This window comes from Massilia sp. Bi118 (genome assembly GCF_918697865.1).
Classification (GTDB): domain Bacteria; phylum Pseudomonadota; class Gammaproteobacteria; order Burkholderiales; family Burkholderiaceae_D; genus Telluria.
The window spans coordinates 221,303-336,645 of sequence record NZ_CAKKMV010000002.1 but is presented as its reverse complement, the minus strand read 5'-3'; the positions used below and the strand labels follow the sequence as shown (position 1 = coordinate 336,645).

Sequence of the window (115,343 nt, the reverse complement as noted above, 5' to 3'; positions counted from 1 at the left end):
CCTGCCGCCGCGGCCTGAAGCTGTCCGCACTCACCCTCGGCGTGGCCGAGACGGTGCATCCGCGGCTCGGCCCCGACACTCTCATGAACACGAACCACCAGGATTGAACATGCACGCCTTCCTCCAGTTTTCCCCTGAAGTACAAGCCGCCCGCGCCGCGGGCAAGCCCGTCGTCGCCCTCGAATCGACCATCATCTCGCACGGCATGCCCTACCCGCAGAACGTGCAGACCGCGCGCGAAGTCGAGCAGGTGATCCGCGACGCCGGCGCCGTCCCCGCCACCATCGCCATCATCGACGGCCGTATCTGCATTGGCCTGGCCGACGAGCAGCTCGAGCTGCTGGGCCAGTCGAAGGACGCGATCAAGGTCAGCCGCCGCGACCTGGCCTACGTGCTGTCGCAAAAGAAGCTCGGCGCCACCACGGTCGCCGCCACCATGATCTGCGCAAAGCTGGCCGGCATCGAAGTCTTCGTCACCGGCGGCATCGGCGGCGTGCACCGCGGCGCCGAGACCAGCTTCGACATCTCGGCCGACCTGCAGGAACTGGCGCAGACCGGCGTCGCCGTCGTCTGCGCGGGCGTGAAGTCCATCCTTGACATCGGCCTGACCCTCGAATACCTCGAGACCCACGGCGTGCCGGTGGTGAGCGTCGGCCAGGCCGCCTTCCCCGCCTTCTTCACGCGCGACAGCGGCTTCAGGGCCGACTTCCAGCTCGACACGCCGGAAGACCAGGCGCGCTTCATCCGCACCAAGTGGCAGCTCGGCCTGGAGGGCGGCGTCGTCGTCAGCAATCCGGTACCGGAAGTCTCCGCCATGAAGAACGAAGAGATCGACGCCATCATCGCCCAGGCGCTGCGCGAAGCGGACGAACAAGGCGTGAAGGGCAAGCTGGTGACGCCTTTCCTGCTGGCGCGCATCAAGGAACTGACCGGCGGCCGCAGCCTCGTGACGAATATCGCCCTGGTCAAGAACAATGCCCTGGTCGGCGCGCAGCTGGCCGTGGCGCTGGCGCACCTGGCTCACTAACTCGCGGACCAATATGTCGATCGACCTGAAGCAGCTGAAATACTTCCTCGCCGTGGCCGAAGAAAAAAGCTTCAGCCGCGCCGCCGAGCGCCTGCACATCTCGCAGCCGCCGCTCTCGCAGCAGATCATGAAGCTGGAAAGCGAGTTGGGCGTGCGCCTGTTCGCGCGCACCACCCGCAGCTTCGAGCTGACGGTGGCCGGCAAGGCCCTGATGCAGGAAGCCTCGGATCTGCTGGGGCGGATGCGGATGGCGGTCGACACCATCCGCCAGATCGACCGCGGCGAAGTCGGGCGCCTGCGCGTCGGCATCGTCGGCTCGGCGATGTGGGGACCAATCCCCGGCCTGCTCGAGCAGTTCCAGAGCCAGTTCCCGCGCGTGACCTGGACCATCCACGAACTCGGCCCGGACGAGCAGTGGGACGCCCTGCGCGGCAAGCAGATCGACGTCGGGTTCTGGCGCGAACCGAAGCGCGACGAGGACGAGCTGAAACACGCCAACCTGCGCCAGGACCTGTGCTTCCAGGAGAACTACTGCGTGGCGGTGAACGCCCAGCATCCGCTGTCGCGCAAGGACAGCATCGATCTGACCGACATCGCCGGCGAGCCGCTGCTGACCCTGCACCTCGACCAGTCGGCCGAGCCGCGCTACCTGGTCCAGTGCTGCGTGAACGCCGGCTTCCAGCCGACCATCTTCCAGGAAGCGGCCGAGCCGCAGACCCTGCTGGCCATGGTCGGCGCGGGCCTGGGCGTGGCGCTGATGCCGGAAACCACCGCGCGCATCGGCTGGCCGGGCGTGCGCTTCCTGCCGATCAAGCGCAATCCGCCGTCGGCGAATCTGTACATCACTTATCCGATCCAGGACGATGCGCCGGTGGTGCGGGCGTTCCTGAAGATCGTCAATCCGGCTGGAGAGTAGGCATCGCGGTTAGAATTCGCTCTCGATAACCTGTGGGAGCAATACCATGAAACGAACCGACCTGGCCAAGGCCGATGCCAAGAAACTGCTGAACCAGGCGGGCCCACGGGCGCTCCCCTCCGGCGCAGCCGGAACGCCGCAGCCCGACCGCCGCGAACAGCGCGAGCGCGACCGGGCCCTCGGACTGGTGCCCTTTGCGGTCAAGCTCAATGGCGACCTGGTCAAGCAGCTGCAGGCCCTGGCGCAGGAACGCGGCGTCGATATGAACGTGCTGGTGGCCGAGGTCCTGCAGAAAGGCCTGGCCGCCTAGGCGCAGTCAGCCTGGCAGCCTTTTGTCGATCAATGTCCGCACCTTGTTGGCAAACGCACTGATCTCGAATGGCTTGGTCATCACTTCCATTCCGGGGTCGAAGCGGCCATTGCCGACCGCTGCCGCGTCGGCGTAGCCGGTGATGAACAGCACCTTGAGGCCGGGGCGTGCGCCCCTTGCCGCATCGGCCACCTGGCGGCCATTCAGCCCGCCGGGCAGGCCAACGTCCGTGACCAGCAAGTCCACACGCGTGTCCGAGTTCAGGATCTGCAGGCCGATCGAGCCATCCTGCGCCGACAGCACCCGATAGCCGGCATCGCGCAGGACCTCTTCGACGATCTCGCGCAACGCGTGTTCATCCTCGATGAGCAGCACGGTTTCGCCCTGTCCCGATTCGATGGGCAGCGTCTTGGCCGGCTCCTCATGCTGCACGGCGCCCGCATGGCGGGGCAGATACAGGCACATGGTCGTGCCGGCGCCGACCTCCGACCGCACGCGGACCTGGCCACCCGATTGGCGCACAAAGCCGTACACCATGGACAGTCCCAGGCCCGTGCCCTCGCCCAGTGGCTTGGTGGTGTAGAACGGATCGAAGATGCGCGCGACCACCTCCGGAGGCATGCCGGTGCCGGTGTCCGACACGCACAGTGAAATGTACTGACCCGGCGGCATGCCCCATTCTTTTGCGGTGGGTTCATCGATCCACTTGTTGGCTGTAACGAGCGTCAGTCTCCCGCCTCCGGGCATCATCGCGTCGCGCGCATTGATGCACAGGTTGAGCAGCGCATTTTCGAGCTGGGACGGATCGACCTTCGTCAGCCAGAGGTCGTCCGCTTTCACCGCCTCGAGTTCGACCATCGGGCCGGCCGAGCGGCGGACCAGTTCTTCCATCTCGTCGATGAGGCGGTTGACGTCGGTGGCTTTGGGATCGAGTGTCTGCCGGCGCGAAAAGGCCAGCAGCCGCTGCGTCAGCGCGGCGGCGCGCCGCACGGAAGATTCGCCCAGGTCGAGATAACGTTCCAGGCCTGCGTACTGGCCACGCTGCATTTTCAGTTTCAGCACCTGCAGGGCGCCGCTGATGGATGCCAGCAAATTGTTGAAGTCGTGCGCCAGGCCGCCGGTGAGCTGGCCGACCGCCTCCATTTTTTGCGACTGGCGCAAGGCATCATGCGCCTGCTCGAGTTCGGCCTCGCGGGCCTTGTTGCGGCTGACATCGCGCCCGACCGCGACGAAATTCTCGCCATCGAGTTCAGGCGTGACGGTCCACTCGATGTGCTTCCAGCCGCCGTCACGGGTGGCGATGCGGTTCTCGAACCGTGCCGGGGCGTGCGTCCCGGCCATTTGGCCAATCGCCTCCAGCGTTCCCGGCATGTCTTCCGGATGCATGAAGCTGGCGTAGGGGCGGGTCAGCAGCTCGGCCTCGCTCCAGCCCAGGACCTGTGTCCACGCGGGGCTGACAGCGGACATGGTGCCCTCGTAGTTGGCGCGGGCGAGCATGTCCTGCGACAGGTTCCAGAGACGATCGCGCTCGGCGGTGCGCCTCGCCAGTTCCGCGTCGCGCGCCTTCTCGGCGGTGATATCGCGGCCGGTGGCGTAGGTCATGTCGCCAGCAGGCGCCGCCACCCAGGAGATCCAGCGGATCGACCCGTCCTTGTGGCGGTAGCGGTTCTCGATCGCCGGCCGGCCGCCCGATGCTGCCCTCTCGTAGGCGTCGACCGTCGAGCCATGGTCGTCGGGAAGCACGAACTCGTTGACGTGCCGGCCGACGAGTTCCCCGGGCGCGTAACCGAGCAGCGCCGTCCAGGCCGGATTCACGCGACGGAAGTACCCATCGAAGTCGATGACCAGCATGAGGTCGGGCGAGATCTCCCACATGCGGTCGCGCTCGGCCGTACGCTCGGCAACCTGGCTCTCCAGTGTTTCGTTCAGCTCCCGAAGCTGCCGCTCCGCCCGCTTGCGGGCGCTCACGTCCTGGAACAGGATCGCCACCTGGCGCCTGGCAGCCGGTTCGATGCGCGAGCACGCCACCTCCAGGTAGCGGTCGGTCGCTTCCAGCTCGCGCTCGAAGCGCACCGGCTCGCCTGTCTCCAGGACGCGGCGGAAAATCGCCACCCACGCGTCCGCCTCGCTGGGCGTCAACTCGCCGCGACCCGTTTTGCCGACGACATTGGAGATGCCCGCATGGCGCAGGTAGGCCTGGTTCGCTTCCAGGTGCACGTAGTCGGACAGCGGGCCATGCGGGCCGTCGATGAACTCGACGACGCAGAAGCCTTCATCGATGGAATCGAACAGGTTGCGATAGCGCGCCTCGCTTTCGCGCAGCGCGGCTTCGGTCCGCTTTCTGTCGTGGATGTCGACGGACGCGCCAAACCATCGGACAATCGCACCCGTCCCTGGATCGCGGTAAGGTTCGGCGCGTGCCAGGAACCAGCGGTCCATGCCGGCAGCCGAGCGGATGCGGTGCTCGATATCGAACGGCTTGCCGGTCTCCAGCGCCGCTTCGAAGGCCGCGACAACCTTCGGTCCATCGTCGGGATGGATGAAGTTCGCCGCCATCTCGGCGGGCGCCCAGTCCTTGCCGGCTGCCCCGGTGTAGTCGGCGAACTGCTTGTTCAGGAATTCCATCCGGCCGTGACGGTCGGTGATCCACACGATCTGCGGCACCGCGTCCGCCATCAGCCGGAATCGCTGCTCGCTGTCGCTCAGCCTTTCTTCCGCCTGCCGCCTGTCGGTCACGTCGATCGACACGCCCATCATCCTGGAAGGCGCGCCCGTGCCGGTATCGACAGGCTGTCCTCGGATGGCGATCCAGCGGACTTCCCCGGACGGCGTCAGGATCCGGTATTCGATGTCGTAATCGGTCCCGGAGACGACACTGCGTTCGACGGCTTCGGCCATCCGCAACCTGTCTTCCGGGTGGACGGCTTCGCGCAGTTCCGCATAACTGAAGGGCAGGTTCGGATCGCGCCCGAAATTGAGCCGGCAGATCTCCGACGTCGTCAGCTCGCCGGTCGCCGGGTCGAAGCTCCAGGTGCCAAGGCGTCCGGCCTTGACCGCAAAGCGCAGTTCGCGCTCGCTCGCCGCGAGTGCCGCGCCTGGCGCCAGGTTGGACGCCGAGGTTTCAGATTCAGTACGCATCGCGTTCTCTCTCAATGCGTCGCCCCGCCAGCCAGCACCGCGTCGCGCTCGACCACCAGCGCCACCTCGACCGCCACGCGCAATCCCGCCACGATCTCCTCCAGCGTCATCGCCGGCGTCGGCTGCACCGGATACGCCGCCGCCTGCTCCGGCAGGAAAGGCACGTGGATGAAGCCTGCCTTCACGCCCTGCCCGCGCAGGTGGTGCATCAGCGCATAGAACACGTGATTGCAGACGAAGGTGCCGGCGGTCTGCGACACGCCGGCCTTGATGTCCTGCTCGCGGATCGCCGCCGCCATGGCCTTGATCGGCAGGGTCGTGAAATACGCGGCCGGGCCGTCCGCCACGATGGGAATGTCGATCGGCTGCTGGCCGGCGTTGTCGGGAAAGCGGGCGTCGTCGACGTTGATGGCGATGCGCTCGATCGAGATCTCGGGCCGTCCGCCGGCAAGGCCCACCGCGATCGCGATGTCGGGGCGGAGCGCGTCGACGAAGCCGAGCAGCGCCTCGGCGGCGGCGCCGAACACGCAGGGCAGCAGGCGCACCTCCACCTTGAAACCGTCGCCGGACCAGCCGTCCAGCAGGCGCACGGCTTCCCACGAAGGATTGATGGCGGCGCCACCGAAGGGTTCGAATCCGGTCAGCAGGACAGTTTTCATAAATTTATCGGTACATCAGGAAGTACAGCAGGACGATATTCGCCAGCAGCAGCGGCAGCGCCGTTGGAAGCTGGGCCTTGATCACGGCGTTCTTGTCGTGCAGCTCGAGCAGGGCCGCGGGCACGATGTTGAAGTTGGCGGCCATCGGCGTCATCAGGGTGCCGCAGTAGGCGCTGAACATGCCGATTGCCGCCATCACGGCCGGATTCGCATGATACACCCCGACCAGCACCGGAATCCCGATGCCGCCCGCGATCACGGGGAAGGCCGCGAAGCCGTTGCCCATCACGACCGTGAACAGCGCCATGCCGATGCAGAAGGCCGCGCAGGCCACCAGGCGCGAATCCATGTCGATGTAGGAGGTGGTGATGTGGGCCACGGCCTTGCCGACGCCGGCCTCGGAGAACAGCAGCCCGAGCACGGCCAGCATGTGCGGCAGCACCACCGCCCAGCTCATCGCGTCGATCAGGCGGCGCGCCTCGCGCACGCCCTGCAGCGGTGTGGCGCGCGTAAACCAGCAGGCCAGCGCCAGCGCAATCATCGAGGCGCAGCCCATGCTCACCAGGGTCAGGTTCTTCGGATCGAGCAGCGGGGTCGCATCGATGCGTACATCTTTCAGCAGCGTCGAGCCGATCATGGTCACCACCGGAATCGCCAGCGCCGGCACCAGCAGCTTGTGGCCCAGGCGTGCAGCACTGGCGCGGCGCGTTTCTTCGGGCGGCAGATGCGCCTTGCCGCCCTTGACCAGGCCGAAGCCCGCCACCAGCGCCATCGCAATCATCAGCAGGCCCGTGGCCGCGGGCGGCAGGCGGCTGCCGGCCAGGTAGAGCAGCGCGTACAGGCCCAAGAACAGCGCGGTGGTAAAGCGGCGCGGGTTGGTCCGGTCGCGCAGGTTCATGATGGCCGTGGCCGCGAACAGCAGGCCGACCAGGATGTAGAAATCGTCGAGCGCGAGGATCACTTCGGCACTCCCATCGTCGCCGCCTTCAGGATATGGGCGTCGAGCCGGCGCAAATTCCAGGCGTGGATGAGGAAGGCCGTCACCGCGGTCGGTATGCCCCACAGCGCCATGTGCAGCGGATCGACCTCCAGCCCTTCGGCGCGCAGGATGGTCTGCATCAGCACGATGGCGCCGAAGGCCACGAACACGTCCTCGCCGAAGAACAGGCCGACATTGTCGGTGGCGGCGCTCATCGCACGGATGCGCTGGCGCATGGCTTCGTCGAGCTTGCGATTGTTCTCGCGATAGCGCGCTTCGGCGGCCGCCTCGGCCATCGGCGCCACCAGCGGCCGCACCATATTCGGATGGCCGCCCAGGCTCGTCAGACCGAAGGCCGCGGCCAGCTCGCGCACCAGCAGATAGACGGTCAGCAGGCGCCCGGTGGTGGCGGAGCGGATCCTGGCGATGCTGGCCTGGGCATGCTCCTTCAGTCCGGCGCGCTCGAGCAGGCCGATCGCTGCCAGCGGCAGCAGCAGGATCAAGGGCAGGTTGCGCGTCTTGACGAAGGCCGTGCCGAGCGATTCCAGCAGGTGTGTCACGGACAGGCCGCCGGCGATGCCGGTCACGCCGCAGGCGGCGATCACGACCAGCACCGGATTCGCGCGCAGCAGGAAGCCGGCGACGACGACGGCGATGCCGAGAAGCGGCCACAGGTTGACGACGGTGTGCATAAGTCTCCAGCTCGTTTTTGTTTGCGCGAAGATATTACCTCAGCATGCACACGCATCCGCGAATGGATGAGAACCGCCGCCACGATCCGCACCGCCGTCGCTTTTACGCCGGAAAGCCGGCCACTGCACGAATGCGTAGTTTTTGCTTTGCGTGCGCGCATGCCGGTCTCGCGCCCGCCCGCTATCCTTGATGGGTCATCAAGAGGAGCGATGTTCATGAGACCGCTATTGCGCTGCGCGGCATTGCTGGCCGCGCTCGGGCTCGCCAGCTGCGGCGCCGACGTCGGCATCGGCATCGGCGTCGTCTGGCACGACGACCATCCCTGGCCCAACCATCCGGACTGGCCCAGCTGGCCCGACCGTCCTCAGGGCGCCACCGGCCTCTTCCCCATCGCCGGGGATGTCTGCGGCGTCTGCACCGGCTCGGCGGACGGCGCCGGCTCGGCGGCGCGCTTCAATGCGCCGGAAGGCATCGCCGCGGATGCGCTCGGCAACCTGTACGTGGCGGAGCCGGCCAGCGCCACCATCCGCAAGGTCACGCCGCAGGGCGCGGTCACGACCCTGGCCGGCGCCCGCGGCGCGGTCGGCTATGCGGACGGCGACGGCAATGCCGCGCGCTTCAACCTTCCCTCCCGGCTCAGCGCGGATGCACAGGGCAACGTCTACCTGACCGACACCGGCAACTCGGTGGTCCGCAAGATCACACCCGCGGGTTCGGTCGGCACGGTGGCCGGCAACGGCACCTGCGGCAGCGTGGACGGGCGCATGACCAGCGCCCAGTTCTGCAATCCGAAAGGCATCGCTCTGGACCGCCGCGGCAACCTGTGGATCGCCGACACCGGCAACCACACGGTGCGCCGCATCGACTCCGCCGGGAATGTCACCACGGTGGCAGGCTCGCCGGGCGTGTGCGGCAGCGCCGACGGACGCGGCGGCACGGCGCGCTTCTGCAATCCGCAGGACGTGGGCGTGGACGAATGGGACAACGTGTACGTGGTCGATACCGGCAATTCGACGGTCCGGATGATCAAGCCGAGTGGCGAGGTGTCGACCCTGGCCGGCCAGGCTGGCCAGTGCGGGGCAACGGACGGCAGCACCACCGTGTCGCGGCTGTGCGCGCCCAGCGGCATTGCGGTCGAGGGCAACGATCTGTATATCGCGGACACCGGCAACGCCACCATCCGCAGGATCAACCTCGATAACGTGACCAGCACAGTGGCGGGCGTGGCCGGCCGCCAGGGCATCGCGCTGGGCGCCCTGCCCGGCGGCCTGGACCGCCCGGCCGGGGTGGCGCGTGCGCCGGACGGCTCGTTCGCGCTCACGACCCACAACCTGGTCGTGAAGCTGCTGCCGGCGAAGTGAAATGTTAGAGCGTCTGACAAGCTCGCACGGCAAGGCGCATGGTCGAAGACAGTACGCTAGTACGGCGAGACCATGCAACGCCGCCATGCGAGCTTTTCAGGCGCTCTCGGATTACTCCGGGCGAACTGGGGTAGCAGCGTCCTTGCCGACGACAGTCGTCCACGGACGCACGATCCAGGACTGCACCAGGCCTTCGGTCACGTAAGGATCGGCCTTGGCGAAGCGCTCGGCCACTTCCGGCGAGTCGCCGGTGAACAGCAGGACGGCGTAGTCGGCCGGGTCGGCCAGGGCGCCGGCGATCACGATCTCGCCGCGCTGTTCGGCTTCCCAGGCCAGTTTCAGGTGTTCGTTGCGGAATTCGCCGCGGCGCGCCAGGTAGTCGGGGGCCAGTTCATACATCAGCAGGTAGTGCACAGCATCTCCAATAGGTCAGAAGGAATCAGCATGACTGTCCATCTTAACCGATCGGGAACAAGGCCGGACCCGATGGGGATGGCACCATGGAATCATGAAACGCCATCTCATCACCCTGGGCGCCCGCACGACCGCCGACGGCGTCGTTACCTCGGCCTCGAGCACGATCTCGATCAACGGCGCCCGCGTCGCCCTCGAAGGCGATGAAGTCAGCTGCCATGCCTGCGGCGCCACCGGCATCATCCACTGCATTGGGCCGCGCACGCCGGAGCGCTTCGACGGCAGGCTGGCCGCCTTGGAGAACGATGAGTGCGTCTGCAATTGCCCGACGCCGCCCAAGCTGATACCGAGTCAGTACCTGCGCTATCAGACGGTCGACGACGCGACTGCTTCGTAAGCATGCCCTCCTCTGCAGCTTCCCGCCAGGCATGGTATTGTTGTGTTATGGCAACGCATTTGTGGATGTGTCGTGCGTCATGAGGCTTTGTCCCCGAACGCACAGACCGTTTCAAGATGGCAGAGGTAGACTGGTAGCATGGACACTCGGAAAAAAGTAGCGGCGGGAATGGCTGGCTTTGCCAGCATGCTGTGGCTGGGCCTCACGGCCGCAGTCGCGGCCAACCAGCGCCGCCTGGTGTTCAATCCCACCGTCGAGCGCGAAGTGCAAAGCCCGCGCAGCAGCGGCCACCGCACTCGTCCCGTGGTCTTGCGCGCCGCCGACGGTACCCGTCTCTGCGGCTGGCTGATGACGCCCAAGATTCCGGGCCCGCACCCGGCCGTGGTCTATTTCGGCGGACGCTCCGAGGAAGTCTCCTGGGTGGTGCGCGATGCCGGCAAGCTCTTCCCCAATATGGCCGTGCTGGCCGTGAATTACCGCGGCTATGGCGAATCGCATGGCGTGCCGGCCGAGATCCAGATGGTCGAGGATGGCTGCATGCTGTTCGACTGGATGGCCGCGCGCGTCCATGTGGATGCGCGCCGCATCGCCGTGGTCGGCCGCAGCCTGGGTTCCGGGGTGGCGGTGCAGGTGGCGAAGGAGCGCCCTGCGCATTCGGTGGTCCTGATCACGCCCTACGATTCGATCCTGGCGATTGCCAAGCGCAAGTTCCGCGTGATGCCGATCGAGTACATGCTGCGCCACCGCTTCGAGTCGATCAAGTATGCGCCGGCCCTGAAGGCGCCGACCTATGTGCTGCGCGCGGCCAGCGACGACGTGGTGCCGCATTCGCATACCGATCAATTGGTGGCCAAGCTGGCCCAGTTGTGCGGCGACGACATCGTGCCCGAGTCGGACCACATGAACATCCCCTACCTGGAAGGCACGCAGAGCCGCATCGCGAATTTCCTGACGTCCCAGTTCGGCAAGCCGCTCAGCGAAGCCGCGGCAGCCGGCAGCCCGGGCGCCGACTCGATCCAGATGCCGGCCGAAGTCCAGCCCATCGCCGTTTCGGCCGGCATCATTCCCGCTCCTGCCATCGCGGCCGCCGCCATCGACGCGGCGCCTGTCCCCCTGCCGCCGCCCGGGGCGGCGATTCCCGCACCTGCCATCGCAGTGGCCACCGAGGCGGCGCCGATCGCCGTTTCCGGCCTGGCCGTGCTGCCGCTGGCGGCGGTCACGGCCGAACTTCCTCTCTCAGGCAAGTAAGTCGTTTTCCGGCTTTGTTGTCATTACGCACACGCCAAGACGTGTGGTTTTCTGTAAGAAACACCTGAAAAATAGCACTATTTATATTTCAACTAAATAAATTGCGAAGTAAAATCGTATTTGCCACGAATAAACGTGCTGATGCATAGTTGGCAAAGCTGAAGGTCTCCGGACTGCAATTAAGCGCCCGGCCTCGACCGCGATACAAATCGTAACTACAAGATAGAACGAGATTTGACACAATCCGCTGGCAGAGCGCCGCGGACGGCTGGTCCTTGCTTTGCCGCCTCCCATCGCAGCCGTTGCGCCGGGTACAATATCAGGATTCCAGGAGCCATTTACATGAAATTCAAGCAACTCAGTATGACGATCGCGGCGCTGTGCGTCGCCGGCAGTGCGGCCGCAGCGGGCGCGCCGAAGCTGGGCATCGTCTACGACGCCGGCGGCAAGTTCGACAAGTCGTTCAACCAGTCGGCAGCCGAAGGCATTGAGCGCTTCAAGAAGCAGAACGGCATCAACGTCTTCGAAGCCCAGGCCAGCAGCGACACCCAGGCCGAGCAGGTGCTGCGCGGCCTCGCGCGCAAGAAGCTGGACCTGATCGTGTCGGTCGGTTTCTCGCAGACCCAGGCCGTGCAGAAGATCGCCGCCGAATTCCCGGCCGTGCACTTCGTGATCATCGACGGCAACGCCACCGGCAAGAACGTCAACTCGATCCTGTTCAAGGAACAGGAAGGCTCCTACCTGGTCGGCGTCGCCGCCGCGATGGCTGCCAAGTCGGGCAAGATCGGCTTCGTCGGCGGCATGGACATCCCGCTGATCCGCGCCTTCGAATGCGGCTACGCGCAGGGCGCGAAGGCCGTCAATCCGAAGATCGACGTGCAGCAGAACATGGTCGGCACCACCGCCGCGGCCTGGAACGATCCGGCCAAGGGCGGCGAGCTGGCGCGTGCGCAATTCGACCGCGGCGCCGATGTCGTGTTCGCCGTGGCCGGCGGTTCGGGCCTGGGCGTGATCCAGATGGCCAAGACCAAGGGCAAGCTGGCGATCGGCGTCGACTCCAACCAGAACGACATCCAGCCGGGTTCCGTGCTGACCTCGATGGTCAAGAACGTCGGCAACGCCACCTACGATGCGCTGATGCAGGCCAAGGCCGGCCAGTTCGCCTCGGGCGTGACCTACAAGGGCCTGAAGGAAGGCGGCGTCGACTGGGCACTGGACAAGAACAACCGCGCCATCGTCTCCGCGGCAATGGAAAAGCGCGTGAACCAGGCCAAGGCCGACATCATCAGCGGCAAGATCAAGGTGGTCGACTACCGCGCCGCCGGTTCCTGCCCGCAGTAAGCACAACCTGAGTTAAACCAAGCGCGCCGCGCCGGAATAAAAAACCGGCGCGGCGCGTTTTTGAATAATGCATCCCGTCTTTACTTACTCTGACTACAGATCGCTATGCAGCCAGCCGTAGAATTTCGCAACATTAGCAAAGCCTTCGGGGCGGTGCAGGCGAATGCCGACGTCAGCTTCTCGATCGCCAAAGGCTCGATCCATGGCGTGATCGGTGAAAATGGCGCCGGCAAGTCGACCCTGATGAGCATCCTGTACGGCTACTACAACGCCGACAGCGGCCAGGTCCTGATCGATGGCCAGGCACAGGATATCCGCAGCAGCTTTGAGGCCATCGCGCTCGGCATCGGCATGGTACACCAGCACTTCATGCTGGTCGAGAACATGACCGTGCTCGACAACGTCATGCTGGGCAACGAGGGCGGCTTCAAGCTGGCCGCCAAGCGCGGCGCCGTGGAAGCCAAGCTGCGCGAGATCTGCGACCGCTACCGCCTCGACGTCGATCCGCTCGCGACCATCCACGACCTGTCCGTGGGCGCCCAGCAGCGCGTCGAGATCCTCAAGCAGATCTACCGCAGCGCCAACATCCTGATCCTGGACGAGCCGACCGCCGTCCTGACGGCCCAGGAAACCGCGTCGCTGTTCGAGATTCTTCGCCTGTTCAAGGAACAGGGCAAGACCATCATCCTGATCACCCACAAGCTGCAGGAAATCATGGACATCACCGACGAGGTGACGGTCATGCGCGCCGGCCGCGTGGTGGGCGCCGTGAAGACCGCGGAGACCTCGAAGGAGCAGCTGGCCAACATGATGGTCGGCCGCCCGATCCAGAGCGAACTGCCGCGCGCGCCTTTCAATCCGGGCGCCGACGTGCTGAAGGTCTCGAAGGTCCAGCTGAAGGACGCCAACGGCGTCGCCCTCCTTTCGGACATCGACTTCACCCTGCGCGCGGGCGAAGTGGTGGCGATCGCCGGCGTGTCCGGCAACGGCCAGAGCGAGCTGCTCGAGATCCTGTCCGGCATGCGCCTGCCGACCGCTGGCCGCGTCGAATTCCTCGGCAAGGAACTGCCCTACGCCGGCCGCGCGAACGCCGACGGCCTGCCGGCCACCTTCCGCGAGCTGGGCATCGGCCACGTGCCGGAAGACCGCCTGCGCGACGGCGTGATCAAGGATTTCTCGGTCATGCACAACACCGTGTTCGGCTACCAGGACCACGTGAAGAACCGCTGGGGCCTGTTCGACTTCAAGAAGATCGCCCAGCGCTGTTCTAGCCTGATGCAGGCCTTCGACGTCCGTCCGAACAATCCGGACCTGCGTATCGGCCTGCTCTCCGGCGGCAACCAGCAGAAGGTCGTGATCGCGCGCGAAGTCGCGGCCAGGCCGAAGATGATGCTGGTTGGCCAGCCGACCCGCGGCGTCGACATCGGCACCATCGAGAGCATCCACACCCAGCTGCTGCGCCTGCGCGACGAGGGCGTGGCGATCCTGCTCTCCTCCGTGGAGCTGGAAGAAGTGCGCGCGCTGGCCGACCGCATCCTCGTGATGTCGGGCGGGCGCATCACCGGCATTCTCCCGATCGACGAATTCGACACCACCCGCATCGGCCTGCTGATGGGCGGCATGCACAAGTCGTGATTGCACTGAGCTGACATGAAAACTGAACTTCCACGCTGGGCCACGGGTTTCGTCCTGCCCATCCTGAACCTGCTGTCGGCGCTGCTGGTGGCGGCGCTGGTGATCCATCTGCTGGGCGAGAGCCCGCTGGAATCGATGCAGATCCTGATCAACAGCGCCATCGTCAATCCGGAAGGCCTGGCCTACACGCTGTTCTACGCCTCGACCTTCATCTTCACCGGCCTGGCCGTGTCGATCGCCATGCAGGCGGGCCTCTTCAACATCGGCGCCGAAGGCCAGATGTACATCGGCGGCCTTGGCCTCACCCTGGTCATGCTGGCCTTCGACGCCAGCCTGCCCGCCTGGGTGCTGATCCCGGCCGGCATGCTGGGCGCGGCCCTGTTCGGCGGCCTGTGGGCCTTCCTGCCGGGCTTCCTGCAGGCCAGGCGCGGCAGCCACGTGGTGGTCACGACCATCATGTTCAACTTCATCGCCGCCAACCTGATGAACTTCCTGATCGTGCGCTACATGATCCCCCAGGGCCAGCAGAACCCGGCCTCGCGCACCTTCTCGGAAGCCGCCACCATGCCGCAGCTGCAGAACTGGTTCATGCGGGCCGACGGCACCTCGCTGCTGGGCGACACCCCGCTCAACATCAGCTTCCTGATCGCGATCGCGGCGCTGGTGATCTACGGCGTGGCCGTGTGGCGCTCCTCCTGGGGCTACAAGCTGCGCGCGACCGGCTTGAACCAGCACGCCGCGCACTATGCCGGCGTGAAGATCAGCCGCACCATCGTCGTCACCATGCTGGTGTCGGGCGCGCTGGCCGGCCTGGCCGCCGTCAACTCGGTGATGGGCTCGACCCACTACCTGTCGCTGAACTTCCCGGCCGGCGCCGGCTTCGTCGGCATCGCGATCGCGCTGATGGGCCGCCAGCATCCGGTCGGCATCTTCCTGTCGTCGGTGCTGTTCGGCGCGCTGATCCAGGGCGGCTTCGACCTCTCGCTGGAAAAACCGAACATCCCGCAAGAGACCTTCATCTTCATCCAGGGCCTGATCATCCTGTTCTGCGGCGCGATGGAATACCTGTACGGTCCGGCGCTGCTGAAACTGATCAATCTTCGCAAGGGTAAGAAATAAGGAAACTAAGATGGAAGATCTTCATCTCGCAAGTATAGTAGTCTCGACGATCCGCAATGCGCCGGTGCTGATGTTCGCCGCGATGGCCGGCCTGTTCGCCGAACGCAGCGGCGTGGTCGACATCGGCCTGGAAGGCAAGATCCTGGCCTCGGCCTTCGTCTCCGCCGCGGTGGCGTACACGACCCAGAACCCGTGGTACGGCATCCTCGCCGGCATCGCCGTGTCCGCGGCCCTGGCCATGATCCAGGCCTTCGTCGCCATCACGCAGAAGGGCAACCAGCTGGTGTGCGGCATCGCCATCAACATCGCGATGAGCGGCCTGACCTTCGTGCTGGCCCAGTTCTTCTTCCAGCAGGGCGGCCGCACGCCGGACCTCGGCGGCGCGCGCCTGACCGACGTGGTCCTGCCCGGCACCGCGGCCCTGGACGGCATCCCCTTCATCGGCTGGCTGTACGGCCACGTGATCGGCGGCCAGTCGGTGCTGGTCTACCTGGCGTTCCTGTTACTCCCGGTGGTGCATTGGGTGATCTACCACAGCCGCTTCGGCCTGCGCCTGCGCGCCTGCGGCGAGAACCCGCACGCGGCCGACGCCGCCGGCGTCTCGGTCGAGCGCACCCGCTACCTGGCGATGCTGGTGGCCGGCGTGCTGTGCTCCTTCTCGGGCGCCTATCTCGCCATCGTCCAGAGCGGCTTCTTCCTGCGCGACATGTCGGCCGGCGCCGGCTACCTGGCCCTGACCGCCCTGGTGTTCGGCAACTGGCGTCCGCTGCACACCGTGCTGGGCTGCCTGATGTTCGGCCTGTTCGGCGCGATCCAGATCCAGCTCGAAGGCGTCGACCTGCCGGTCGTGGGCCGCATCCCGGGCTCGCTGATCCAGATGATTCCGTATGTCGTGACCGTGGTGGTGCTGGCCGGCCTGATGGCCAAGTCGGTGGCGCCGAAGGCGATCGGCAAGCCGTTCGTCAAATCCCGTTAAAAGCATCGTGGGCACGGGGTGCCCACCCTACATCGCGTGGGGTGGGCTCTCCGAGCCCACGCATCGCATTCACTCTGCCCCGCGCGCTCGCGCTTCCGAGCGCGCAAAAGTCCACACCAGTCCCACGAAGGCCGACACGCCGCTCGATTTGCGCATCAGCGGACTGTCCTTGTTGGCCGCGCCCGAATACAGCTCGTAACGCAATGCACTGAACAGGCGCAGGTCCGGGTTCAGGCGCAGGCTGCCGCCGATGCCGGTGCGCACCAGCATCAGGCCGGCGTCGGCGTGGTAGGCGGGGCGCGACGCCGTCGCGTACTGCGGTTCGACTTCGTAGAAATAATGGTTGACGCGGCGGTCGCCGAACACCGCGCCCAGCTGGGCGTCCATGGTCCAGCGCGCGCCTTCGCCGCGCTGCTCCCACACCAGGCGCGGCTCCATGGTCCAGCCCTGGCGGCGCAGCCCTCCCCTGGCTTCGATCACGGCGCGCAGCGGCAGGTCGATGCGCAGTTTCCCGTGCTCGCCCAGGTCGGCGAACTTGTATTTCACGCGCGGTCCGAATTCCAGCAAGGTGCCGAGGTCCGGCATGCCGCGCCGCGCCTCGACGTCGTCGGAATGCGCCGGCAGCGAACCCGAAAAACCGATGTCGAATTCGACTTTATCCGTGTTGAGCAGGCGCGCGCCGACGCCGTTCTGGTCGGCGCGGAAGACCTTGCCGCGATAGATCAGGAAAGGCAGTACCAGGCCGCGGTTCGAGCGGTCGTCGGCGCCGGGATAGGCCGGCGTGCTGAAGCCGGCGGCGCCGATGCCGGCTTCCCACAGCGGCAGGTTGCGGTCGACGGGTTCGACGCGTTCGGCCTGGGCGGCAGCGAAAGTGGGCAGGAAAACGGCGCCGGCAAGGGCAAGATAGGGAAGTATGCGCATGATGGCAGGAAGGTTAATGTTGGCGACATTGTAAATGCACGTGCAAAAAAAACGCCGCACACCCTGCGGCGTGCGGCGTTCCATGATTGCTGCGTGGGCACGGTGTGCCCACCCTACGGTTTATTGGTAGATCGCCTGCAGCAGCTGCGCCAGATGATACCCACCCTTGATCAGCTGGGTCTTGGCGATCTGCGAACTCGGCACCGGGTAGTTCTGCGGCACTTCCAGGCTCCAGGTGTAGTAGGTCTCGCCCTTCTTGCTCACCTGCGGCGTGATCTTGCCGACAGTGACGCCGTCGAAGGCCTGCTTGGACACGGCCAGCGCGTCGTCCGCCCACTGGTACGGCCAGGTCGCGAGGTCGCCGGTGGCCGAAGCGATCGCCGGCTTGCCGTCGATCGCGGCCTGCGCGAACTTTTCCGGGGTCCTGGTCTGGATGCGGCGGAAGGCGTAGTTGACGGTGGTGCTGTCCCAGTAGGAGTGGAAGGGCTTGGTCAGCGCCTTCGGCACGCCTTCCTTGAGCGGCTTGGCTTCTTCCGGCGGGATGACGTCGGACAGGCTCGCGACCAGGCTGGTGAGCTTGGCGTCGTCCATCAGGAAGTTGTTGCCGCCGCGCGAATCGAAGACCGCGGTCTCGTCGATCTCGGCCTTGGTCTTCGGAACCACGAACTTGCCGTCCTTGCTGACGAAAGCGGCGCCCACGTGCAGCGGCTGGTGGATGTCGCCGGTCATGTGGGTGATCAGGATCAGGGCCTGGCGCCTGGTGAACTTGTGCGGGTTGGTGGCCGGAGTGTCCTTGCCCTGCAGGACGGCGATCGCCTGCTTCAGGGTCTGCACGATGTCGTCGTCGGCGGTGCCGGCGGCGCCGTCATGATAATGATCCAGCTGGAACGGCACGTCGGTGTAGTGGTACTCGCTGTGCTTCGGGTTGGCGTTCACGTAGTCGATCATGTCCTGGCTCTGCGGGCCGCAGTAGGTGCCCTTCACGCAGTCCGGCCAGGTGGAAACCGATTCCAGGGTTTCGCCCGGCAGCAGGATGGACTTGATCTGCTGTTCGGCCTTGCTGCCCTTGAGCAGCTTGTCGGCGATGGCGCCGACCGCGCGGTGGCCGTCGGTGCCCCAGGCGAGCGCATTGGTCGAAGCGAAAGCGCCTGCCAGCGCGAGTACACAAGCGAGTTTTTTCATGAGTGATTCCTTGGGTTGAACCTGTCTATTATCCGGCAATGCGCTTCTCAGCGCACCTTCTGAATGCGGGCCTGTGGCGCCGCCATCGATGCCGCGCCAAACTCCGGATGCTGCTTCATGTAGGCGATCAGGGCGTCGAGGTCGCGCATCTGCGTGTCCGAGCGGTTGACGCCCTTGGCCAGGGCCGGGAAGTTGTCGCCGCCGTCGGCCAGGAAGTTATTCGCCGCCACGCGGTAGGTCTTGGCGTCGTCGACCGGCACGCCGTTCACCTTCAGGCTGCCCGGCACCAGGCGCTGGCCGACCGGGCGCGTGCTGTCCCAGGCATAGGACAGGCTGTGCGAGACCTGCAGCATGTAGTGGCCGCCGCCCGGGCGGTCCCACTGCTGCTCCAGCGTGGCGCGCAGATTGGCGCCGCTCAGGTCCATCACGACCAGGGTATTCCCGAAGGGGAGCACGGCCTGGGCCTGGCCGAAGCTGACCACGCCCTTGTCGCCCACTTCCAGGTCCTTGCGGATGCCGCCCGGGTTCATGAAGGCCACCTGCACGCCCTGCTCGCGGGTGGCGGCCAGCGCGGCGTCGGCGATCAGGTCGCCCAGCGGCGATTCGCCGGCTTCGCTTTCCTTGCGCTGCACCGGGGCCGTGGCGCCGATGGTCGCCACCGGCTTGGCCAGTTCGGCGGTGCTGCGCGCGCGGACGCCCTGCAGGTAGGCCGCCAGCGCCGGATCGGGAGCGTAAGCGCCCGGCGCCATCACGACGTTGCGCACGTCGATGTCGCGCACGGCGCCGCTGGCCGGGTCGACCTGCATGCGGATGCGCGACAGCACGTGGCCGGCGTAGTCGGCCTGAGTCACGACGCGGCCGTCGACCTTGCACAGGTAACCCTTGTGCGAGTGGCCGGTGATGACCAGGCGGATCGCCGGATCGAGTTTCTTCACGATGCCGACGATCGGGCCTTCGAGGCCGTCGCAATACGTCTTGTCGAAAGGCTCGCCGGTATGGCCGCCCTCGTGGATCAGGACCACGAACACCTGCGCGCCCTGCGCGCGCATCGCCGGCAGGACCTTGTTGATCGAGTCGGCTTCGTCCAGGAAGGACAGGCCCTTGATGGCCGAGGCCACCGCCACCGACGGCGTGTCCTTCAGCACTGCGCCGATCAGGCCGACCTTGACGCCCTTGACATCGACGATGCGCCAGCCCGGCACCAGGTTCTTGCCGGTGGCCTGCTCGACGACGTTGGTGGCCAGGTAGCTGAAGCCGGCGCCCTTGAAGCCCGGCGCGAGCTGGCATGCCTTACTTGGCCGCGGCGAATCGCAGCCGCCGTGCTGCTGGCGCAGCAGTTCCTTGCTGCCCTGGTCGAATTCATGGTTGCCGAGCGAGCTCGCAACCAGGCCCATGCGGTTCATCGCTTCGATGCTCGGCTCGTCCGCCCACATCGAGGACAGCGCCGGGCTGGCGCCGACCAGGTCGCCGGCGGCGACGAACAGCAGGTCCTTGTCTTCCTTGCGGAAGGCGGCCATTGCCCCGCCCAGCACGTCGATGCCGCCGGCCTGGATGGTCTGTTTCTGGGCGCTGCCAGCCGGCGCATAGCTGTACTTGCTCGGTTCGAGGTTGCCGTGGAAGTCGTTCAGGGCCACCAGGTTGATGTCGACGCTGCGGGCGGCCGGTTGGTGGGAAGTGGCGCAGCCGGCTGCCGTGAAGGCGAACGCGAGGGCCAGGGCGGCAGTAGAGAGACGAAGGGCCATGTAAGTGTCAATACGAATGCAGGGATCAAAAAAAACAGGCCCGAAGGCCTGTTTTCATTTTACGGCATCAGCCTGTGATCAGATATCGACCGACAGGGTGACCGATGCGAAGCGCGGCGCGCCCAGGTAGTAACGCACAGTATTGCTGAAGATGCCCGGGTAGGCCAGCGCGTTGGTGACGTTGGTCGACGACGGGTTGCGGTACTGCTTGTTGGTGATGTTGCTGAGGTTCCACTGCAGCTTCGGGTTCTTCAGCAGGCCGTAGTTCGCGAACTTGTAGCCGCCGTCCAGCGAGAACGTGGTGTAGCCCGGTGCGGTCTCGTCGTTCAGCATGGTGGCTTGCTGTTCGCTGGTCGAACGTGCCTTGAGGCGGGCGTAGAAGCCACCGGTCGAGTACTCGAGCGACAGACCGGCCTTCCAGCGCGGGGTGTTCGGCATTTCCTTGCCGGACAGCGGCAGGGTAGCGGTCGAGCTGATGCGCAGGTCGTTCTTGATCTCGCTCTTCTGGTAACCCAGCGAGCCGTACAGCGACCAGCCGTTGATCGGCATGTTGTTCGCTTCGATCTCGAAACCGCGGTTACGCACGTCGCCGACGTTGGTGTAGCTGCTGGCCTGCGAGAACTCATCGAACGCAGTTGCCTGGCGGTTCTTGAAGTTCACGTCGAACACGGTCAGGGTGGCGATGTACTTGTTGTCCTGGTGGCGGTAGCCGATGTCGGTGTTCCACGAGGTTTCCGACTTCACGTCGCCCTTCAGGGTCGCAACGCCGTTGACGAACTGGACGTTGGTGCCGGCGTTACCGTAGACGAAGTTCGGCGGCGCCTTCATGTTCTTGGCAAGCGACGCGAAGATCTGGTCGTCGTTGGTGATGCGGTAGCGGGCGCCCAGCTGCGGCAGGACCGAGCTGTAGGTCTTGGCGATACGGTAGGTACCGTAGGTGTTGCCTTCGCTCACGTTGTTGGTGACGTCACGCTTCAGGTGCGGGGTACGCACGCCGAAGTTGAAGGTCGCCTTGTCGTCGAACATGACGACGGTGTCTTGCAGGAATGCCTGCCAGCCGATGGACTTGGTCACCCAGTCGCGGAAGTTGTACGCGGTGCCATTCGGGCGGTCGATCGCATTGTCCTGCAGCCACGGATCGAAGCCGCCGTTGTTGTCCACCAGGACCATCGGGCTGGTCTGGCGGTGCTTGGCGTTCTCGTACCAGAAGCCGCCCAGGATGGTGTGGTCGCCCACGGTGTGGGTGACCGAGGCGGTCACGCCAGGACGGTTGGTGCGGGTCACGCTGGCATTGGCAATGACCACGGTGTCCAGGGTGTCGCCGTCACCGTTCAGGTCGACGCCGCCGTTGGTGTTGTAGCGGCCGTTGCTGCCGATGGTGTCGGTCAGGAAGCTGGTTTCCTTCTGGGCGCGCTGCTGGATGCCGCCGTTGCCGAAGCCGTACCAGTAGTAAGGTACGATCTTCAGGTCGGTATCGGCGCCCAGGCGGAACTTGGCGACTGCCGAAGCGATGGCGTTCTTGAAGGGGTTGCGCGACAGGCCGTAGTACGGCGGGGTTGCGACCGGGTCGGAACCTGCCTTGCCCGGGGTCGGGGCGGCGTGGCCAGGGAAGACCGCGGTGGTGTCGTACTCGTAGCCGTTCTTCTGCAGTTCGGCCAGGGTGATGTTGTTGATGTTGTTATTGTTCGCGTTGTTCCACAGGATGGTGGCGTGGATGTAGTTGAAGCGATCCCAGTCGTAGTTGAAGCCGCCGTCGATGTGCTCGCGATTGGCGCCGCCTTCACCCTTCCACTTCTTGGAATGGGCTTTCGAGTACGAGATGAATGCCTTCGAGTGGCCGTCCGGGAACAGGCCGGTGTCGTAGCGCACGAAGGTCTTGGACAGGTGCAGCTGACCCAGGGTCTGCATCACGCGAACGCGCTGCTTGTTTTCCGGGTTGCAGGTGATGATGCCGAAGTTACCGCCGGTGGCGCCGACTTGCGGCGAATCCACGTCGGTCGAACCCTGGGTCACGAATTCCGAGCAGGTGTTTTCCTGGTCGACGTATTCTTGCGGGTAGACCGAGAACGAACCCGAGTCATTGACCGGCACGCCGTTGATGGTGGCGCCGATCTGGTCGCTGTTGAAACCGCGCAGGGTCAGGCCGCCGCCGAACAGGCCGGTTGCGTCCATGTTGTAGCTGTTCACCGACGGCAGCATCTCGAGTGCTTCATAGGCGTTGCCGGTCGGGCGCTGCTTTTCCAGTTCCTCTGCCGTGATGGTCGAACGTGCCTTCGGCGCGTCTTCGGTAACCATCAGACCCATACCAATCTTCTTGCCGGTGATGACGACTTCGCGCATCTGGCCAGCGTCGGCGTCAGTCTTCTGCGTCGTCGAAGTTTGGGCGTTGGCCGCGGCCGCGAAGCATGCCAGCTGGCATGCCACAGCGATCAGGCTGAGGCGCAACTTGGGTTGTTGATGAAAAGCGGATTGCATTAAGGTACTCCCTAGAGTGTTATTGTAAAAACGACAACAGCAGTTTTGACCCTGCGAAAATCTATGGGGAGGGACGACCCTCCGGCTTTGAAGCACGGCAGTATAGGAAGCGGATATGTCAGATTGATGACATGACGACAATCTGCGGAAACTTGCAAATTTATCTAGCCGCGCCACCCGATCATGCATGAGCCCACCATGCGTGACAAATATGATTTCCGTCGGCAATTTATATGTTGACCATATAAATAAGGAGCGAAAATCATGTTTTTCTGGGTTTTTCCCCTGCAAACATGCATAAGCACTGTCGGCGGGATTATAAGGGAGGCATGCTTATGAGAAATCACAAACCGCGAAATTCTCAAATTCTGTCCTTTTGGCAAAAGATTTTTGTCGTTTAGGCGAGACAGATTTGAATTTTTGGCAAGATTTTACCCATCCGGTGAGTATGCCGGATGGGTAAAACAGATTACTTGGCGGCGCGCGCCTTGCGGTCCAGGGCGACCACGCCGGCCTCGAATCTGGCGAAACGCTCGTCCAGCTGGCGGGTCAGGCGGGACTTGTCGGCCGCCGGCAGGAAGGAATAACGGATGCTGTTGTAGGACGCTTTCTTGACTTCCGCATAGCTCGGCTTGTAGCGGCTGGCGAACAGCACGTACTCGTTGGCCAGGTTGTGGCGGGTCACGCCGGCGTCGTCGGTCGAGATCACATAGGGCACGCCGTACTTGCGGTACAAGGTGACCGGGTGGTTCTCCCCTTTCACACCGTTGATGAAGCCATTCGAGGTCAGGTTGATCTCGACCGGGATGTCCTTATCGCGCATGCGCTGCATGATGGCGGCGGCGTTGGTCTCGTGCGCGAGGTCGATGCCGTGGCCGATGCGGTCGGCGCCGGCCAGGTTCAGGGCTTCGTCGATGTGGTACTGCAGGTCTTCCGGCGGCACGTCGCCGAGCGCCAGTTCGCCGGCGTGCAGGGCCACCTTGACGTCCGGGTAGACCGACTTCAGGAAGCGGAACATCTTCATGTGCAGCGTGTAGTCGCGCATCGAGACCATCTGGCTTTCCTGGCCGACGATGTTGACGCCCACGATCTTGCTGTCCTTCCTGGCCGCCTTGAAGCCGGCCAGCATCGAGGAAAACACCTGGGACGGGTTCAGCAGGCGCAGCACATAGGTCTGGTAGCGCATGGTGAAGCGCTCGTCGTCGATGCCGGCGGCGGCTTCGTCGATCTTTTTCACGAAGTCGTCGATCGACTGGCTGAACTTCTGGTCACCGTCCAGCTGCGCCATCCAGGCGCGCATCTGCGCTTCGAAGGCTTTATCGTCCTTCGCGTTCTGCCAGGCCTGGGCGTCGAATTCTTTATTGACGACGAACGGCGACATCTTGAACATCGTCTCGATGTAGCCGACGTTCTCGCGGATGGCGCGCTCCTTGATCTCGACCAGGCCTTCGTGGAAGTTGGCGTTCGAGACCGGGCCGAAGTAGCCGAAGGTCTGGAAGAACTGGCGGTCCGGCGGCGCCTGCAGGGCGCCGTGGTTATAAAAATCCTTGCTCGACCAGCGCTGCAGCAGCTCGCGGTAGGTGAAGTCGTCGGCGTAGACGTCGGCGCTGCCGAGGCAGTTGCGTTCCTTCGGCTGCTTGTTGCGCTCGGCCTCGACCACCGCCGGTTTGGTCTCGATCTTGTAGGTCTGCTTGTCGACGCAATAGCCCTGCTTGTCGAGGAAGTCGACATAGGTCTCGGCGTAGATCGCGCCCGAGTAGTGGTGGTGCAGGTCCCCGCCCTTGGGCATCTGGGTGAAGAACATGGTCAGCTCGGCCGTCTTCGGCTCGCCGGCGATCAGGGCCGCGTAGTGGCGCGCGGTGGCGGCCTCGTTGGCGTTGGCGGCGTTCGGGCGCGCATCGGCGGTGGCGGCGAGGGCCAGGCTCAGAGCCGCGGCGAGGAGAATCTTCTGCATATGTGCTTTCGGTCGGTCCAGGGGAAACCTCAGGGCAGCGTCCTGTCGTGCACCAGACTGCCGGACGCATAAGTGGCGCGGACGGCGCGGTCGTCGCCCAGCAGGGCCAGCGCAAACAGGGTCTCCTCGAGCGTATTGCTGTGCGCGGTGCGGCGCGCCAGCAGCGGCGTGGCTTTCGGGTCGAGCACGATGAAATCGGCCTCGACGCCGGGGGCGAAATTCCCGATCGTGCCCTCGAGCTGCATGCTGCGTGCGGCGCCCAGCGTGGCGAGGTAGAACATGCGCAGGGCCGGGAGGTAGCTGCCTTTCAGTCGCGCAACTTTATACGCTTCATTCATGGTTTGCAACATCGAGAAGGAGGTACCCGCCCCCACGTCCGTGCCCAGCGAGACCAGCGCACCGGCCTTGTCGGCGCGCGCGATGTCGAACAGGCCGCTGCCCAGGAACAGGTTCGAGGTCGGGCAGTGGGAAATGGCCGCGCCGGTTTCCCCCATGCGTGCGAAGTCGGCGTCGTCCAGCCAGATGCAGTGGCCGTACATGGCGCGCGGACGCATCAGGCCATAGTGGTCGTAGACGTCCAGGTAGCTGCGGCGCTGCGGGAACAGCTCGCCGACCCACTTGCACTCGTCCTGGTTTTCCGAGACGTGGGTCTGGATGAAGGTGTCCGGATAGGCGCGCGCCAGTTCGCCGGTGGCGGCCAGCTGGGCCTCGGTCGATGTCGGGGCGAAACGCGGGGTAATAGCGTACATCGCCCTCCCCTTGTTGTGCCAGCGCTTGATCAGCTCTTCGCTCTCGCGCAGGTCGGCGGTGTCCTGCAAAAAGTCCGGGCAGTGGCGGTCCATCAGCACCTTGCCGCCGCCCATGCGCAGATTGCGGGCGGTGGTCGCCTCGAACAGCGCGTCCACCGATTCCTTGTGCACGGTGCAGTAGACCAGGGCCGTGGTGGTGCCGTTCCTCAGCAGCTCGTCGAGGAAGAAGTCGGCGGTGGCGCGGCCGTGCGCCGGATCGCCGAACTGGCGCTCGGTCGGGAAGGTGAAATTCTCCAGCCAGGGCAGCAGGCCCGGGGCCGGCGAGGCGATCATGTCGGTCTGCGGGAAGTGCAGGTGCGTGTCGATGAAGCCGGGCACGATGATCTTGCCGCGGTAGTCGATTACCTCGACGCCTTGCGGCAGGCTGGCTTGCAGCTGCGCGTAGTCGCCGGCCGCCTTGACATGGCCGTTCTCGACGATCAGCAGGCCATCCGCATGCCAGGCGTAGGCATCCTCGGCAAAGGCCGGATCGGCGTGAAAATGCAGCAGGCTCGCTCGGTAGGCCTGCAGGTTCCGGGTGTCCATGGACATATTAAAGTATTCCTGTTGAAGCTTTGGTAGCGGTGCGGGTTTCCCACACCATCAGCAACTGCGCGGCCACGGCGACGGCGATCACGGCGGGCTGCTTGCCTTCGATGCCGGGCACGCCGATCGGGCAGACCATGGCATCCAGGCGCGCCTGAGTGATGCCGCGGTCGCGCAGGCGGTGCTCGAACTGCTTGCGTTTGGTTTGCGATCCGATCAATCCGAACCAGTCCTGATCGAAGGACGGGCGCTTCAGGATCGCGTCGGCCAGGCGCTGGTCGAGCGCATGGCTGTGCGTCATGACGAGGAAGCTGGCGCCCGGTGGGGCCTGCTCCGCCAGCGCTTCCGGGGTATCGGTCGCTTCGATTGTGACGTTGGCCGGGACCTGCGCGGGGAACAGGTCCTCGCGCTCGTCGACCCAGGTCACGCGGCAGGGCAAATCGGCCAGGGCGCGCACGATGGCCGCGCCCACGTGGCCGGCGCCGAACAGCATCAGGTGCTCGTGCGGCGCTTCGACCTTGTCGACCAGCCAGCGGCGCCCGTCGGGACCGCGCATTATATGCGTAAAATTCGGGGCGCCTTGCGTGCCTGTAAAGGCCGGAGCCGGTTCACCGTGGATTTGTTGTCTGCTTGCGTCGAACAGGGCCCGGTCGGGGGCGCCGTCAATTGCTACGAGACGCCAGCTGTCTTCATGCGGGCGTTCGGCCAGCACTTTTGCGTGGCCGGCATCGAGCAGCTCGAAAGCCAGTTGCACCACCCCGCCGCAGCACTGCCCCAGGCTGGGGCCGAGCGGGAAGCGTTCCAGGCGGCGGGCCTCAAAGCTCGCCAGCATGGCGCGCGCGGTCTCGCAGCCACGCAGCTCCAGGTGGCCGCCGCCGACCGTGCCCCACTGGCGCGTCGCGTCGACCAGCATCCTGGCGCCGGGTTCGCGCGGCACCGAGCCTTCGACCGCGGCCACCGTCACCAGCACAGCATGGAGCCCGGCATCCGATGCCGCAGCTTGCAGCCAGTCTTCCATCTCAGGCGCTCGCCTCTACCGCGGCAACGGCCTTGAGGATAGCTTCACAGGTCGCCGGCGCGTTCAAGGGTGGATTCACCTTGTGCTGGCCCACGCTGGAAATAGCGTCGCGGATCGCGAAGAACACCGAGAAAGGCAGCAGCAGCGGCGGCTCGCCCACGGCCTTCGAGCGGTGGATCGAATCCTCGACGTTGCGGTTCTCGAACAGGCGCACGCGGAAGTCTTCCGGGCAGTCCGAAATCGCCGGGATTTTATAAGTGGACGGCGCGTGCGTCATGAGCTTGCCGCCATCGTTCCACCACAGCTCCTCGGTGGTCAGCCAGCCCATGCCCTGGATGAAGGCGCCTTCGACCTGGCCGATATCGATGGCCGGATTCAGCGATTTACCGGCGTCGTAGAGCGCATCGGCGCGCAGCAGCTTCCATTCCCCGGTGAGGGTATCGACGACCACTTCCGAGACCGCGGCGCCGTAGGCGAAATAGGAGAAGGGACGGCCGGTCATGGTCTTCGGGTCCCAGGACAGGCCGGGGGTGGCGTAGTAGCCGTCCGACCACAGCTGGGTGCGCGCCAGGTAGGCTTTCGCCACCAGCTCGCCGAAGGGAATCTCATGGCCATTCACGAACACGGTATCGGCCGCAAAGCGCACTTCGTCCACCGCGCCGCCGTACAGCTTGACCGCAAAGGCGGCCAGGCGTTCGCGGATCTGGCGCGCAGCATCCTGGGCCGCCTTGCCGTTCAGGTCCGCGCCGGTGGAAGCCGCGGTGGCCGAGGTGTTGGCGACCTTGCTGGTATTGGTGGCGGTGATGCGCACCCGGGACATAGCCACGCCCAGTTCGTGCGCCACCACCTGCATCACCTTGGTGTTGACGCCCTGCCCCATCTCGGTGCCGCCGTGGTTGACCAGGATGGAGCCGTCCACGTACACATGCACCAGCGCGCCGGCCTGGTTCAGGTGGGTGACGTTGAAGGCGATGCCGAATTTGACGGGCGTGAGCGCCAGGCCCTTCTTCAGCACCGGGCTGCTTGCGTTGAAGGCCTCGATGTCTTCGCGGCGTTTGCGGTATTCGGAGGTCGATTCCAGCTCGTCCACCAGCTCATGGATCACGTTGTCGACGATGACCTGGCCGTAAGGCGTGACGTTGCGCTCGTCCTTGCCGTAGAAATTCAGCTTGCGGATGTCGAGCGCATCGCGGCCGAGATTGCGGGCGATCTCGTCGAGCACGTACTCCATCGCGATCGCGCCCTGCGGGCCGCCGAAGCCGCGGAAGGCGGTGTTCGACTGGGTGTTGGTCTTGCCGCAGGCGGCGCGGATGTCGACGTCGGACAAATAATAAGTATTGTCGAAGTGGCAGACGGCGCGCGTGGCGACAGGGCCGGACAGGTCGGCCGAATAGCCGGCGCGCGAGACCATGTCGACCTTCGCCGCGACGATGCGGCCCTCGCCGTCGTAGCCGACTTCGTATTCGTAGTGGAAGCAATGGCGCTTGCCGGTGACCAGCATGTCGTCGTCGCGGTCGGCGCGCAATTTGACGGCGCGGCCCGTCAGCCTGGCCGAGATGGCGGCCGCCGCGGCCCACAGCGCCGACTGCGATTCCTTGCCGCCGAAGCCGCCGCCCATGCGCCGGCACTCGACCACCACGTGGTGCGAATGCAGGCCGAGGGCGTGCGCGACCACGTGCTGCATCTCGCTCGGGTGCTGGGTCGAGCACTGCACCAGCATGCCCTCGTTTTCCTGCGGGATGGCGTAGGCGATCTGGCCTTCGAGGTAGAACTGTTCCTGGCCGCCGACGTGCAGCTCGCCTTTGACGGTGTGCGGCGCTGCTTCGTACGCTGCCTGCGCATCGCCACGGGCGAGGTGCATGGGCGGGAGCACATAGGACTGCGCCTTGCGTGCGGCCTGCGGGGTCAGGATGGCCGGCAGTTCTTCATACCTCACGACGCCCTTCTTCGCGGCGCGCCGCGCATTGTCGTGCGTGTCCGCGACCACGATGAAGACCGGCTGGCCCACATACTGCACCAGGCCATCGGCCAGGATGGGGTCGTCGTGGATGATGGGGCCGCAATCGTTGGTGCCGGGGATGTCTTGCGCGGTGTAGACGGCGGCCACGCCGCGGCTGGCGCGGACTAGCGCCAGATCCATTGCGATGATCTTCGCGTGCGCCTTGCTGGACAGGCCCAGCGCCGCATGCAGGGTGCCGCGGACCTCGGCGATATCGTCCGTGTAGTCGGCCTGGCCGAGCACGTGCAGGCGCGCCGATTCGTGGGCCTTCGAGACGCCGACCGCGCTCCACGCCGCCGTCTTCTTTCCTTCCGGTGCGCTCATGTCGTTCATGGTCGGATCTCCTCAGGCGCTCAGTTGCGCAAACACGTTCAATGCTTCGGCGGGCAGCGGGTTGTCCAGCCGCGTTTCGAGCCAGAAGCGGCGCAGGAGGTTCTGCGCGCCCTGCATGCGGTAGTTGTTCGAGGCGCGCATGTCGCTCAGCGGGGCGTAATCCTTGGCCAGTGCGGCCATCGCCTCCTTCATCGCTGTCTCGTCCCAGGCGCGGCCGTTCAATGCGGCTTCGGCCAGCGCCGCGCGTTTCGGGGTTGCGGCCATGCCGCCGAAGGCGATGCGGGCTTCCTTGACGATACCGCCGTCCAGCTCGACGGCAAACGCGGCGCACACGGCCGAGATGTCCTGGTCGAAGCGCTTCGCCAGTTTATAGGTGCGGAAGGCGATGTTCGCGCGCGGCAGCGGGATGCGCAGCGCCTGCACGAATTCGCCCGGCTGCAAATCCTTCTGCTGGTAGCCGAGATAAAAGTCTTCCAGCGCCAGTTCGCGTTCGCCGTTCGGGCCGCGCAGCACGATGGAGGCACCAAGCGCGATCAGCCAGGGCATGGAATCGCCGATCGGCGAGCCGTTGGCGACATTGCCGCCCAGGGTGCCGGCGTTGCGGATGGGGAGCGAGGCGAAGCGCTGCCACAGTTCGCTGAGCTCCGGATAGCGCGCGCAGATGGCGGCGTAGGCGTCGTTCAGCGTGACGCCGGCGCCGATCTCGAGCATGTCATCTTGTTGACGCACGCTTTTCAGTTCTTCGACGTGGCCGAGGTAGATGATGTCTGTGAGTTCGCGCATCTGCTTGGTGACCCACAGGCCGACGTCGGTCGAACCGGCCAGCAGCACCGCTTGCGGATGGGCGGCGCGCGCCGCTACCAGCTCGTCGACGGTGCGCGGGGCGTGGAAGGTCTGGCCCTGGGCGATGTAGACGGTGCCCGCTTCATGCTGCAGGCCGCGCAGGGTATTCGCCAGCGCTTCGCGGTCGAAGTCCACGCGCGGCAGTTCCGTCATGCGGCGGGCGGCATCGATGATAGGACGGTAGCCGGTGCAGCGGCACAGGTTGCCGGACAGGGTGTCGTCGATCTCGCGGCGCGAGGGGCATTCGGACGAGCCCTGCTCGTCCTTTTTCAGGTACATCCCCCACAGCGACATCGCGAAACCCGGCGTGCAGAAGCCGCACTGCGAGCCGTGGCATTCGACCAGCGCCTGCTGCACGGGATGCAGCTGGCTGCCCTGCGCCAGGTCTTCGACCGTGAACAAGGCCTTGCCGTCCAGGGTCGGCGTGAACTGGATGCAGGAATTCACCGCCTTCATCTCGAGCTGGCCGTTCTCCAGCGAGCCGATCACCACGGTGCAGGCGCCGCAATCGCCCTCGGCACAGCCTTCCTTGGTGCCGGTGCAATGCAGGTCTTCCCGCAGGTGCTGCAGGACGGTCTGCGTGGGGGAGACGTTGCTGACTTCCTGAACGGCTCCGCGGTAGAAGAATCGGATCGGTGTTGACATTGTTGCCTCGGATTTAACCCAGCTTGCGAGATTAACACCGGAGGGGGCGCTACTTATAAGTATTAGATGATTTTGGATATCATCAAAACTACATATAACCACTTCCGCTCGCATCGTCGCCCCCGCGAAGGCGGGGCCCAAGTTCTGCGTGCTCCGCGTTAACTCAACAAACTTGGGTCCCCGCCTTCGCGGGGACGACGTGGCGACTATTTAACGAAAGGGTGAACCGATTCCCAGTGCCGCGCAATATCAATCCGCCGCGTGATCCACACATGCTGATGCGTCAGCACATAATCCAGAAACCGCGCCAGCGCCGCCGCCCTTGCCGGCCGTCCAACCAGCCTGCAGTGCAAGCCAATCGACAGCATCTTCGGCTGGTTCAGCCCCTTCGGATCCCCTTCCGCATACAGCACATCGAAGGCATCCTTCAGATAGTCGAAGAACTGGGTCCCGGAATTAAAGCCCTGCATGGCCGCGAAGCGCATGTCGTTCGTATCCAGGGTGTAAGGCACCACCAGGTGCGGCCGCACCGCATGCCAGCCGTTTGCATCCGTGAACGGCACCTCGGTCCAGAACGGCAGATCGTCGCCGTAATGGTCGGCGTCGTAAACGAATCCGCCGTGCTCAAGCACCAGGCGCCGGGTGTTGGGCGAGTCGCGGCCGGTGTACCAGCCGAGCGGCGCTTCACCGGTGAGCTCGCGAATGATGTCGACCGCTTCCTTCATGTGGGCGCGCTCGGTGGCTTCGTCGACGTTCTGGTAGGAGATCCAGCGCAGGCCGTGGCAGGCGATTTCGTGGCCCAGCTCGCGGAAGGCCGCCACCGCTTCCGGGTTGCGCTTGAGCGCCATCGCCACCCCGAACACCGTCAGCGGCAGCTTGCGCTCCTCGAAGATGCGCAGCACCCGCCACAGGCCGGCCCGCGAGCCGTATTCGTAGAGCGATTCCATGCTCATGTGGCGCATGGGGAAAGCTTGCGCACCTATGATTTCGGAGAGAAAGGTCTCCGAATTCGCATCGCCATGCAGCACATTGTTCTCGCCGCCCTCTTCGTAGTTGAGCACGAACTGCAGGGCGACCCGGGCCTGGCCCGGCCATTGCGGATGGGGAGGCGTGCGGCCGTAGCCGATCAGGTCGCGCGGGTAATTGTCGTATGTGCTCATGGGGACTCGCAGGATGGAAGCTCAGGATGGAGAATATATTCCTCATCTTATATTGCAAGAAGCACAAAGGTATATCATCCCCCGCATAGCCGAGTTCAGGCCTCACATATAGGAAGAACCATGGGAAAACTCAGCACCCACGTGCTCGACACCACGCAGGGCAAGCCGGGCGCCGGCGTGAAGCTGGAGCTGTATGCGGTCGAGGGCGGCCAGCGCAGCCTCGTCAAGCAAGAGGTAACCAATAGCGACGGCCGCTGCAACGCGCCGCTGCTGGAGGGGGAGCAGCTCAAGGCCGGCCAGTACGAGCTGGTGTTCGCGGCCGGCGATTATTTCGCGGCCCAGGGCGTCGCCCTGCCCTCCCCGCGCTTCATCGACCGCGTGACGATCGCCTTCGGCGTGGCCGACCCGAGCCAGAATTACCATGTGCCGCTGGTGGTCACGCCCTGGTCCTATTCCACCTACCGGGGCAGCTGAACAAGGCGAAATCGCAAAACTTGCTATGCTTGAAGCGACTCAAAGGAGATAGCACGCATGGCTTTGCACGTCGTCCATTTCATCGGCCCCATCAACGCCACTTCTGCCTGCACGGTGCGCAACCTGTGCCTGCAGGCCCTGCAGAGTGGCGCCACTGAAATCGAACTGCACATGTCGACCGAAGGCGGCAATATGACGGCCGGCTTCGCCCTGTACTACTTCCTCAAGTCCCTGCCCCTGCCCCTCACCACCTGGAACGTCGGCAGCGTCGAATCGGTGGGCGTCGCCATCTTCCTGGCCGGCCACAAGCGCTACGCCTGTCCCGGCACCCGCTTCCTGATCCACCCGCTGCACTGGGGCTTCGGCAACCTGGTGGCGGCGGATCACGCCCGTATCTCGGAATGGCGCGACTGCCTCGACTTCGATGCCGAGCGCTATGCCGCCATCTTCGAAGAGGCCACGCGCGGCGCCAGATCACCGCACGACATCCGCGGCTACCTCACCGGCAGCTCCCGCATCTACACGGCCGACCAGGCCGTCGACGCCGGCATCGTCCACGCCGCCCGCCAGGCCCGTCTGCCGGAAGCCGGCACCACCTCCCACTGGTGGAACTGACATCCTTTCCGCGCCTGCATCGTTCAATATCTTTGAATCAATCAGACACCGCTTCCTGTCTGTTTAGCACAACAAAAAACACGCCAAATCCAGGGTGATTATTGGTGATTATTTATTTTCCTTGCGGCAAAAAAATACTGCCTGCTTACAATTAATTACAGGAAACCCACCGTGGCCCAATTCCCGCCACCGACTGCGTCCTAGAACAAGAACTCTCCCCGTCCGAAGTACGAAATTTGCAGGCTAATCCCATGAATAAACGCATTATTGCGGCGACTCTGCTCGCCCTGCCTCTGGCCGTCTCGACCGCTTACGCCCAGGATAGCGCCGGCGTGCGCATCAGCGGCTTCGGCACCGGCGCCCTGACCTGGACCAACAGCGACCAGGCCGAGTTCAGCCGTCCGAACCAGGCCAGCGGCGCCAGGAAAAACGTCACCACCGGCATCGATTCCAACCTCGGCCTGCAGGCCGACTACGCCGTCAACAGCTGGCTGTCCGTCACCGGCCAGGGCCTGGTGCGCAAGGATGCCGAAGACGACTTCGGCGCCGAACTGTCGTGGGCCTTCGCCAAGGCCAGGATCAATGACGAGCTGAGCGTGCGCGTCGGCCGCATCGGCCTGCCGGTCTTCATGATTTCCGACTACCGCAACGTCGGCTACGCCAACACCTTCCTGCGTCCGCCGAGCGAGCTGTACTCCCAGGTTCCCTTCAGCAGCATCGACGGCGCCGACGTCACCTGGCAGCACGGTTTCGGCGACACCACCGTCACCGCACAAGTTGCGTATGGCAACCGTGAAGGCCAACTGGTCGGTAACACTGTCGAGGCGCACCACGTGAGCGCCGTGAACCTGGTGGCCGAACGCGGTCCGCTGACGCTGCGCCTCGGCCGCGCCGACGCCAAGATGACCATCAATACCTCCGCTTCGCTGAACGGCCTGCTGGCTGGGCTGCGCAGCGCCGGCACTGGCTACCACTTCGCGCAGCTGAACCAGCTCGCCGACGACCTGCAGCTGAACAAGAAGAAGGCCTCCTTCACCTCGGCCGGCCTGGGCCTGGACTGGAACAACATCGTGGTCCAGACCGAGTACGCCAAGCGCAAGACCGACAGCTACGTCAACGACACCAGCGCCTGGTACGCGATGGCCGGCTACCGCTTCGGCAAGGTCCTGCCCTACTACATCCACTCGGAACTGAAGATCGACAGCGTCCCGGCCAACACCGTCCCGGCAAGCTGCCCGGCCGGCTACCCGGCGGCCTGCACCCCGACCATGGCGGTCCTGCGCGGCGGCGTCAACACCCTGAAGAATAACGGCATCGGCCAGGGCGAACAGACCACCGACACCATCGGCGTGCGCTGGGACTTCTACCGTTCGGTGGCCCTGAAGGCCCAGATCGACCGCGTCCGCCCGCAAAACGGCACCGGCCTGTTCCTGGCGCCGCAGCCCGGCTTCAAGGGCCCGGTCACCGTCGGCGCCGTCGCCCTCGACTTCGTGTTCTAAGGTTTGAGAAAGACACAGATGAAAGCACTAATCAAAACAAGCATCGCAGCAGCCGCCCTGGCGCTGGCCCTGCCGGCCATGGCCGAAGTGGTCGTCGTCGTCAACCCGAAGGCCTCCGAGTCCAGCATGACCAAGGACCAGGTCGCCGCTTTCTTCCTCGGTAAATCCTCGGCCATGACCCCGGTCGACCAGCCGGAAAGCGCCGCTATCCGCGCCGAGTTCTACAAGAAGGTGACGGACAAGGACGCTTCCCAGGTCAAGTCCCTGTGGTCCAAGCTGGTCTTCACCGGCAAGGCCACGATGCCGAAGGAAGCCGCCGACAGCGCCGCCGTCAAGAAGGCGGTGGCAAGCGATCCGAAGGCCATCGGCTACATCGAGAAGAGCGCAGTCGACGGCTCCGTCAAGGTGATCTACAGCGCCCAATAAGGCCTTACTTCATGCCCGCGCCCCGATCTTTTCCGGGCGCGGGTTGTTCATTTTCAGGAGACACGGCAGCATGAGCATCAAGCGCAGAATTTGGGCACTACCGGTTATCTCGACCATCATCTTCGGCCTGGGCGTGGCCGTCAGCGCGAGCATCGCGACCGGCGCCCTGAACTCCATCCACATGACCGAAAGCGTCGACTTCCCGGCCCTGGGCGCATCCAAGGCGCTGGCCGCCGAAATCGAAGCGGTCACCAACGGCCTGCGCGACGCCGTCAGCGAAGGCGACAAGGCGCGTGTCCCGCAGATCAACGAACTGGCCGGCAAGGTCCGCGGCCGCCTGGGCGAGATCGGCAAGATCGAAGGCCAGCAAGCCAGCGCCAAGCGCTTGAGCAAGGAATTCGAGGACTACTATGCCCCGGCGCTGTCCTCCGCCAGGATCATGCTCGAACTCGAGCAGGGCGACGCCCAGGCCACCGTCGGCAAGATGCAGGCCGCGCTGACTACCCTGAACGCGGACGTCGCCAAGTTTAACGAATCGGCCCAGCAGCAGTTCAAGGCCGGCATCGAACGCAGCGCCTCGAAGGTGCGCAGCGTCGTGACCTCCATCGTCATCACCGCGCTGATCGTGATCCTGGCCCTGGCCGTGGTCTCGTGGTTCGTGGTGCGCACCATCTGGCAGCAACTGGGCGGCGAACCGGCCTATGCGCGCGAGATCGCGCAGGGCGTGGCCGCCGGCGACCTGTCGATGGAAATCCGCACCGAGCCGGGCGACACCGGCAGCCTGCTGGTGGCGCTGAAGGAAATGCGCGCGCGCCTGGCCACCATGGTCGCCGAGATCAAGACCTCGGCCGAGACCATCTCGATGGCCAGCGCGGAAATCGCCAGCGGCAACGCCGACCTGGCCAGCCGCACCGAGTCGCAGGCCTCGAGCCTGGGCAACACGACTCGCGCGATGGAATCCCTCACCGACACCGTGCGCGCCAACGCCGCCAACGCCAACCAGGCGAACGAGCTGGTGGTCTCGGCCACCAGCATCGCCACCCGCGGCGGCGAAGTGGTGGGCAACGTGGTGCAGACCATGGGCTCGATCAGCGAATCGTCGAAGAAGATCGTGGACATCATCTCGGTCATCGACGGCATCGCCTTCCAGACCAATATCCTGGCGCTGAACGCGGCCGTCGAAGCGGCGCGCGCCGGTGAACAGGGCCGCGGCTTCGCGGTCGTCGCCGGCGAAGTGCGGACCCTGGCCCAGCGCTCGGCCGCCGCCGCCAAGGAAATCAAGGAACTGATCACCGCCTCGGTGTCGAAAGTCACGGCCGGCACTGCGCTGGTCGACGAAGCCGGCGCCACCATGGACCAGATCGTCAACTCGGTGCGCAAGGTGCACGACATCATGGCCGAGATCAGCGAAGCCGGCCAGCGCCAGAGCCAGGGCATCGAACAGATCGGCCGCGCCATCGACGACATGGACCAGACCACGCAGCAGAATGCGGCGCTGGTCGAGGAAGCCTCGGCGGCGGCGGAGTCGCTGAGCGACCAGACCGTGCAGCTGTCGAATGCGCTGGCGGTGTTCAAGCTGGATGACAGCCCGGTGCTGGCGGCGCCGGTTGCCGGGAAGCGTTTGGCGCTTCGCTAATAGATACCGTCGTTCCCGCGCAGGCGGGAACCCAAGTTTGCGTGCGTTACGTTAGTTCAAACAGAACTTGGGTTCCCGCCTTCGCGGGAACGACGTGTCAAACTGTACATACTAGCCAAACTTGCAGCCCCCACCCCATACCTTTAGAATCAGCCTTCCTTAGCTGCTTCTTCACGGTCAACCTTGGAAACCGTACCCCTTTGGGCGCTCGTCCTTGCCCTGGTCCTCCTGATTCTTTGCTCGGCCTTTTTCGCGATGGCGGAAACGGCCCTGATGGCGGCGAATAAATATCGCCTGCGCCACCTGGCCAAGCGCGGCCACCGCGGCGCCATCACTACCCTGTGGCTGCTGGAACGCACCGACAAGCTGCTGTCGCTGGTCCTGATTGCCAATACCCTGATCAATGCGATGGCCACCGCCCTGGTGACGGCGATCGCGATCCTGTCCTTCGGCCACGAGGAAGGCGTGATCACGATCGCCACCGCCAGCGTGGCCTTCCTGCTGATCGTGTTTGCCGAAATCGCGCCCAAGGTGATCGGCGCCACCTATCCGGAAAAGATCTCGCTGGGCACCAGCCTGGTGCTGCGGCCGCTGATGAAGCTGGCCAAGCCGGCGATCTGGTTCGTCAACCTGTTCGTCTCCGCCATCCTGCGCCCGCTGGGCATCCGCGCGAACGCCGACGCCCACCAGCAGCGCCTGTCGGCCGAGGAATTGCGCACCGTCGTGCTGGAAGGCGGCAATTTCATGCCGCAAAAGCACAAGAGCATCCTGCTCAACCTGTTCGACCTGGAAAAGATCTCGGTCGAGGACATCATGACGCCACGCCCCCAGATCGAAGCCCTGAACCTGGCCCGCCCGATCGAGGAAATCAAGGCCGAGCTGATCACCTGCTACCACCGCAAGCTGCCGGTCTACGAGGGAGAAATCAACCGCATCGTCGGCATCCTGCCGGTGCGCAAGACGGTCGGCCTGCTGAGCCAGTCCGATGAACCGACGGTCGAGGATTTCCGCGCCCTCCTGACCGAGCCCTACTTCATCCCGCAGGACACCGACGTCTTCACCCAGCTCCAGTATTTCCAGGAAAACAAGGAAAGGCTGGGCATCATCGTCGACGAATACGGCGAGGTGCAGGGTCTGGTGACGCTCGAGGACATCATCGAGGAAATGATCGGCGACTACACCACCTCGACCCCGGCCACCGCACGCGCCGACGCCATGGCCTGGAACGCGAAAGGCGAATGCCTGCTGGAAGGCAGCACGCCCCTGCGCGACATCAACAAGAAGCTGGCCCTGGACCTGCCGCTGGACGGCCCGAAGACGGTCAACGGCCTGCTGCTCGAACAGCTGCAGGAAATTCCCGAGTTCCCGATTGCGCTGAAGGTGGGTGGGGTCGTGATTGAAGTGGTGCAGGTGCAGAATCAGTCAATCAGAGTGGTGAAACTGTTAAGGCCGGTTGTTATCAAACGGTGGCTGGTAGCTTAAACCCGGCCCGCAACCTGTCAACGTCGTCCCCGCGAAGGCGGGGACCCAAGTTCTGCATGAGTTAACGAGACGCTGCAAACTTGGGTTCCCGCCTGCGCGGGAACGACGGTCGAGGGATGCAGGCCCTTTTCAGGAGCCCCCAATGTCACCACTTCCATGCTTGTCACCTCAGCAATACCATTTCGTCTACGTGGTATGCACGCCTCTCTCCCTACGTCAATCGCTTTACAAATCTGATGCCTACGGGCATCATCCAAAGCAGCCACCGGGCATGACCGTCCAGCCCGGCTCCTTGTCGCCACTCCGTCCCTGATCCTATGGCAGCAGTCCTCCCCAACACGACCGCAGGCACCGCATTGCCCGGGTTGGCGCGCGCCCTGGTCCAGGCTGGGCGCCTGAGTATGCCGCAGGCGGACGGCCTGCAGAAGAAGGCGGCGGCGGACAAGACCGGCTTCATCGACACCCTGCTGGGCGCCGGCCTCATCGACGCGCGCAGCCTGGCCGTGTTCTGCGCCGAGACCTTCGGCTACCCGCTGCTCGACCTCTCCACCTTCAGCGTGGATTCGCTGCCGGCCAACGCCATCGACGCCCGTCTGATGCAGGCCCAGCGCGTGATCGCGCTGGCCAAGCGCGGCAACAAGCTGTCGGTGGCGCTGTCCGATCCGACCAATTCCCAGGCCCTGGACCAGATCAAGTTCCAGAGCGAAGCCTCGGTCGAGCCGGTGATCGTGCCCCACGACACCCTGCTGGCCCTGCTGTCCACGCTGACCAAGAACGCCGAACAGAGCATCAGCGAACTGGTGGGCGACGACGCCGAGATCGAATTCGCGGAGGACGAGCCGCAAACGAGCCAGGCCGATGCGGCCGCCGCCACCGAAGTCGAGGACGCGCCCATCGTCCGCTTCCTGAACAAGGTGCTGATGGACGCGATCACGCTGGGCGCGTCCGACATCCACTTCGAGCCCTATGAAAAGCAGTACCGGATCCGCCTGCGCGTGGACGGCGTGCTGCGCGACCACCTGGCGCCGCCGCTGTCGATCCGCGACAAGCTGGTCTCGCGCATCAAGGTGCTGGCCAAGCTCGACATCTCCGAAAAGCGCGTGCCGCAGGACGGCCGCATGCGCCTGGTGCTGTCGGCAACCAAGACCATCGACTTCCGCGTCAGCACCCTGCCGACCCTGTTCGGCGAGAAGACGGTCATGCGTATCCTCGACGCCACCCAGGCGCAGATGGGCATCGACGCGCTCGGCTACGACCCGGACCAGAAAGCGCTGCTGATCGACGCCATCACCCGCCCCTACGGCATGGTGCTGGTGACGGGACCGACCGGTTCCGGTAAAACGGTCTCGCTGTACAGCTGCCTGAATCTGCTGAACAAACCGGGCATCAACATCTCGACCGCGGAAGACCCGGCCGAGATCAACCTGCCCGGCGTGAACCAGGTCAACGTCAACGAGAAGGCCGGCCTGACCTTCCCGGTCGCGCTGAAGGCCTTCCTGCGCCAGGATCCCGACATCATCATGGTCGGCGAGATCCGCGACCTCGAAACCGCGGACATCGCCATCAAGGCCGCCCAGACCGGCCACATGGTGTTCTCGACCCTGCACACGAACGACGCGCCGTCGACGCTGACGCGTTTGATGAACATGGGCGTCGCGCCCTTCAACATCGCCTCCTCCGTCATCCTGATCACCGCCCAGCGCCTGGCGCGCCGCCTGTGCACCTGCAAGCAGCCGCTCGAGGCCGAGCGCGAGGTGCTGAAGGCGGCCGGCTTCCGCGACGCCGACCTGGATGGCGACTGGAAGCCCTACGGCCCGGTGGGCTGCGAGCGCTGCCTGGGCTCGGGCTACAAGGGCCGGGTCGGCATCTACCAGATCATGCCGATTTCGCCGGCGATCGAGGCCCTGATCCTCGCCAACGGCAACGCGATGGAGATCGCCGCGGTAGCGGAAAGCGAAGGCGTGAACTCGCTGCGCCGCTCCGGCCTGATGAAGGTGAAACAGGGGCTGACCAGCCTCGAAGAAGTGCTCGGCTGTACCAACGAATAGTTTTAGAAACGGGACCACACATGGCAACTTCGGCCTCAGCGCGCAGCGGCGGCAGCGCCCAGATCAAGGAATTCGTCTACGCCTGGGAAGGCAAGGACAAGACCGGCAAGACCGTGCGCGGCGAGATGCGCGCCGGCGGCGAAACCATCGTCAACGTGACGCTGCGCCGCCAGGGCATCATGGTCACCAAGGTCAAGAAGAAGGCCTACCGCAGCGGCAAGAAGATCGTCGACAAGGACCTGACCCTGTTCACCCGCCAGCTGGCCACCATGATGAAGGCCGGCGTGCCGCTGCTGCAGTCCTTCGACATCGTCGGCAAGGGCCATTCGAACCCGTCGATGTCCAAGCTGATCATGGACCTGCGCGCCGACATCGAGACCGGCACCAGCCTGAACAACGCCTTCCGCAAATACCCGCTCTACTTCGACCCGCTGTTCTGCAACCTGGTGGGCGCCGGCGAGCAGGCCGGCATCCTCGAAGACTTGTTGACGCGCCTGGCCGTCTACAAGGAAAAGACCCTGGCCCTGAAGGCCAAGATCAAGTCGGCCCTGACCTACCCGATCGCGATCCTGGCGATCGCCTTCATCGTCACCGCCGTGATCATGATCTGGGTCGTGCCCGCATTCAAGGAGGTGTTCAGCAGCTTCGGCGCCGACCTCCCGACCCCGACCCTGGTCGTGATGGCGATGTCGGACTTCGTGGTGAAGTGGTGGTACATCATCTTCGGCTCGCTGTTCGGCGCCATCTACTTCTTCTTCCAGTCCTGGCGCCGCTCGCTCAAGATGCAGCAGGCCATGGACCGCCTGATGCTGCGCCTGCCGGTGTTCGGCGAAGTGATCCGCAAGGCGACCATCGCGCGCTGGACCCGCACCCTGGCCACCATGTTCGCGGCCGGCGTGCCGCTGGTCGAAGCCCTCGACTCCGTCGGCGGCGCCGCCGGCAACGCGGTCTACCTGGAAGCGACCAGGAAGATCCAGACCGAAGTCAGCACCGGCACCAGCCTCACGGCCGCCATGCAGAACGCCAACGTGTTCCCGAACATGGTGACGCAGATGGTCGCCATCGGCGAAGAATCCGGCGCGCTGGACGGCATGCTGGGCAAGGTGGCGGACTTCTATGAAGAGGAAGTCGATGAGGCGGTCAGTGCGCTGTCTTCGCTGATGGAGCCGATGATCATGGTGATTCTGGGGGTGCTGATTGGTGGCCTCGTCGTCGCGATGTATCTGCCGATCTTCAAGCTGGGGGCGGTGGTCTAAGAGCTGTTCTTAACCCGTCAACGGACCTGCCGGCTACGCGCCGCCAGGTCCGTTTTCTTTTGCGCAATCCAATCGAAAGATCAAAAAGCCGAATTTCACTCAAACGAAACTTAATAAGGCGATATTCATCGAATAAATCCATTTTATTTATCTTTTTGTTGACGATACTTTCCTTTGTTCGTAGATTACCTAGGCATACATAACAAAAAAGAAAGATTTTTAAACATTATCTTTCGTTTTATGTTGCATGGGTTTTCATCCCCGCTGCCGGGGCTTACGTCAAACACAAGGAGATAGGAATGGAACACAGGATCATGCTGTTGAAGGCAGCCGCCCTCGCCGCCGCCATGGCCGCCGCGCCGCTGTCGGCCCAGGCCGGCGATGCCGTCGTCGCGCTGGCCGGGAACGCCTTCATCACCAGCGCCGCGTCCAACGCCGCGGAAATCATCACCTCGAACGGCCTCGCCAACTGGACCAGCGCCGGCACGGTCACCAGCACCTACTTTCGAGTGGCCGCATCGCCGAACTGCTCGCGCAGCTGCCCGGCCACGGTGACGGTATCGCTCAATGCGCGCCTGGCGGGAAGCACGAAGAGCACCGTGCGCGTCAGCGTCAACGGCGTGCCCTTCGATGTGAAACTGTCCGGGAACGCCACCAAAAACTATGCAGTGGGCTCCCTGATCGTCCCCGCCGGCTACGTCAAGGTCGACCTGCAGGGCGTCAGCAAGGACGGCGGCTATTTCGGCGACGTGTCCTCGATCGGTGTCTCGACCGACGCCACGCTCAACTACGCGAACGATCCTGCGAATTACTACTGGTCCCGCCGTGGTCCCTCGGTGCATCTGGGCTTTACGGTGCCGGCGCAAACCGAGTACTTCTACAACGAGGTCACGGTGCCCCATGGCCAGGACAAGATCGGCTCCTATTTCATGGCCAACGGCTTCAACGGCGGCTACTTCGGCATGCAGGTGAAATCGCCGAGCGAGCGCTGGATGCTGTTCTCGGTCTGGGACGCGGACAGTGGCGCGAAGACGACCCTGGTCGGCAAGGGCGGCGGCGTGGTCGACAACGGCTTCGGCGGCGAAGGCACGGGCGGCCAGTCCTACCTGCGCTTTCCCTGGGTGGCCGGGAATACCTACCGTTTCATCACACGCGCGCACGCGGACGGCGCCGGCGGCACCGATTACTCGGCCTGGTTCTTCGCCCCCGAGACCGGTGTCTGGAAGTACATCGCCACCTGGAAGCGCCCGGCGACCGCCAACAGCTACCTGACCGGCGTCTACTCCTTCCTCGAGAACTTCATCGACACCAACGGCTACATGGAGCGCTCGGCCGACTACGGCAACCAGTGGGCGCGCACGGCTGCCGGCAACTGGAGCGAGATCACGACGGCCCGCTTCACCGGCGACGCCACCGCCGCCAACGCCCAGCGCATGGATTACGCCGGCGGCCTGCGCAACAGCCGCTTCTACCTGCGCAACGGCGGCTTCTTCAGCACCTACGTGCCGATCAACCAGAACTTCACGCGCCCGGCCACCGGCACGCCGCCTGCCGTCGACCTCAACGCCCTGCCGCTGCAGTGATCACAATCGTCCAGGAGACCCTCATGCTCAAACCACGGTTCAAACCATTCGCCTGCGCCCTCCTCCTCGCCTGCGCCGGCGCCGCCCAGGCCAACATCATCGAAAGCTTCGACGACGTCGCCGGCCTGGCCGCCAAAGGCTTCATCCTGCGCAATGCCAGCACGCCTGCCGGGACCAACGCTTTCTTCCAGGGGAACACCCGGGTGTTCGACGCGTATGACGGCGCGCCCAACGCCTACCTCGGCGCCAACTACAACAGCGCGGCCGCGGGCGGCAGCATCGACGACTGGCTGATCAGCCCCGAGTTCTCGACCACGTCCCGCGGCACCGTCTCCTTTTATGTGCGCGCTGGGGCGGATCCGGGTTATCTCGACAGCTTCCAGTTCGGCCTGAGCACGGGCGGCACCGGCGCCGCCGATTTCGTGCTCGGCGCGCTGACGGCGGCGCCCACCGGCGACTGGACCCGCTACACCCTGGACTTCGCCGGCACCGGCATCGCCGACAGCATCGGCCGCTTCGCGATCCGCTACACCGGCCCGGCCGACGACGCCAACTACATCGGCATCGACAGCCTGTCCGTGCAGTTGCCCGAGCCCTCGGCCTTCGCGCTGCTGGGCCTGGGCCTTGCGGGGCTTGGCGTGAGCCGCCGCCGCATCATCAAGCGCGTATAAAGTAAAAAGCCCGGCTGCTTCGACAAAGCAGCCGGGCTTTTCAAGCCGAAGCGGATTACCAGAACTTGTAGGCCGCCGACAGCGCGAACTGGCGTCCGAACAGGTTCTGGGCGTGGTTATAGCCCTCCCAGCCGTTCGGATCGTAGTAGGGACGCTTGTCCAGCAGGTTCTTGATGTTCAGCCCCAGGTCCAGGTTCTTCATCGGCTTCCACGTGAAGCCCAGGTTGACCGTGGTGTACGAAGGCGCGCCGTCGCAGGAGGTCTCCGGCAGCGAGACCCCGGCCGCGGTGCAGTTCTCCGGCGCGTTGTCGGTGTCGTAGGGACCGTAGGCCCACTTGGTGCGGCCCGTGAAGTTCACGAACAGGCTGGTCACGAAGTTCCGGTAGCTCCAGTCGGCGTTGACCGTCGCGCGCAGGCGCGGCGAATCGTAGTAGCCCACGTAGTTGCCCGAGAAGCCGCTGCCGTCCTCGTAGTTGTAGGTCTCGCGGCGACGGATGGTGGCTGCCACGCCCGTCCCCAGCTTGCCCCATGCGCCCAGCGAGAAGCGGGCGCGCGCGTCGATGTCGACGCCGTCGACCAGGGTGCGGCCGCGGTTCAGGTAGGAGTTGATCAGGCCGCCCAAGTTCCCGACCGAGTAGCCCGGCACGCCGGCGGCGCAGGCCGCGGCATTCGCCGGATTCGCGCACATGCCCTGCGCGGCCGCCATGTTGGCGCGGTCGGCGTCGGTAAGCGCGTTGCGGATCGCATGATCGGTGCCGGCCAGGGTCGGGCCGTACTGGTCGACCAGGTCGGTGAACAGCTGGTTGAAGTCCTGGCGCACGATCTCGTTGCGGCGGTTGATAAACCAGTAGTCGAGCGAGATGCTGACGTTCGACACCGGCTGCAGCACCACGCCGAAGGTTGCGATCTTCGCCTTCTCCGGCTGCAGGTCCTGGTTCGGCGGGGTCAGGCCGCCCACCGTGGTCGAGCAGTTCGAGTTCAGCAGGTTCTTGCCGAGATCGACGTCGGTGGCGGTGACGGATTTCATCAGCAGGCGCGCGATCGCATTGGTCTCGTCGCAGCGCACCGTGTCGCGGATGCCACCGACCTGGGCGAACACGCCGCCCTCGCCCGACTCGGCCAGGTTGGGCGCGCGGAAGCCTTCCGAATAGGTGCCGCGCACCAGCAGCTCTGGGCGGGCGCGCCACTGCACGCCGACCTTCGGCGCCAGGTTGGCGGCAAAGTGCGGGTATTTATCGAGGCGCGCGGCTGCGTTCAGTTCGAGCTTGTCGGTGAGCGGCACCACCACTTCGCCGAACACGGCGCCGATGGTGCGCTTGCCGTCGAACCAGGAGCCGCCCTGCTGGGTGATCAGGCCGTCCGCGGCGTCGGCGTTGCCGGGGGTGTCGAAGCTCTCGCGCATCAGGCTGGTGCCGACGGCGGCGCGCACTTCGCGCTCGCCGATCCTGGCGATGGTGCCCTCGATCTTGGCATCCCAGGTGATCAAGCGGGTCCAGGACTGGATGTCGAAGGTCGGGAAGGCTTCGCGCAGCAGGGCCGCATTGGCCTCGCTGATCTCGCCGAATTTGTAGGCCGGATTATCGGCAATGTACGGACGCTTGGTGACCGGATCGATGGTAGTCGGCCCGAAGGCCTTCTCGAATCCCTTGGTGTTGATGTTGGTGGTCTGGTACAGGGTCGAATGGCTGCCGGCGATGGCCAGCGCGGTTTCGAAGTCCCAGTCGCCGAACACGGTGCCGCGCAGGCCGGCCAGGGCGCGGTAGCTGTCGTCGATGTTGGTCTGGCCGAAGTGGCCGGGCGCGTCCTGCAGGATGTAGTTCAGGCCCGCCGCGCCGCCCATCTGCGCCGCCATGTCCGGATCCAGCCTGCCCTTCAGGTAGACGTTGTTCGGTCCCAGGTAGGGATTGACGAAGGTATTCAGCGTGGTGCCGGTATTGCGCGCGAACCAGTTGCTGGTGCTGCCGCTGTTGAAGCTGCGCGGGCCGTTCTCGCCGCGCATGCGGATGTGCGTATAGGCGCCTTCCGCGAAGCCTTCCCAGCCGTCGGACAGGCGCAGGCGGCCGGCCACATAGCCGGTGGCGCGCTTCGAGGACGGTCCGGTGTCCAGCGCATACGGCAGGTTGTTCCAGACGCAGCGCGTGCCCGAGGCCTCCGTCACGTAGGACGGGCAGCCGTTCACCGCGCGCTGGATACGGGCATTGTTCTTCGTGGGATCGAACACGAACAGGGTGCCCGGATTCATGGTGCCCGGCTCGCTGCCGGTGCCGATGCGGAAATTCGGGATGAAGCTCGGGTTGTTGACGTAGAAGTACTCGGGCCGCTTGTCGTAGGTGTCTGCCAGGGCGATGCGGTCGCGCTGGTACAGGTTCAGGGAACCGTAGACGTTGTAGCCGTCGTTGCCGATATCGCCCTTGCCGAACAGGATGCTGCCCTGGCGCTCGCCGTAGGACGAGACCCGCTGCGACGAGTCATTGCTGGCGCGGACTTCGAGGCCCTGGTAGTTCTTCTTGGTGATCACGTTGATCACGCCCGCCACCGCATCCGAGCCGTACACGGCCGAGGCGCCGTCGGTCAGCACTTCCATGCGCTCGATGGCCGCGGCCGGTATCGCGTCGATGTTGACGAACATGGTCTGGAAGCCGGACGGCGCGCCGTAGAAGGACAGGCGGCGTCCGTTCAGCAGCACCAGCGTGCCCTGGGCGCCGAGGCCGCGCAGGTTGGCCTGCGAACCGCCGTCCGAGCCGGTGAACATCGAACGGAAATCCTGCTGGGCCGGACGCGCTGCAGGCAGGTTGTCGAGCACCTGCAGCAGCGTGCGCGCGCCCATGTTCTCGATCTGCTTGGCGTCGATCACCTGCACCGGCGAGGCGGTTTCGGCGTTGATGCGCTTCAGGCTGGAGCCGGTCACCTCGACCCGCGCCATCTTGTCCGCTTTGACGGCGTCCTTGGCCTGGCCTTCCTGGGCGCCCTGCTCTTCCACCTGGCCGGCCGCGTACGCGCCCGAGGCCAATCCCGCCGCGGCCAGGGCCGCCAGCATTGTCGTCAACTTCATGTTCTCCTCCTTGTTTTCGTTTTATGGTGTTCAGCTTGTGTGCAGCAGCAGCGCGGAGCCCGCGGGCAGCGTCAGTTCGATCCGGCCGTCCTGCGCAACCGGCGGCAGATCGCGGTAGCGCAAGGTCCAGGCGGCGCCCGGCAGCAGCGTGCCTTCGTCCTCGCCGAAGGCAAGCGCATGGCGCGCGTCCAGGCTGGGCGCCCGCAGCGGCGCGGCGCGCACGCGGGCGCGCGGGCGCAGGCCTTCGAGGGCGAGCACGCGCGGCGTGTCCGCGCTGGTGTTGATGGCGACGATGCGCAAGCCGTCGCCGTGCGCGGTCGCGTACATGCGCAGGTTCGGCTGCGGCTCGGCATGTTCGAGTTCGTAGAATCGCCCGCCGGCCAGCAACTGGGCGCACAGCAGGCCGTAGTACAGGGGACGCGGCGCGAAGCCGGTCTCCAGGTCGCCGCCGATGGGCGAGTAGTTCGAGGCTGCCGCCTCGATGCGGGCGATGAGACCTTCGTCCCTGTCGGCGCCGCGGCCGCCGGTGTCGTGTCCTTCCAGCGAGCTTTCGATGCTGCGCCGCGGCCCGCCCTGGAAGCACACGCCGGTGGCGCCGTGCCAGGCAGCCGACAGCGTGAAGTCCAGTCCCCACAGCGCCGAGGCAAAGGCATTGCTGACGCCAACGCGCCCGCCGCGGTAATAGGAATTGGTCTCGGTCAGCCAGAAGCCCTGCGGATGGCGGCGCGCGGCCTTGGCCAGCGTGGCGATCTCGCGGTCGAAGTCCGCATCGTGCTGCAGGATGTCGGCCAGCGACCCACGCTCGGCCGCCTCGCGGTAATAGTGACGGCTCAGCAGCACCGATTCCGGCACTTCCCGGCCGAAGCGCTGTACCCAGTCGGTGTTGGCGCCGCTGTCCGGCCCGGCGATGCCCGTACGGCCGAGCGGCGCGACTATGCGGTCCCACGCCGCCTTGTAATCCTCGTAGGTTTTGAAGTAGTTGTTCGCCTCATTGCCGAGCTGGATCGCGAGCAAACGGGAGCCCAGCCGCGCGCGTACCATGCGCGCATACTGCGCCGCCAGTTCAGGGCTGTCGGCGCGCATGTTGATGCCGAAGATGAGCTTCCAGCCGGTGGCGTCGAGGAAGCCGGCCAGCGCATCGAGCGCTTCCGGCGTCACATCGTAGTAGGGCTGGATCCGTTCGCGGTTGCGGTAGAGCGGATGCAGCACCGGCAGCGGCCCCTCGAAGCCGGCCGGGCGCGCCAGGTCGCTGGTATTTCCGCCCAGGCGCAGCACGCCCTGCGGGTTCAGGCGCCGGAAGGCCTCGACCAGGCCGGTGTTCGAGGCCGAGAAGAAGCGCGGATCGCGCAGGTTGTCGGTTTCGTAGCTGAGACCGACGATGGTCTGCGGGACCACGCTGCCGGTGGCCCGCGCCGGCAGGCGAACCCGCGCGGCCGGCGCGGCCTGGGCGGTGGAGACCAGCGGCAGCGCCATCGCCGCCATGCCCTGGATGAAGCAGCGTCGCTTGAGCATGGGATCAGTAGCGGTCGTCGAAGGCAAAGATCGGCTTGCGCTTGTTCCAGGCGCCGCGCGTGAAGTCCGGGAAGTCCAGGGTCTGGAAGCCCTGCTTGATCGACTGTTCGGACAGCGGCGTGATGGCGCTCCAGGTGACGGCGTCGTAGACGTCGATCGGCATCGGCGCCTCGGCCTTCAAGGCTTCGATGAAGGCGTGGATCACGAAGAAGTCCATGCCGCCATGGCCGGCGCCGGCTGCGCGCTCGCCGTAGCGGCGCCACAGCGGGTGGTCGTACTTGTCCTGCCACACCTGGAACGGGTCCCAGCTGTGCGGCTTGCTGACGCCTTCCACGTGCACGCCCTGGTTCACGTCCATCCACAGGCCCTTGGTGCCCTGCACGCGGAAGCCCAGCGAGTACGGGCGCGGCAGCGAGGTGTCGTGCTGCAGGATGATGGTCTCGCCGTTGGCCGTGGCCAGGGTGGTGGTGACCACGTCGCCCAGGCTGAACTTCACCCTGGCGTTCGGATGGTCCGGCGCCTGGCTGGCGATGTAGTCGTGCAGGCCGCGCGCCTTGGTGGCGAAGCTGTTGATGCGGGTGAAGCGGTTGCCGCGGTTGATGTTGGTGTACATCGCGCAGGGGCCGATGCCGTGGCTCGGATACAGCTCGCCGTTGCGCCGCACCGAGTGCTCGGTGCGCCAGCGCGCTTCGGACCAGCCCTTGCTGCCGAATTCGACGCCGCCGCCATAGGTGTGCGCCGCATCGCCGCCGTTCAGCTTCACGGCGCGCAAATCGTGCTGGTAGCCGCCCTGCAGGTGCTCGATCTCGCCGAACACGCCGGCGCGCACCATCTGCAGCACCGCCATCACGTCGCGCCGGAAGCACACGTTCTCCAGCAGCATATAGGGCGTGCCGGTCTTGATCTGGGTGTCCAGCACGTCCCAATGGTCCTGCAGGGTGATGCCGGCCACGACCTCGCAGCCGACCGGCACCCTGGCGCGCATGGCGTCGATCGCCATCGGCGCATGCCATTCCCAGGGCGTGGCGATGATCACGCCGTCGAGCTGGCGCGCATCCAGCATGCGCCGGTAGGCACGGCTGTCGCGGTCCTCGCCATACACTTGCGGACGCGGCTTGCCGGCCTTTTCCACCTGGGCCAGGGCCTGGCCGAGCATCACCGGTTCGATGTCGCACAGGGCGACGACGTCGACGTCGTCGCGGCGCAGCAGTTCTTTCAGCAGCACCTGGCCGCGCATGCCGGTGCCGATCATGCCGAGGCGCAGGCGCTCGCGGGCGGCGCCGAAGACCGGGCCGGCCAGGCCGGCGGCCAGCGCGGCGCCGCCGGCCTTCGCACTGTTTAACAGGAACTCGCGTCGTTTCATCTTTTCTCCTTTGGTGCTCAGAAGTTGTATTCGGCGCTCACGCGCACCGAGCGCGGCGCGGTGCGGCTCGCGATCTGCAGGTAGCTGCGCGAAATGTCGCCGCCGCCGTCCTCGCGGGTTTCGTTGTAGCGGGTCACGGTCTGGCGGTTGAGGACGTTGAACACGTCCAGCTTCAGGCTCAGGCCCTTGGCGAAGGCCGGGTTCCAGGCCGCGTTCAGGTCGAGCTGCATCTGCCAGGGCGTGCGTCCGCGGCTGCCGCGCGGCGAGGGTTTGCCTTCGCAGAAGAAGTAGGCCGCGCCGTAGTCGTCGTCGAAGTGCAGCTCGGCCGGCAGCTCACCGATGCAATTGCGCGGCGAGCCGGAGATCAGCGCCAGGTTGGCGCCCACCGTCACCTGCGGCATCACCTGCACGAAGCCATAGGCCTTGATCTGGTGGCGGTGGTCGCCCGGCAGGTAGCCGTAGGCGTTGTACATCAGCTCCTTGTGGTCGTCGCTGACGGTCAGGGCGACGTCGCCGCCGCCGATGGTGTCGGTCTGGCCTTCCATGTTGCCCTTCAGCGCAGACAGGGCATAGGTCAGCTTGCCGTACCAGCCGTCCGCGAACGGATGCTCGGCGAACACGGTCAGCGCCTTGTAGGTGCGCTTGGGCAGCGGGTTGCCCCACTCGGCGGCCGAGATGTCGACCCGGCGCAGGCCCTTGCCGTCGGCGAAGTCGATGTACAGGTTGTTGTCGCGGCCCGGGTTCATGATCGCGCACTGGAAACCGCCCCAGTTGCCGGTGTCGACATTGTTGCGCACGGCCCAGGCCTCGATCGGGCGGGCGTCGCAGGTGTCGTCGTTGGTGTCGTTCAGGCGGCGGTACAGCACGCTGGCGCCGGCCACCAGACGCTTGTTGAAGGCGCGCTCGAAGCCCAGCGAGACCTCGTCCTGCGACAGCGGTTTCAAGCCGATCGCCGTCACCTCGCGCGCATCGCGGCCCTTGCCGTAGGCATTGTTAGCGGAGTACGGCTCGCTGATCGCATGCAGGCCGGTCGGCGCGCCGGTGGCCGGGTCGACCCCGGTGTAGGTGTAGAACTGGCTGGTGCGCAGCAGCGGCGCGGCCATGTTGCTGGACAGGTTCGATGGCACCGGCAGGTGGTAGCGGCCGGCGTTGGCAAACACGCGTAGCGAGCTGTCGCCCTTCACGTCCCAGGTGGCGCCGAAGCGCGGCGCGATCATGTTGCGCTGGGAGATGAAGGCCTCGCCGCTGCTGGTGAAGTTGGTGAACTGCTCGCGGCGCAGGCCGAGGTCGAGCAGCACGCGTTCGCTCACCTGCCAGTGATCCTGCAGGTACTGGGCCGATTGCACGCTGGTCGGCTTGGCCAGGTTGGTGTCGAGATCCTTGCTGACGTAATAGCCCTGCACGCCGTAGCCGCCGCCCTGGGCCGGGGTCTCGAAGGCGCCGTTGATCGGACGGGTCGGATTCGCGGTCTTGCGGTAGGTCCAGCGATAGCCGCCGGCCAGCACGTTGCCGACCAGGGATTCGACCTCGATGCGGTCGATACCGCCGCGCAGCGCGTGGGCGCCCAGCTTGTATTCGAGGTCCAGGCGCAGGCCCTTCTGGCGGTCTTGCGTGGCCGGATCGGGCAGGCTGCCGGTCACTTTCTGCGGGTTGTTGTAGACCAGGCCCGGCACCTGGGTCGTGATGCTGGACGAGGTCTGGGCCAGGGTCGGATCGTAGTTGGTCGGGATGCGCTGGTGGATCGAACGGGTGTCGCCGTAGAGCGCGGTGGCGGTCAGCTTGTCGCTCAGGTAGCCGGTGTACTTGAGGATGCTGGCGTCGGCGCCCGGCGCGGAACCGCCGCCGCAGCAGTTGATCGTGGTCGGGTTGACCGTGGTGACCGTGCTGCCCTTGGTGAAGGTGGCGTAGTCGTAGCCGTAGGCGCTGCTGTTGCCGGTGCTGCGGTCGTACAGGCGGGTGAACTCGACGTGATGGTCGTCGGTGATGTTCCAGTCCAGCTTGGCCAGGTAGCGGTTGGTGACGCTGTGCGTGCTGCTCCAGCCGGAGCTCGCCTTGGCGGCGGGGCTGGAATCGGTGGATGCGGCTACCGCTTCGCCGTCGCTGACGGTGCGCTCCAGGGCGACGAAGGCGAACAGTTTGTTGCGCAGGATCGGGCCGCTGCCGTACAGGCCGGCGATGCGGCTGCGCGAGCTGTTGTCGCGGTTCCAGTACAGCAGCTTGCCGTCGGTGTCCGGATGGGCGCCGGTCTGCGGCCAGTAGATGTTTTCCGGGGCCGAGCGCAGGCGCGCCGGCAGGAACTGCAGCTTGCCGCCGAACTCGAACTTGTTGCCGCCGCTGCGGGTCGTGACGTTGATCACGCCGCCGGTCGAGCGCCCGAACTCGGCGCCGTAGCCGCCCGACAGCACCTGCATGTTGGAGATCGCGCCGAAGGGCAGTTCGGAGGCGCCGACCTGGGTCAGGATGTTCGTGACCGGGAAGCCGTTCACGTAGAACGCGTTTTCCGACTGGCCGGAGCCCGAGATCGAAGGCGCGTTGCCGTACTGGCCGTTGGTGCCGCGGTTGGCGCCCGGGGTCAGCTGCACCACCGAGGCGATGTCGTTCGCCACCGGCAGCGAGCGCAGTTCGCGCGCCGTGAAGACCACGCCGTTGTTCGTGTTGGAGACGTCGATCACCTGGCGCGTCGCGCTCACCAGCACGGTCTGGGTGGCGCCGGCGGCGGCATCGCCACCCGCGCCGAAGCTGGCTTCCACGCCCGAGCCGACCACCGCCTCGACCTCGCGGCTGGCTTCCACCGCGCCGCTGCGCAGCACCTTGACCGCGTAGCGTCCCGGCGGCATCGAGCTGGCCACGTAGCGGCCGGTGGCGTCCGGGGTCAGGCTGCGCTGCGCGCCGGTGGCCAGGTTCTGGATTACCACCGTGGCGCCGGCCGGCGTACGGACTTCGCCGAAGATGGTGGTGGTGGCATTCGACTGGGCCCAGGCCTGGCTGCTGCCGCCGGCGGCGAGTGCGATCAGGATGGCGGCGGCGCGGCGGATGGCATCGTCGCGGAGTGTGAGACGCTTCGTTTTCATGCACTTCTCCCTTGGTGAAGGATGCAGGCTCCCCTCCCTGTTCGGGACAGGGGCCTGGCTTTGTCGTAGTGGATTAAATCAGCGAGGGGTGACGGTGGCGCCTTCGCTTCCCGTCAGTTGGGCATTCGCCCAGTTGGCGCAGACCCGGCCCGGACTCGGACCTTGCGCGCCGAGGGTCCGCAGGCTCAGCTCGCGCAGGCCGCGGATGTCGATTTCCGGCTTGACCACGCCCGGTGCTTTCACCAGGCCGCTGTCGTACAGGAGCTTGCTGCCGCTCCAGACCTGGAACTGCAGGCCGCCGGCCGTGCGGCAGCTGTCGTCGACGCCGAGGTCGGCGCGCAGCAGCGTCCAGTCGCCGCTCAATGCCAGGTCGATGCGGCTGTTCGGGCCGACGCCCAGGCCCTTGCGGAAGCGCAGGCCGTTCATGCGCATCTCAGGCGCCTTGCTGGCCGGCCGGTCGCGCGCCACCGTCTTCGGCAGCGGCAGCTCGGACAGGTAGCGCTGGATTTCCGGGCACTCCGGCGTGCGGTGTTCGAGCACGTGGAACTCGGACAGCGCGATCGGCGGCACATCGGCCGGCAGCGCGGCATCGTAGGCGCGGGCCGGGGCCTTGCCTTCGGCGGCGCTCACCATCGGATCGAGCGCGCTGGCGCCGTCGCCGTCCGGGTTGTGCACGCTCAGCACGCGGAAGCGCAGCAGGCGGCCGGCGCTGGCCGGGAAGGCGATCGTCTGCATGCCCTCGGCCAGCTTGAGGCGGCCGCGCGCCACCGGCGTGCCCCAGTCGCCATTGCTGTCGGCGACGTAGACTTCGTAGTCGCGCACCTGGCCGCTCTTCCAGTGCTTGTCGTTGCGCGGCGCGAGTTCGATGCCGTCCAGCAGGCGGCGCTCGCTGAAGCCCAGCACCCATTCGTGCGGTCCGCTGCGCACCGCCTGGCTGCGCACGGTGCGGAACCAGGTCTCCGGCTTGCCATCGAAGGCGCGCTCCAGGCCCTGGCCCGGTTCTTCGGCCGGACGGTTGATGACGGTGATCGCATCCGCTGGAATCGCGCGGCCCGCGTCCGGCGCGGCCGGGAAGGCATCGTCGGCGCGGGCGGCCAGCACGCCGCGCACGCCGATCGCCAGCGGCTGGCGGATGTCCTGCGGCGCGGTCTTCACGTGCAGGGTGCCGCCGCGCTCCGCGGCGTCGAAGAACCAGCCCTCGGCGCTGGTCTGCAGCACGGCGGCGCTCTGCAGAGCCGGCAGGCTGCGGCCGCCGGCCAGCACGGAAGCCGGTGCGTGCGCGGCCGGCATGCGCAACCCGTAGCCGCGGCGCGCTTCCTGGCCGGCATAGCTGCCGTCGACAGCGCCCGCTTCCAGCTGCAGGTCGGCGCCTTCGGCATGCATGCGGATGCGCTGGCGGCTGGATTCGCCGTCGCGGTAGCGGCGGGTGTTGCCGTCGTCTTCGTACAGGACGAATTCGGAGCTGCCCTGCGCCGCCGGGTAGACGTCGAAGGTGACCCGGTCCTTCGGCTTCTGGCCGTCGAACAGCGTTTCGGGGTACATCGGCAGGATGGCGCCGGCGCGCACGAACACCGGCAGCTTGTCCAGCGTGACCTGCATGTCGAGGTCGCGCCCTTCCGCGCCGGCGGTGGCCTGGCGGCCGTCCCAGTAGTCGTACCAGGTGCCCTGCGGCAGGTGAATGCCCTTGCGCCAGCCGCCGCTGGCGGCCTGGCTGCGGTAGACCGGCGCCACCAGCAGGTCGCGGCCCAGCAGGAACTGGTATTTATAGCGTTCGGTCAGGGCCGCCGGGTCCTGCGGGTAGTCCCACATCAGGCCGCGCACCAGCGGCGCGCCGCTGTCCTCGGCTTCGCGCGCCAGCGTGTACATGTAGGGCGTGAGGCGCAGCTTGAGCTTCAGGTAGCGCCGGTTGATGCTGCGGTAAGGCTCTTCGAACCACCACGGATGCTTGCGCTCGGCGGCGGACCAGCCGGACATCCCCATCAGCACCGGCGTGAAGCTCTTCCACTGCAGGTCGCGGGTATAGGTTTCCGGGCTGCCGCCGAAGATGGCGTCGACGTCGCCGCTGGCATAGGCCTGGCCGGACAGGCCGGAGCCGACCAGGGTCGGGACGTGCCAGCGGATGTAGTCCCAGCTGGCGCTCTGGTCGCCGGTCCAGGCCACCGCGTAGCGCTGGGTGCCGGCCCAGCCCATCACGGTCCAGATGAAGGGGCGGCTGTCGGAGTTGTCGAGGATGCCGTCGTAGGCGGCCTTGTTGGCGTCCAGCGAGAACTGGTAGCCCTTGCCGGTCCAGGCCACGTCCAGCTTCTGCACGCGGGTGCCGGCCTGGCCGACTTCCCAGGCGATCTTGTCGACGCCGTTTTCGGTCCACAGGCCGGTGCGGAAGCCGTAGCCGGCCAGGCCGCGCACGGTTTCCGGCAGGCTGGTGTAGCCGCAGCCGTAGCCGTCGTTCGGCAGGATCCAGCCGCCCGGCATGTCGTGTTCGCGGTAGCGCCTGGCCACGCTGTCGACCACGTCCGGCGTCTTGCCGGTCGGGCCGTCGGTCCAGCCTTGCGGCACGGTGCCCGGCTTCTTGACGTTGTCGCCGTCGTTGTAGCAGTCGGCGTCGCCGTATTCCAGGGCCCAGCGCGGCAGCAGGCGCGCGCGCCCGGTCCATGCCGTGTACAGGCCGAGCGCGCCGCGCAGGTCCTTGCCGACAAAGTAGTAGGCATCGAAGCGGTTCTCCGCATGCTGCAGCACCGACTGCTCCGGGTTGCGCAGGTCGTAGCTGCCGTCGCTCCAGGTATTGCGCAGCATGCCCCAGCCTTTGGAGCTGAGCAGGAAGGGCGCCGGGTTGGGGCGGTCGCCCTCTTCCCAGCCGCCCGAATACGACACCGGCAGCTCGCGGCCCTTGAATTCGAAGCGTCCGTTCTGCTGGCCGCCGCCGAAGAAGCGTTCGTTGGCGTCGCTGGACAGCACCTGCACCGCCTGCTTCCCTGCGATGTCGATCGGCTGCAGCTCGCGCCACAATGGCGTCTCTTCACCGGCGCGGTAGAGCGTGAAGCGCAGCGGCTTGCGCTCGATGCGCAGGGTCAGGGCCGCGGTCTTGATCGCGATATAAGAAGGCGTTTCCTCGACGGTGTGCGCGACCTCGGCGGCCGGCGTGCCGACCACGATGGCCGCCGCCTTGTCGCCGGGGCCGGTGAGGGTCTCGCCCGGCGCCGCCCAGATGCGCAGCACGGCGGCGCCGGCCAGGCTGACCTGTACATGGGCGCCGCTGTCGGTGCGCAGGTCCCAGGAATGGCCGTCGGCGCCGGGCTTGACGCTGCGCAGCTGGCCCAGGGGGGCGGCCTGGGCCGGCAGCGCAAGGGTGGCACAGGCGGCGAGGACGCAGCCGGCGAGGGAACGAAAACGGAATGGGCTCTTGGTCATCTGGTGTCTCGAAATTACGTTTTGTTTCGCATAATGTAGAAACAAAAATAAATTAGGTCAACAAAAACAGCGAAAAACGCGCAAATTGGCGTTCAAAACGCTAAATTCACGGCTCCAAACCTTTCGTTTTACGTTTATTTCGGAATTTTCCTTTCATTTAGTTGGGAATTTGCCACATACGAAGGTCTTCAATACAGCATGAATGGCGCATATCGCGTTGAATTCGAAGAATTTACGACGATTTTCTTTCGAAATATCTTTCGTGTTTGACTTTTCGAAAATACCTATTTATGATTTTTCCATCCGATACTTTCGCATGCAAACAACAATGACCATTCTTCTCGACCGCGACGCGACCACCTGGCAGGACATCGGTGGCTTATATACTGCCGAGGAAATCGCGCAGCAGCCCGCGGTCTGGCGCGCCCTGTCGGCCAGCCTGCGCGCCAACCAGGCCAGAGTCGCCGCCTTTCTCGGCCAGCGCCTGCACGACCCGCGCCAGCGCGTGATCCTGACCGGCGCCGGCAGCTCGGCCTACGCCGGCCAGATCGTCGCCGACGAGTTGAATGCGCGCTGCGCCGCCCAGGTGCGCGCGATCGCCACCACCAGCCTGCTCACCCATCCGGAGCTCTACCTCGAACCGTCCGCGCCGACCCTGCTGGTGTCCTTCGCGCGCAGCGGCGACAGCCCGGAAAGCCTGGCGGCGGTCGAACTGGTGCGCGGTGCGGTGCCCGACGCGCGCTTCCTGCATATCACCTGCAACGATGCGGGTGCGCTGGCGGTCCGCGGCGCCAACGACGATGCCGCCTGCGTGCTGCTGATGCCGGCCGCCAGCTGCGACCGCGGCTTCGCGATGACCAGCAGTTTTACCAGCATGCTGCTGGCGACCCTGTGCGTGCTGGGCGGCGATGCCGACCTGGCGGCGCGTCCGGCGCGCCTGGCCGATGCGGCCGAACAGGCGCTGGCGCAATGGGCGCCGGCGGCGGCCACGCTGGCATCGCACCCGGTCGAACGCGTGGCCTACCTCGGCAGCGGTCCGCTGGAAGCGCTGGCGCGCGAATCGGCGCTCAAGCTGCTGGAACTGACCGGCGGCCGCGTGCTGGGCATGGCCGACACCCCGCTCGGCTTCCGCCACGGCCCGAAGTCGGCCCTGAACGATGCCTCGCTGGTGGTGCTCTTCTATAGCGGCAAGCCGCTGGCGCGCCGCTACGAAACCGATCTGCTGGACGAATTGCGCCGCGACGGCATCGCCGCGCGCGTGCTGACGGTGGGCGTGGGCGGCGATTTCAGCGCCGATGCACCCGACTGGAGCGACGCCTGGCTGGCCCCATTATGGCTGCTGATGGCGCAGCAGTACGCGCTGCACCAGTCGGCCCGCCTGGCCCTGCGTCCCGACAATCCCTTTGCCAGCGGCACCGTCAACCGTGTCGTGCAAGGCGTCACCATTTATGAGCACGAGCATGGCTGATTACGCGGGCTTCCACGGCATCGACATCGGCGGCACCAAGATCGAGCTGGCGACCTATGACGCCGGCTTGCGCGAGGTCTACCGGGAAAGAGTCGCCACCCCGACCGAGGACATCGCCGCGTTCACCGACGCGATCCGCGGCCTGGTCCTGCGCGCCGACGCCGCCCTGGGCAGCGCCGCGCCGGTGGGCATCGGCCTGCCCGGCGTCACCGACAGCCAGAGCGGGCGCCAGCTCAGTTCCAATGTGCCGGCCCTGAACGGGCGGCAGGTCTGCACGATGCTGCAGGAAGCGCTGGCGCGGCCGGTCGCGATCGGCAACGACTGCCAGTGCTTCGCCCTGTCCGAAGCCGAAGGCGGCGCGGCCGACGGCCTGCCCACCATGTTCGGCGCCATCCTCGGCACCGGCGCCGGGGCCGGCTACTGCGCCGGCGGACGCCTGCAGCGCGGCCGCAACGGCATCGCCGGCGAATGGGGCCACTGGCCGCTGCCGGCCACCCTGGCCGGGCTGTACGGACTCGAATTGATCCCCTGCCCCTGCGGCAGGACCGGCTGCCTGGAACGCTATGTGTCCGGCCCCGGCATGTCGCGCCTGCACCGCCACTTCGGCGGCGACGGCGCCGAGCCGCTGGCCATCGCCGCGCGCGCGAACGCCGGCGACCAAGTGGCGCAGCGCACGCTCGCCGTCCACCTCGACCTGCTGGCGCACGGCCTGGCCTGCGTGGTGCTGGGCCTGGACCCGCACGCAATCGTGCTCGGCGGCGGCCTGTCGAACCTGCCCCACCTGTACCGTGACCTGCCCGAGGCGCTGCGCCGGCACCTGTTTGCCGGCGCCCATCCGCCGCCCATCCTGCCGCCCCGCTTCGGCGACGCCGGCGGCGTGCGCGGCGCGGCGCTGCTGATCCGCCAACAACTGAAGGACAAGGCCACACCATGAACCCGACTTCCCCCGTCCAGGAGATCGTCAAGGCGCACCGGCGCGGCGAGCCGCAAGGCCTGTACAGCGTCTGCTGCAGCCATCCGATGGTGCTGGCCGCCGCCATGCGCGTCGCGCTCGAGCACGATACGCCGCTGCTGGTTGAAGCCACCTCGAACCAGGTCGACCAGTTCGGCGGCTACACCGGCATGACGCCGGCGATGTACCGCGACTATGTGCTGGCGCTGGCCCGCGAACGCGGCTTTCCGGCGGAACGCCTGGTGCTGGGCGGCGACCATCTCGGGCCCAACGCCTGGCAGAACCAGGATGCGGCCACCGCCATGCTGCACGCCGAGACCCTGGTGGCGAACTACGCCGCCGCCGGCTTCCACAAGATCCACCTCGACTGCAGCATGCGCTGCGCCGACGACCCGGAACGCCTGCCCGACGAAATCGTGGCCGAGCGCTCGGCGCGCCTGGCCCGCATCGCCGATGCCGCGGCAAGCGACGCCGGCCATGCACCGCCGGTGTATGTGATCGGCACCGAGGTCCCGGTTCCCGGCGGCGAAGCCAGCCTGCACGAGGCCGGCGCGCCGACCACGCCGGATGCCGCACGCCGCACCCTGTCCGTGCATTGCCACGCCTTCCTCGACGCCGGCCTGCATGGCGCCTGGAAGCGCGTGATCGCGATGGTGGTGCAGCCGGGCGTCGACTTCGACCACAGCAGCGTGCAGCACTACGACCCGGCGCCGGCGGCGGCGCTGTCCGGCTTCATCGCCGGCCAGCCCGGCCTGGTGTTCGAAGCCCACTCGACCGACTACCAGCGCGAGATCGCCCTGCACCAGATGGTGCGCGACCACTTCGCGATCCTGAAGGTGGGACCGGCCGCCACCTTCGCCATGCGCGAGGGCCTGCTGGCGCTGTGCAGCATCGAGGACGAGCTGGTATCGGCGCCGGAAGTTTCGCATCTGATGCAGGTGCTCGACCAGGTCATGCTCGACAAGCCGGACCACTGGCGCAAGCACTACCACGGCAGCAGCGAGGAGCAGCGCCTGCTGCGCCGCTATGCGCTCAGCGACCGTTGCCGCTACTACTGGGGCGAGCCCCCGGTGCAGGCGGCGCTGGAGCGCCTGTTCGCCAACCTGCGCCGGCGCGGAATCCCGCTGCCCCTGCTCAGCCAGTACCTGCCGGACCAGTACCTGGAAGTGCTGCAGGGCCGCCTGCAGAACGACCCGCAAGCGCTGGTGGAACACCGCATCGGCCTGGTGCTGGCCCAGTACGCGCGCGCCTGCAGCCGCAACATGGCGGCAGTCGGCAAGCACGTCGCTATCTGTTAAGCTCGGCACTTTTCCAACGCCGACGAGCCGAGACCGAGACCATGCGAAATACCAGCCAGCGCCGCGAAACGATCCTGCAACTGCTTGCCCGCCAGGGCGCCGTCCAGGTGACCGAACTGGTCGACCAGCTCGGGGTCTCGGCGGTGACCATCCGCCACGACCTGTCCGCGCTGGGCAGCCAGGGCCTGGTCACGCGCAGCCACGGCGGCGCGGTGCTGACGCGGGTGCCGCCGCCCGAGCAGACCATGCGCCAGAAGGACGCCCTCTACCACGAGCAGAAGGAGCGCATCGGCGCCTTCGCGGCCTCGCTGGTGGAAGCCGGCGACAACATCGTGATCGATTCCGGCACCACCACCATTTTCCTGGCGCGTAACCTGTCCGACGCCAGCGGCGTCACGGTCGCCACGAATGGCCTGAACATCGCCTGGGAACTGGCCGACGCGCCCGGCGTGGACCTGATCCTGACCGGCGGCCTGCTGCGCAAGCAGTCGCTGTCTTTCCAGGGCAGCCAGGCCGAAGCCTGCCTCCAGGTCTACAACTTCGACAAGCTGTTCCTGGGCGTCGACGGCCTCGACCTGCAGTTCGGCGTCACCACCCATCATGAAGCGGAGGCGAGCCTGAACCGCATGATGGTCGAGCGCGCCAAGCGCATCATCGTCCTGACCGACAGTTCCAAGTTCGGCCGGGTCAGCCTGCACCGCATCGCGCAGCTGGACCGGATCCATACCATCATCACCGATGCCGGCATCAGCCCCGAGTACCGCGAAGGGCTGCTCAAGCTGGGCATCGACTTACATATCGCGGAATAGAGAGTGCTCCACGGCAGAATCCTCACACCCGACGGCTGGATCGCAGGCAGTATCCGATTCGGCGAACGCATCGAAGCCATCAGCGAGGACTCTGCCGCCGCAGCGGGCGGCCCATGGATCCTGCCCGGCTTCATCGACCTGCACGTGCACGGCGCCGGCGGCGTCGACATCATGCAGGGCGGCGAGGCCGGCGCCACGGTCGCGCGCCACCATGCACGCCACGGCACCACCGCCATGCTGGGCACCACGATGACGGCGCGCGAGAGCGCGATCCGCCACGCGCTGCAAGGCCTGGCCGGCACGATCGCCGCGCGCCCCGCCGGCAGCGCGCGCATGCTGGGCGTGCACCTGGAAGGCCCCTTCATCAATCCGGCGCGCCTGGGCGCCCAGCCGCCCGACGTCATGCGCGCCAGCCTGGACCTGGTGCGCGCGCTGCATGCGATCGCGCCGATTCGCGTACTGACCCTGGCGCCCGAAATCGAAGGCCACCTCGCACTGATTCCGCAGCTGGCGGCGATGGGCATCCGGGTCCAGCTGGGCCACAGCGCCGGCACCTATGAGGATGGACGCGCGGCCCTGCAGGCCGGCGCGACCGGCTTCACCCACCTGTTCAACGGCATGAGCGCCCTGCACCACCGCGAACCCGGCATGGCCGGCGCAGCCTTGGCACATGCGGAGTACGCCGAAGTCATCCCCGACCTGCAGCACGTTGCCCCCGGCGCCCTGCGCGCGGCCGTGCGCGCGATTCCGCGCCTGTACGGCGTGACCGACGCCACCTCGGCCACCGGCATGCCGGACGGCGAGTACGCCCTCGGCAGCCAGCGCGTGTTCAAGTGCCAGGGCTGCGTGCGCCTGGGCAGCGGCTCGCTGGCCGGCAGCGCCCTGACCATGGACCAGGCGCTGCGCAATTTCGTCGCCATCGGCCTCGACCTGCCTGACGCCAGCGACCGGCTCTCGCGCTTCCCGGCCGACTACCTGGGCGAACACGAACGCGGCCGCCTGGCGCCCGGCGCCTGGGCCGACCTCGTCGTCCTCGATGCATCCCTGCAGCCGCTGGCCGTCTTCGTCGAAGGCGAGGCCATCGATCTTTCTTGACGGAGCCATGATGACCTCCCTGCTTTCCGCTTCTCCCTCCCGCTCGACCGCCTATCTGCTGTTCATCGCCGGCATGGGCGGCCTGCTGTACGGGATCGACGTCGGCATCATCGCCGGCGCCCTGCCCTACCTGGAATCGACCGCTTCGCTGGCCTGGAAGCTCGGCGCGCAAGAGCTGAGCTTCATCGTGGCCGCGGTGCTGCTCGGCTCAGTGCTGTCCTCGCTGTTCGCCGGCGCACTGGCCGACCTGATAGGACGGCGCGCCGCCATGGCCTTGTCCGGCGTGCTGTTCGTGATCAGCATTCCGATGATCGCGCTGGCCGACGGCTACGTGCCGCTGCTGCTGGGGCGCCTGCTGCAGGGCGTGAGCGGCGGCTTGATCGGCGTGATCGTGCCGCTCTACCTGGCCGAATGCCTGCATGCGCGCCAGCGCGGGCGCGGCGCCGCCCTGTTCCAGCTGCTGCTGACGGTGGGCCTGGTGGCCGCCGCCGTGATCGGCCTGGTGCAGGCGCGCAGCGTGGAGACGGCGGCCCAGGCCGCGGCCGCGCTGCCCGAACAGCTGCGCGCGGCGGCGGTGCTGGCCGCCAAAGACCACGCCTGGCGCGCGATCTTCTGGATGTGCCTCGCGCCCGGCGTGGTGTTCACCGCCGGCTGCCTGCTGCTGGCCGAATCGCCGCGCTGGCTGGCCCGGCGCGGCCGCCAAGTCGAGGCCCGCGCGGCCCTGCTGCGCACCCGCAATCCGGCCGAGGCGGAACAGGAACTGGCCGACATGCAGCGCGTGCCGGTGGCGCGCAGCGCGTCCGACTCCCTGCTGTCGCGCCGCTACGTCTTCCCCTTCCTGCTGGCCTGCCTGATCCTGGCCTGCACGCAGGCCACCGGCATCAATTCGATCCTGGCCTACGTGGTCAACATCCTGGACCGCGCCGGCCTGCCCGGCGCCACCGCGAATGCGGCCGACGTCATGCTCAAGCTGATCAACGCCCTGATGACGATGCTGGCCGTGTTCCTGGTGGACCGCCTGGGCAGGAAATCGCTGCTGATGCTGGGCAGCGCCGGCATCGTGATCGCCTCGCTGGCGGCCGGCCTGCTGTTCCACGACACCGAATCGCGCCAGCGCGACGTCGGCGCGGCGGTGGCCAGCATGGCGGCGGGCGACAGCCTGGCCCTGCGCCTGGATGCGGCCACCCTGCAGCGCCTCGGCGCGGCGCCCGGCGCCGGCACCCAGGTGCTCACCGTCGCCTATGCCTACGGTCCCTTCACCAATGTGCAGACCCTGCGCAGCGACGACCCCGCCCTGCCCCTGCTGCAGGCGAAACGCGCAGACGCGGTGCAGCCCGACAGCGTGCTGGGCAAGGCCTTCCGCCGCGTGCACCTGAATCCCTTCCCCGATCCGGCTGCAGCAAGCGGCGCGCCGCTGGTCATCGAAAGCGCCCGCCTCGGCGCCCTGCCGCCGCCCGAACGCGGCTGGCAGGTGGCGCTGGCGATCGCCGTGTTCGTCGCCAGCTTCGCGGTGGGCCCGGGCGTGTGCGTTTGGCTGGCCCTGTCCGAACTGATGCCGACCCGGATCCGCTCGAACGGCATGAGCATCGCGCTGCTGGTCAACCAGTTCGTCTCGACGGCGTTTGCAGCCCTGTTCCTGCCCATCGTCGGCCGTCACGGCTATTCGGCGGTGTTCTTCTTCGGCGCGGCCTGCTCGGTGGTCTACTTCCTGGCCGCGGCCTTCCTGCTGCCTGAAACGCGCGGCAAGACGCTGGAGGAGATCGAAGCGCACTTTGCGGGGGCGAAGGCAGGTTGAACTTGTGCTGGCGACCCTGATAGATGAAAATAGGAAATAATTAATGCTTTAATAATGTCATCTTGAAGATCGCAACACCGGCTTCGCCAGCCGCGCCCCTCGCCAGGCGCGCGGCCACCACCCATATCCCCTACCGCCCGGACATCGACGGCCTGCGCGCCGTCGCCGTCCTGGCAGTGGTCCTGTTCCACGCCTTCCCGGCGCTGCTGCCCGGCGGTTTCATCGGCGTCGACGTCTTCTTCGTCATTTCCGGCTACCTGATTTCCAGCATCCTGCTGCGCGAACTCCAGCAACGCCAGTTCAGCATCGCCGGCTTCTACGCGCGCCGCGTGAAACGCATCTTCCCCTCGCTGCTGGCGGTGATGCTGGCCTGCCTCGCGTTCGGCTGGTACGCGCTGTTCCCCGACGAGTACGGCCAGCTGGGCAAGCACGTGGGCGGCGGCGCCAGCTTCGCCGCCAACCTCTTCTACTGGGCCCAGGTCGGCTACTTCGACACCAGCGCCGACACCAAGCCCCTGCTGCATCTGTGGTCACTGGGGATCGAGGAGCAGTTCTACATCGTGTGGCCGGCCGTGCTGGCGCTGGCCTGGCGCCGGCGCGCCAACCTGCTGCTGGTGACGGCGGTGCTGGCCCTGCTGTCCTTCGCGCTGAACGCGGCCGGCATCGTCCACCACGCCACCGCCACCTTCTACTCGCCGCTCAGCCGCGCCTGGGAACTGCTGGGCGGCGTGCTGCTGGCTTGCGCGGCCCACGGCCGGCCGGCCACGGCCAGTACCGGCGGCAAAGCCAACCTCGCCGCCGGCGCCGCCGTGCTGCTGCTTGCTCTCGGCCTGGCCTTCACCACGCCGGAACGCTTCCCCGGCTGGCGCGCGCTCACGCCGGTCGTCGCGGCGATGCTGCTGATCGGCGCCGGCCCGGGCGCCTGGTTCAACCGGGCGGTGCTGGGCAGCCGGCCCATGGTCGCGATTGGCCTGATCAGCTACCCGCTCTACCTGTGGCACTGGCCGCTGCTGTCCTTTGCCCAGATCGTCGAAGGCCACCTGCCGGCGCCGCGCATCCGCGTGTTTGCGGTGCTGGCGGCGGTGGTGCTGGCCTGGCTGTCTTACCAGATGCTGGAGCGCCCGCTGCGCCGCATGAAAGGGCGCCGCGCGCGCCTGCAGGTGGGGCTGCTGTGCGTGCTGATGGCTGCTACCTGCCTGGCCGGCGGCTGGCTGTACCAGAACGAAGGGCTGCCGCAACGCGCGCCGATTCGGGACAACCTGGCCAACCAGAAGGCGCTCATCATCGTCGAGGACAAGGCCAACGCCGCCGCCTGCAAGCAGCGCTACGGCTTCGCTTCCGACTACGAGTACTGCCTGATCACCTGGCCGGAGCGCGACCCGGACGTGGTGCTGCTCGGCGACAGCCATGCCTTCCACGTCGTGGCCGGCCTGACGGATTACTACAAGAGCAGGGGCGAGAACCTGCTCTTCCTCGGTACCCGCCATCCTTACTGGGGCCTGCCGGGGCGCGAGGATCCCTACCAGAAGGCGACCCAGCCGATGCTGGAGCTGGCCCTGAACACGCCTTCGGTGAAGACGGTCGTGTTCTCGGCCCACCTGAAGCTCAACACCGGCGCGGACGCGAAAATCTACGTCGACGCCGCGCGCGAGACCTACCGCCGCTTCCTGGCCGCCGGCAAGCGCGTGATCGTGATGGAAGACGTGCCGCTTCTATCCTTCGACCCGCGCACCTGCATCAAGCGCGCCGGCGTCGCCTCCTCCGCCACCACCACGCCCTGCGCCATCCCGCGCGCCGCCTGGGACAAGGAGATCGCCGAGCACGAGGTGGTGCGCAAGCAGTTCGAGCGCGAGTTCCCGGCCATCGAATGGTTCCGCTCTTCGGATGCGCTGTGCGACGAGCGCGAATGCCGCGCCATGGTCGACGGCCGCCTGATGTACCGCGATAACAACCATCTGAGCTACGACGGCGACCTGCGGGTGGGCGAATACTTCAGGCGCTGGGCCCAGCAGCGCCAGCACTGAGCCAGGCGCGGCGCAGTGCGGCCGCCAGCGCATGCGCGCCATCGCCCAGCAGCGCGTGAATCAGGGATGCCGCGATCAGGAAGGCCGGATATTCCCAGCCGCCGCCGCTGGCCGTGAACACCCAGCCGTTGGCGAGGTGGACGGAGGCGGCGCCGAGCAGCACCGGCAGCAGGGCCAGCGACACCAGCCGGCCGCGCAGGCCCAGCAGGATCAGCGTGCCGCCGGCCAGCTCCAGCAGCACCACCGGCCAGGCCAGCAGCGCCGGCATGCCCTGCGCCGCGAGGAAGGCGGCAAAGCCGGGGACGGTGAAGACGAGCAGCTTGAGCAGGCCGTGAGCCAGCCACATCGTGCCCAGGGACAGGCGCAGAAGCAGCGCTGCATAGGCGGTATAACGGTCGTTCATGGTGAAACTCCTTTCGGTATGAGGGGGACGACCGTGCTACTCTAGCTATGCACCCCGACAATGAAAATACGCGCGGATGAAAGCATCGATTGCAGACTTGCATAGGAAGGACCCGAGCGGGCTGGGCGCCGCCGAACTGGAACTGGTGCTGGCCCTGATCCGCGGCCGCACCCTGCACGGCGCCGCCGAACGGCTGGGCGTGGACGCCTCGACCGTGTTCCGCGCAATCCGGCGCCTCGAAAAGGCGCTGGGCGAGACCCTGTTCGACCGCGGCCGCCATGGCTATGTGCCGACCCCGCTGGCGCTGGAACTGGGCGGCCATGCCGAACGCATCGAGTCGCAGCTGCAGGAAGCCCGCGCGGCCGTGAGCGGCGGCAGCGGAGAACCGGGCGGCGTGCTGCGCGTGACGACCACCGACACCATCCTGCACCGCCTGCTGCTGCCGCTGGCGGCGCGCTTCGCGGAGCGCTATCCCGGCATCGAACTGGAACTGGTCGCCACCAACCAGCTGGCCAACCTGAGCCGGCGCGAAGCGGACGTCGCCATCCGCGCCACGCGCAAGCCGCCGGAACATCTCACGGGCGTGAAACTGGGCCTGCTGCGCGCCGCGGTCTTCGCCAGCAAGGCCTACCTGGCGCAGGGCAAGCCCTATCCCGAGGGCGTCGACTGGATCGTCCTCGACGACAGCCTGCCCGACCATCCTTCGCAAGCCTGGCGCCGCCGGCGCTTTCCGAAGCTGCCGGCGCGCCACCGCGTCAACAGCGTGCTGTCGGTGGCGGGCGCGGTGATGGCCGGGATGGGCGTCGGCGTGGCGCCGCTGTTCATGTTCGAGGGCGAGCCGCAGGTGGCGATCGTGGAAGGTCCGCTGGACGAGCTGGACACCGAGCTGTGGTGCCTGGCGCATCCGGATGCGCGCGAGCTGCAGCGGGTGAAACTGTGGTTTGCCTTCCTGCGCGAGCATGTTCAGCTGCCCAAAGCCTGAAAAACCCCATAGAATAGGTTGATCTACGGAATCACTTCAAACCTTGCCACATCAGCCATGCATCCGGACACCCTCTTATTCGCCGCCCCCGCCAGCCTGATTCCGGCCATCGCCGCCGCCATCTTCGGCCTCCTGATCGGCAGCTTCCTGAACGTGGTCGTGCACCGCCTGCCGATCATGCGCCAGCGCGAAATCGACAACTACATCGCGGACAAGGATGGCAAGCCGCTGCCCCACCCGGACCGCTACAACCTGATGGTGCCGCGTTCCGCCTGTCCGCACTGCGGCCACCAGATCACGGCGCTGGAAAACATCCCGATCGTCAGCTGGCTGGCCCTGCGCGGCAAGTGCAGCGCGTGCAAGGCGCCGATCTCGGCCCGCTACCCGATCGTCGAAGCGGTGAGCGGCATCCTGTCCGGGCTGCTGATCTGGCACTTCGGCAGCGGCTGGGCGGGACTGGCGACGCTGGTCTTCACCTATCTCCTGATCGCGATGACCCTGATCGACGTCGACCACAAGGAACTGCCGGACGACCTCACCTACCCGCTGCTGTGGCTGGGCCTCCTGATCAACCTGGACGGCAACTTCGTGCCGCTGCGCGAAGCGGTGCTCGGCGCCGCCGCCGGCTACCTGTTCCTGTGGGCCGTCGCGCGCACCTATGAACTGGTGCGCGGGCAGATCGGCATGGGCGACGGCGACTTCAAGCTGCTGGCCGCCCTCGGCGCCTGGTTCGGCTGGAAGATGCTGCCGACCATCATCATCCTGTCCTCCTTCGTCGGCGCGGCCATCGGCATCACCATGATCGTGATCGGCCGCACCAAGAAGGGCCAGCACATCCCCTTCGGCCCCTACCTGGCCGGCGCTGGTATGATCGCCCTCTTCTACGGACCGGAACTGACCCGCCTGGCGATCGGCATCGCCCAGCCTTGAATGGATAAACAGATCTTCAGCGTCGGCCTGACCGGCGGCATCGGCTGCGGCAAGACCACCGTGGCCGACCTGTTCGCCGCGCGCGGCGCCGCGGTCATCGACACCGACCAGATCGCCCACGCGCTCACCGCGCCGGGCGGTGCCGCCATGCCGGACCTGGTCCAGGAATTCGGCGCGGACTATGCCACCCCGGACGGCGCCATGGACCGCGCGAAGATGCGCGCCCTGGTGTTTGCCGACCCCGGCGCGCGCGCCCGCCTCGAAGCCATCCTGCACCCGAAGATCCGCGAAGCGACGGCGGCGGCAGCCTTGCTGGCGACCGGTCCCTATGTGATGTTCGTGGTGCCGCTGCTGATCGAGTCCGGCACCTGGCGCGAACGGGTGGCGCGGGTGCTGGCCATCGATTGTCCGGAAGAAGTGCAGGTCGCGCGTGTGATGGCGCGGAACAATCTGCCGGAAGCCCAGGTGCGCGCCATCATGGCGGCCCAGGTCACGCGCGCCCAGCGCCAGGCTGCGGCGGACGACCTGATCCTCAACGACGACGGCCTCGACGCCCTCCTGCCCCAGGTGGAACGCCTGCACGCCTTTTATCTTGACGAAGCGGCAAGATTAGCGAGCCTGCCGAACGAGCGTTTGTAATTTTGCCCACGATGGTTCAGAATCACGTGGTCGCGCCAGCCTACGCCGAGAGGAATGCCACTTTGATCGTCTACGAATACCCATTCAACGAGCGGATTCGCACGTTGTTGCGGCTCGAGGACCTGTACGAGAAATTCAAGTTCTTTGTAAACCAGGAGCATCCTCTGCAGCACCACGTCGCCCTCGCGACGATCTTCGACATGCTGGAAGTGGCAGGCCGCGCAGACCTCAAGTCCGACCTGCTGCAGGAACTCGAACGCCAGAAGCAAAGCCTGCTGAGCTACCGCAGCAATCCCGCCGTCGCCGCCGAGGCGCTCGACGCCGTGCTGGCCGAGCTCGATACCGTCAGCAATAACCTCGCCAAGGCCCAGGGCAAGACCGGCCAGAACGTGCGCGACAACGAATGGCTGATGAGCATCCGCGGCCGCACCGTGATGCCGGGCGGCGCCTGCGAATTCGACCTGCCCTCCTACTACGCCTGGCAGCAGCGTCCCGCCGACCAGCGCCATGCCGACATCTCGGCCTGGTTCGCGCCGCTGGCGCCGCTGTTCGACGCCCTTTCCCTGGTGCTGCGCCTGCTGCGCGACTCCGGCGGCCCGGTCAAGATGATCGCCGCGGCCGGCAGCTACCAGCAGATGCTGCAGGGGAAGGTCTACCAGATGCTGCGCCTGTCCATCGACGAGAACCTGGGCGCGATCCCGGAAATCTCGGCCAACAAATACATGCTGTGGGTGCGCTTCACGAGCCAGGGCGGGGACCTGAAACCCAAGCCGCTCGAAGACGATGTACCATTCGAGCTCACCCTCTGTAACTTCTGAATTCAAGTCATGACTGTCGTTGCCTGCCCCACCTGCGGCAAAAAAGTCGAATGGACGCCCGCGAACAAGTTCCGGCCATTCTGCTCCGAACGCTGCAAGCAAATCGACCTCGGCGCCTGGGCCGAGGAAAAGTACACGATCCCGGGCGCCACGCCCGAAGACAACCAGGACGATCCGCTGGCCGACCAGTAAGCCTTTATTGAAGGGGATTCAGCAATGCCGCTTGTCACCCTTACCGTCCGCAAACCGAAAAGCCCTGAGTTCAAGGGCAAGGTACTCGACGCCGTGCACGCCTCCCTGGTCTCGACCGGCGTGCCCGACACCGACAAGTTCCAGCGCGTGCTGGAACTCGACGCCGACGATTTCCGCTTCGATTCTTCCTATCCCGACGTGGCCGGTGGCCGTACCGATGACTTCGTGCTGATCGAGATCCTGTGGTCGGTCGGCCGCAGCGTGAAGGTCAAGAAGAAGCTGCTGGCCGAGCTGATGGAGCGCCTGCGCGCGGCCGGACTGGATCCGGAAAACGTGATGGTGGTGTTCAAGGAAACCAGCTGGGAAAACTGGGCGTTCGCGGGCGGCCGCATCCTGCATACATGAGGGACGGGCCGGCGTTACGGCTGGCGCTGGCCGCAATCCGCGGCTACCAGCGCTGGATCTCGCCGTACAAAGGCTATCGTTGCGCCCTGTGCGCCGTGACGGGCGGCGAAAGCTGCTCCAACTACGGCTTCCGCGTCATCGAACGCTTCGGGCTGCGGCGCGGACTGGGCCTGCTGGACCGGCGCTTCGAATTGTGCGGGCATGTGCACCGACGCCTTGCGGTGGCCGCGCAGGCCCCGTCCCGGCCGCATCCACGGTCTCCTGTACGCAATCCTTGGCGCCATAAGGAACAGGGCGTCTGCGACCTGCCCTGCGATGCGCCCGGCTGCGACCTGCCCGATCTCCATTGCCATGGTGGCCGGGCCTGCGGCGGCGCCGGCGATCTGCTCGATCTGGCCAGCTGCGGCTGCGACATCGCCGATTGCGGCCGTTCGAGCCGCGACCGCTCGCGCCGCTGCCGGGACAGGTGCGGTCCAGGCAGTTCACGGCATCGCGACCCTGCCCACCTCGATGCGCTGGCGCGCCGGATCGAGGAACGAAGGAGACGCCCGCCATCGTGAGTGGACTGCTATAGTCGCCGTTCACCTTCTCAGGAGCGCGCGATGCAGAAACGACGATTAGGAAAGCTCGAAGTCTCGGCCCTCGGCCTCGGCTGCATGGGCATGACCCACGCCTACGGCCAGGCGCCGGACAAGCAGGCCATGATTGCCCTGCTGCGCACGGCGGTCGAACGCGGCGTCAGCTTCTTCGATACGGCCGAGGTCTACGGCCCCTTCAACAATGAAGAATTGGTCGGCGAAGCGCTGGCGCCGCTGCGCGACCAGGTCGCGATCGCCACCAAGTTCGGCTTCGCGCCGGATCCGAACGGCGGCTCCCGCTGGTCCGGCCTGGACAGCCGCCCGGAACACATCCGCGCCGTCACCGAGGCCTCGCTCAAGCGCCTGAAGCTTGAGATCATCGACCTGCTCTACCAGCACCGCGTCGATCCGAACGTGCCGATCGAGGACGTGGCCGGTACCGTCGGCGAGCTGATCAAGGAAGGCAAAGTGAAGCACTTCGGCCTGTCCGAAGCCGGCGCCGACACGATCCGCCGCGCCCACGCCGTGCAGCCGGTGACCGCCCTGCAGAGCGAGTACTCGCTGTGGACGCGCGAACCGGAAGCCGAGATCCTGCCGCTGCTGGAAGAACTCGGCATCGGCTTCGTGCCTTTCAGCCCGCTAGGGCGCGGCTTCCTGACCGGGAAGATGGACGAGACCACGCAGTTCGACAGCAATGACTTCCGCATGAGCCTCCCGCGCTTCACGCCCGAGGCGCGCAAGGCCAACCAGGCGCTGGTGGAGCTGCTGGGCCAGGTCGCGCAGCAAAAGGGCGCGACGCCGGCCCAGGTGGCGCTGGCCTGGCTGCTGGCGCAAAAGCCCTGGATCGTGCCGATTCCAGGCACGACCAAGCTGCACCGGCTGGACGAAAACATCGGCGCGACGACGCTCCAGCTGACGCCCGAGGACCTTGCCGGCATCGATCAAGCCGCCTCGCAGATCACCGTGCAAGGTGCGCGTTATCCGGAACATCTGGCGCGCCAGGCCAAAGGCTAAACAAACTAGCGCTTGAGTGAGATCAAGGCCGCGTCAGCCCTTGCCTTTATTCTGGTTTCCCCGCAGCAACTATTGGAGAAACCAGTGCAAACCCACTCACGCTTGTCCCACGTCCTGCTGGCCGCCCTGGCCAGCCTGCCCCTGCTCGCCCAGGCGGGGCCGAACAAGCCCTACCAGCCAGTCGCGCTGATTCCCTTCACGGCGGGGCAAGGCGCCGGCGTGGCGATGGCGATCAACAACCAGGGCGTGATCTGCGGCTTCTGGACCGGCGCCACCGGCGCTTTCTGCTGGCGCGACGGCCAGGTGACCGAGCTGCAGCCGCTGCCCGGCGACGACAATGTCTTCGTCGAAGGCATCAACGAGCGCGGCCAGGCGGTCGGCATGTCGCAATCGACGGTGACGTTCCGGCGCCGCGCCGCGATCTTCGTCGGCGGTGTGGCCCGGGAAGTGCCGATCCCGCAGGCGACGAACGCCACCGCGTCCGGCATCAACAATGCCGGCGACATCGTCGGCACCTACACCGGCCGCGATGGCCTGGGCATGGCCTTCCTGTATCGCCACGGCGCCCTGTCCGACCTGGGAACGCTCGGACAAACGGTCCGCAACAGCGGCGCCGCCGACATCAACAATCGCGGGCAGATCGTCGGCAACTCGTTCATCGACACGCCGACCGGGAACGGCAGCTTCGAGACGCGTGCCTTCCTGTACCAGCACGGCACCATGACGGCCCTGCCGACGCGCCCCGGCTACAGCAGCATTGCCGCCCGGTTGAACGAGCGAGGCCAGGTCGCCGGCAGGATCGAAAGCCTCGACGGCAGCGGCGATTACCGCGCGGCCTTGTGGGACAAGGGCCAGTTGAAGGTGCTGGTGGAGCAGCCGTCCGACGCGCGCGGCATCAACAATCGCGGCCAGGTGGTGGGCGCCGTGCTGACCGGCAGCGGCGGCTTCTTCTACGAGCCGGGCAAGGGCGTGCGCAGCCTGAACGACCTGATCGACACCTCGACGGGCTGGAACATCGTGTATGCGCAGGCGATCAACGAGCGCGGCCAGATCGTGGGCTTTGGCTGCAAGGGGGATTTGTGCGGGCCGGTGTTAATGAACCCGACCGGGCATTGAAGGCCAGGAAGCGGCGCCCGTTTAGTCAGCGAAAAATAAACTGACCCCAAAATGTGAAACTTCGTTGAGCTCAATACCTTCCTTTGTATAGATTGCCTGTAGTCCACCCGCAATGGAAGAGGCCATGAGCACAACTCTCGCACACCTTCGCTGTCGTGTCATTCTGGCCGCCATCGCGGCATTCGCCGGCCCCGGCGCCGCCCATGCGCAAAAGGCCGTCGATCTCGCCAATCCCCTGGTCGGCAGCGCGCCCCTCGATCAGCCGGTCCTGATCGGCAACGCGCCGCCGGCCGGCGAGCTGCTGTATTCGGGCCTCACCTCGCCCGGCGCGCGTCTCCCGCAAAGCAAGACCGAGGCTGCGCCGGTCAACCTCAACGTCGAGCTCAGCTATCCGATGGGCGTCGACACCAACTACGCCTATGCCAACCCGACCATGATCGGCTTTACCGGCGGCGGCTCGGCCTATGGGGCGCAAGCCGCGCCCATCATCATGCCTGTGGTAGGCGACTGGACCGTGCCGCCAAGCTATACCGAGGCTTACTACGACAAGAAGAGCGAAAAAGCCTCGCCCGGTTATTACAAGGTCGACCTGACCAGCTTCCGCACCAGGGTGGAACTGACGGTAACGCGCTCGACCAGCCTGATGCGCTTCACCTTTCCCGCCACCCAGCGCGCCAACGTCATCATCGACCTGCGGCGCGCCGGCGGCAATATCGAGGTGGTCGGCGACCGCAAGATCGTTGGTTTGTCGGCGAAAAAGGACAAGGACGCGGCCGCGGACGGTCCCTGGTTCGTCGCCGAGTTCTCGCGTCCCTTTACGGGCTTCGGCACCTTCCGCGCGGTCCACGACAACCAGTGGAACACGCTCGGCGACAAGGACGTCCAGGCCGGCCGCCGCACGATCTCCGGCGGCAATGCCGGCGCCTATGCCAGCTTCGCCACCAAAGCCGGCGAACAGGTGCTGATGCGGATCGCCCACGGCTACAGCGCCGCCGAAGCCGAGCAGCGCCTGCGCGCCGAGTCGCCGGATTGGGATTTCGAGCGCATGCATGCGCAGGCGCGCGCCGCCTGGTCGCAGCTGTTCGACCGCGTCGAAGTCCGCGGCGGCACGCCCAAGCAGCGCATGCTGTTTTACTCGACCCTGTACCACTCCTTTGCCAGCCCATGGTTGGTGGCGCGCAAGGGCGAGCCCTTCACCGGCGCCGACGGCCATACCGTCACGGCCGAATACGACCACTACGGGCCGGTGCCGTTCTGGGACACCGGCCGCAACCAGATCGCGCTGCTGATGCTGCTCGAGCCGGAGGTCGTGCGCGACATCATGCATTCCGAACTCGACATGGCCCGCGAACGCGGCTACATGAACACCTCCTTCCACGGCGACCACGCGGTGCTCCTCTACGACGGCGCCATGCGGCGCGGGATCTCCTTCGACTACGCCGCCGCGTACGACTACCTGCGCAAGAACGCGATGGATCCCAAGGGGCCGCGCGGCTACCTGGCCGAGTACATGCAGAACGGCTGGATCTCGGACATCATCCCGCCGGGTAATCCCAGCCCGCCCTACGCCGGCGGCAAGGCGGGCGTCGCCAAGACCCTGGAATACGCCTGGGATGACTACGCGCTGTCCGATATGGCGCGCCGGCTCGGCAAGCTGGACGATGCGGCGATGTTCCTGCGCCGCGCCGCCAACTACCGCAAGGTGTTCGATGGGTCGGTGGGCTTCATGCGCGGCCGCACCGAAGACGGCAAGTGGATTTCGCCCTTCGACCCCGGCGAGCCCTATTACAACTTCATGATGAAGGAAGCCTCCGGCTGGTCCACGCTGTGGCTGGTGCCGCAGGACGTGCACGGTTTGATCGGCCTGCTCGGCGGACCCGCCGCCTTCAACGCCAAGCTCGACGCCTTCTTCTCCACGCCTTACAAGCCCAAGGGCATCTGCCGCGACTGCACCGGCATGATCGGCCAATACGTGCAGGGCAACCAGCCGGACCAGCAGGCGCCCTACCTGTATGCCTGGAGTGGCCAGCCCTGGAAAACGCAGGCGCTGGTGCGCCGTATTCTCGACCGCCTGTACGGCAGCGATGCCAGCGGCTACGCCTATCCCGGCATGGACGACCAGGGCTCGACCTCGTCCTGGTATGTTATGAGCGCGATGGGCTTCTACCCGGTCGATCCTTCGACCTCCGACTTCATCCTGGGCAGCCCGGTCTTCGACCAGGTTCGCCTCCGCCTGGGCAATGGCAAGGTGTTCGAGATCGTCGCGCGCAACAACTCGGCCCGCAACATGTACATCCAGTCGGCCACCTTCAACGGCAAGCCCTGGACCAAACCGTGGTTCAGCCAGGCCGACATCGCGAACGGCGGCACCTTTGTTTTCACCATGGGGCCGGAACCGAACAAGACATGGGGCGCGGATCCGCGGCAGGCGCCGCCGTCGATGTCGTGGAACGGGGCCGGACAGTGATGCGAGAGCGCGAGTGTAATTTTGATAATTTCTTGTTATTATTAATTATCAAAATGTCCTTTGGCGATCATGGCACTCGTTACGCAAACCGACCGACGCTCGGGAGACCGACGTACCGATAGCGTCACCGCAAAAGTTCTGCGCACCATGTTCGCCATGCGGCGCGGTTTCGGCAACGCCGCAGCGAAAAATCTCCTCTTGCGCAATGGGCTTGAGGAAGATTTGGTCGAGCGTGTGCTGGCGATTCCCGAAGAACGCCGCGCCCAGCGACGCCGTCTCCATGAAGCGCCTTCTGCATTCGTGGACCAGCATCGATCATCGGCTGACGACGACGGGCCTGTCACGCTCGACGCGGCCGGGATGGCAATCCTGCACCGTCTCCGCTTCGAAGCGGACACCGGCATGCACCGGATGACGATTGCCGAGTGCCCCGTCGAATTGCAACGGTTCGCCCTGATTCAACTGGATGACGATGGCAAACGTGTCATTACTTTGAAAGGCCGGCAAGCGCTAAGGCATTTTGCCTGCGTACGTGCGCTCAACAGCATCCAATCCGGTATGAATGCGCTCATGATGAGCGACGAAATCCGGCTCTGGCTGGAATCGAACCTGTTTTTGCAGCGTATCGATAACGCGTACAAGGTCACCGAACTTGGTAGTGGCTGGCTCGAGTTCAACCGGTCGATTTCGCAGAATCGTGCGCTGGTCTAGGACACCAGGCTCAGCCTGGATAGCGCACCCGGTCCAGCCACTCCAGTAAAGGAATCGTCGCCGGCAGCAGCGGACTCACCGAATACCCGCCCTGCCACGCGAACGCCTGGCCTTCCAGGCTTTGCGGCGCGCCCGTCCACTCGCGGCTGATGTAGAAATAGAGCCGCACGTGGGCGTGCTCGTAGACGTGTTCGACGCAGCACCAAGGTTCGGCGCTGACCACCTGCACGCCCAGCTCCTCGACGAATTCACGCTGCAGGGCGTGGAAGATGTCCTCGCCCTGCTCCACTTTCCCGCCCGGGAATTCCCAGTAGCCGGCATAGGGCTTGCCTTCGGGGCGCTGGCCCAGCAGGACGTCGCCGTTCTCGCGCATCAAGATGCCGACCGCGACGTCGATCGGCTTTTTGACTTCAGACATCCACTTGCTCCTGCACCGGTGCGGGCGGCAGCTTGCCCGCGTAATCCTTGGCGAACTGCCAGGCCACGCGGCCCGAACGCGAGCCGCGCTGCAAGGCCCAGCGCAGGGCGTCCGCGCGCGCCGCCTCGATCTGCGCCGGCGAGCAGCCGAAGCTGTGCAGCCAGTGCGCGACGATGTCGAGGTAGTCGTCCTGCTTGAACGGATAAAAGGACAGCCACAGTCCGAAGCGCTCGGACAGCGAGATCTTTTCCTCGACGGTTTCGCCGGGATGCAGGTCGCCGTCGTCGCCGTGGCTGTAGCCGGCATTATCCGACATCTTTTCCGGCATCAGGTGACGCCGGTTCGAGGTCGCGTAGATCAGCACATTGTCCGACTGCGCCGCCACGCTGCCGTCCAGCGCCACCTTCAGCGCCTTGTAGCCGGCTTCGCCCTCTTCGAAACTGAGGTCGTCGCAGAAGATCACGAAGCGCTCCGGGCGCCCCGCCACCAGGTCGACGATGTCCGGCAGGTCGGCCAGATCGGCCTTGTCGACTTCGATCAGGCGCAGGCCCTGGCTGGCAAAGCCGTTCAGGCAGGCTTTGATGAGCGAGGATTTGCCGGTGCCGCGCGCGCCCGTCAGCAGCACGTTATTGGCCGGACGGCGCTGCACGAACTGGCGGGTGTTCTGCTCGATCTCGTCCTTCTGGCGGCCGACGTGCTGCAGGTCGTCGAGCCTGATGTCCGATGCGTGCAGCACCGGCTGCAGGTACTTGCCGGCGTTGGCGCCGCCGCCCGGACGTTTACGCCAGCGGAAGGCGAAGCTGCGCCCCCATTCGGTCTCGCGCGGCACGGCGGGCGGCAGCATCGCTTCGACCCTGGCCAGCAGGCTTTCGGCGCGATGCAGGAATTGCTCCAGCTGATTCATACGGACGAATTACGAACGATAGTCGGCGTTGATCGAGACGTAGTCGTGCGACAGGTCGCAGGTCCAGACGGTGCTGTTCGCATCGCCGCGTCCCAGTTCGACGCGCACCAGGATCTCGGCCTTCTTCATCACGCGCTGGCCGTCTTCTTCCTTGTAGTCCGGATTGCGGCCGCCGGCCTTCGCCACCAGCACGTCGTCCAGGTAGAGGTCGAGCTTGGAGGTATCGAGGTCGTCGACGCCGGCATAGCCGATCGCTGCCAGGATGCGGCCCAGGTTCGGGTCCGATGCGAAGAAGGCGGTCTTCACCAGCGGCGAGTGGGCGATGGAATACGCGATCTTGCGGCACTCTTCCATGTCGCGGCCCTGCTCCACCGAGATGGTGATGAACTTGGTGGCGCCTTCGCCGTCGCGGATGATCTGCTGGGCCAGGTGGGTCGAGATGCCGGTAACGGCGTCGCGCAGGGCGATGTAGTCCGGGCTGTCGACCGAATCGATGACCAGCGAACCGGCGCCCGTCGCCACCAGGATGAAGGAATCGTTGGTCGAGGTGTCGCCGTCGATGGTGATGCAGTTGAAGGAGCGGTCGGCGGCGTAGCGCACCAGTTCGTCCATCACCGGCTGCGCGACCTTGGCGTCGAAGGCCAGGTAGCCCAGCATGGTCGCCATGTTCGGCTTGATCATGCCGGCGCCCTTGCTGATGCCGGTCATCGTGACCGTGTGGCTGCCGATGGTGGCGGTCAGCGAGGCCGCTTTCGGCTGGGTGTCGGTGGTCATGACGGCTTCCGCCGCATTGAACCAGTTGTCCTGCTTCAGGTTCGAGACGGCGGCCGGCAGCGCGGCGACGATCTTCTGTACCGGCAGCTGTTCCAGGATCACGCCGGTGGAGAACGGCAGCACCTGCTGGGCGTCGATGCCGAGCAGGCGCGCGACTTCCTCGCAGGTGGTGCGCGCGCTTTGCAAGCCCTGCTCGCCGGTGGCGGCATTGGCGTTGCCGGTGTTGACCACCAGCGCGCGGATCGGCTTGCCGCCATTCGAGACGGCCGCCAGGTTGGCCTTGCTCACCTGGACCGGCGCGGCGCAGAAGCGGTTCTTGGTGAACACGCCAGCGACGGTGGCGCCCTCGGCGAGTGTCATCAGCAGGACGTCCTTGCGGTTCGGCTTCTTGATGCCGGCTTCGGCAAAGCCGATGTCGATGCCGTTCACGGGCTTCAGCTCACTGGCGACGGGCAGGGGGGAATTGACGGCCATGGTGTTCTCTTCGCTAAAAGGAAATCTAGAGGGAAAATCAACGAATCCGTTATTGTACCGCCAGCGGCATGCAGGGCGCGCCACCCCGGCCGTTAATGACTTTTTAAGCCGGCTCGTTAATAATTAGAAACATTACAACAAGCGGACCCGTCCCCGTGAAAACTGCGCTTACCACTTCGCTGCTGGCGGCTTCGCTGCTAGTGCTTCCCGCTGCTGCGGACGAGGTCAAACCCGCCACCCGGCCAGCCCCCGGCCCGGTCATGGACGCCATGCAGTCCGCTGCGCGTGAACTGCAGCTGGCCCAGGACCCGCGCCTGCCCCTGCCCGTCCAGCTGGATAATCTGGCGGCGCTGCGCTACAGCCCGGAGACCGCCGCCAAGCTGAGCGCCATCTTCGGCAACGACCGGCCGCTGAGCTTCGAAAGGCAGCAGCCCAGACCGGGCCGCCTGGCCTGGCGCATGCGCCTGCAGCCGCTGCACTACGAAGGCCCGGACAAATCGCGCGTGGACTGGGACGAAGCGCTGGTCGAATTCGACATGGACAAGGCCGGCAAGGCGGTCGATTTCAAGGGTCACTGGAACACGCTGGCGGCCGAAGACCCGGCCATGCGCCTGAGCGCAGAGGGCATGACCTTGAGCGGGCGCCAGCGGCAAGCCGCGGACAAGCTCTGGTTCGGCAACGGCCAGCTGCGCATCGCCCGCGTGCACGGCGAAACCCCGGCCACGCCGAATGCCGGCAAAGACTTCACGATGGACGACCTGCGCATGGACTGGCGCACGGTGGAGCGCCCGAAGACCGTCGACATGCAGTTCCAGCAGCGCATCGGCAGCATCGCCGCCGCCGGCGAGAAGGTCGAGGACGTCCGCTTCGACATGCGCATCGTGAACATCGACCGCGCTTCGATGGTGGCAATGCAGGCCGCCGGCGAGCGCCAGCGCGCGCAGCTGAAGACGATGACGCCCGAGCAGCGGCTGGCCGCCATGAAGCCGCTGCTGCAGACCTTCGGCAAGGCCGCCATCCTGCGCGGTTCAAGCATCGAGATCGACGAGATCAGCGCCCGCTTCCACGGCAACAAGGCCAGCATCCGGGGCCGCATCGGCCTGGCCGGCGCCGTCGAGGCCGACCTGCGGGACCTGCCGGCGCTGATCAGGAAGATCGTGGCCCGCTTCGAGATCCGCGTGCCGGTGGCGATCGTGCGCGACGTCAGCGCCATCGTCGCCGTGCGCCAGGGGCAGCCGCCCGCCGCGGGGCAGACCATCACCGATGTCGTGGTCGGCAAACTGCTTGGCGGCGGCTTCGCGAAGCTGGAAAACGACGTGCTGGTGTCGAACCTGGAATTCCGCAACGGGAAGCTGACTGCCAACGGCAAGGAGATCGCCCTGCCGAAAACCGCACCGGCGGCCCGCAGCTCGACCGGCCAGGCACCGGCCGTGGTGCAGCGCTCGAACCTGCCGCCGGGCGCGCTGCAGGCCCGACGCATCGAGGACAGCTGCCGCCTGCCCGACTACCCTGCGGAGGTGGTGCGCCAGGACCAGCCGCTGCGCGCCAGCTTCGCCTACCGCGTCGACGCCGAAGGCAAGGTGCACGAGGTACGCGTGGCGCAGGCCAGCGGCTACCCGGACTGGGACCAGGCCGCGCTCGAGGCGCTCGGCCAGTGCCGCTACATCCCTGCCCTGCAGGACGGCAAGCCGATCGAATTGCAGATGCGCTGGAGCCTGGTGCGCGAAGCCGGCAGCAAGCGCCCGCGCGACCCCGATCCTGCTCCCTGAGCGGCGCCCTGAATGGAGATGCCATGACCGAGAACCAACGCAGCACCCTGAGCGCCTGCTTTTCGCTGGCGATCATCCTGGCCGCCCTGTTCGTGACCCAGCGCTTCGTGCTGCCGCTGCTGTGGGCCGCGATCCTGTGCATCGCCACCTGGCCGCTCTACCTGCGCGCGCTGCGCCTGCTGGGCGGGCGCGGGATCCTGGCCGCGGCCCTGGTGACGCTCCTGGCGGCGCTGGCCTTCATCACGCCGCTGGTGCTGGGCGTCACCCAGGCCGCGCACCAGGCGCCGGCCCTGGCCCAGCTGGTTGCCGACGCCAACACCGAAGGCTGGGCGGCGCCGGCATGGCTGCTGCGGATCCCGATGGCCGGCGATGCCATCTACAACTGGTGGCAGGCCACGCTGGGCCAGCCGCACGGCCTCGGGCATCTTCTGCAGGACAGCTCGGTGGGCCATATGCAATCCGCCAGCGAGGTGCTCAAGCGGGTCGGTAGCGGCACCCTGCACCGCCTGATCGACATCGGCTTCGCCTTCCTCTGCCTGTTCTTCTTCTACAAGGACGGCCACGCGCTGCAGGGCCAGACCAACGCCCTGGGCGCCCACCTGATCGGCGCCGAGCGCTGGAGCCTGTACGCGCTGAAGGTGCCGACCGCGGTGCGCGCCACCGTCAACGGCCTGGTGCTGGTCGGCCTGGCCGAGGGCGTCCTGCTGGGCATCGGCTACCAGTTCGCCGGCGTGCCCTCGGCCGTGCTGTGGGCGGCCGCCACCGGCGTGCTGGCCATCATTCCTTTCGGTGCGCCGCTGGCCTTCGGCGCGGTGGCTGCCCTGCTGCTCTACCAGGGCAATGCGGCAGCCGCCGCAGCCGTCGCCGCCTGGGGTTTCGTCGTGCTGTTCGTGGCCGACCACTTCGTGCGTCCGGCCATCATCGGCAACGCCACCAAGCTTCCCTTCCTGGCGGTGTTGCTGGGCATCCTGGGCGGGGTCGAGACGCTGGGGCTGATCGGCTTGTTCGTCGGGCCGGTGGTGATGACCTTGTTCGTCACCTTGTGGCATGAGGAGAAGCGCTTTCGTCACGCCCCGCCTCAATCCCCTTGACCCTCACGCCACGTGAGGCTCCAGACTGGGTCCACGCTGAACAAAGGAGCTGAACGATGCTGAAAGTGGGAGAACTCGCCGCGCTGGCCGGGCTGACGGTCCGCACGCTGCACCATTACGACAGCATCGGGCTGCTCCAGCCTTCGGCGCGTTCCGATGCCGGCTACCGGCTCTACGACCGCGACGACGTGGCGCGCCTGCACCAGATCCAGGCCCTGCGTTCCTTCGGCATGAGCCTGGCCGACATCGGCCTTTACCTGGACAGTCCGGCGGGCAGTCCGCTGGCCGTGGTCGAGCGGCAGCTTGCCGCGCTCGACCGCCAGATCCGTGAAGCGGCGCGGGTGCGCGAGCAGTTGCAGCGCCTGCACGACGAACTGGCGGCAGGCGGCCAGCCGGACCTGTCCACCTGGCTGGACTCACTGGAGCAGATGAGCATGTACGAAAAATACTTTACGCAGGATGAACTGGCGCGGATTCCGATGTATCACGACGAGACGATCAAGGCGCAATTCAAGGCATTGGTCGACGAGGCCATGGACATGATCCGTACCAGGGTGGCGCCGGATTCGGACACGGCCAAGGCCTTCGCGCGGCGCTGGCTGGACACCTTCGGACGCGGCACCGGCGGCGACGCCGAATTCGCCGCCCGCATCAATCTCATGGTCCAGCGCGAAAAGGAAGCGGGCGCGGTTTCGCCCGAGCTGATGGACTACGTGATGGCCGCGATCGGCGCCGTGAAAAACGAAGCCTGGGCAAAGTACCTGCCGCCGGAGGTGCTCGCCCGCATGCGCCACCACTGGACCAGCCGGGGCCACGAATGGACGGTCCTGATCGGGCAAGTGCGCGAACAGATGCGCCTCGATCCGGACGCCGCGCAGCCGGCCTCGCAGGCGCTGGGGCGCCAGTGGATGGCACTGTTCCATGACATGGTCGGCACCGACCCGCAGGTGGTGGCGGCCTTCCGCCGCGCGACCGAAGAAGAACCGGTGCTGCGCAAGGGGTCGGGGATCAGCGAGGAGGCGCTTGCCTGGTTACGGAAGGGGTTGAGCGCGCCACAATAATCGTTGGCCCAAAAAACGTCGTCCCCGCGAAGGCGGGGACCCAAGTTTGTATGCGTTTCGATAGCGCACGCAAAACTTGGGTCCCCGCCTTCGCGGGGACGACGGTGTTTTTTCGGCTTACGCCAGCTTGCCGTGGCAAGCCTTGAACTTCTTCCCGCTGCCGCAAGGGCAAGGGTCGTTGCGGCCGACCTTCATGCCCATGTAGGTGGTGGCCGGGTCATCGCTCACCGCGGTGGTGCCAGCGGTGGCTGCCTGGGGCGCCATCAGTTCTTCCGGCGCCGCCGTCGGATCGAAATCGGCGTGCTGGTAGTTGACGTTTTCCAGGTGCGCAGCGGCCGCCTGCATGGCCGCTTCCGCCGCTTCGACTTCCTCGCGGGTCTGGATGCGGACCGTCATGACGGTACGGATCACTTCGTTCTTGATCTGGTCCAGCATGGCGCCGAACAGCTCGAAGGCTTCGCGCTTGTATTCCTGCTTCGGGTTCTTCTGGGCGTAGCCGCGCAGGTGGATACCCTGGCGCAGGTGGTCCAGCGCCGCCAGGTGCTCGCGCCAGTGGGTGTCGATATTCTGCAGCATGACGTTGCGCTCGAAGCCGCCGAACGCGTCCTTGCCGACGATCGCGACCTTGCTGTTGTACGACTCGTCGGCGGCGGCCAGCACGCGCTCGAGAATGTCGTCGTCGTTCAGGTTCGGCTCGTCTTCCAGCATCTGCGCCAGCGGCACCTCGAGCGACCACTCGTCGTTCAGCACGCGGCTCAAGCCAGGGATGTCCCACTGCTCTTCGACCGATTCGGCCGGCACGTAGGTGCGCACCACGTCGGTGAACACGCCGGTGCGCAGCGAGGCGATCAGCTCGGAGATGTCGACCGATTCCAGCAGCTCGTTACGCTGGGTGTAGATCACCTTGCGCTGGTCGTTGGCGACGTCGTCGTATTCGAGCAGCTGCTTGCGGATGTCGAAGTTGCGGGCCTCGACCTTGCGCTGCGCCGACTCGATCGAGCGGCTCACGATGCCGGCCTCGATCGGTTCGCCTTCCGGCATCTTCAGGCGGTCCATGATCGCGCGCACGCGGTCGCCGGCGAAGATGCGCAGGAGCGGATCGTCCAGCGACAGGTAGAAGCGCGAGGAGCCCGGATCGCCCTGGCGGCCCGAACGGCCGCGCAGCTGGTTGTCGACGCGGCGGGATTCGTGGCGCTCGGTACCGATGATGTGCAGGCCGCCCTGCGCCACCACGTGGTCGTGCAGCGACTGCCATTCGTCGCGCAGCTTCTGCGACTGTTCCTGCTTCTGCTCGGGCGACAGCGCCTCGTCGGCCTCGATGATCTGGATCTGCTTCTCGACCATGCCGCCGAGGACGATGTCGGTACCGCGGCCCGCCATGTTGGTGGCGATGGTGATCATCTGCGGACGGCCGGCCTGGGCGATGATTTCCGCTTCGCGGGCGTGCTGCTTCGCGTTCAGCACGTTGTGCGGCAGGTTGGCCTTGGACAGGATACCGGACAGCAGTTCCGAGTTCTCGATCGAGGTGGTGCCGACCAGCACCGGCTGGCCGCGCTCGTAGCAGTCGCGGATGTCGTTCAGCATCGCGCCGTATTTTTCCTCGGCCGACTTGTACACCTGGTCCTGGCGGTCCTTGCGCTGCGACGGACGGTTCGGCGGGATCACCACGGTCTCGAGGCCGTAGATCTCCTGGAATTCGTAGGCTTCCGTGTCGGCGGTACCGGTCATGCCGGACAGCTTGGTGAACATGCGGAAGTAGTTCTGGAAGGTGATCGAGGCCAGGGTCTGGTTCTCGTTCTGGATGCGCACGCCTTCCTTGGCTTCCACGGCCTGGTGCAGGCCGTCGGACCAGCGGCGGCCCGTCATCAGGCGGCCGGTGAATTCGTCGACGATCACCACTTCATTGTTCTGCACCACGTAGTGCTGGTCCTTGTGGTACAGGACGTGGGCGCGCAGGGCGGCGTACAGGTGGTGGATCAGGGTGATGTTGGCGGCGTCGTACAGCGAGGCGCCTTCCGGCAGCAGGCCCATCTTGGTCAGGATGGCTTCGGCCTTCTCGTGGCCGGCCTCGGTCAGCAGCACGGTGTGCGCCTTCTCGTCCTTGGTGTAGTCGCCCGGGACTTCGACCTGGCCCTTGCCGTCCGGCGTCTCTTCGCCGATCTGCAGGGTCAGCAGCGGCGGGACTTCATTGATCTTGTGGTACAGGTCCGTATGGTTCTCGGCCTGGCCGGAGATGATCAGCGGGGTGCGGGCCTCGTCGATCAGGATCGAGTCCACCTCGTCGACCACGGCGAAGTTCAGGCCGCGCTGCACGCGCTCCTTCGCATCGTAGACCATGTTGTCGCGCAGGTAGTCGAAGCCGTATTCGTTGTTGGTGCCGTAGGTGATGTCGGAACCGTAGGCCTGCTGCTTGCTGTCGTGATCCATCTGCGACAGGTTCACGCCGGTGGTGAGGCCGAGCCAGCCGTACAGGCGGCCCATCTGGTCGGCGTCGCGCTGCGCCAGGTAATCGTTGACGGTCACCACGTGCACGCCCTTGCCGGACAGCGCGTTCAGGTAGACCGGCAGGGTCGCCATCAGGGTTTTACCTTCGCCGGTGCCCATCTCGGCGATCTTGCCGTAGTGGAGGACCATGCCGCCAATCAGCTGCACGTCGAAGTGACGCATCTTCATGACGCGCTTGGCGGCTTCGCGGCAGACCGCAAAGGCCTCGGGCAGGATGTCGTCGAGCGTCGCGCCGCCGGCGATCCTTTCCTTGAATTCGGGAGTTTTTGCCTGGAGCTCGGCGTCCGACAGCTTTTCCATCTGCTGCTCGAGCGCGTTGATGTCGCGCACGGTTTTTTGGTATTGCTTGAGCAGACGCTGGTTACGGCTGCCGAAAATCTTGGTCAGGAATGACATGCTGTGTTCTTAAAAAGTACGCCGCGAAAAAGCCATGGATGATATCAAAATAATATCCGCCGAAGACCGCCTATGGCAAAAAGCCACCGATTTTATCATGCGATCCGGCCACACTTGGGGGTGAAGGGGCGTATCACAAGTGCAAGCGGACAAAGAATGTTATCAAATTGCACTCGAAAGGGCGTTTACTGTAGCTTTCTTTATGCGCCGGGCTGGCTGTGGTATGTTCCGCCCATGCAGTCACCCAAGCCTCCCTATCATATCTACGGCACCAAGGTCCGCCGCACGTCGATCGAGGCGACCGACTTTCTACGCCGTAACCACCGCCTGGCCAGCCTGCTGCCGGCGGCGACGCGCATGGCCAGCCTGCAAAAGGACGTGCGCCTGATCCTGCCGCCTATGTATGCCAACTGCGAGACCCTGTCCATCCAGGAAGGCGTGCTGACCCTGGCCGTGCCCTCCTCGGCCGTCGCGGCCAAGCTCAAGCAGCAGGCGCCCAAGCTGCAGGCGGCGCTGCAGAAAAAGGGCTGGCAGGTGGATTCGGTGCGGATCAAGATCCAGGTGGGGCGGGCCATGCCTGTGCAGGACGACATCATGAAGCCGTCCTCGCTGGAATTGCCGCCGACGGCGGTGCAGGCGTTCGAGGAGCTGGGGGATGCGCTGCCGGCTTCGCCGCAGAATGCGGAACTGATTGCGGCGATCAGGCGGCTGGCGGAGAAAAGGAAGAACCGTTAACTCGTCGTTCCCGACCTAGCCGGCCGCCTTGGCGGGAACCCAAGTTTGCGTGCAACGAGGTAGCTTGGAACTTTGGTGGATCGCGCCGAACTTGGGTCCCCGCCTTCGCGGGGACGACGTTTTGAGGCCGCGTGAACGTGCGAGCGCTTAGGTCAGCGCCCACTCCCGCTCCATCTGCGCCCCATACGACTCCGGCGCCCGCGCCTGTTCACTAAAACTCACGATCTCGTACGCCTCCGGATGCGCCAGCAGTTCGCGCAGCAGCAGGTTGTTCAGGCCGTGGCCGGACTTGTGCGCTTCGTAGCTGGCCAGCAGCGGATGGCCGACCAGATAAAGGTCGCCGATCGCATCGAGGATCTTGTGGCGCACGAACTCGTCTTCGTAGCGCAGGCCGTCCGCGTTCAGGATGCGGTACTCGTCCATCACGATCGCGTTTTCGAGCGAACCGCCTCTGGCCAGGCCCATGCCGCGCAGGCTTTCGACGTCCTGCATGAAGCCGAAGGTGCGGGCGCGCGCGACGTCGTGCACGTAGGAGACCTTGCCGAAGTCGACTTCAGCGCGCTGCATGGTGCCGTCGACAGCCGGGTGGTTGAACTCGATGAAGAAGTCGAGCTTGAAGCCGTCGAACGGGCTCAAGCGGGCCCACTTCTCGTTGTTGCCGCTGCCCTGGCGCACTTCGACCGGTTTCAGCACGCGGATGAATTTCTTGGCGGCGCCCTGCTCCTGCACGCCGGCCTGCTGCAGCAGGAAGACGAAGGACGAGGCCGAGCCGTCCATGATCGGAATCTCTTCGGCGGTGACGTCCACATACAGGTTGTCGATGCCGAGGCCGGCGCAGGCCGACATCAGGTGCTCGACGGTCGAGACGCGCGCATTGTCCTTGCTGAGGACCGAAGCCATGCGGGTGTCGCCGACGATTTCCGCGTTCGACGGGAACTCGACAATGGGGTCGAGATCGACGCGGCGGAACACGATGCCGGTGTCCGGATCCGCCGGGCGCAGGGTCAGCTCGACCTTGGTGCCCGAGTGCAAACCGACACCTGTCGTACGCACCAGCTGTTTGATTGTTCTTTGTTTGAGCATCCTGCGATTATATAGGAGGCCCATTTTGTTCGCCCGAGGCCCCGGGGTGCCGGTGGCAGGAACACCACGTTTTCAGGGATGTTCGGCCTCGGCGTGGGAGGTTTCGTGGCGAATCAGGTACAGGCCGCTGCCGATGATGATGGCGGCGCCGATCAGCGTGTATTTGTCGGGCAAGGTGTGCCAGAACACCCAGTCGATCGCAATGCCGCAGGCCAGGGCCGTGTACTCGAAGGGCGCGACCACCGAGGCTTCGCCGTGGCTGAAGGCTTCGGTCAGGGCCAGCTGGGCCAGGAAGCCGCTCAGGGCCAGGCCGCCCAGCAGCGGCAGGTGGCGTGTCTCGACCCGGGTCCAGTCAGGCAGGGCGAGCACGGTCGCGCCAAGCGCCATCATCAGCATCAGCCAGAACACCATCTGCTCGCTGGAATCGGTGCGCGCCAGTACCCGCCCGGTCACGGCCGACACCGCGTAGCACACGGCTGCCACCAGGATCGCCAGGCCGCCCAGGGTCATGAAGCCGTCGCCGCTGGGGCGCAGCACCACCAGCACGCCGGCCATGCCGATCGCGATCGCCAGCCAGCGCGCGCGGTTCACGCGCTCCTTCAGCACGAACACGGACAGCGCCGTGATCAGGATCGGACCGATGAAGAAGATCGTATAGGCCTCGGCCAGCGACAGGCCGCGCACGCCGTAGGCGAACAGGGCCAGCATGGCGATGCCGATGACCGCGCGCAGCAGGTGCAGGGGCCAGCGTACCTGCATGATAGCCCTGAAGCCGCCGCGCCAGGCCACGTAGACGCAAACCAGCGGCAGCGACGAGAGCGAACGCAGCGCCGCCACCTGCATCGCCGGGAATTCGGCGGACAGCAGCTTCATGATCGTGTCCATGATCGAGAACATCAGCACCGCGGCCAGCATCGCCTGGATGCTGCGGATGTTCCCGCTCATGCCGCTCAAGCCTGCCTTCGTTTTCACAAGCGCTTCTCCATGAACACCGACAGCGGATCGTCCTTGTAGTCGCCGAAGGGGCCGCAGCGCGCGAAGCCGGAGCCTTCGTACAGGCCGATGGCTTCCGGCTGGTGGATGCCGGTTTCCAGCTTCAGTTCGCGCAGGCCGCACATGCGGGCGAAGATGACGATGTGCTCGAGCAGCTGGCGGCCGGCGCCAAGGCCGCGCCGGTTCTCGTCGACGAACATGCGTTTCACTTCGCCATATCCATCGCGATTGACCAGGGCCGCGCAGCCGACCGCGCTGCCGTCGACGTCGCGCGCGACCAGGAACAGCACGTCGCCCTGCGTCAGCGAGTCGATATCCATCAGATGATTGCTGTCGGCCGGGTACAGCGCCGCGCAGTAAGCGTCGAGGCGTTCGAGCATGGACCGTACTTCAGGCTGGTCGGGCGATTCGGTATTGATGATCATGGCGATAAAAAACGGCGCCGCAGCGCCGTTCGTGTGCGTTGCGTAAAGATTAGCCCAGCTGTTCCAGCAGCTTTTCTGCCGAGGATACCTCGAAGCCGGCGGTTTCGACATTCAGCTGCTTGACCACGCCGTCGACGACCAGCATCGAGTAGCGCTTGCTGCGGGTGCCCATGCCGTGCTTCGAGAAGTCGGCGTCCAGGCCCAGGGCCTTGCTGAAGGCGGCGTTACCGTCGGCCATCATGCGGACGATGCCGGTGGCTTTCTGGTCGCGGCCCCAGGCGCCCATCACGAAGGCGTCGTTGACCGATACGCACCAGATCTCATCGACGCCCTTGGCCTTCAGCTGGTCGGCCAGCTGGATGTAGCCCGGCAGGTGCTGGGCCGAGCAGGTCGGGGTGTAAGCGCCCGGCAGGCCGAAGATGGCGATGGTCTTGCCCTTGACCAGGTCGGCCGTGTTGAACGTGTTCGGGCCGAGCGAGCAGCCTTCGGTTTCGGTCTCGATGAACTCGGACAGGGTGGACTCTGGCAGGCGGTCGCCGATCTGGATGGTCATGGTGGGTACTCCTTGTTGTAATGATCAGAACCCGCAAGTATGCCCGATCTGGAGAAATTCGGGGTCAGAGCACTTTTTTCTGATAAGTCGGGGTCAGAGCACTTTTTTGAACAATGTTCCAGTGGCTAGTTTATTGAGACCTCACGGCCTCTCCGCCCAGCGCTGACGCTCGTCAAGCTGCAGCCGGCCCGCTTCCTGGCAAGGAAAGCAATTTCCCTAAAAAGTGGTCTGACCCCGAATTTCTGTCGGAATGTGCTCTGACCCCGAATTTGCGAATTTGACCCCGAATTTGCTGGCGCAAACAAAAAGCCCGTACTGCTTGGACAGTACGGGCTTTCGCATCATGGAGCGCCGGTGGTCAGCCGGCTGGAGTTTGCTCTAGCTTAGTCGGCTTGCTTGCGCAGGAAGGCCGGGATGTCGTAGGTTTCGACGCCGTTGTTCTGCATCGCGCGGACCTGCTCGGAGGCCTGCTCGCGGCGCCACACGGCCGGCTGCTTCATGCCTGCATCGGCGCCGCCGGTGCTGATCGAGCCCATGCGCACGTTGCCTGCGGAAACAGTAGCGGCGGCGCCCGCCATCATCGGCGAACCGTAGGTGCCGGTATGCAGCATCTGCTGCGGCTGCACCAGCGAGATGTTGGTCTTGTTCTTGCCCAGGCCGGTCGCGACCACGGTCACGCGCAGTTCGTCGCCCATCTCGTCGTCGTAGGCGATACCTTGTGCGATCGCGGCGTCCGGTGCGGCGAAGGCGCGCACGGCGGCCATGACTTCCTTGATTTCCTTACCCTTCAGGCTGCGCGATGCGGTGACGTTCACCAGCACGCCCTTGGCGCCCGACAGGTCGATACCGTCCAGCAGCGGCGATGCCACTGCCTGTTCGGCGGCGATGCGCGCGCGGTCCACGCCCGAAGCGGTCGCGGTGCCCATCATGGCCTTGCCCTGCTCGCTCATGATGGTCTTGACGTCGTTGAAGTCGACGTTGATATGGCCCGGCACGTTGATGATCTCGGCGATACCGGCGACGGCGTTGTTCAGCACGTCGTCGGCATGCTTCATCCAGTCCAGCATGGATTCGTCTTCGTAGATGTCTTCCAGCTTTTCGTTCAGGATGACGATCAGGGAGTCGACATGCTTGGTCAGCTCGGCCAGGCCGGTCTCGGCCACGTCCATGCACTTCTGGCCTTCGTACGAGAACGGCTTCGACACGACAGCGACGGTCAGCGCGCCCAGGCTCTTGGCGACTTCGGCCACGATCGGCGCGGCGCCGGTGCCGGTGCCGCCGCCCATGCCGGCAGCGATGAAGACCATGTGCGCGCCGCGCAGCGCGTCTTCGATGCGTGCACGCGACTGCTCGGCCAGCTGGCGGCCGACTTCCGGACGCATGCCGGCGCCCAGGCCGGACTCGCCGATCTGGATGACGTTGTGCGCGCTCGACACGGCGAGTGCCTGCGCGTCGGTATTAGCGGCGATGAACTGCACACCGGCGACACCTTTATTGATCATGTGCTGGACAGCGTTACCACCCGCGCCGCCAACCCCGACGACCTTGATGACCGTACCCAGTGATGCGTTATCGACCATATCGAACTCCATGATGAACTCCTAATCTCAATGTGCCGTTCCCAAGCTGCAGACCTCATCGATCGCGATCAAACCTGCAGATTGGAAACGCGCTTGTATTGTAAAAATATTTGCGTGCGTTGACCAACAAAAAAGTAACTTCTTGTAGCTGAAATTCTTAAAAGTTCCCTAAAAACCACTCCTTCATGCGCTGCCACACCGCTTTCACCGATCCATCCTGGCGCGTGACGATGTGGCCGCGCAAATACTGCTTCTTCGCTTCCAGCAAAAGGCCGAGAACGGTCGCGTAGCGCGGACTGCGCACCACGTCGGCCAGCTGGCCGCGATACTCCGGCGTGCCGAGGCGCGCCGGTTTCAAAAAGATGTCTTCGGCCATCTCGATCATGCCCGGCATGATCGACGAACCGCCGGTCAGCACGATGCCCGACGAGAGCACGCCCTCATAGCCGGATTCGCGCACCACCTGGTGCACCATCGCGAACAGTTCCTCGACGCGCGGCTCGATCACGGCCGCCAGCGCCTGGCGCGACAGCGAGCGCGGACCGCGGTCGCCCAGGCCCGGCACTTCCAGGGTTTCGCCCGGATCGGCCAGCACCTGCTTGGCCACGCCGTAGCGGATCTTGATTTCTTCCGCTTCGCCGGTCGGGGTGCGCAGGGCCATCGCGATGTCGCTGGTGATCTGGTCGCCGGCGATCGGGATCACGGCCGTGTGGCGGATCGCGCCGTCGCTGAACACGGCGATGTCGGTGGTGCCGCCGCCGATGTCGATCAGGACCACGCCGAGTTCTTTCTCGTCGCCGGTCAGCACGGAATCGGCGGACGCCATCGGCTGCAGGATCAGGTCCGAGACCTCGAGCCCGCAACGGCGCACGCACTTTACAATATTCTGCACGGCGGACACCGCACCTGTAACAATGTGCACGCGCACTTCCAGGCGGATGCCGCTCATGCCGATCGGTTCGCGCACGTCTTCCTGGTTATCGACGATGAATTCCTGCGGCACCGTGTGCAGCAGCTGCTGGTCGGTCGGGATGTTGACCGCCTTCGCGGTCTCGATCACGCGCGCCACGTCGGTGGCCGTCACTTCCTTGTCCTTGATCGCCACCATGCCGCTCGAGTTGAACGAACGGATATGGCTGCCGGCGATGCCCGCATACACATTGCGGATCTTGCAGTCGGCCATCAGCTCGGCTTCTTCGAGCGCGCGCTGGATCGATTCGACGGTCGCTTCGATGTTGACGACAACGCCCTTCTTCAAACCTTTCGACTCGTGCTGGCCGAGTCCAATTACTTCATGGCGCCCATCGGCCATCACCTCGGCCACCACCGCCACCACCTTCGAGGTGCCGATGTCGAGGCCGACGATCAGGTTCTTTGCGTCTTTAGTCATTTCTTGTCGCCTGCTTGATTAAGTGTGCTTTGTTGTTTTGGTAGGTGCTTTTTTCTTTGCCGCCTTGACCGGCTTGGTGGCGTCCGCCGGAATGCTCAAGGCCGACGACGACAGTGCCAACCCGTTCGGATAGCGCATGTCGATGGTGTCGATATGCCCTTCCTGCAGGCGCGCCACCAGCTGGGGATAGATGCTCACCAGCCGCTGCACGCGCGCCTTCATGCTGTCCTTGCCCTGGTCGCGCTCGCGGCCCAGCTCCACGCTCATGCCGTTGTCCAGACGGACCGTCCAGGCATAGCGCTTCGACAGGCTGAGCGAGGTCGGCACCAGGCGGATCGGCGCGAACAGGCCGCGCAGTTCGGCAAAGCGCGCCAGCACTTCCTTCTCGCTGCCGGCGGGACCGTCGAAAGCAGGCAGCTCATGGTCCTCGTCGGCTTCGGCCAGGTTGGCGGTGAAGCTGTCGCCCTTGACCGACAGCAGGCGCCCATCCTCGCCCCAGGTGCCGAGCGCTTCGTGTTCCTCGACCTGGACGATCAACTGGTTCGGCCATTCGCGGCGCACGCTGGCCTTGCGGACCCAGGGCACGGCCTCGAAGGTGCCGCGCACCTGCTCCAGGTCGGTGGTAAAGAAATTCCCCTTGATCTTGCCGAGCACGCCGTTGCGCACCGTGAGTTCGTTCACGTGCTGCAGGTCCAGGCCGTACATGCTCTCGACGCGCACCGCGCGCAGGGTGAACATCGGACGCTGCGATATCCACCATACGCCCGACGCGATACAGGCGAGCGCCACCAGCGCGGTGATCGCGCCGGATGTTGCGTTCAGTGCTCGCGCGTCATGCCACATCGTCTTACGCCTTTTCCTTCTTGGCCTGGCCAATCTTCAGGGACGCCGAGCGCAGGATCTCGACGCACAGGTCTTCATAGCTCGTGCCCTCGGCCCGCGCGGCCATCGGCACCAGCGAGTGCGTGGTCATGCCCGGCGAGGTGTTCACCTCCAGCAGGAAGAACTGCCGGTCGGATTCGCGCAGCAGCACGTCGATGCGGCTCCAGCCTTCGCAGCCGAGCGCGCGGTAGGCCTTCTCCACCTCGCGCTGGATCGCCTCGGTGGTAGCAGCATCCAGCGGCGCCGGGCAGTGGTACTTGGTGTCGTCCGTGAAGTACTTGTTCTGGTAGTCGTACTTGCCTTCCGGAGCGACGATCTCGATGATCGGCAGCGCGCGCGCGGTCGGGCCGGTGCCCAGCAGCGGCACCGAAAATTCGCGGCCTTCGATGAACTGCTCGGCCAGCACGCGCGCATCGTACTTGCGGGACAGCTCGACGGCCGCCTGCAGCTCTTCGCGGCGGGTCACTTTGGTGATGCCGATGCTCGAACCTTCCAGCGGCGCCTTGACGATCAGCGGCAGGCCCAGCTCCGCCACCACCTTATCGAGGTCGGCGCCATCATCGATCACGGCATACTTCGGCGTCGAGACGCCATTCGCCAGCCAGACGATCTTGGTGGTGATCTTGTCCATGCCGACGCTCGAAGCCATCACGCCGCTGCCGGTGTAGGGAATGCCGAGCTGCTCGAGGGCGCCCTGCAGGCTGCCGTCTTCGCCGTAGCGGCCGTGCAGCGCGATGAACGCGCGGTCGAATTTTTCGGCGGCCAGCTCGCCCAGCGAACGCTCGGCCGGGTCGAAGGCATGGGCGTCGACGCCCTTCGATTGCAGGGCCTGCAGCACGCCGGTGCCGGACAGGATCGAGATCTCGCGCTCGGCCGAGCGGCCGCCGAACAGGACGGCGACCTTGCCGAGTTCCTTGATTTCAGATTGGGTGAGAGTAGTTGCGCTCATGATATGGCTCTTACTGCGCTACCTTTTGAAGCATTGTTAATTGATGCGGAACGCCGCCGATCGAGCCGGCGCCCATGGTCAGCACGACGTCGCCGTCGCGCGCCACCTTCAGGATCGTCGCCGGCATGTCGGCGATGGATTCCACGAAGATCGGTTCGATCTGGGTGCCGGCGCGCAGCGCGCGCGACAGCGCACGGCCGTCGGCAGCCACGATCGGGGTTTCGCCGGCCGCGTATACCTCGGCCAGCAGCAGCACGTCCGGTGCGGCCAGCACCTTGACGAAGTCTTCGAACAGGTCGCGGGTGCGGGTATAGCGGTGCGGCTGGAAGGCCAGCAGCAGGCGCCGGCCCGGGTAGGCCGCGCGCGCCGCGGCGACGGTCACCTGGGCTTCGACCGGATGGTGGCCGTAGTCGTCCACCAGGGTGAAGCTACCGCCGGATTCCAGCGGGATCTCGCCATAGCGGGTGAAGCGGCGGCCGACGCCGCGGAACTCGGCAAGCCCAATGGCCGTGGCTTCGTCCGGGATGCCGATCTCGCGCGCGATCGCAATCGCCGAGCAGGCGTTCAGCACGTTGTGCATGCCCGGCTGGTTCAGCACGAAGCTGGTGTCCGGATAGCCTTCCTGGCGCACGATGAAGCGCATGCGGGTGCCGTCGGCGCGGGCTTCCATGGCGCGCACTTCGGCGTCCTCGGAAAAGCCGTAGGTCGTCACCGGCTTGGTCACCTGCGGCAGGATGGCGCGCACGTTGGCGTCGTCGATGCACATCATCGCGCGGCCGTAGAACGGCAGGCGGTGGGTGAAGTTCACGAACGCCGCCTTCAGCTTCTCGAAGTCGTGCTCGTAGGTGTCCATGTGGTCGGCGTCGATGTTGGTGATCACCTCGATCATCGGCGACAGGTTCAGGAAAGACGCATCCGACTCGTCGGCCTCGGCCACGATATAGTCGCCGGTGCCCAGCTTGGCGTTGGCGCCGGCCGCGGTCAGGCGGCCGCCGATCACGAAGGTCGGGTCCAGGCCGCCCTCGGCCAGCACCGAGGCCACCAGGCTGGTGGTGGTGGTCTTGCCGTGGGTGCCGGCGATGGCGATGCCGCGCTTCAGGCGCATCAGTTCGCCCAGCATGATCGCGCGCGGCACCACCGGGATCTTGGCGGCGCGGGCGGCCACCACTTCCGGATTCGCTTCGTTGACGGCGGTCGAGGTCACCACGGCGTTGGCGCCGCGGATGTGTTCTTCGGCGTGGCCGATGCAGACCGTCGCGCCCAGTTCGGCCAGGCGCTGGCTGGCGGCGTTCGAGGCCAGGTCCGAGCCCGACACTTTATAGCCGAGGTTCAGCAGCACCTCGGCGATGCCGCTCATGCCGCTGCCGCCGATACCGACGAAGTGAATATGCTTGATCTTGTGTTTCACGCAGCTGTCCTCTTTCCCGCCAATTCTTCCAAAACGTTTGCAATCGCCGCATTGGCGTCGCGCCGGCCGACCGCCTGCGCCGCTTCCGCCATCTTCAGGCAGGCGTCACGGTCGGTCGCTTGCAGCAGCTTCGCCAACTGCTGCGGATTCAGTTCGCCCTGCGGCAGGTGGACTGCCGCTTTCTGCTTGTCCATCCAGATCGCGTTGTCGCGCTGGTGGCTGGTGGTGCTGGCGACGAAAGGCACCAGCACGCTGGCCACGCCGGCCGCCGTCAGTTCCGACACCGTGATCGCGCCGGCGCGGCAGATCACCAGGTCGGCGTTCGCATATTCCGCCGCCATGTCGTCGATGAAGTCGACCACGTTGGCCTGCACGCCGGCCTGCGCGTACGCCGCGCGCAGCGCTTCGATATTCTTCTTGCCCGACTGGTGGGTGACGATCGGACGCAGGCCTTCCGGAATCAGGGCCAGGGCCGCGGGCACGCTGTCGTTCAGGACCCTGGCGCCCAGGCTGCCGCCCACCACCAGGATGTTCAGCGGGCCGCTGCGGTTGGCGAAGCGGTGGCCCGGCGACGGCATCTCCAGGATCTCCTTGCGCACCGGGTTGCCGGTGACGACCGCTTTATTCGCCGCCTTGCCGAAGTCCGCCGGGAAGCCGAACAACACGCGCTGGGCGACCGGGGTCAGGGTTTTATTCGACAGCAGCAGCGCCGCATCGGCATTCACCAGCGCCAGCGGCACGCCGCGCGAGCGCGCCATCATCCCGCCCGGCACGGTCACATAGCCGCCCATGCCCAGCACCACGTCCGGCTTGCGCGCGGCGATGAAGCGGCGGCAGGCGGCAAACGCGCCCAGCATCTTGAAGGCGCCGGTGATGGTGTGGCCCAGGCCCTTGCCGCGCAGGCCGGCGAAGTCGATGCTGTCCATCGCGATGCCGTGCTTCGGCACGATGTCGCATTCCATGCCGTGGGCGGTGCCCAGCCAGCTCACTTCCCAGCCGCGCTCACGCATCGTCTGGGCGATGGCGATGCCGGGGAAGATGTGGCCGCCGGTGCCGGCTGCCATGATCATCAGGCGCTTGCTCATTTGGCGATCCCCTGGCGGCCGCCGCGCATGCGCATGCGGTTTTCGTAATCGATGCGCAGCAGGATGGCGAGGCCGACGCAGTTGAACAGCACGCCCGAACCGCCGTAGCTCATCAGCGGCAGGGTCAGGCCCTTGGTCGGCAGCAGGCCCAGGTTCACGCCCATGTTGATGAAGACCTGCACGCCCAGCCAGATGCCGATGCCCTTCGCGGCCAGGCCGGCGAAGTGTTGCTCCAGCGCGATCGCCTGGCGGCCGATGTCGAAGGCGCGTTTCACGAGCCAGTAGAACAGGCCGACCACGACCAGCACGCCGACCAGGCCGAGCTCTTCGCCGATCACGGCCATGATGAAGTCGGTGTGCGCTTCCGGCAGGTAGTGCAGCTTTTCGACGCTGCCGCCCAGGCCGACGCCGAAGATCTCGCCGCGGCCGAAGGCGATCAGCGAATGCGTCAGCTGGTACGACTTGTCCAGCGCATTGCCGTCTTCCCACGGCCGCATGTAGGCGAACATGCGGGCGCGGCGGAAGGGCGAGAGCGCGATGATGGTCGAGAACACCATCACCAGGATCGCGCCGATGCCGGTGAACCAGATCATGTTGAAGCCGCCCAGGAACAGGATACCCATCGAGATGCAGACGATCACGCCGAAGGCGCCGAGGTCGGGCTCGAGCAGCAGCAGCACGCCGACCAGCGCCATCGCGGCGGCCATCGGCATGAAGCCCTTGGTCAGCTTGTGCATGTACTGCTGCTTGCGCACCGTGAAGTCGGCCGCGTACAGCACCGCCACCACCTTCATGATCTCGGACGGCTGGCCGATGCGCATCGGCAGCCAGCGGCGCGCGCCGTTGACCGAAATGCCGACGCCCGGCACCAGCACCAAAGCAAGCAGGATCAGGGTGACGACGAACATCAGCGGCGCCAGGCGCTGCCAGGTCGCGACCGGCACGCGGAACACGAACAGGCCGGCCACCAGCGAAATCGCGATGAACATCGCCTGGCGCAGCAAGAAGTAGTTGTTCTTGCCGCCCAGGTAGGCGAACTTGGGCGAGTCCGGCAGCGCGATCGAGGCCGAATACACCATCACCATCCCGAACAGCATCAGCAGGATCACGACCCAGACCAGCGGCTGGTCATACTCCATCATGCGCGACGGCCGTGCGCCCGCGGCGACGCTCGCATCGCTGGCGCTGCCGCCGAACTTGAAGGGAATCTGGAAAGCCATCAGATCTCCTGCCCCTTCTCGAGCGCGATCTCGCGCACCGCATCCACGAACACCTGGGCGCGGTGGGCGTAATTGGTAAACATGTCCAGGCTCGCGCAGGCCGGCGACAGCAGGACCACGTCACCGGATTTCGCCAGGCCGTAGCCGCGGCGCACCGCTTGCGGCAGGTCGCCCAGGTCGAAGCACGGTACGCCGCTCGGTTCGATCGCAGCCTTCAGCGCCGGCGCGTCGCGGCCGATCAGCAGCACCGCCTTCACATAGCGCGAGCATGGCGCGGCCAGCGGCGCGAAGTCCTGGCCCTTGCCCTCGCCGCCGGCAATCAAGAGGATCTGGCGCCCGGTCTCGCCAAAGGTCTGGCCCAGGCCTTCCAGCGCGGCGACGGTGGCGCCGACATTGGTGCCCTTGCTGTCGTCGTAATAGTCGACGTTGTCGATGCTGGCGACCAGCTCCACGCGGTGCGGCTCGCCCTGGTAGTCGCGCAGGCCGTGCAGCAGCGGCGCCAGCGGCAGGCCGCAGGCGCGGCACAGGGCCAGCGCGGCCAGCGCATTGGAAGCATTGTGGATGCCGCGGATGCGCAGCGCGTCAGCCGGCATCAGGCGGTTGATCGTCAGCTCGACCGGCTCTTCCGGCTCGTTCATGGAGGGAGAACGGCGGCGCTTCTTTTCCGGCTCTTCCGCCGGATTCGCATTCGCCAGCCACAGCACGCCGCGCTCGTTGACCAGGCCAAAGCTGCCCGGCGCGTCCGGTTCGCCGGTGCCGAAGGTGGTCATCTGCGCTTCCGGATTCGCCATGCGCATCACGGTGGCGTCGTCGCGGTTCAGCACGCGGACCGTATCCTTGCCGAAGATGCGCGCCTTGTCGAAGGCATAGGCGGTCATGCTGCCGTGCCAGTCCAGGTGGTCCTGGGTCACGTTCAGGACGGTGGCGGCGTCCGGGTTCAGGCTGAAAGTGGTGTGCAGCTGGAAGCTGGACAGTTCCAGCACCCAGGCCTGCGGCAGATCGTCCTTGTCGAGGACTTCGCGCAGCACGTCCAGCGCGGCCGGGCTGATGTTGCCGGCTACGCGGGTCGTGAAACCGGCGCGGCGGCACAGCAGGCCGGTCAGGCTGGTCACCGTGGTCTTGCCGTTGGTGCCGGTGATGGCGATGACTTTCGGGGCATAGCCCCGAGTGGACTTCAGGTCCGACAGGGCCTGGGCGAACAGTTCGATCTCGCCCCACACCGGGATGCTGCGGGCGGCGGCGCCCGGGCCGATGTCGGCCAGCTCGCGCTCCGGCATCAGGCCCGGGCTGACGGCGACGAAGTCGACACCTTCCAGCAGTTGCGCATCGAAGGCGCCGCCCACGAACTCGGCGGTCGGCACGGCTGCGCGCAGCGCGAACAGGCGCTGCGGCTCGGTACGCGTGTCCGCGACGCGCACGCGCGCGCCGCAGCGCGCGAGCCATTGCGCCATCGCGAGGCCCGATTCGCCGAGCCCGAGTACCAGTGCGGTTTTGCCTTCGTAGTTCATCGTTCTTTTATCGCAGTTTCAACGCAGTTTGAGCGTGGAGATGCCGATCAGGACCAAAACGATGGTCACGATCCAGAAGCGCGCCACGACCTTGGTTTCCTTCCAGCCCTTCTGTTCGAAATGGTGGTGCAGCGGCGCCATCAGGAACACGCGCCGCCCGGCGCCGTAGCGCTTCTTGGTGTACTTGAACCAGCTCACCTGGATGATCACGGACAGGGTCTCGGCCACGAACACGCCGCCCATGATGAACAGGACGATTTCCTGGCGCACGATGACGGCGATGGTGCCGAGCGCGCCGCCCAGCGCCAGCGCGCCGACGTCGCCCATGAACATCTGCGCCGGGTGCGCGTTGTACCAGAGGAAGGCCAGGCCCGCGCCCGCCATCGCGCCGCAGAAGATCAGCAGTTCGCCGGCGCCCGGGATGTGCGGGATGAACAGGTATTTCGAATAGGTCGCATTACCAGTCAGGTAGGCGAACAGGCCCAGCGCGCCGCCCACCATCACGGTCGGCATGATGGCCAGGCCATCGAGACCGTCGGTGAAGTTGACGGCGTTCGAGGCGCCCACGATCACGCAATAGGTCAACGCGATGAAGCCCCACACGCCCAGCGGGTAGCTGATGGTCTTGAAGAAGGGGACGATCAGGTCGGCCTTGGGCGGCAGGTTCATCGAGAAGCCCGACTGCACCCAGGCGAAGAACAGCTGCCCCACTTCCCATGGGGTCGCGGCCGAGACCGAGAACGCCAGGTAGAGCGAGGATGCGATGCCGATCAGGGACATCCAGAAGTATTTTTCGCCCGAGCGCATGCCTTCCGGGTCCTTGTAGACCACCTTGCGGTAGTCGTCGACCCAGCCGACCGCGCCGAAGCCGAGGGTCACCACCAGCACCGGCCAGATCAGGCGGTTCGACAGGTCGCACCACAGCAGGGTCGAGAAGCCGATCGCGATCAGGACCAGCACGCCGCCCATGGTCGGGGTGCCGTGCTTGGCCAGGTGGGTTTGCGGGCCGTAGGTGCGCACCGCCTGGCCGACCTTCAGCGCGGTCAGCTTGCGGATCACCGCCGGGCCGCACAGCAGGCCGATGGCGATCGCGGTAATGGTCGCGAACACCGCGCGGAAGGTGATGTAGTTAAAAATCCGCATCGGACCGATATAGTCCTGGAAGTATTGTGCAAGCCAGAGAAGCATTTAGTGAGAATCCTTGCCGGTGTTTTGTGATTGAACGAGATGTTGGACCACGCGTTCCATTTTCATGAAGCGCGAGCCCTTCACCAACACAGTTGCGTCGGATTTGCTGCCCAGTTGCCGCATTTGCTTATCCAGTGCTGCCAATAAATCGTCGAACTGCTCAAAGTGTTGCGCGCCCGTGCCTTTGCCTGCCACGTGGCGCGCCAGGGCGCCGGTGACGAGCACGGACTCGATGCCGCGGCTTGCCGCGTAAGCACCGATTTCTTCGTGAAACTCGGGTCCCTGCGTGCCGACTTCGCCCATGTCGCCCAGCACCAGGATGCGCGGCGCGGCGCTTTGGGCGAGCACGTCGATGGCGGCGCGCACCGAATCCGGGTTGGCGTTGTAGGAGTCGTCGATCACGGTGGCGCCGTTCACGGCCTGCTTGCGCTGCAGGCGGCCGCTGACGGGCGCGAAAGCTTCCAGGCCCCGCACGATGGCGTCGACCGGGATGCCGGCGGCCAGTGCGCAGGCGCAGGCGGCCAGGGCATTTCTTACGTTGTGCTCACCCGCGGCGGAAAGTTTGATGGTGAACGTTTGCACGTCATTCCCGCTCGCTTCTCCGTCATTCCCGCGAAGGCGGGAATCCAAGTTTTTATGCGCGTCTGCGGCGCCAAACTTGGATTCCCGCCTGCGCGGGAATGACGGGGTTACGCTAACGACCAGGTCAGCGCCGAAACTGTTTACGGTATACGTTGCACGCACATCGCACGTTTCGGTCAGCCCGAAGGTCAGCACATCCTTGCCAGCAGCCAGCTCGCGCCACAGCGCGGTGTACTCATCGTCGCCAGGGAACACCGCCACGCCATCCGCCGGCAAGGCCGCCAGCACCGAGCCATTCTCGCGCGCCACCGCTTCCACGGTGTGCATGAACTCCTGGTGCTCGCGCTGCGCATTGTTCACCAGCGCGACGGTCGGCGCCGCGATCGCGGCCAGGCGGGCGATCTCGCCAGGATGGTTCATGCCCAGCTCGACCACCGCGGCCTTGTGCGCGGCGCTCAGGCGCATCACGGTCAGCGGCACGCCGATCTCGTTGTTCAGGTTGCCCTGGGTGGCCAGGCGCGCGTCCTCGCCCACATGCGCGGCGAGAATCGAGGCGATCATTTCCTTGACCGTGGTCTTGCCGTTGCTGCCGGTGACGCCGATGACGGGCATCGCGAACTGGCTGCGCCAGGCATTGCCGATGCGGCCCAGGGCAACGAGCGTATCCGGCACCACCAGCGCCGGCAGCGGGAAGTTCTCCGGCAGCTTTTCGACCACCACGGCGGCCACATTCCTGGCCGCGACCTGGTCGAGGAAGTCGTGCGCATCGAAGGTTTCGCCGCGCAGCGCAACGAACAGCGCGCCGGCCGGGGCCGAGCGGCTGTCGGTCGACACGCCTTCGAAAGCGGCGTCACGCGTCATGCGGGCGCCGGCAATCGAAGCGGTCAGCTGTTGAAGCGATCCTTGCATTAATTCGTCCTCATCATCGTCAGCCGCGCAGTCAAGGCCAGCGCGGCATGGTCGGCATCGGAAAACGGCATTTTCCGGCCCTTGATTTCCTGGTAGGGCTCGTGCCCCTTCCCGGCCAGCAGGATCACGTCCGGCTTGCCGGCGTGCTTCACCGCCGACAGGATGGCGGCGGCGCGGTCTTCGATCGCCTGGTAGTTCGAGCTCGGGTGGTGCGGGTCCATGCCGGCCACGATCTGTTCGATGATCGCGCGCGGCTCTTCGCTGCGCGGGTTATCGCTGGTGACCAGCACGTGCTCTGCCATCTGGGCAATGGCGCCCATCTGCGGGCGCTTGCCCGGATCGCGATCGCCGCCGCAGCCGAACACGCACCACAGCTGGCCGCCGCGCTCGTGCGCCACCTGGCGCAGCGCGCCCAGCGCCTTTTCCAGCGCGTCCGGCGTGTGCGCGTAATCGATCACGATCAGCGGTGCGTCGGCGCCGCCGATCTGCTGCATGCGGCCCGGCGCCGGTTCGAGCGTTTCGATCGCGTCCAGCGCGGCGCGCAGCGGCGCGCCCTTGGCCAGCAGCACGCCCAGCACCGCCAGCGCATTGCTGACGTTGAAGTGGCCGACCAGGCGGGTACGCGCCAGCGCGCTGCCCGCGGGCGTATCGACGGTGAACTCGGTGCCGGCCGGGCGCGAACGGAGCTGGCTGGCACGCAGGATGGCCACGCCTTCGGGCGCGGGCTGCTCGTCTTCGCCGCGCGTGGTGTAGCCGGTGACCGCCACTTCCGGACGCTGCGCGCGCAGGTGCGCGGCGATGCGGCTGCCCGCCGGGTCGTCCAGGTTCAGCACCGCGTGCTTCAGCCCCGGCCACTCGAACAGCTTGCGCTTGGCCGCTTCGTAGCTGGCCATGTCGCCGTGGTAGTCCAGGTGGTCGCGGGTCAGGTTGGTGAACACGGCGACGTCGAAATGCATGCCGGCAGTACGTTCCTCGACCAGGCCGATCGACGAGACTTCGATCGCCAGCGCGCCGGCGCCGGCATCGCGCAGGCTGGCCAGGCGGGTCGCCAGCAGCACCGCGTCCGGCGTGGTGTAGCCGGTGGCGTCGAATTCGGCTTCGACGCGGGCGCGCACCAGGCCGACGCCAAGCGTGCCGATGACGCCCACGCCTTCACCCACGCTGGCCAGGCGGGCCAGCGCCTGCGCGGTCCACAGCGCGATCGAGGTCTTGCCGTTGGTGCCGGTCACGCCGACGGTGAACATGCCGGCGTCCGGCTGGCCGTACCAGGCGTGGGCGATGGCGCCGGCGTTCTTTTTCAGGTTCTCGACGGCCAGGTGCGGCACATCGGCGCTTTCACGCCAGGCGAAATCGCGTGCTTCATACACCACCGCGGCGGCGCCCTTCTCCAGCGCAGACGCGATGTAGTTGCGGCCGTCCGCCGCGCCTTCGCCTGGATAGGCAAAGAACACGTCGCCGCGCTTGAGGCGGCGCGAGTCGGAAACGAGACGGCCGCCTGGTGCGGCGGCTCGTATCCACTGGCAGATCTCGCTCAGGTTCATCAGTTGCTCTCCTCGAATGGGTGTTCGGGGATGATGATGTCCGTGACCGTTGAATCAGGCGGCACGTTCGCCGCCCTTAATGCATTCGCCGCCAGCGTCGCGAAGGTCGGCGCCGCCACCGCGCCGCCGGTATGGTAGAGCCCGCTCACGTCGTCGATCATCACCGCGATGATGAAGCGCGGATTCGACATCGGCACCATGCCGGCGAAGTTGCCGACGTAGTGGGTCTGCGAGTAGCGGCCGTCGATGACCTTCTGCGCGGTGCCGGTCTTGCCGCCCACGCGGTAGCCGGCGATCTGTGCCTGCGGCGCCGTGCCTTCCGGGCTCACCACGGATTCGAGCATGACGCGCATCTGGGCTGCGGTCTTCGGCGAGATGATCTGCTGGCCGACCGGCTTCTCGGTGATCTTCTGGAAGGACAGCGGGATCATGTCGCCGTCGCGCGCGAAGATCATGTAGGCACGCGCCAGCTGCAGCAGCGACATCGAGATGCCCTGGCCGAAGGACATGTTGGCCTGCTCCACCGGGCGCCAGGATTTGTACGGACGCACGCGGCCGGCCACGGCGCCCGGGAAGCCGAAGCGCGGCGCCTGGCCCAGGCCGACCTTGGTGAACATCTCCCACATCTCCTGGGCCGACATCATCTGCGAAATCTTCGTGGTGCCGATATTGGACGACTTCTGGATGATGGTGCCGATGTCGATCACGCCGTGCGGATGGGTGTCGCGGATCACCTTGCCGGTCACCATGAAGCGGCCGTTGCCGGTGTCGATCATGGTCTTCGGCGTGATCAGGCCCTTGTCGAGGCCCAGCGCCACGGTGAAGGGCTTGAAGGTCGAACCCGGCTCGAAGGTGTCGGTGATGACGCGGTTGCGCAGCTGCTCGCCGGTCAGGTGGGCGCGGTTGTTGGGGTTGTAGGTCGGCCAGTTGGCCAGCGCCAGCACCTCGCCGGTGTGTACGTCCAACACCACTGCGGCGCCGGCCTTGGCATGGAATTTCTCGACCGCGTTCTTGATGCTGTTGAAAGCGATGTACTGCAGCTTGCTGTCGACCGACAGGGTCAGGTCCTTGCCGTCGTGCGGCTCGTGCGACATGCCGACGTCCTCGACGATGCGGCCCAGGCGGTCCTTGATCACGCGCCGGCTGCCCGGCTGGCCCGCGAGAGACTTCTGCTGCGCCAGTTCCATCGCTTCCTGGCCGACGTCCTCGACGTTGGTGAAGCCGACCATGTGCGCCATCACCTCGCCCTGCGGGTAGAAGCGCTTGTATTCCTTGCGGGTGTCGATGCCGTCGATGTCGAGCTTCTCGATCTGGGCAACGACGTCCATCTCGACCTGGCGTTTCAGGTAGACGTAGCTGCGGTTCGAGTTCAGCTTCTTCTGCAGCTCGGCTTCCGGCATCTCCAGCAGGCGCGCCAGCTCGCGCACCTTTTCCGGCGAGGCCGGGTTGGCCTTGTAGTCTTCGGTGAAGATCGACACCGACTTCACCGGCAGCGAGGAGGCCAGCACCATGCCGTTGCGGTCGAAGATCTTGCCGCGCGTGGCCGGCAGCTCCTGGGTGCGCATGTAACGGTTGGCGCCCTGCTCCTGCAGGAATTTATTGTCCGCGACCTGCACCCACACCGCGCGGCCGGCCAGCGCCGCGAAGGCGGCGAACAGGACGAACAGCACGACGCGCGAGCGCCAGTCCGGCAGGCGCACGGCCAGCACCGGGCTCTTCGAGAAAGCCACGCCCTTGGAGGCGGCGACGCGGGAATTGGAGCGGGACGAGCTGGCGGTCGACCTCATTTGCTGCCTTCCGTCAGGTACTGGGTGCGCGCCGGGCTGAGGGGCGCCATGTTCAGGTTGACGCGCGCGATCTGCTCGATGCGTTCGTTCTTGCCGAGGGTGGACTGGTCGAGCTGGAGCTGGGCCCAGTCGATGTCGAGCTGGCGCTGCTGGGTCGACAGTTTTTCGATGTCGTTGACGAGGTGGTTGCGCTGGTAGCGGGCGTTGACGACCGACAGCGCGCAGCCGACCAGCAGGCCGGCCAGCACCACGTTGATCTTGCCGGTCATGCGCGACTCCCTTCGGCAGTCGCTCCCAGGCGCTCGGCCACGCGCAGCACCGCCGAACGGGCGCGCGGATTGGCCTCGACCTCGGGGCCGGACGGCTTGGTCTTGCTGATCAGCTTCATCAAGGGCTGAGGCAGATCGACAGCGCGGATCGGCAGCCGGCGGTCCGGTTGCTCGACCTTCGCCTTCGAGGCCAGGAACTGCTTGACCATGCGGTCTTCCAGCGAATGGAAGCTGATGACCGACATGCGCGCGGCGGGCGCGAGCAGTTCGTAGGCCGCGTTCAGACCTGCTTCAAGGTCCTCAAGCTCTTTATTGATGAAAATCCGGACAGCTTGAAAGGTGCGGGTTGCCGGGTCCTTGCCTTTCTCCCGGGTTTTGACCGCGTTTGCCACGATTGCGGCAAGCTGTCGTGTGCTTGAAATTGGCTCGACTGACCGGCGAGCAGCAATCGCCTTTGCAATCTGAAAAGCAAACCGTTCTTCCCCATAATCCCGAATCACCTTTTCCAGTTGTTGTTCCGGCACCGTCGCCAGCCACTCGGCGGCGGAAATGCCCCGTGTCGTGTCCATCCGCATGTCCAGCGGACCGTCATTGCGGAAGCTAAAACCGCGGCTGGCGTCGTCCACCTGCGGCGACGAAATGCCGAGATCCAGCAGAATCCCGTCGACCTGCGTGACGCCGCGCTCGGCCAGCGCCTCGACCATCGTCGCAAAGCTGTCGTGCACGATCGAAAAACGCGGATCGCCAATCTGCTCGGCAGTGGCGATCGCCTGGGGATCCTTGTCGAAAGCGATCAGGCGGCCATCCGGCGCCAGCTTCGACAGGATCAGCCGGCTATGACCGCCGCGGCCGAAGGTGCCATCTATATATGTACCGGATGCGCGCGCGCCTTCGAGGCCGAGCGCATCGACTGCTTCATCCAGCAGCACCGTACGATGCTGCAATTCAGGCACCGGAATAGCGTTCATGCGGTGCCTTAGAAGGAGAAATTGGAAAGGACATCGGGCATGCCGCCAGCGACGGCCAGGGCCTCGTCTGCGGCCAGTTTCACGGCGTCCCAGATCTCGAAATGGGTGCCCATCCCGAGCATCATCACTTCCTTCTCCAAACCAACCGCATTGCGCAATTCGGGCGAAATCAGCACCCGGCCCGACCCGTCCAACTCGACATCGCAGGCGTTACCCAGGAAAATGCGTTGCCACGACCGGGCCGACATCGGCCAGGCGGCGATCTGTTCGCGGTGCTCTTCCCACACCGGGCGCGGGAAGAACAACAGGCAACCCTGCGGATGTTTCGTGAGCGTCATACGGCCTTCGCACTGCTGCAACAAGGCGTCACGGTGCTTGGACGGTATTGACATCCGTCCCTTTGCATCGAGATTGATCGCAGACGCGCCCTGAAACACGTATTTACCTAGTTTTGGAGAATTATCAGTTTGTTAGTTTTAGGCGCCGGGGAGATCGCATTTGCCACTTCGCTTCTCCCACAAAACTGCACTTTTTGCCACCGTTTCCCACTTTAGAGGAAGCATTGTCACTGGTCAAGCGAATTCACCTTTTGAAAACCGCGAAATTGCTAATGAAACCAATGACTTAGCGCACTTCCCTGAAGCTACCTCAAGTAAAAATGTTGAGCAAAATTAGGGACTTAGCTTAGAGAGTGCATGTGTCAGCTCATGTATACACATGGGTTTCACGTTTGATCAGCCGCAACTTTTTACTGGCAGTAGACCCATTCGCTCCATGCAGCGCGGATGATACGGTTCGGTGGAATTGCAGATTCATGCGGGGCGGGTTAGGATGAATTCAAGCGATCACCCAGCAGCACGCAAGGTGTGAGTGAGCATGTACTAACTCGCAGGCGCAGCCTGCGCAGGAGGACCGCCGTGAGCATTACAATCGCCCGGACCCGCGCCGTTTACGACCTCCACGAGGTGCAGGGCGCCCTCGACCGCAGCCGCGGACGCTCGCCTGAGCTCGACGCGTTCTACGAACGCATGCTCGAGACCGGCGCCGAACGCTTCGTCACCACCCCCTCTTCCATCGCCGCGCTCGATCCGCTGTTCGAGGAATGCCCCAACTTCGACGAAGTGCTGGACGACCTGGCGCGCTATTTGCGCCTGGCCCACGCCGGCAAGGGAGGAGAAATTCGAGGGTTCAACGTCATGCCCATCCTTCTATTAGGCGGCCCGGGCGTCGGCAAGACCCACTTCGCCAAGCGCCTGGCCAGGGTCATGCAGACCGACTGCGAACTGATCAGCATGAACGCCCTCTCGGCCGGCTTCGTCATTACCGGCAGCTCGGCCAGCTGGCGCGGCGCCAAATGCGGCAAAGTGGCCGAGCGCCTGGTGCGCGGGCAGTTCGCCAATCCGGTGATCGTGCTGGACGAGGTCGAGAAGGCAACCGGGTCCTCGCAGTCCGATCCGCTGGCGGCGCTGTATCAATTACTGGAGCCGGAGACCGCGTGTGCTTTTCGCGACGAGTTCATCGACGTGGACATCGATGCCTCGCAGATCTTCTGGGTGCTGACGGCGAATTCGATCGAGGGGATTCCGCATCCCCTGCTGAACCGGATGGCGGTGTACGAGGTGCCGGCGCCGACGCCCGAGCAGGCGGCTGGGATTGCGCAGCGGATGTATGCGGGGCTGCTGCGTGAATTGAATCTGGGTGGCTTCGATCCACTACTGGGCGATGTGGTGCTGGACAAGCTGGCGGGGGTGTCGCCGCGGGATTTGCGCAAGGCTTTACTGGATGGGCTGGGGTATGCGGTGGCGGATGGGCGGGAGCATGTGCTTGCGGGAGATATTCGGGTCAAGCAAACGCCTTGGAAGGGGCGGATCGGGTTTTGATTTTAGATCTGCGTGGGGAGACAGATAGCCTGCCCGTATCGACTACGTAGCACGTTCAGCTGACCACCTTGCCCGCCTCATCGGTGCGCGCCACGGGCTGCCCTGGCCATCGGTATGGATGTAGGCGAACTCATGCCCAGACATGCCGCGACCTCAGTAGCCAAGTGGCCGCGCTCCGTGAAGCGCGAGGTTAAAAATCCAAGGGTGTTTACTCTATTGCAATATACAGAAGGCCCCCCACTTGCCGGACACCACTGATCAATATGGAATCGACATGTTCGGCACCGGCCACCCCCAGCCCCCTTACCGCAAGGAGGTGGCCATGCAGATCGTCCAGCAGGAACAGAAAACCTTTGCCAGTACCGAACTGACGATCGACTCGCCGCCCTCCGGCGATGCCGCGCCGCCGCCGGATGCGCCGGCTATTCGCTTCAGCGTCTCGTACACGCTGGCCGAATACATGAGCATCCTGCGCGCCCACCTCGGCTTCATCATGCGTCACACGCCGAAGGCGAAGCGCTTGCGCCAGACCTGGATACCGCTGGAATTCAGCGTGTTCGCCTTTCTTACCGCATGGATGCTGGACCCGGGCTGGGCCAGGAATACATTCGCCGCCTTCGGCGCCCTGTCCTTCCTCTCGCTGCCGATCACGCTGGACCTCTGGGTCGCGCTGATCGCCCCGCCGGTCTTCTTCCTGAAAAAGCGCCGCATGCCGGTTTGCGAATTCCGTATCGATGGCGAAGGCATCGCGCGTACGTCACGGCTCGGCAGCTTTGAACGGCGCTGGAATGAGGTGCAGATGGTGCGCCGCTACGAGCGCGGCTACCTGCTGATGTTCGCCACAGGGGGCATCCCGATTCCCTTCCGCTGCCTGGACCAGCGCCAGCAGGAGCAGCTACGGGGCTATACCGCCGGGCGCGGTCCCGCCAACGGGGCTTGAGAGCGCCTTACTTCCCCTGTGCGCGTGCCGCCACGCTCTGCGACGGCTTTGGCACATGCACCCAGCGGCCATTGACCTGGCGGAAGTCGAGCGTATCGAAGTAGTGGGCGATGCCGCCATATTCCATGGTGACCTGGGCGGTGTCGCCGTTCAGGCGGGCGCCGGCGAAGCGGCTGTGCGGTTCGCCGTTGGTGCTGACGCAGCCGGCGGCGAAGGCGCCGCCGCGGTCGGCGACGTCGGGACCGATGACGGTGCGGATGTCGTGCGGCAGATCGGCCAGCGAGCCGATCTCGCCCGGCTGCAGCGGTGCGGCCTGCTCGGCGGCAGTGGCTGGAACACCGGCGCTGCCGGCAATCACGAAGATGAGAGGCATGATCAGGTTCCGGTGGCGCATCGCAGTTCCTTTGAGGGTCTTGCGGAACATATTAACTCTTCTCTTCGAGTTTGACATCCTCGCTTTTCGCCTCTTCCATCGCCTCCGGTTCCAATAGCTCGGCTTCCTTGTTGAAGCGGATGAACAGCCCCCAGCCCGCCAGCAGGAAGCCGGCCGCGACCAGCACCGAGGCCGCGTGCGGCAGCAGTTCCGGCACTTCGTGCAGGGCTTTGAAGGTACCGACCAGGCCCTCGATCGACAGCGCCACCACCACCACGACCATGAAGCGCGACAGATAGCGGCGCACGCGCGTCGGCGCGCTGATGTGGGCGTCGCGGATGACTTCCTCTTCGGCGATGGTCTGCGAGATCTGCAGCGAGACCACGGCGATGGCCAGCAGGCCGATCGCCTCGATCGCATGTTCGGCGCCTTCGGACAGCTCGGCCCCCACGGCTTTCCAACCGGTCAGCGCCGCCATCACCATCAACAGGAAGGAGATGGCGATGAAGAGCACGGCCATGACGGCGTGGACGGCGGAGAAGAAGGCTTTCAAAGCGGCTCCTGCGGGATTGGTTTGCTGCGATTGTGCCCTATCCGCCCGCAGCGGCTCGCACGGCTCGGCTACCCCAACCTATAATCGCGGCATGACCCAGATGACTACCGGCCGCTTCCTGCTTCGTCCCTTCACTGCGGCGGACGCGCCCGCGTTCGCGGAAGCGGTGCGCGAATCGATGGCCAGCCTCGGCCTGTGGATGAACTGGGGCCATGCCGCTTATAGCGAGGACGAAGCCCTGTCCTGGTTCGCGTACTGCGATGCGGCCCGCGCCAACGGCAGCGCCCACGAATTCGGCATCTTCCTCGATGACGGCGAGACCCTCGCCGGCGGTGCGGGACTGAACCAGTTCAATACCGTGAACGGCTTCTGCAACCTGGGCTACTGGGTGCGGGCGTCGCAGCAGCGCCAGGGAGCGGCGCTGGCCGCAGTGCACGCGCTGGCAAGGTACGCCTTCGAGGAATGGAAGCTGTCGCGCGTGGAGATCGTCATCGCGGACGGGAACCTGCCCAGCATCGCAGTGGCGCGCAAGGCGGGCGCCGTGCACGAGTGCCTTGCCCGCAAGCGCCTGCAGCTGCGTGGCAGGGCGGTCGATGCCCACATGTTCTCGCTGGTATCGGCGCTAGATTAGGGCCCAGCCCTTCGCATGCGCCACCGCCTTCGCCCAGCGCGCCATCGACTCCTCGCGGCGCGCCGCCGGCATCCGCGGCTCGAAACGGCGCTCGGCCTGCCACTGTGCCGCAATCTCTTCAACTGAAGACCAGAAGCCGGTCGCCAGGCCGGCCAGGTAGGCCGCGCCCAGCGCCGTCGTCTCCGTAACGCGCGGGCGGATCACCGGCACGCCCAGCAGGTCGGCCTGGAACTGCATCAGCATGTCATTGCGCGCCGCGCCGCCGTCCGCGCGCACTTCGTGCACGGCGCAAGCGGCGTCCTTCTGCATCGCGGCCAGCAGCTCGGCGCTCTGGTAGGCGATGCTTTCCACCGCGGCGCGCGCGATGTGGGCGCCAGTCGTCCCGCGCGTCATGCCGACGATGGTGCCGCGCGCATAGGCGTCCCAGTGCGGCGCGCCGAGGCCGACGAAGGCCGGCACCAGCATCACGCCACCGCTGTCCGGCACCGATAAAGCCAGCGCCTCGACGTCCGCGGACTGCTTGATGATGCCGAGGCCATCGCGCAGCCACTGCACGGTGGCGCCGCCCATGAAGACGCTGCCTTCCAATAGATAATCGGTGTGCTTGTCGATGGTCCAGCCGACCGTGGACAGCAGGCGATTGTGCGAGACGGGCGGCGCATCGCCCGCGTGCATCAGCATGAAACAGCCGGTGCCATAAGTGTTCTTGACCATGCCGCGGCGGTGGCAGGCCTGCCCAAAAGTCGCGGCCTGCTGGTCGCCGGCAATGCCCGCCAGCGGGATCGCGCGGCCGAACCATTTTTCATCGGTGACGCCAACCTGCCCGCTGCTGGCCACCACCTCAGGCAGCATCGACGCCGGCACGCCGAACAGCGCCAGCAACTCCTCGTCCCAGCGCAGGCTGTTGATATTGAAGAGCATGGTGCGAGAAGCGTTGCTGACGTCCGTGACGTGGCGGCCCGTCAGTTTATACGCGAGCCAGCTGTCGACGGTGCCGAAGGCGAGTTCCCCACGCTCCGCGCGGGTGCGCGCGCCGGGGACGTGGGTCAGGAGCCATTGCAGCTTGGTGGCGGAAAAATAGGCGTCGAGTTCGAGGCCCGTCTTGCGCTGGATGAGGGGCGCGTGGCCGTCGGCGCGCAGGGCGTCGCAGAGCTCCGCGGTGCGCCGGTCCTGCCAGACGATGGCGTGGCACAGCGGCTCGCCTGTGCGGCGGTCCCAGACCACCGTGGTTTCGCGCTGGTTGGCGATGCCGATCGCGGCCACCTGGCCGGCGTCGATGCCGCTCGTTTGCAGCACCTCGCGCGCGCAGGCGAGCTGGCTGTTCCAGATATCGAGCGGATCGTGCTCGACCCAGCCGGGCTGGGGGAAATGCTGGGGATATTCGTGCTGGGCGCTAGCCGCCACCTGGCCCTGGCGGTCGAACAGGATGGCGCGCGAGCTGGTGGTGCCCTGGTCGAGGGCGAGGATGTAGTCCATCGTCGTGACCGAGAATTAAATGTAAAGCAGGCCGATAGGCCGGATTCTGTGTAGTGGTCTCCCTTGCGGGACGCCTCTATGACAGCCATTCCTCTAGGCGCCGAATTACTCCGGCGCTCAAGCTTCCTACCCGCACGCTCCGCGAGCAACATCAACGCGTGCCTATTTGGAATTGCTCCAGGTGGAGGTTACCGCGTTTCACCGTAACTTAATACGCTCGTCTCTGTGGCCCTATTCCTCGCCTTATACCGGCTTGCGCCGGCTTTCGGCGGACGGCCGTTAACCGTCACCCCGCTCTGTGGAGTCCGGACCTTCCTCCCGCCAGTACCTTGCGGTACCGGCCAGCGGCTGTCTGGCCTGCTTCACAGCCCGAATTGTACCCGATGCGCGTCCCCACCGGCTGTAATCGCTGCGTTTTCTGTAAGTTTGTGTCGCCATTTCAAAAGCCACCTGCCCCAAGCTTGCCTAGAATGTCCGGATAGCAAAATCTACAAGGACGACGCACCATGACCCACCCCTCCCGCAGCGGCGGCCAGATCCTGGTCGATGCACTCCAGGTCCACGGCGTGGACACCGCCTTCGGCGTGCCCGGCGAAAGCTACCTCGACGTGCTCGATGCCCTGCACGACTCGAACATCCGCTTCGTGATCAACCGCCAGGAGGGCGGCGCGGCGTTCATGGCCGAGGCCTACGGCAAGCTGACCGGCAAGCCCGGCATCTGCTTCGTCACCCGCGGCCCGGGCGCGACCAATGCCTCGATCGGCGTGCACACGGCCTATCAGGATTCCACGCCGATGATCCTGTTCATCGGCCAGGTCGGCACCGACTTCATGGATCGTGAAGCGTTCCAGGAAATCGACTACCGCCGCATGTACGGGCAGATGGCCAAGTGGGTGGCGCAGATCGACCGCGCCGACCGCATCCCCGAATACATGGCGCGCGCCTTCCAGGTCGCGACCAGCGGCCGTCCGGGTCCGGTGGTGCTGGCGCTGCCGGAAGACATGCTGATCGCACAAGCCGAAGTGGCCGACACGCGCCGCTACCAGCCGGTGCAGGCTTCGCCTTCGTCCGCGCAAATCTCTCAGCTGCGAACGATGCTGACCGAAGCGAAAAAGCCGCTGCTGCTGCTGGGCGGCGGCACCTGGACCGATGCAGCCTGCGCCGACGTGCAGAAGTTCGCCGAAGCGAACGGCCTGCCGGTGGCCTGCGCCTTCCGCTTCCAGGACCTGCTGGACAACGATCACCCGCATTACGTCGGCGACGTCGGCATCGGCATCAATCCGAAGCTGGCTGCGCGCGTGAAGGAAGCCGACCTGCTGATCGCCTTCGGTCCGCGCCTGGGCGAGATGACGACCAGCGGCTACTCGCTGCTGGCGTCGCCGGTGCCGAAGCAGCGCCTGGTGCACATCCATCCGGACCCGCAAGAATTGGGCAGCGTGTATCAGGCCGAGCTGATGATCGCCGGCGGCGCGCCGGAAACCGCGCATATGCTGGCGGCGATGGAACCGGTGGATCCGGCCGCCTGGCGTCACACCGTCGAGGAAGCCAAGGCCGAGCTGCGCGCCTGGCAGGAACAGCCGCCGATCTTCAAGGATGGCAGCGCACCCTTGGACCTGTGGCAGCTGGTGCAGGACATGCAGGCCGCCCTGCCGCACGACACCATCATCACCAACGGCGCCGGCAACTACGCGACCTGGGCGCACCGCTTCTGGCGCTACGGCGCGATGCGCACCCAGCTGGCCCCGACCAGCGGCGCGATGGGCTATGGCGTGCCGGCCGGTGTGGCGGCAAAGATCGTCGATCCGCAGCGCACCGTGGTCACCTTTGCCGGCGACGGCGAATTCATGATGACCGGCCAGGAACTGGCGACCGCCGTGCAGTACCGCGCCGGCCTGATCCTGATCGTCTTCAACAACAATATGTTCGGCACCATCCGCATGCACCAGGAGCGCGAGTACCCGGGCCGCGTCTCGGGCACCGAGCTGCACAACCCGGACTTCGCAGCGCTGGCGCAAGCTTATGGCGGCCAGGGAGAGGTCGTGGAAAAGACCGCCGATTTCGCGGCGGCCCTGCAGCGCGCGGTGGCCTTCACGAACGAACAGAAGCTGCCGGCGGTGATCGAGTTGCGCTACGACGGCAACCTGATCACGCCGGGCGCGACACTGGAGACGATCCGCAAGAACGCCGAGGCGGCCAAGTCAAGCTGAGCCCACGCTACCTTTTGTCTTGCCTCAAACCGGGGTCAGACCCCGGATTTTGGAAATTGCCCAGGGGCTCATGACAAATTTCGGGGTCTGACCCCGGTTTGAGGAAACGCAAGCTAATGGCCGGCTGGCCGTTGACGATTCAATAGCCGAGATTGCTGTCGAGTCCCAGCTCAGCCGGCCAGGGCACCGGCGTGTCATTACTTCGCGGATCGCTCGAAGGGTGGGTCAGGAATGCGGCGACCAGCGCGATGAACAGCCAGACGACGATATTGCGCAGCGAGGCCGCGTTACCGCCTGTCACTTCGTCTCCGGAAATGAGTCGCTTGAGGTACCTGGACAGAATCTTCACGATAAGCCCTTGAGGGAAGACGCTTTTTTTCTAGAAGCTCACAATTTATATCAGTCGCCGCCGGTTTTCCAGCAAACGTATTGATATAAGAACTGATGAGCAGCATTCTAGCGACAATATGGATGAGCTGTCGCACGTCATGCCCTTGCATTCCCGCGTATGCAGGCTTGCCTGGCAGCCATGTCCGGACGGGGCTTAGTCGCAGCGCTCTGGTAGAATACCGCGATCGTTGACATGCCCGACGAAATCGGGCATATGCATGCAGTCCTCCTCCCCGACACCATCCATGTTTAGTTTCTTCAAAAAGAAAAAACCTGAAGCCGAGACGTCCGTCCAGGCCGAGTCCGCCGCAGCCGCGCCTGCCGCCGAAGCGCCTGCGGAAGCGCCCGCCCAGCCGGGCTTCCTGCGCCGCCTGTTCGGCGCCAGCGACGATACCTTCGTACCCGCGCCCGAGACCGCCGGGCAGGCGCCCGAGCCGGAAGAGCCGGCCGCGCGCGAGGCCGAGGTGCCCGATCCGGTCGCCACGAAAATCGCCGAGGAAGCCGCCGTCCTCTCGAATGCCTACGAAGGCCAGCTCTTCCCCGAGACCGCCGAGCGTCCGGGCAGCGAGCTCGAGAAAAAGAAATCCTGGATGGCGCGCCTGAAGGCCGGCCTGTCCAAGACCTCGAACAACCTGTCCCTGCTGTTCGTCGGCGCGCGCATCGACGAAGACCTGTACGAAGAGCTGGAATCGGCCCTGCTGATGTCGGACGCCGGCATGGACGCCACCCAGTATCTGCTGGATAACCTGCGCCGCAAGGTCAAGGAAGAGAAGCTGCTCGACGCCGCCGCCGTCAAGGCCGCGCTGAAGTCGCTGCTGGTGGATATGCTGCGCCC

General features: G+C 65.8%; 96 protein-coding genes and 1 other RNA gene (2 of these 97 running past the window's edge). 48 read left to right on the top strand and 49 right to left on the bottom strand.

The features are described 5' to 3' along the window. The 4 genes in view from LQV39_RS04160 to LQV39_RS04145 are tightly spaced (at most 46 nt apart) and all read left to right on the top strand, a layout consistent with a single transcriptional unit that may run on beyond the window. On the top strand, positions 1-107 hold the 3' end of the coding sequence (locus LQV39_RS04160) for a carbohydrate kinase (RefSeq protein ID WP_230020480.1). Its footprint begins 994 nt before the window's first position; 107 of the gene's 1,101 nt are visible here — the last part of the coding sequence; the start codon falls outside the window, past its left edge; it ends in the stop codon at positions 105-107. Positions 108-109: 2 nt separating this feature from the next. Next, positions 110-1,027 (top strand): pseudouridine-5'-phosphate glycosidase, encoded by a 918-nt coding sequence (locus LQV39_RS04155; RefSeq protein ID WP_230020479.1) that lies wholly within the window; start codon positions 110-112, stop codon positions 1,025-1,027. A 13-nt stretch (positions 1,028-1,040) separates the two neighbouring features. Next, entirely contained in the window at positions 1,041-1,943 is a 903-nt protein-coding gene (locus LQV39_RS04150; protein WP_230020478.1) for a LysR family transcriptional regulator, read from the top strand. 46 nt (positions 1,944-1,989) lie between these two features. Further along, entirely contained in the window at positions 1,990-2,253 is a 264-nt protein-coding gene (locus LQV39_RS04145) for a hypothetical protein (protein ID WP_230020477.1), read from the top strand. A gap of 6 nt (positions 2,254-2,259) precedes the next feature. On the opposite strand, the gene LQV39_RS04140 is transcribed toward LQV39_RS04145, so the two are convergent. Genes LQV39_RS04140 through LQV39_RS04125 form a run of 4 tightly spaced genes read right to left on the bottom strand, consistent with a single transcriptional unit; the run spans position 2,260 to position 7,721 of the window. Continuing rightward, positions 2,260-5,391 (bottom strand): PAS domain-containing sensor histidine kinase, encoded by a 3,132-nt coding sequence (locus LQV39_RS04140; protein WP_230020476.1) that lies wholly within the window; start codon positions 5,389-5,391, stop codon positions 2,260-2,262. Positions 5,392-5,402: 11 nt separating this feature from the next. Beyond that, positions 5,403-6,050, bottom strand: coding sequence for a pyroglutamyl-peptidase I (pcp, locus tag LQV39_RS04135; protein ID WP_230020475.1), 648 nt, complete (start codon positions 6,048-6,050; stop codon positions 5,403-5,405). Positions 6,051-6,054: 4 nt separating this feature from the next. Then, positions 6,055-7,011: a DUF979 domain-containing protein gene (locus LQV39_RS04130; RefSeq protein WP_230020474.1), complete on the bottom strand. Its 957-nt coding sequence runs from the start codon at positions 7,009-7,011 to the stop codon at positions 6,055-6,057. Next, complete coding sequence (locus LQV39_RS04125) at positions 7,008-7,721, bottom strand: DUF969 domain-containing protein (RefSeq protein ID WP_230020473.1); 714 nt, start codon at positions 7,719-7,721, stop codon at positions 7,008-7,010. Before LQV39_RS04125 ends, LQV39_RS04130 begins: the two co-directional genes overlap by 4 nt. A gap of 216 nt (positions 7,722-7,937) precedes the next feature. Here LQV39_RS04125 and LQV39_RS04120 point away from each other — a divergent pair, with 216 nt between their 5' ends. Beyond that, positions 7,938-9,083 carry a hypothetical protein gene (locus tag LQV39_RS04120; protein ID WP_230020472.1) on the top strand — a complete coding sequence of 382 codons (1,146 nt, stop codon included), beginning with the start codon at positions 7,938-7,940 and terminating at the stop codon, positions 9,081-9,083. Positions 9,084-9,194: 111 nt separating this feature from the next. Here LQV39_RS04120 and LQV39_RS04115 read toward each other — a convergent pair whose 3' ends face one another. Then, positions 9,195-9,497 (bottom strand): YciI-like protein, encoded by a 303-nt coding sequence (locus LQV39_RS04115; RefSeq protein ID WP_230020471.1) that lies wholly within the window; start codon positions 9,495-9,497, stop codon positions 9,195-9,197. Between the two features lie 94 nt (positions 9,498-9,591). Here LQV39_RS04115 and LQV39_RS04110 point away from each other — a divergent pair, with 94 nt between their 5' ends. The 6 genes from LQV39_RS04110 to LQV39_RS04085 all read left to right on the top strand — a co-directional run bounded on the left by LQV39_RS04110 (position 9,592) and on the right by LQV39_RS04085 (position 16,213). Continuing rightward, entirely contained in the window at positions 9,592-9,894 is a 303-nt protein-coding gene (locus tag LQV39_RS04110) for a PAAR domain-containing protein (protein WP_230020470.1), read from the top strand. Between the two features lie 168 nt (positions 9,895-10,062). Continuing rightward, positions 10,063-11,142 (top strand): alpha/beta hydrolase, encoded by a 1,080-nt coding sequence (locus tag LQV39_RS04105; protein WP_230020469.1) that lies wholly within the window; start codon positions 10,063-10,065, stop codon positions 11,140-11,142. 342 nt (positions 11,143-11,484) lie between these two features. Next, on the top strand, positions 11,485-12,483 hold the full coding sequence (locus LQV39_RS04100; RefSeq protein ID WP_230020468.1) for a BMP family protein: 999 nt from the start codon (positions 11,485-11,487) through the stop codon (positions 12,481-12,483). 105 nt (positions 12,484-12,588) lie between these two features. After that, positions 12,589-14,118, top strand: coding sequence for an ABC transporter ATP-binding protein (locus LQV39_RS04095; protein ID WP_230020467.1), 1,530 nt, complete (start codon positions 12,589-12,591; stop codon positions 14,116-14,118). A gap of 15 nt (positions 14,119-14,133) precedes the next feature. Continuing rightward, positions 14,134-15,237, top strand: a complete 1,104-nt coding sequence (locus tag LQV39_RS04090; RefSeq protein ID WP_230020466.1) for an ABC transporter permease — start codon at positions 14,134-14,136, stop codon at positions 15,235-15,237. A 10-nt stretch (positions 15,238-15,247) separates the two neighbouring features. Continuing rightward, complete coding sequence (locus tag LQV39_RS04085; RefSeq protein WP_230020465.1) at positions 15,248-16,213, top strand: ABC transporter permease; 966 nt, start codon at positions 15,248-15,250, stop codon at positions 16,211-16,213. 69 nt (positions 16,214-16,282) lie between these two features. On the opposite strand, the gene LQV39_RS04080 is transcribed toward LQV39_RS04085, so the two are convergent. The 10 genes from LQV39_RS04080 to puuE form a co-directional block, all read right to left on the bottom strand. Continuing rightward, entirely contained in the window at positions 16,283-17,134 is an 852-nt protein-coding gene (locus tag LQV39_RS04080) for a MipA/OmpV family protein (protein ID WP_230020464.1), read from the bottom strand. A gap of 120 nt (positions 17,135-17,254) precedes the next feature. Next, positions 17,255-18,316 carry a S1/P1 nuclease gene (locus LQV39_RS04075; RefSeq protein ID WP_230020463.1) on the bottom strand — a complete coding sequence of 354 codons (1,062 nt, stop codon included), beginning with the start codon at positions 18,314-18,316 and terminating at the stop codon, positions 17,255-17,257. Between the two features lie 47 nt (positions 18,317-18,363). Continuing rightward, the gene (locus LQV39_RS04070; protein WP_230020462.1) at positions 18,364-20,058 is read right to left on the bottom strand and encodes a bifunctional UDP-sugar hydrolase/5'-nucleotidase; all 1,695 of its coding nucleotides are present in this window, start codon (positions 20,056-20,058) and stop codon (positions 18,364-18,366) included. 78 nt (positions 20,059-20,136) lie between these two features. Beyond that, positions 20,137-22,533 carry a TonB-dependent receptor gene (locus LQV39_RS04065; protein WP_230020461.1) on the bottom strand — a complete coding sequence of 799 codons (2,397 nt, stop codon included), beginning with the start codon at positions 22,531-22,533 and terminating at the stop codon, positions 20,137-20,139. Positions 22,534-23,002: 469 nt separating this feature from the next. Next, positions 23,003-24,487, bottom strand: coding sequence for an adenosine deaminase (locus LQV39_RS04060; protein WP_230020460.1), 1,485 nt, complete (start codon positions 24,485-24,487; stop codon positions 23,003-23,005). A gap of 29 nt (positions 24,488-24,516) precedes the next feature. Continuing rightward, on the bottom strand, positions 24,517-25,821 hold the full coding sequence (gene guaD / locus LQV39_RS04055) for a guanine deaminase (protein ID WP_230020459.1): 1,305 nt from the start codon (positions 25,819-25,821) through the stop codon (positions 24,517-24,519). Between the two features lie 7 nt (positions 25,822-25,828). Then, the gene (xdhC, locus tag LQV39_RS04050) at positions 25,829-26,839 is read right to left on the bottom strand and encodes a xanthine dehydrogenase accessory protein XdhC (protein ID WP_230020458.1); all 1,011 of its coding nucleotides are present in this window, start codon (positions 26,837-26,839) and stop codon (positions 25,829-25,831) included. A 1-nt stretch (position 26,840) separates the two neighbouring features. Continuing rightward, complete coding sequence (xdhB, locus tag LQV39_RS04045) at positions 26,841-29,171, bottom strand: xanthine dehydrogenase molybdopterin binding subunit (RefSeq protein WP_230020457.1); 2,331 nt, start codon at positions 29,169-29,171, stop codon at positions 26,841-26,843. Between the two features lie 12 nt (positions 29,172-29,183). Beyond that, on the bottom strand, positions 29,184-30,659 hold the full coding sequence (xdhA, locus tag LQV39_RS04040; protein ID WP_230020456.1) for a xanthine dehydrogenase small subunit: 1,476 nt from the start codon (positions 30,657-30,659) through the stop codon (positions 29,184-29,186). Positions 30,660-30,865: 206 nt separating this feature from the next. Further along, positions 30,866-31,819, bottom strand: coding sequence for an allantoinase PuuE (gene puuE, locus LQV39_RS04035; RefSeq protein ID WP_230020455.1), 954 nt, complete (start codon positions 31,817-31,819; stop codon positions 30,866-30,868). 120 nt (positions 31,820-31,939) lie between these two features. On the opposite strand from puuE, the gene uraH reads away from it, so the two are divergent. The 10 genes from uraH (at position 31,940) to LQV39_RS03985 (ending at position 43,509) form a co-directional block, all read left to right on the top strand. Beyond that, the gene (gene uraH / locus LQV39_RS04030) at positions 31,940-32,293 is read left to right on the top strand and encodes a hydroxyisourate hydrolase (RefSeq protein WP_230020454.1); all 354 of its coding nucleotides are present in this window, start codon (positions 31,940-31,942) and stop codon (positions 32,291-32,293) included. 57 nt (positions 32,294-32,350) lie between these two features. Next, positions 32,351-32,908, top strand: a complete 558-nt coding sequence (locus LQV39_RS04025; protein ID WP_230020453.1) for an ATP-dependent Clp protease proteolytic subunit — start codon at positions 32,351-32,353, stop codon at positions 32,906-32,908. 251 nt (positions 32,909-33,159) lie between these two features. Next, on the top strand, positions 33,160-34,407 hold the full coding sequence (locus tag LQV39_RS04020) for a hypothetical protein (protein ID WP_230020452.1): 1,248 nt from the start codon (positions 33,160-33,162) through the stop codon (positions 34,405-34,407). Between the two features lie 18 nt (positions 34,408-34,425). After that, positions 34,426-34,833: a hypothetical protein gene (locus LQV39_RS04015; RefSeq protein WP_230020451.1), complete on the top strand. Its 408-nt coding sequence runs from the start codon at positions 34,426-34,428 to the stop codon at positions 34,831-34,833. Between the two features lie 70 nt (positions 34,834-34,903). After that, positions 34,904-36,469 (top strand): methyl-accepting chemotaxis protein, encoded by a 1,566-nt coding sequence (locus tag LQV39_RS04010; RefSeq protein WP_230020450.1) that lies wholly within the window; start codon positions 34,904-34,906, stop codon positions 36,467-36,469. Positions 36,470-36,652: 183 nt separating this feature from the next. Then, complete coding sequence (locus tag LQV39_RS04005) at positions 36,653-37,951, top strand: HlyC/CorC family transporter (RefSeq protein ID WP_230020449.1); 1,299 nt, start codon at positions 36,653-36,655, stop codon at positions 37,949-37,951. Positions 37,952-38,268: 317 nt separating this feature from the next. After that, positions 38,269-39,999: a type IV-A pilus assembly ATPase PilB gene (gene pilB, locus LQV39_RS04000; protein ID WP_230020448.1), complete on the top strand. Its 1,731-nt coding sequence runs from the start codon at positions 38,269-38,271 to the stop codon at positions 39,997-39,999. A gap of 20 nt (positions 40,000-40,019) precedes the next feature. Further along, positions 40,020-41,255 carry a type II secretion system F family protein gene (locus LQV39_RS03995; RefSeq protein WP_230020447.1) on the top strand — a complete coding sequence of 412 codons (1,236 nt, stop codon included), beginning with the start codon at positions 40,020-40,022 and terminating at the stop codon, positions 41,253-41,255. 299 nt (positions 41,256-41,554) lie between these two features. Then, the gene (locus LQV39_RS03990) at positions 41,555-42,838 is read left to right on the top strand and encodes a DUF3472 domain-containing protein (RefSeq protein WP_230020446.1); all 1,284 of its coding nucleotides are present in this window, start codon (positions 41,555-41,557) and stop codon (positions 42,836-42,838) included. Between the two features lie 23 nt (positions 42,839-42,861). Further along, on the top strand, positions 42,862-43,509 hold the full coding sequence (locus LQV39_RS03985; RefSeq protein WP_230020445.1) for a choice-of-anchor J family PEP-CTERM protein: 648 nt from the start codon (positions 42,862-42,864) through the stop codon (positions 43,507-43,509). A gap of 55 nt (positions 43,510-43,564) precedes the next feature. Here the strand turns inward: LQV39_RS03985 and LQV39_RS03980 are convergent, their stop codons facing one another. The 5 genes from LQV39_RS03980 to LQV39_RS03960 all read right to left on the bottom strand — a co-directional run bounded on the left by LQV39_RS03980 (position 43,565) and on the right by LQV39_RS03960 (position 55,915). Next, positions 43,565-46,561 (bottom strand): TonB-dependent siderophore receptor, encoded by a 2,997-nt coding sequence (locus LQV39_RS03980; RefSeq protein ID WP_230020444.1) that lies wholly within the window; start codon positions 46,559-46,561, stop codon positions 43,565-43,567. A 30-nt stretch (positions 46,562-46,591) separates the two neighbouring features. Beyond that, on the bottom strand, positions 46,592-48,073 hold the full coding sequence (locus LQV39_RS03975) for a hypothetical protein (protein WP_230020443.1): 1,482 nt from the start codon (positions 48,071-48,073) through the stop codon (positions 46,592-46,594). Between the two features lie 4 nt (positions 48,074-48,077). Next, positions 48,078-49,436, bottom strand: coding sequence for a Gfo/Idh/MocA family protein (locus LQV39_RS03970; protein ID WP_230020442.1), 1,359 nt, complete (start codon positions 49,434-49,436; stop codon positions 48,078-48,080). Positions 49,437-49,453: 17 nt separating this feature from the next. Continuing rightward, on the bottom strand, positions 49,454-52,507 hold the full coding sequence (locus LQV39_RS03965; RefSeq protein WP_230020441.1) for a TonB-dependent receptor: 3,054 nt from the start codon (positions 52,505-52,507) through the stop codon (positions 49,454-49,456). 78 nt (positions 52,508-52,585) lie between these two features. After that, on the bottom strand, positions 52,586-55,915 hold the full coding sequence (locus LQV39_RS03960; RefSeq protein WP_230020440.1) for a TIM-barrel domain-containing protein: 3,330 nt from the start codon (positions 55,913-55,915) through the stop codon (positions 52,586-52,588). Between the two features lie 328 nt (positions 55,916-56,243). Between LQV39_RS03960 and LQV39_RS03955 the strand changes: the two genes are divergently transcribed. The 7 genes from LQV39_RS03955 to LQV39_RS03925 all read left to right on the top strand — a co-directional run bounded on the left by LQV39_RS03955 (position 56,244) and on the right by LQV39_RS03925 (position 65,356). Further along, positions 56,244-57,383: an SIS domain-containing protein gene (locus LQV39_RS03955; protein ID WP_230020439.1), complete on the top strand. Its 1,140-nt coding sequence runs from the start codon at positions 56,244-56,246 to the stop codon at positions 57,381-57,383. Further along, positions 57,376-58,317 (top strand): ROK family protein, encoded by a 942-nt coding sequence (locus LQV39_RS03950; RefSeq protein ID WP_230020438.1) that lies wholly within the window; start codon positions 57,376-57,378, stop codon positions 58,315-58,317. The genes LQV39_RS03955 and LQV39_RS03950 overlap by 8 nt, the downstream gene beginning before the upstream one ends. Beyond that, complete coding sequence (locus LQV39_RS03945; RefSeq protein ID WP_230020437.1) at positions 58,314-59,633, top strand: D-tagatose-bisphosphate aldolase, class II, non-catalytic subunit; 1,320 nt, start codon at positions 58,314-58,316, stop codon at positions 59,631-59,633. The genes LQV39_RS03950 and LQV39_RS03945 overlap by 4 nt, the downstream gene beginning before the upstream one ends. Positions 59,634-59,674: 41 nt before the next feature. After that, on the top strand, positions 59,675-60,442 hold the full coding sequence (gene agaR, locus LQV39_RS03940; RefSeq protein ID WP_230020436.1) for a transcriptional repressor AgaR: 768 nt from the start codon (positions 59,675-59,677) through the stop codon (positions 60,440-60,442). Between the two features lie 3 nt (positions 60,443-60,445). After that, a complete protein-coding gene (gene nagA, locus LQV39_RS03935) occupies positions 60,446-61,537 on the top strand; it encodes an N-acetylglucosamine-6-phosphate deacetylase (RefSeq protein ID WP_230020435.1) in 1,092 nt (363 codons plus the stop codon). A 7-nt stretch (positions 61,538-61,544) separates the two neighbouring features. After that, positions 61,545-63,332, top strand: a complete 1,788-nt coding sequence (locus tag LQV39_RS03930; protein ID WP_230020434.1) for an MFS transporter — start codon at positions 61,545-61,547, stop codon at positions 63,330-63,332. 62 nt (positions 63,333-63,394) lie between these two features. Beyond that, positions 63,395-65,356 (top strand): acyltransferase family protein, encoded by a 1,962-nt coding sequence (locus tag LQV39_RS03925; protein WP_230020433.1) that lies wholly within the window; start codon positions 63,395-63,397, stop codon positions 65,354-65,356. Here the strand turns inward: LQV39_RS03925 and LQV39_RS03920 are convergent. Beyond that, positions 65,325-65,759: a DoxX family protein gene (locus LQV39_RS03920; protein WP_230020432.1), complete on the bottom strand. Its 435-nt coding sequence runs from the start codon at positions 65,757-65,759 to the stop codon at positions 65,325-65,327. The genes LQV39_RS03925 and LQV39_RS03920 overlap by 32 nt on opposite strands. A gap of 97 nt (positions 65,760-65,856) precedes the next feature. On the opposite strand from LQV39_RS03920, the gene LQV39_RS03915 reads away from it, so the two are divergent. From LQV39_RS03915 to LQV39_RS03865, 11 genes are all read left to right on the top strand, one after another. Further along, on the top strand, positions 65,857-66,741 hold the full coding sequence (locus LQV39_RS03915; RefSeq protein ID WP_230020431.1) for a LysR family transcriptional regulator: 885 nt from the start codon (positions 65,857-65,859) through the stop codon (positions 66,739-66,741). A 57-nt stretch (positions 66,742-66,798) separates the two neighbouring features. Next, entirely contained in the window at positions 66,799-67,671 is an 873-nt protein-coding gene (locus LQV39_RS03910) for an A24 family peptidase (RefSeq protein ID WP_230020430.1), read from the top strand. After that, a complete protein-coding gene (coaE, locus tag LQV39_RS03905; RefSeq protein ID WP_230020429.1) occupies positions 67,672-68,310 on the top strand; it encodes a dephospho-CoA kinase in 639 nt (212 codons plus the stop codon). Positions 68,311-68,372: 62 nt separating this feature from the next. Further along, positions 68,373-69,128: a cell division protein ZapD gene (gene zapD / locus LQV39_RS03900; RefSeq protein ID WP_230020601.1), complete on the top strand. Its 756-nt coding sequence runs from the start codon at positions 68,373-68,375 to the stop codon at positions 69,126-69,128. 9 nt (positions 69,129-69,137) lie between these two features. Then, the gene (gene yacG, locus LQV39_RS03895; RefSeq protein WP_230020428.1) at positions 69,138-69,320 is read left to right on the top strand and encodes a DNA gyrase inhibitor YacG; all 183 of its coding nucleotides are present in this window, start codon (positions 69,138-69,140) and stop codon (positions 69,318-69,320) included. 24 nt (positions 69,321-69,344) lie between these two features. Beyond that, positions 69,345-69,725 (top strand): tautomerase family protein, encoded by a 381-nt coding sequence (locus tag LQV39_RS03890; RefSeq protein ID WP_230020427.1) that lies wholly within the window; start codon positions 69,345-69,347, stop codon positions 69,723-69,725. Next, positions 69,722-70,285, top strand: coding sequence for a membrane protein insertion efficiency factor YidD (yidD, locus tag LQV39_RS03885; RefSeq protein ID WP_230020426.1), 564 nt, complete (start codon positions 69,722-69,724; stop codon positions 70,283-70,285). The genes LQV39_RS03890 and yidD overlap by 4 nt, the downstream gene beginning before the upstream one ends. 42 nt (positions 70,286-70,327) lie before the next feature. Next, positions 70,328-71,317, top strand: coding sequence for an aldo/keto reductase (locus LQV39_RS03880; protein WP_230020425.1), 990 nt, complete (start codon positions 70,328-70,330; stop codon positions 71,315-71,317). A gap of 84 nt (positions 71,318-71,401) precedes the next feature. Beyond that, the gene (locus LQV39_RS03875) at positions 71,402-72,433 is read left to right on the top strand and encodes a DUF3466 family protein (RefSeq protein ID WP_230020424.1); all 1,032 of its coding nucleotides are present in this window, start codon (positions 71,402-71,404) and stop codon (positions 72,431-72,433) included. Between the two features lie 124 nt (positions 72,434-72,557). Beyond that, positions 72,558-74,900, top strand: coding sequence for a GH92 family glycosyl hydrolase (locus LQV39_RS03870; RefSeq protein ID WP_230020423.1), 2,343 nt, complete (start codon positions 72,558-72,560; stop codon positions 74,898-74,900). Positions 74,901-74,969: 69 nt separating this feature from the next. Continuing rightward, positions 74,970-75,611: a hypothetical protein gene (locus tag LQV39_RS03865; RefSeq protein ID WP_230020422.1), complete on the top strand. Its 642-nt coding sequence runs from the start codon at positions 74,970-74,972 to the stop codon at positions 75,609-75,611. Positions 75,612-75,621: 10 nt separating this feature from the next. On the opposite strand, the gene LQV39_RS03860 is transcribed toward LQV39_RS03865, so the two are convergent. From LQV39_RS03860 to argJ, 3 genes are read right to left on the bottom strand one after another with little or no spacing between them, the layout of a single operon-like run. Then, positions 75,622-76,029, bottom strand: a complete 408-nt coding sequence (locus LQV39_RS03860) for an NUDIX domain-containing protein (protein ID WP_290368548.1) — start codon at positions 76,027-76,029, stop codon at positions 75,622-75,624. Next, positions 76,022-76,933 carry an ATP-binding protein gene (locus LQV39_RS03855; protein ID WP_230020421.1) on the bottom strand — a complete coding sequence of 304 codons (912 nt, stop codon included), beginning with the start codon at positions 76,931-76,933 and terminating at the stop codon, positions 76,022-76,024. The genes LQV39_RS03860 and LQV39_RS03855 overlap by 8 nt, the downstream gene beginning before the upstream one ends. Positions 76,934-76,942: 9 nt before the next feature. Continuing rightward, positions 76,943-78,181 carry a bifunctional glutamate N-acetyltransferase/amino-acid acetyltransferase ArgJ gene (argJ, locus tag LQV39_RS03850; RefSeq protein WP_230020420.1) on the bottom strand — a complete coding sequence of 413 codons (1,239 nt, stop codon included), beginning with the start codon at positions 78,179-78,181 and terminating at the stop codon, positions 76,943-76,945. A 155-nt stretch (positions 78,182-78,336) separates the two neighbouring features. Between argJ and LQV39_RS03845 the strand changes: the two genes are divergently transcribed. From LQV39_RS03845 to LQV39_RS03835, 3 genes are read left to right on the top strand one after another with little or no spacing between them, the layout of a single operon-like run. Beyond that, positions 78,337-79,950, top strand: coding sequence for a DUF945 family protein (locus LQV39_RS03845; protein WP_230020419.1), 1,614 nt, complete (start codon positions 78,337-78,339; stop codon positions 79,948-79,950). Between the two features lie 23 nt (positions 79,951-79,973). Next, positions 79,974-81,041, top strand: a complete 1,068-nt coding sequence (locus LQV39_RS03840) for an AI-2E family transporter (RefSeq protein WP_230020418.1) — start codon at positions 79,974-79,976, stop codon at positions 81,039-81,041. 56 nt (positions 81,042-81,097) lie between these two features. After that, positions 81,098-82,102: a MerR family transcriptional regulator gene (locus LQV39_RS03835; RefSeq protein ID WP_230020417.1), complete on the top strand. Its 1,005-nt coding sequence runs from the start codon at positions 81,098-81,100 to the stop codon at positions 82,100-82,102. Between the two features lie 117 nt (positions 82,103-82,219). On the opposite strand, the gene secA is transcribed toward LQV39_RS03835, so the two are convergent. Continuing rightward, entirely contained in the window at positions 82,220-85,003 is a 2,784-nt protein-coding gene (gene secA / locus LQV39_RS03830) for a preprotein translocase subunit SecA (protein WP_230020416.1), read from the bottom strand. A gap of 234 nt (positions 85,004-85,237) precedes the next feature. Here secA and LQV39_RS03825 point away from each other — a divergent pair, with 234 nt between their 5' ends. Then, positions 85,238-85,738 (top strand): DciA family protein, encoded by a 501-nt coding sequence (locus LQV39_RS03825; protein ID WP_230020415.1) that lies wholly within the window; start codon positions 85,238-85,240, stop codon positions 85,736-85,738. A 147-nt stretch (positions 85,739-85,885) separates the two neighbouring features. On the opposite strand, the gene lpxC is transcribed toward LQV39_RS03825, so the two are convergent. From lpxC to mraZ, 19 genes are all read right to left on the bottom strand, one after another. Continuing rightward, the gene (gene lpxC, locus LQV39_RS03820) at positions 85,886-86,821 is read right to left on the bottom strand and encodes a UDP-3-O-acyl-N-acetylglucosamine deacetylase (protein WP_230020414.1); all 936 of its coding nucleotides are present in this window, start codon (positions 86,819-86,821) and stop codon (positions 85,886-85,888) included. A gap of 72 nt (positions 86,822-86,893) precedes the next feature. After that, positions 86,894-87,736, bottom strand: a complete 843-nt coding sequence (locus tag LQV39_RS03815; protein ID WP_230020599.1) for a DMT family transporter — start codon at positions 87,734-87,736, stop codon at positions 86,894-86,896. A 53-nt stretch (positions 87,737-87,789) separates the two neighbouring features. Further along, positions 87,790-88,239 (bottom strand): GNAT family N-acetyltransferase, encoded by a 450-nt coding sequence (locus tag LQV39_RS03810; protein WP_230020413.1) that lies wholly within the window; start codon positions 88,237-88,239, stop codon positions 87,790-87,792. Positions 88,240-88,288: 49 nt separating this feature from the next. Beyond that, entirely contained in the window at positions 88,289-88,792 is a 504-nt protein-coding gene (locus LQV39_RS03805) for a peroxiredoxin (RefSeq protein ID WP_230020412.1), read from the bottom strand. Between the two features lie 383 nt (positions 88,793-89,175). Continuing rightward, on the bottom strand, positions 89,176-90,384 hold the full coding sequence (gene ftsZ, locus LQV39_RS03800) for a cell division protein FtsZ (RefSeq protein ID WP_230020411.1): 1,209 nt from the start codon (positions 90,382-90,384) through the stop codon (positions 89,176-89,178). Positions 90,385-90,529: 145 nt separating this feature from the next. Beyond that, positions 90,530-91,762 (bottom strand): cell division protein FtsA, encoded by a 1,233-nt coding sequence (gene ftsA, locus LQV39_RS03795; RefSeq protein ID WP_230020410.1) that lies wholly within the window; start codon positions 91,760-91,762, stop codon positions 90,530-90,532. Between the two features lie 18 nt (positions 91,763-91,780). Further along, positions 91,781-92,605 (bottom strand): cell division protein FtsQ/DivIB, encoded by an 825-nt coding sequence (locus LQV39_RS03790; protein WP_230020409.1) that lies wholly within the window; start codon positions 92,603-92,605, stop codon positions 91,781-91,783. Positions 92,606-92,609: 4 nt separating this feature from the next. Then, a complete protein-coding gene (locus LQV39_RS03785; protein ID WP_230020408.1) occupies positions 92,610-93,593 on the bottom strand; it encodes a D-alanine--D-alanine ligase in 984 nt (327 codons plus the stop codon). A gap of 10 nt (positions 93,594-93,603) precedes the next feature. Next, on the bottom strand, positions 93,604-95,001 hold the full coding sequence (gene murC / locus LQV39_RS03780) for a UDP-N-acetylmuramate--L-alanine ligase (RefSeq protein ID WP_230020407.1): 1,398 nt from the start codon (positions 94,999-95,001) through the stop codon (positions 93,604-93,606). Then, complete coding sequence (gene murG, locus LQV39_RS03775) at positions 94,998-96,086, bottom strand: undecaprenyldiphospho-muramoylpentapeptide beta-N-acetylglucosaminyltransferase (RefSeq protein ID WP_230020406.1); 1,089 nt, start codon at positions 96,084-96,086, stop codon at positions 94,998-95,000. The genes murC and murG overlap by 4 nt, the downstream gene beginning before the upstream one ends. Continuing rightward, the gene (ftsW, locus tag LQV39_RS03770; protein ID WP_230020405.1) at positions 96,083-97,306 is read right to left on the bottom strand and encodes a putative lipid II flippase FtsW; all 1,224 of its coding nucleotides are present in this window, start codon (positions 97,304-97,306) and stop codon (positions 96,083-96,085) included. The genes murG and ftsW overlap by 4 nt, the downstream gene beginning before the upstream one ends. Beyond that, positions 97,306-98,814 (bottom strand): UDP-N-acetylmuramoyl-L-alanine--D-glutamate ligase, encoded by a 1,509-nt coding sequence (gene murD / locus LQV39_RS03765; protein ID WP_230020404.1) that lies wholly within the window; start codon positions 98,812-98,814, stop codon positions 97,306-97,308. The genes ftsW and murD overlap by 1 nt, the downstream gene beginning before the upstream one ends. An 18-nt stretch (positions 98,815-98,832) precedes the next feature. Then, on the bottom strand, positions 98,833-100,002 hold the full coding sequence (gene mraY, locus LQV39_RS03760) for a phospho-N-acetylmuramoyl-pentapeptide-transferase (RefSeq protein WP_230020403.1): 1,170 nt from the start codon (positions 100,000-100,002) through the stop codon (positions 98,833-98,835). Further along, positions 100,003-101,493 (bottom strand): UDP-N-acetylmuramoyl-tripeptide--D-alanyl-D-alanine ligase, encoded by a 1,491-nt coding sequence (gene murF / locus LQV39_RS03755; RefSeq protein ID WP_230020402.1) that lies wholly within the window; start codon positions 101,491-101,493, stop codon positions 100,003-100,005. It lies immediately after the preceding gene. Beyond that, positions 101,493-103,034 (bottom strand): UDP-N-acetylmuramoyl-L-alanyl-D-glutamate--2,6-diaminopimelate ligase, encoded by a 1,542-nt coding sequence (locus tag LQV39_RS03750; protein ID WP_230020401.1) that lies wholly within the window; start codon positions 103,032-103,034, stop codon positions 101,493-101,495. Before LQV39_RS03750 ends, murF begins: the two co-directional genes overlap by 1 nt. Then, the gene (locus LQV39_RS03745; RefSeq protein WP_230020400.1) at positions 103,034-104,821 is read right to left on the bottom strand and encodes a penicillin-binding protein 2; all 1,788 of its coding nucleotides are present in this window, start codon (positions 104,819-104,821) and stop codon (positions 103,034-103,036) included. The genes LQV39_RS03750 and LQV39_RS03745 overlap by 1 nt, the downstream gene beginning before the upstream one ends. Beyond that, complete coding sequence (ftsL, locus tag LQV39_RS03740; RefSeq protein WP_230020399.1) at positions 104,818-105,090, bottom strand: cell division protein FtsL; 273 nt, start codon at positions 105,088-105,090, stop codon at positions 104,818-104,820. Before ftsL ends, LQV39_RS03745 begins: the two co-directional genes overlap by 4 nt. After that, complete coding sequence (gene rsmH, locus LQV39_RS03735; RefSeq protein ID WP_230020398.1) at positions 105,087-106,058, bottom strand: 16S rRNA (cytosine(1402)-N(4))-methyltransferase RsmH; 972 nt, start codon at positions 106,056-106,058, stop codon at positions 105,087-105,089. The genes ftsL and rsmH overlap by 4 nt, the downstream gene beginning before the upstream one ends. Positions 106,059-106,066: 8 nt before the next feature. Further along, complete coding sequence (gene mraZ, locus LQV39_RS03730) at positions 106,067-106,495, bottom strand: division/cell wall cluster transcriptional repressor MraZ (RefSeq protein WP_230020397.1); 429 nt, start codon at positions 106,493-106,495, stop codon at positions 106,067-106,069. Positions 106,496-106,975: 480 nt separating this feature from the next. Between mraZ and LQV39_RS03725 the strand changes: the two genes are divergently transcribed. Both LQV39_RS03725 and LQV39_RS03720 read left to right on the top strand, forming a co-directional pair. Then, positions 106,976-107,938 carry an AAA family ATPase gene (locus LQV39_RS03725; protein ID WP_230020396.1) on the top strand — a complete coding sequence of 321 codons (963 nt, stop codon included), beginning with the start codon at positions 106,976-106,978 and terminating at the stop codon, positions 107,936-107,938. A 241-nt stretch (positions 107,939-108,179) separates the two neighbouring features. Continuing rightward, positions 108,180-108,878 (top strand): YcxB family protein, encoded by a 699-nt coding sequence (locus LQV39_RS03720; RefSeq protein WP_230020395.1) that lies wholly within the window; start codon positions 108,180-108,182, stop codon positions 108,876-108,878. A 7-nt stretch (positions 108,879-108,885) separates the two neighbouring features. Here LQV39_RS03720 and LQV39_RS03715 read toward each other — a convergent pair whose 3' ends face one another. Continuing rightward, complete coding sequence (locus LQV39_RS03715; protein ID WP_230020394.1) at positions 108,886-109,251, bottom strand: hypothetical protein; 366 nt, start codon at positions 109,249-109,251, stop codon at positions 108,886-108,888. A gap of 52 nt (positions 109,252-109,303) precedes the next feature. Then, on the bottom strand, positions 109,304-109,771 hold the full coding sequence (locus tag LQV39_RS03710; RefSeq protein ID WP_374199401.1) for a hypothetical protein: 468 nt from the start codon (positions 109,769-109,771) through the stop codon (positions 109,304-109,306). A 124-nt stretch (positions 109,772-109,895) separates the two neighbouring features. Here LQV39_RS03710 and LQV39_RS03705 point away from each other — a divergent pair, with 124 nt between their 5' ends. Beyond that, complete coding sequence (locus tag LQV39_RS03705) at positions 109,896-110,435, top strand: GNAT family N-acetyltransferase (RefSeq protein ID WP_230020392.1); 540 nt, start codon at positions 109,896-109,898, stop codon at positions 110,433-110,435. Here the strand turns inward: LQV39_RS03705 and glpK are convergent. Further along, positions 110,427-111,911, bottom strand: coding sequence for a glycerol kinase GlpK (glpK, locus tag LQV39_RS03700; RefSeq protein ID WP_230020391.1), 1,485 nt, complete (start codon positions 111,909-111,911; stop codon positions 110,427-110,429). The two genes, LQV39_RS03705 and glpK, sit on opposite strands and share 9 nt — an antisense overlap. Positions 111,912-111,930: 19 nt before the next feature. Then, positions 111,931-112,275: RNase P RNA component class A (gene rnpB, locus LQV39_RS03695), an RNA gene on the bottom strand. Between the two features lie 142 nt (positions 112,276-112,417). On the opposite strand from rnpB, the gene LQV39_RS03690 reads away from it, so the two are divergent. Further along, entirely contained in the window at positions 112,418-114,118 is a 1,701-nt protein-coding gene (locus LQV39_RS03690; protein WP_230020390.1) for a thiamine pyrophosphate-binding protein, read from the top strand. Between the two features lie 139 nt (positions 114,119-114,257). Here the strand turns inward: LQV39_RS03690 and LQV39_RS03685 are convergent, their stop codons facing one another. Continuing rightward, positions 114,258-114,419 (bottom strand): hypothetical protein, encoded by a 162-nt coding sequence (locus LQV39_RS03685; protein WP_230020389.1) that lies wholly within the window; start codon positions 114,417-114,419, stop codon positions 114,258-114,260. A 334-nt stretch (positions 114,420-114,753) separates the two neighbouring features. Between LQV39_RS03685 and ftsY the strand changes: the two genes are divergently transcribed. Further along, positions 114,754-115,343, top strand: the beginning of a protein-coding gene (ftsY, locus tag LQV39_RS03680) for a signal recognition particle-docking protein FtsY (protein WP_230020388.1). Its footprint extends 640 nt past the window's final position; the window shows 590 of its 1,230 coding nt (coding positions 1-590); it begins with the start codon at positions 114,754-114,756; its stop codon lies off the right edge, out of view.

Coding starts and splice junctions, on each gene's coding strand:
- LQV39_RS04155 (WP_230020479.1), top strand. CDS start 110: ATGCACGCCTTCCTCCAGTTTTCCCCTGAAGTACAAGCCGCCCGCGCC.
- LQV39_RS04150 (WP_230020478.1), top strand. CDS start 1,041: ATGTCGATCGACCTGAAGCAGCTGAAATACTTCCTCGCCGTGGCCGAA.
- LQV39_RS04145 (WP_230020477.1), top strand. CDS start 1,990: ATGAAACGAACCGACCTGGCCAAGGCCGATGCCAAGAAACTGCTGAAC.
- LQV39_RS04140 (WP_230020476.1), bottom strand. CDS start 5,391: ATGCGTACTGAATCTGAAACCTCGGCGTCCAACCTGGCGCCAGGCGCG.
- pcp (WP_230020475.1), bottom strand. CDS start 6,050: ATGAAAACTGTCCTGCTGACCGGATTCGAACCCTTCGGTGGCGCCGCC.
- LQV39_RS04125 (WP_230020473.1), bottom strand. CDS start 7,721: ATGCACACCGTCGTCAACCTGTGGCCGCTTCTCGGCATCGCCGTCGTC.
- LQV39_RS04120 (WP_230020472.1), top strand. CDS start 7,938: ATGAGACCGCTATTGCGCTGCGCGGCATTGCTGGCCGCGCTCGGGCTC.
- LQV39_RS04110 (WP_230020470.1), top strand. CDS start 9,592: ATGAAACGCCATCTCATCACCCTGGGCGCCCGCACGACCGCCGACGGC.
- LQV39_RS04105 (WP_230020469.1), top strand. CDS start 10,063: ATGGCTGGCTTTGCCAGCATGCTGTGGCTGGGCCTCACGGCCGCAGTC.
- LQV39_RS04100 (WP_230020468.1), top strand. CDS start 11,485: ATGAAATTCAAGCAACTCAGTATGACGATCGCGGCGCTGTGCGTCGCC.
- LQV39_RS04095 (WP_230020467.1), top strand. CDS start 12,589: ATGCAGCCAGCCGTAGAATTTCGCAACATTAGCAAAGCCTTCGGGGCG.
- LQV39_RS04090 (WP_230020466.1), top strand. CDS start 14,134: ATGAAAACTGAACTTCCACGCTGGGCCACGGGTTTCGTCCTGCCCATC.
- LQV39_RS04085 (WP_230020465.1), top strand. CDS start 15,248: ATGGAAGATCTTCATCTCGCAAGTATAGTAGTCTCGACGATCCGCAAT.
- LQV39_RS04080 (WP_230020464.1), bottom strand. CDS start 17,134: ATGCGCATACTTCCCTATCTTGCCCTTGCCGGCGCCGTTTTCCTGCCC.
- LQV39_RS04075 (WP_230020463.1), bottom strand. CDS start 18,316: ATGAAAAAACTCGCTTGTGTACTCGCGCTGGCAGGCGCTTTCGCTTCG.
- LQV39_RS04070 (WP_230020462.1), bottom strand. CDS start 20,058: ATGGCCCTTCGTCTCTCTACTGCCGCCCTGGCCCTCGCGTTCGCCTTC.
- LQV39_RS04065 (WP_230020461.1), bottom strand. CDS start 22,533: ATGCAATCCGCTTTTCATCAACAACCCAAGTTGCGCCTCAGCCTGATC.
- LQV39_RS04060 (WP_230020460.1), bottom strand. CDS start 24,487: ATGCAGAAGATTCTCCTCGCCGCGGCTCTGAGCCTGGCCCTCGCCGCC.
- guaD (WP_230020459.1), bottom strand. CDS start 25,821: ATGGACACCCGGAACCTGCAGGCCTACCGAGCGAGCCTGCTGCATTTT.
- xdhC (WP_230020458.1), bottom strand. CDS start 26,839: ATGGAAGACTGGCTGCAAGCTGCGGCATCGGATGCCGGGCTCCATGCT.
- xdhB (WP_230020457.1), bottom strand. CDS start 29,171: ATGAACGACATGAGCGCACCGGAAGGAAAGAAGACGGCGGCGTGGAGC.
- xdhA (WP_230020456.1), bottom strand. CDS start 30,659: ATGTCAACACCGATCCGATTCTTCTACCGCGGAGCCGTTCAGGAAGTC.
- puuE (WP_230020455.1), bottom strand. CDS start 31,819: ATGAGCACATACGACAATTACCCGCGCGACCTGATCGGCTACGGCCGC.
- uraH (WP_230020454.1), top strand. CDS start 31,940: ATGGGAAAACTCAGCACCCACGTGCTCGACACCACGCAGGGCAAGCCG.
- LQV39_RS04025 (WP_230020453.1), top strand. CDS start 32,351: ATGGCTTTGCACGTCGTCCATTTCATCGGCCCCATCAACGCCACTTCT.
- LQV39_RS04020 (WP_230020452.1), top strand. CDS start 33,160: ATGAATAAACGCATTATTGCGGCGACTCTGCTCGCCCTGCCTCTGGCC.
- LQV39_RS04015 (WP_230020451.1), top strand. CDS start 34,426: ATGAAAGCACTAATCAAAACAAGCATCGCAGCAGCCGCCCTGGCGCTG.
- LQV39_RS04010 (WP_230020450.1), top strand. CDS start 34,904: ATGAGCATCAAGCGCAGAATTTGGGCACTACCGGTTATCTCGACCATC.
- pilB (WP_230020448.1), top strand. CDS start 38,269: ATGGCAGCAGTCCTCCCCAACACGACCGCAGGCACCGCATTGCCCGGG.
- LQV39_RS03995 (WP_230020447.1), top strand. CDS start 40,020: ATGGCAACTTCGGCCTCAGCGCGCAGCGGCGGCAGCGCCCAGATCAAG.
- LQV39_RS03990 (WP_230020446.1), top strand. CDS start 41,555: ATGGAACACAGGATCATGCTGTTGAAGGCAGCCGCCCTCGCCGCCGCC.
- LQV39_RS03985 (WP_230020445.1), top strand. CDS start 42,862: ATGCTCAAACCACGGTTCAAACCATTCGCCTGCGCCCTCCTCCTCGCC.
- LQV39_RS03980 (WP_230020444.1), bottom strand. CDS start 46,561: ATGAAGTTGACGACAATGCTGGCGGCCCTGGCCGCGGCGGGATTGGCC.
- LQV39_RS03975 (WP_230020443.1), bottom strand. CDS start 48,073: ATGCTCAAGCGACGCTGCTTCATCCAGGGCATGGCGGCGATGGCGCTG.
- LQV39_RS03970 (WP_230020442.1), bottom strand. CDS start 49,436: ATGAAACGACGCGAGTTCCTGTTAAACAGTGCGAAGGCCGGCGGCGCC.
- LQV39_RS03965 (WP_230020441.1), bottom strand. CDS start 52,507: ATGAAAACGAAGCGTCTCACACTCCGCGACGATGCCATCCGCCGCGCC.
- LQV39_RS03960 (WP_230020440.1), bottom strand. CDS start 55,915: ATGACCAAGAGCCCATTCCGTTTTCGTTCCCTCGCCGGCTGCGTCCTC.
- LQV39_RS03955 (WP_230020439.1), top strand. CDS start 56,244: ATGACCATTCTTCTCGACCGCGACGCGACCACCTGGCAGGACATCGGT.
- LQV39_RS03950 (WP_230020438.1), top strand. CDS start 57,376: ATGGCTGATTACGCGGGCTTCCACGGCATCGACATCGGCGGCACCAAG.
- LQV39_RS03945 (WP_230020437.1), top strand. CDS start 58,314: ATGAACCCGACTTCCCCCGTCCAGGAGATCGTCAAGGCGCACCGGCGC.
- agaR (WP_230020436.1), top strand. CDS start 59,675: ATGCGAAATACCAGCCAGCGCCGCGAAACGATCCTGCAACTGCTTGCC.
- LQV39_RS03930 (WP_230020434.1), top strand. CDS start 61,545: ATGATGACCTCCCTGCTTTCCGCTTCTCCCTCCCGCTCGACCGCCTAT.
- LQV39_RS03920 (WP_230020432.1), bottom strand. CDS start 65,759: ATGAACGACCGTTATACCGCCTATGCAGCGCTGCTTCTGCGCCTGTCC.
- LQV39_RS03910 (WP_230020430.1), top strand. CDS start 66,799: ATGCATCCGGACACCCTCTTATTCGCCGCCCCCGCCAGCCTGATTCCG.
- coaE (WP_230020429.1), top strand. CDS start 67,672: ATGGATAAACAGATCTTCAGCGTCGGCCTGACCGGCGGCATCGGCTGC.
- yacG (WP_230020428.1), top strand. CDS start 69,138: ATGACTGTCGTTGCCTGCCCCACCTGCGGCAAAAAAGTCGAATGGACG.
- LQV39_RS03890 (WP_230020427.1), top strand. CDS start 69,345: ATGCCGCTTGTCACCCTTACCGTCCGCAAACCGAAAAGCCCTGAGTTC.
- yidD (WP_230020426.1), top strand. CDS start 69,722: ATGAGGGACGGGCCGGCGTTACGGCTGGCGCTGGCCGCAATCCGCGGC.
- LQV39_RS03880 (WP_230020425.1), top strand. CDS start 70,328: ATGCAGAAACGACGATTAGGAAAGCTCGAAGTCTCGGCCCTCGGCCTC.
- LQV39_RS03870 (WP_230020423.1), top strand. CDS start 72,558: ATGAGCACAACTCTCGCACACCTTCGCTGTCGTGTCATTCTGGCCGCC.
- LQV39_RS03865 (WP_230020422.1), top strand. CDS start 74,970: ATGGCACTCGTTACGCAAACCGACCGACGCTCGGGAGACCGACGTACC.
- LQV39_RS03860 (WP_290368548.1), bottom strand. CDS start 76,029: ATGTCTGAAGTCAAAAAGCCGATCGACGTCGCGGTCGGCATCTTGATG.
- LQV39_RS03855 (WP_230020421.1), bottom strand. CDS start 76,933: ATGAATCAGCTGGAGCAATTCCTGCATCGCGCCGAAAGCCTGCTGGCC.
- argJ (WP_230020420.1), bottom strand. CDS start 78,181: ATGGCCGTCAATTCCCCCCTGCCCGTCGCCAGTGAGCTGAAGCCCGTG.
- LQV39_RS03840 (WP_230020418.1), top strand. CDS start 79,974: ATGACCGAGAACCAACGCAGCACCCTGAGCGCCTGCTTTTCGCTGGCG.
- LQV39_RS03835 (WP_230020417.1), top strand. CDS start 81,098: ATGCTGAAAGTGGGAGAACTCGCCGCGCTGGCCGGGCTGACGGTCCGC.
- secA (WP_230020416.1), bottom strand. CDS start 85,003: ATGTCATTCCTGACCAAGATTTTCGGCAGCCGTAACCAGCGTCTGCTC.
- LQV39_RS03825 (WP_230020415.1), top strand. CDS start 85,238: ATGCAGTCACCCAAGCCTCCCTATCATATCTACGGCACCAAGGTCCGC.
- lpxC (WP_230020414.1), bottom strand. CDS start 86,821: ATGCTCAAACAAAGAACAATCAAACAGCTGGTGCGTACGACAGGTGTC.
- LQV39_RS03815 (WP_230020599.1), bottom strand. CDS start 87,736: ATGCTGGCCGCGGTGCTGATGTTCTCGATCATGGACACGATCATGAAG.
- LQV39_RS03810 (WP_230020413.1), bottom strand. CDS start 88,239: ATGATCATCAATACCGAATCGCCCGACCAGCCTGAAGTACGGTCCATG.
- LQV39_RS03805 (WP_230020412.1), bottom strand. CDS start 88,792: ATGACCATCCAGATCGGCGACCGCCTGCCAGAGTCCACCCTGTCCGAG.
- ftsZ (WP_230020411.1), bottom strand. CDS start 90,384: ATGGAGTTCGATATGGTCGATAACGCATCACTGGGTACGGTCATCAAG.
- ftsA (WP_230020410.1), bottom strand. CDS start 91,762: ATGACTAAAGACGCAAAGAACCTGATCGTCGGCCTCGACATCGGCACC.
- LQV39_RS03790 (WP_230020409.1), bottom strand. CDS start 92,605: ATGTGGCATGACGCGCGAGCACTGAACGCAACATCCGGCGCGATCACC.
- LQV39_RS03785 (WP_230020408.1), bottom strand. CDS start 93,593: ATGAGCGCAACTACTCTCACCCAATCTGAAATCAAGGAACTCGGCAAG.
- murG (WP_230020406.1), bottom strand. CDS start 96,086: ATGAGCAAGCGCCTGATGATCATGGCAGCCGGCACCGGCGGCCACATC.
- ftsW (WP_230020405.1), bottom strand. CDS start 97,306: ATGGCTTTCCAGATTCCCTTCAAGTTCGGCGGCAGCGCCAGCGATGCG.
- murD (WP_230020404.1), bottom strand. CDS start 98,814: ATGAACTACGAAGGCAAAACCGCACTGGTACTCGGGCTCGGCGAATCG.
- mraY (WP_230020403.1), bottom strand. CDS start 100,002: ATGCTTCTCTGGCTTGCACAATACTTCCAGGACTATATCGGTCCGATG.
- murF (WP_230020402.1), bottom strand. CDS start 101,493: ATGCAAGGATCGCTTCAACAGCTGACCGCTTCGATTGCCGGCGCCCGC.
- LQV39_RS03750 (WP_230020401.1), bottom strand. CDS start 103,034: ATGAACCTGAGCGAGATCTGCCAGTGGATACGAGCCGCCGCACCAGGC.
- LQV39_RS03745 (WP_230020400.1), bottom strand. CDS start 104,821: ATGAGGTCGACCGCCAGCTCGTCCCGCTCCAATTCCCGCGTCGCCGCC.
- ftsL (WP_230020399.1), bottom strand. CDS start 105,090: ATGACCGGCAAGATCAACGTGGTGCTGGCCGGCCTGCTGGTCGGCTGC.
- rsmH (WP_230020398.1), bottom strand. CDS start 106,058: ATGAACGCTATTCCGGTGCCTGAATTGCAGCATCGTACGGTGCTGCTG.
- LQV39_RS03715 (WP_230020394.1), bottom strand. CDS start 109,251: ATGCCTCTCATCTTCGTGATTGCCGGCAGCGCCGGTGTTCCAGCCACT.
- LQV39_RS03710 (WP_374199401.1), bottom strand. CDS start 109,771: ATGGCCGTGCTCTTCATCGCCATCTCCTTCCTGTTGATGGTGATGGCG.
- LQV39_RS03705 (WP_230020392.1), top strand. CDS start 109,896: ATGACCCAGATGACTACCGGCCGCTTCCTGCTTCGTCCCTTCACTGCG.
- glpK (WP_230020391.1), bottom strand. CDS start 111,911: ATGGACTACATCCTCGCCCTCGACCAGGGCACCACCAGCTCGCGCGCC.
- LQV39_RS03690 (WP_230020390.1), top strand. CDS start 112,418: ATGACCCACCCCTCCCGCAGCGGCGGCCAGATCCTGGTCGATGCACTC.